This is a genomic window from Wenjunlia vitaminophila DSM 41686 (genome assembly GCF_000380165.1).
Classification (GTDB): Bacteria; Actinomycetota; Actinomycetes; order Streptomycetales; family Streptomycetaceae; genus Wenjunlia; species Wenjunlia vitaminophila.
Genome location: NZ_KB904735.1, coordinates 1 through 115343, shown reverse-complemented (window position 1 = coordinate 115343; position 115343 = coordinate 1). Strand labels below are relative to the sequence as shown.

General features: G+C 72.6%; 101 protein-coding genes, 1 rRNA gene, 3 pseudogenes and 1 riboswitch (1 of these 106 running past the window's edge). Of the genes and pseudogenes, 35 read left to right on the top strand and 70 right to left on the bottom strand.

Annotated elements, in window-relative coordinates; translation table 11 throughout:
* Positions 1-458, top strand: partial view of an NCS2 family permease gene (locus tag A3IG_RS0127445; RefSeq protein ID WP_018386793.1) — the 3' end only. The gene continues 1024 nt to the left of window position 1, outside the view; only the last 458 of its 1482 coding nucleotides appear in the window; its start codon lies off the left edge, out of view; it ends in the stop codon at positions 456-458.
* Positions 459-498: 40 nt separating this feature from the next.
* On the opposite strand, the gene A3IG_RS0127440 is transcribed toward A3IG_RS0127445, so the two are convergent.
* Positions 499-1053: an NUDIX hydrolase gene (locus A3IG_RS0127440; protein ID WP_018386792.1), complete on the bottom strand. Its 555-nt coding sequence runs from the start codon at positions 1051-1053 to the stop codon at positions 499-501.
* 318 nt (positions 1054-1371) lie between these two features.
* Between A3IG_RS0127440 and A3IG_RS31590 the strand changes: the two genes are divergently transcribed.
* Entirely contained in the window at positions 1372-2025 is a 654-nt protein-coding gene (locus A3IG_RS31590; RefSeq protein ID WP_018386791.1) for a GNAT family N-acetyltransferase, read from the top strand.
* Here the strand turns inward: A3IG_RS31590 and A3IG_RS31585 are convergent.
* The gene (locus tag A3IG_RS31585) at positions 1967-2785 is read right to left on the bottom strand and encodes an acyltransferase (RefSeq protein WP_407701044.1); all 819 of its coding nucleotides are present in this window, start codon (positions 2783-2785) and stop codon (positions 1967-1969) included. The two genes, A3IG_RS31590 and A3IG_RS31585, sit on opposite strands and share 59 nt — an antisense overlap.
* A 142-nt stretch (positions 2786-2927) precedes the next feature.
* Between A3IG_RS31585 and A3IG_RS0127425 the strand changes: the two genes are divergently transcribed.
* Positions 2928-3446 carry a gamma carbonic anhydrase family protein gene (locus A3IG_RS0127425; protein WP_018386789.1) on the top strand — a complete coding sequence of 173 codons (519 nt, stop codon included), beginning with the start codon at positions 2928-2930 and terminating at the stop codon, positions 3444-3446.
* A gap of 26 nt (positions 3447-3472) precedes the next feature.
* Here A3IG_RS0127425 and A3IG_RS0127420 read toward each other — a convergent pair whose 3' ends face one another.
* The 7 genes and pseudogenes from A3IG_RS0127420 to A3IG_RS0127390 form a co-directional block, all read right to left on the bottom strand.
* A complete protein-coding gene (locus A3IG_RS0127420) occupies positions 3473-5128 on the bottom strand; it encodes an FAD-binding dehydrogenase (RefSeq protein WP_018386788.1) in 1656 nt (551 codons plus the stop codon).
* A 452-nt stretch (positions 5129-5580) separates the two neighbouring features.
* Positions 5581-6027, bottom strand: a pseudogene (soxR, locus tag A3IG_RS31580) (redox-sensitive transcriptional activator SoxR); the annotation flags it as partial.
* 27 nt (positions 6028-6054) lie between these two features.
* Positions 6055-6507 (bottom strand): DUF4442 domain-containing protein, encoded by a 453-nt coding sequence (locus tag A3IG_RS0127410; protein WP_018386786.1) that lies wholly within the window; start codon positions 6505-6507, stop codon positions 6055-6057.
* 24 nt (positions 6508-6531) lie between these two features.
* Entirely contained in the window at positions 6532-7209 is a 678-nt protein-coding gene (locus tag A3IG_RS0127405) for a glycerophosphodiester phosphodiesterase (protein WP_026220732.1), read from the bottom strand.
* Positions 7210-7255: 46 nt separating this feature from the next.
* Entirely contained in the window at positions 7256-8116 is an 861-nt protein-coding gene (locus tag A3IG_RS0127400; RefSeq protein WP_018386784.1) for a spermidine synthase, read from the bottom strand.
* A gap of 9 nt (positions 8117-8125) precedes the next feature.
* Positions 8126-9769, bottom strand: coding sequence for an ABC-F family ATP-binding cassette domain-containing protein (locus A3IG_RS0127395; protein ID WP_026220731.1), 1644 nt, complete (start codon positions 9767-9769; stop codon positions 8126-8128).
* A gap of 185 nt (positions 9770-9954) precedes the next feature.
* Positions 9955-11997, bottom strand: coding sequence for a family 20 glycosylhydrolase (locus A3IG_RS0127390; RefSeq protein ID WP_018386782.1), 2043 nt, complete (start codon positions 11995-11997; stop codon positions 9955-9957).
* Between the two features lie 598 nt (positions 11998-12595).
* On the opposite strand from A3IG_RS0127390, the gene A3IG_RS0127385 reads away from it, so the two are divergent.
* From A3IG_RS0127385 to A3IG_RS0127370, 4 genes are all read left to right on the top strand, one after another.
* Positions 12596-13312, top strand: coding sequence for a TVP38/TMEM64 family protein (locus A3IG_RS0127385; protein WP_018386781.1), 717 nt, complete (start codon positions 12596-12598; stop codon positions 13310-13312).
* A 423-nt stretch (positions 13313-13735) separates the two neighbouring features.
* Positions 13736-14578: an ErmE/ErmH/ErmO/ErmR family 23S rRNA (adenine(2058)-N(6))-methyltransferase gene (gene erm, locus A3IG_RS0127380; RefSeq protein ID WP_018386780.1), complete on the top strand. Its 843-nt coding sequence runs from the start codon at positions 13736-13738 to the stop codon at positions 14576-14578.
* A 50-nt stretch (positions 14579-14628) separates the two neighbouring features.
* Positions 14629-15366, top strand: a complete 738-nt coding sequence (locus A3IG_RS0127375; protein ID WP_026220729.1) for an SIR2 family NAD-dependent protein deacylase — start codon at positions 14629-14631, stop codon at positions 15364-15366.
* 342 nt (positions 15367-15708) lie between these two features.
* Positions 15709-16584, top strand: coding sequence for an undecaprenyl-diphosphate phosphatase (locus A3IG_RS0127370; protein ID WP_018386778.1), 876 nt, complete (start codon positions 15709-15711; stop codon positions 16582-16584).
* 474 nt (positions 16585-17058) lie between these two features.
* Here the strand turns inward: A3IG_RS0127370 and A3IG_RS31575 are convergent, their stop codons facing one another.
* The gene (locus A3IG_RS31575; protein ID WP_018386776.1) at positions 17059-17442 is read right to left on the bottom strand and encodes a hypothetical protein; all 384 of its coding nucleotides are present in this window, start codon (positions 17440-17442) and stop codon (positions 17059-17061) included.
* Between A3IG_RS31575 and A3IG_RS0127355 the strand changes: the two genes are divergently transcribed.
* From A3IG_RS0127355 to A3IG_RS0127335, 5 genes are all read left to right on the top strand, one after another.
* A complete protein-coding gene (locus tag A3IG_RS0127355; RefSeq protein ID WP_018386775.1) occupies positions 17441-18322 on the top strand; it encodes a hypothetical protein in 882 nt (293 codons plus the stop codon). The two genes, A3IG_RS31575 and A3IG_RS0127355, sit on opposite strands and share 2 nt — an antisense overlap.
* 228 nt (positions 18323-18550) lie before the next feature.
* The gene (locus A3IG_RS0127350; protein ID WP_018386774.1) at positions 18551-18901 is read left to right on the top strand and encodes a hypothetical protein; all 351 of its coding nucleotides are present in this window, start codon (positions 18551-18553) and stop codon (positions 18899-18901) included.
* A 332-nt stretch (positions 18902-19233) separates the two neighbouring features.
* Entirely contained in the window at positions 19234-20127 is an 894-nt protein-coding gene (locus A3IG_RS0127345) for a lysozyme (protein WP_018386773.1), read from the top strand.
* Positions 20128-20222: 95 nt separating this feature from the next.
* A complete protein-coding gene (locus A3IG_RS0127340) occupies positions 20223-20873 on the top strand; it encodes a peptidoglycan recognition protein family protein (RefSeq protein WP_018386772.1) in 651 nt (216 codons plus the stop codon).
* Between the two features lie 605 nt (positions 20874-21478).
* On the top strand, positions 21479-22531 hold the full coding sequence (locus A3IG_RS0127335) for a chitinase (RefSeq protein WP_018386771.1): 1053 nt from the start codon (positions 21479-21481) through the stop codon (positions 22529-22531).
* Between the two features lie 16 nt (positions 22532-22547).
* Here the strand turns inward: A3IG_RS0127335 and A3IG_RS0127330 are convergent, their stop codons facing one another.
* Positions 22548-22973 (bottom strand): DUF3592 domain-containing protein, encoded by a 426-nt coding sequence (locus tag A3IG_RS0127330; RefSeq protein WP_018386770.1) that lies wholly within the window; start codon positions 22971-22973, stop codon positions 22548-22550.
* 191 nt (positions 22974-23164) lie between these two features.
* On the opposite strand from A3IG_RS0127330, the gene A3IG_RS32175 reads away from it, so the two are divergent.
* The 3 genes from A3IG_RS32175 (at position 23165) to sigJ (ending at position 27835) form a co-directional block, all read left to right on the top strand.
* Positions 23165-24991: a serine/threonine protein kinase gene (locus tag A3IG_RS32175; RefSeq protein ID WP_018386769.1), complete on the top strand. Its 1827-nt coding sequence runs from the start codon at positions 23165-23167 to the stop codon at positions 24989-24991.
* Between the two features lie 13 nt (positions 24992-25004).
* Positions 25005-26795, top strand: a complete 1791-nt coding sequence (locus A3IG_RS32170) for a serine/threonine protein kinase (protein WP_051087660.1) — start codon at positions 25005-25007, stop codon at positions 26793-26795.
* Positions 26796-26896: 101 nt separating this feature from the next.
* The gene (gene sigJ / locus A3IG_RS0127315; protein ID WP_018386768.1) at positions 26897-27835 is read left to right on the top strand and encodes an RNA polymerase sigma factor SigJ; all 939 of its coding nucleotides are present in this window, start codon (positions 26897-26899) and stop codon (positions 27833-27835) included.
* Between the two features lie 286 nt (positions 27836-28121).
* Here sigJ and A3IG_RS0127310 read toward each other — a convergent pair whose 3' ends face one another.
* Positions 28122-29888, bottom strand: a complete 1767-nt coding sequence (locus A3IG_RS0127310; RefSeq protein ID WP_018386767.1) for a pyruvate dehydrogenase — start codon at positions 29886-29888, stop codon at positions 28122-28124.
* Between the two features lie 310 nt (positions 29889-30198).
* Between A3IG_RS0127310 and A3IG_RS0127305 the strand changes: the two genes are divergently transcribed.
* Entirely contained in the window at positions 30199-30594 is a 396-nt protein-coding gene (locus A3IG_RS0127305; RefSeq protein ID WP_018386766.1) for a VOC family protein, read from the top strand.
* 58 nt (positions 30595-30652) lie between these two features.
* Here the strand turns inward: A3IG_RS0127305 and A3IG_RS0127300 are convergent, their stop codons facing one another.
* Both A3IG_RS0127300 and A3IG_RS0127295 read right to left on the bottom strand, forming a co-directional pair.
* Positions 30653-32398, bottom strand: coding sequence for a glycoside hydrolase family 13 protein (locus tag A3IG_RS0127300; RefSeq protein WP_018386765.1), 1746 nt, complete (start codon positions 32396-32398; stop codon positions 30653-30655).
* Between the two features lie 103 nt (positions 32399-32501).
* A complete protein-coding gene (locus tag A3IG_RS0127295) occupies positions 32502-33248 on the bottom strand; it encodes an SDR family NAD(P)-dependent oxidoreductase (protein WP_018386764.1) in 747 nt (248 codons plus the stop codon).
* 119 nt (positions 33249-33367) lie between these two features.
* On the opposite strand from A3IG_RS0127295, the gene A3IG_RS0127290 reads away from it, so the two are divergent.
* On the top strand, positions 33368-33976 hold the full coding sequence (locus A3IG_RS0127290; RefSeq protein WP_018386763.1) for a TetR/AcrR family transcriptional regulator: 609 nt from the start codon (positions 33368-33370) through the stop codon (positions 33974-33976).
* A gap of 82 nt (positions 33977-34058) precedes the next feature.
* Here the strand turns inward: A3IG_RS0127290 and A3IG_RS0127285 are convergent, their stop codons facing one another.
* Positions 34059-34421: a VOC family protein gene (locus tag A3IG_RS0127285; protein WP_018386762.1), complete on the bottom strand. Its 363-nt coding sequence runs from the start codon at positions 34419-34421 to the stop codon at positions 34059-34061.
* A 320-nt stretch (positions 34422-34741) separates the two neighbouring features.
* Here A3IG_RS0127285 and A3IG_RS0127280 point away from each other — a divergent pair, with 320 nt between their 5' ends.
* The 3 genes from A3IG_RS0127280 (at position 34742) to A3IG_RS0127270 (ending at position 38746) form a co-directional block, all read left to right on the top strand.
* On the top strand, positions 34742-35191 hold the full coding sequence (locus A3IG_RS0127280) for a VOC family protein (protein WP_018386761.1): 450 nt from the start codon (positions 34742-34744) through the stop codon (positions 35189-35191).
* Between the two features lie 114 nt (positions 35192-35305).
* Positions 35306-37618: a tetratricopeptide repeat protein gene (locus A3IG_RS0127275; RefSeq protein WP_018386760.1), complete on the top strand. Its 2313-nt coding sequence runs from the start codon at positions 35306-35308 to the stop codon at positions 37616-37618.
* Positions 37619-37789: 171 nt separating this feature from the next.
* Entirely contained in the window at positions 37790-38746 is a 957-nt protein-coding gene (locus A3IG_RS0127270) for an IS481 family transposase (protein WP_026220727.1), read from the top strand.
* Between the two features lie 174 nt (positions 38747-38920).
* Here A3IG_RS0127270 and A3IG_RS0127265 read toward each other — a convergent pair whose 3' ends face one another.
* The 3 genes from A3IG_RS0127265 to hpnR form a co-directional block, all read right to left on the bottom strand.
* A complete protein-coding gene (locus tag A3IG_RS0127265; protein ID WP_026220726.1) occupies positions 38921-42256 on the bottom strand; it encodes a S8 family peptidase in 3336 nt (1111 codons plus the stop codon).
* 137 nt (positions 42257-42393) lie between these two features.
* Positions 42394-42945 carry an HPP family protein gene (locus A3IG_RS0127260; protein WP_018386757.1) on the bottom strand — a complete coding sequence of 184 codons (552 nt, stop codon included), beginning with the start codon at positions 42943-42945 and terminating at the stop codon, positions 42394-42396.
* 160 nt (positions 42946-43105) lie between these two features.
* Positions 43106-44617 (bottom strand): hopanoid C-3 methylase HpnR, encoded by a 1512-nt coding sequence (hpnR, locus tag A3IG_RS0127255; protein WP_018386756.1) that lies wholly within the window; start codon positions 44615-44617, stop codon positions 43106-43108.
* Between the two features lie 345 nt (positions 44618-44962).
* Here hpnR and A3IG_RS0127250 point away from each other — a divergent pair, with 345 nt between their 5' ends.
* Both A3IG_RS0127250 and A3IG_RS0127245 read left to right on the top strand, forming a co-directional pair.
* Positions 44963-46441 carry an MFS transporter gene (locus A3IG_RS0127250; RefSeq protein WP_018386755.1) on the top strand — a complete coding sequence of 493 codons (1479 nt, stop codon included), beginning with the start codon at positions 44963-44965 and terminating at the stop codon, positions 46439-46441.
* A 200-nt stretch (positions 46442-46641) separates the two neighbouring features.
* On the top strand, positions 46642-48648 hold the full coding sequence (locus tag A3IG_RS0127245; RefSeq protein ID WP_018386754.1) for a prolyl oligopeptidase family serine peptidase: 2007 nt from the start codon (positions 46642-46644) through the stop codon (positions 48646-48648).
* Between the two features lie 110 nt (positions 48649-48758).
* Here A3IG_RS0127245 and A3IG_RS0127240 read toward each other — a convergent pair whose 3' ends face one another.
* Together A3IG_RS0127240 and A3IG_RS35575 are read right to left on the bottom strand one after the other, a co-directional pair.
* Positions 48759-50726 carry a WD40 repeat domain-containing protein gene (locus A3IG_RS0127240; RefSeq protein WP_026220725.1) on the bottom strand — a complete coding sequence of 656 codons (1968 nt, stop codon included), beginning with the start codon at positions 50724-50726 and terminating at the stop codon, positions 48759-48761.
* An 82-nt stretch (positions 50727-50808) separates the two neighbouring features.
* On the bottom strand, positions 50809-51156 hold the full coding sequence (locus tag A3IG_RS35575) for a hypothetical protein (protein WP_018386751.1): 348 nt from the start codon (positions 51154-51156) through the stop codon (positions 50809-50811).
* Positions 51157-51168: 12 nt separating this feature from the next.
* Between A3IG_RS35575 and A3IG_RS0127230 the strand changes: the two genes are divergently transcribed.
* Complete coding sequence (locus tag A3IG_RS0127230) at positions 51169-51663, top strand: NUDIX hydrolase (protein ID WP_026220724.1); 495 nt, start codon at positions 51169-51171, stop codon at positions 51661-51663.
* On the opposite strand, the gene A3IG_RS0127225 is transcribed toward A3IG_RS0127230, so the two are convergent.
* The 10 genes from A3IG_RS0127225 to A3IG_RS0127180 are packed head-to-tail and all read right to left on the bottom strand — an operon-like array spanning position 51647 to position 61203.
* A complete protein-coding gene (locus A3IG_RS0127225) occupies positions 51647-52105 on the bottom strand; it encodes a RidA family protein (protein WP_018386749.1) in 459 nt (152 codons plus the stop codon). The genes A3IG_RS0127230 and A3IG_RS0127225 overlap by 17 nt on opposite strands.
* Entirely contained in the window at positions 52102-53250 is a 1149-nt protein-coding gene (locus tag A3IG_RS0127220; RefSeq protein WP_018386748.1) for a M24 family metallopeptidase, read from the bottom strand. Before A3IG_RS0127220 ends, A3IG_RS0127225 begins: the two co-directional genes overlap by 4 nt.
* Positions 53247-54191 (bottom strand): carbon-nitrogen hydrolase family protein, encoded by a 945-nt coding sequence (locus tag A3IG_RS31555; protein WP_018386747.1) that lies wholly within the window; start codon positions 54189-54191, stop codon positions 53247-53249. The genes A3IG_RS0127220 and A3IG_RS31555 overlap by 4 nt, the downstream gene beginning before the upstream one ends.
* Positions 54182-55405, bottom strand: a complete 1224-nt coding sequence (locus A3IG_RS0127210) for a M20 family metallopeptidase (protein WP_018386746.1) — start codon at positions 55403-55405, stop codon at positions 54182-54184. The genes A3IG_RS31555 and A3IG_RS0127210 overlap by 10 nt, the downstream gene beginning before the upstream one ends.
* Entirely contained in the window at positions 55402-56625 is a 1224-nt protein-coding gene (locus A3IG_RS0127205; protein WP_018386745.1) for a mandelate racemase/muconate lactonizing enzyme family protein, read from the bottom strand. Before A3IG_RS0127205 ends, A3IG_RS0127210 begins: the two co-directional genes overlap by 4 nt.
* Complete coding sequence (locus A3IG_RS0127200; protein ID WP_018386744.1) at positions 56622-57848, bottom strand: pyridoxal phosphate-dependent aminotransferase; 1227 nt, start codon at positions 57846-57848, stop codon at positions 56622-56624. Before A3IG_RS0127200 ends, A3IG_RS0127205 begins: the two co-directional genes overlap by 4 nt.
* A gap of 12 nt (positions 57849-57860) precedes the next feature.
* On the bottom strand, positions 57861-58727 hold the full coding sequence (locus tag A3IG_RS0127195; protein WP_104530880.1) for a GntR family transcriptional regulator: 867 nt from the start codon (positions 58725-58727) through the stop codon (positions 57861-57863).
* 4 nt (positions 58728-58731) lie between these two features.
* A complete protein-coding gene (locus A3IG_RS0127190; protein WP_018386742.1) occupies positions 58732-59541 on the bottom strand; it encodes an amino acid ABC transporter ATP-binding protein in 810 nt (269 codons plus the stop codon).
* A gap of 56 nt (positions 59542-59597) precedes the next feature.
* The gene (locus A3IG_RS0127185) at positions 59598-60305 is read right to left on the bottom strand and encodes an amino acid ABC transporter permease (protein WP_018386741.1); all 708 of its coding nucleotides are present in this window, start codon (positions 60303-60305) and stop codon (positions 59598-59600) included.
* Between the two features lies 1 nt (position 60306).
* Positions 60307-61203, bottom strand: coding sequence for an ABC transporter substrate-binding protein (locus A3IG_RS0127180; protein WP_018386740.1), 897 nt, complete (start codon positions 61201-61203; stop codon positions 60307-60309).
* A 387-nt stretch (positions 61204-61590) separates the two neighbouring features.
* On the opposite strand from A3IG_RS0127180, the gene A3IG_RS0127175 reads away from it, so the two are divergent.
* Positions 61591-62106, top strand: coding sequence for an NUDIX domain-containing protein (locus A3IG_RS0127175; RefSeq protein WP_018386739.1), 516 nt, complete (start codon positions 61591-61593; stop codon positions 62104-62106).
* 69 nt (positions 62107-62175) lie between these two features.
* On the opposite strand, the gene A3IG_RS0127170 is transcribed toward A3IG_RS0127175, so the two are convergent.
* The 4 genes from A3IG_RS0127170 to A3IG_RS0127155 form a co-directional block, all read right to left on the bottom strand.
* Positions 62176-63387 (bottom strand): vWA domain-containing protein, encoded by a 1212-nt coding sequence (locus A3IG_RS0127170; protein ID WP_026220722.1) that lies wholly within the window; start codon positions 63385-63387, stop codon positions 62176-62178.
* Between the two features lie 137 nt (positions 63388-63524).
* Entirely contained in the window at positions 63525-64832 is a 1308-nt protein-coding gene (locus A3IG_RS0127165) for an AAA family ATPase (protein WP_018386737.1), read from the bottom strand.
* A 107-nt stretch (positions 64833-64939) separates the two neighbouring features.
* Positions 64940-66424 (bottom strand): hypothetical protein, encoded by a 1485-nt coding sequence (locus A3IG_RS0127160; protein ID WP_018386736.1) that lies wholly within the window; start codon positions 66422-66424, stop codon positions 64940-64942.
* Between the two features lie 102 nt (positions 66425-66526).
* Positions 66527-67114 (bottom strand): pyridoxamine 5'-phosphate oxidase family protein, encoded by a 588-nt coding sequence (locus A3IG_RS0127155; RefSeq protein ID WP_018386735.1) that lies wholly within the window; start codon positions 67112-67114, stop codon positions 66527-66529.
* 224 nt (positions 67115-67338) lie between these two features.
* Here A3IG_RS0127155 and A3IG_RS0127150 point away from each other — a divergent pair, with 224 nt between their 5' ends.
* Positions 67339-69882, top strand: coding sequence for an ATP-dependent Clp protease ATP-binding subunit (locus tag A3IG_RS0127150; RefSeq protein ID WP_018386734.1), 2544 nt, complete (start codon positions 67339-67341; stop codon positions 69880-69882).
* Between the two features lie 63 nt (positions 69883-69945).
* Here A3IG_RS0127150 and A3IG_RS0127145 read toward each other — a convergent pair whose 3' ends face one another.
* Together A3IG_RS0127145 and A3IG_RS31550 are read right to left on the bottom strand one after the other, a co-directional pair.
* A complete protein-coding gene (locus A3IG_RS0127145) occupies positions 69946-70446 on the bottom strand; it encodes a DinB family protein (RefSeq protein ID WP_026220721.1) in 501 nt (166 codons plus the stop codon).
* On the bottom strand, positions 70436-71143 hold the full coding sequence (locus A3IG_RS31550) for a TetR/AcrR family transcriptional regulator (protein ID WP_018386732.1): 708 nt from the start codon (positions 71141-71143) through the stop codon (positions 70436-70438). The genes A3IG_RS0127145 and A3IG_RS31550 overlap by 11 nt, the downstream gene beginning before the upstream one ends.
* Before the next feature lie 154 nt (positions 71144-71297).
* Between A3IG_RS31550 and A3IG_RS34695 the strand changes: the two genes are divergently transcribed.
* Positions 71298-72206 carry a Gfo/Idh/MocA family protein gene (locus A3IG_RS34695; RefSeq protein ID WP_026220720.1) on the top strand — a complete coding sequence of 303 codons (909 nt, stop codon included), beginning with the start codon at positions 71298-71300 and terminating at the stop codon, positions 72204-72206.
* On the opposite strand, the gene lnt is transcribed toward A3IG_RS34695, so the two are convergent.
* The 7 genes from lnt to A3IG_RS0127100 form a co-directional block, all read right to left on the bottom strand.
* Positions 72178-73734, bottom strand: a complete 1557-nt coding sequence (lnt, locus tag A3IG_RS0127130; protein ID WP_018386730.1) for an apolipoprotein N-acyltransferase — start codon at positions 73732-73734, stop codon at positions 72178-72180. The genes A3IG_RS34695 and lnt overlap by 29 nt on opposite strands.
* 121 nt (positions 73735-73855) lie before the next feature.
* Positions 73856-74536: a uracil-DNA glycosylase gene (locus tag A3IG_RS0127125; protein WP_018386729.1), complete on the bottom strand. Its 681-nt coding sequence runs from the start codon at positions 74534-74536 to the stop codon at positions 73856-73858.
* A gap of 91 nt (positions 74537-74627) precedes the next feature.
* On the bottom strand, positions 74628-75407 hold the full coding sequence (locus tag A3IG_RS0127120) for an SDR family oxidoreductase (protein ID WP_018386728.1): 780 nt from the start codon (positions 75405-75407) through the stop codon (positions 74628-74630).
* The gene (locus A3IG_RS0127115) at positions 75404-76228 is read right to left on the bottom strand and encodes an SDR family oxidoreductase (protein WP_018386727.1); all 825 of its coding nucleotides are present in this window, start codon (positions 76226-76228) and stop codon (positions 75404-75406) included. Before A3IG_RS0127115 ends, A3IG_RS0127120 begins: the two co-directional genes overlap by 4 nt.
* A 63-nt stretch (positions 76229-76291) precedes the next feature.
* A complete protein-coding gene (fabG, locus tag A3IG_RS0127110; RefSeq protein WP_018386726.1) occupies positions 76292-77056 on the bottom strand; it encodes a 3-oxoacyl-ACP reductase FabG in 765 nt (254 codons plus the stop codon).
* Positions 77057-77235: 179 nt separating this feature from the next.
* Positions 77236-78471: an acyl-CoA dehydrogenase family protein gene (locus A3IG_RS0127105; protein WP_018386725.1), complete on the bottom strand. Its 1236-nt coding sequence runs from the start codon at positions 78469-78471 to the stop codon at positions 77236-77238.
* A gap of 39 nt (positions 78472-78510) precedes the next feature.
* Positions 78511-79557, bottom strand: a complete 1047-nt coding sequence (locus A3IG_RS0127100; RefSeq protein WP_040912467.1) for a phosphotransferase family protein — start codon at positions 79555-79557, stop codon at positions 78511-78513.
* Between the two features lie 285 nt (positions 79558-79842).
* On the opposite strand from A3IG_RS0127100, the gene A3IG_RS0127095 reads away from it, so the two are divergent.
* Complete coding sequence (locus tag A3IG_RS0127095) at positions 79843-80460, top strand: TetR/AcrR family transcriptional regulator (RefSeq protein WP_018386723.1); 618 nt, start codon at positions 79843-79845, stop codon at positions 80458-80460.
* Positions 80461-80687: 227 nt separating this feature from the next.
* Here the strand turns inward: A3IG_RS0127095 and A3IG_RS0127090 are convergent, their stop codons facing one another.
* The 4 genes from A3IG_RS0127090 to A3IG_RS0127075 all read right to left on the bottom strand — a co-directional run bounded on the left by A3IG_RS0127090 (position 80688) and on the right by A3IG_RS0127075 (position 83732).
* Positions 80688-81071, bottom strand: coding sequence for a DUF3037 domain-containing protein (locus A3IG_RS0127090; protein WP_018386722.1), 384 nt, complete (start codon positions 81069-81071; stop codon positions 80688-80690).
* Positions 81071-81898 (bottom strand): HipA family kinase, encoded by an 828-nt coding sequence (locus A3IG_RS31545; RefSeq protein WP_018386721.1) that lies wholly within the window; start codon positions 81896-81898, stop codon positions 81071-81073. Before A3IG_RS31545 ends, A3IG_RS0127090 begins: the two co-directional genes overlap by 1 nt.
* Positions 81899-82045: 147 nt before the next feature.
* Entirely contained in the window at positions 82046-82714 is a 669-nt protein-coding gene (locus tag A3IG_RS0127080; RefSeq protein ID WP_040912447.1) for a phosphotransferase, read from the bottom strand.
* Between the two features lie 118 nt (positions 82715-82832).
* Positions 82833-83732, bottom strand: a complete 900-nt coding sequence (locus A3IG_RS0127075) for a LysR family transcriptional regulator (RefSeq protein WP_026220715.1) — start codon at positions 83730-83732, stop codon at positions 82833-82835.
* A 73-nt stretch (positions 83733-83805) separates the two neighbouring features.
* Here A3IG_RS0127075 and A3IG_RS0127070 point away from each other — a divergent pair, with 73 nt between their 5' ends.
* Entirely contained in the window at positions 83806-84801 is a 996-nt protein-coding gene (locus A3IG_RS0127070; RefSeq protein ID WP_026220714.1) for a DMT family transporter, read from the top strand.
* Positions 84802-84818: 17 nt separating this feature from the next.
* Here A3IG_RS0127070 and A3IG_RS0127065 read toward each other — a convergent pair whose 3' ends face one another.
* The gene (locus A3IG_RS0127065; RefSeq protein WP_211219472.1) at positions 84819-86165 is read right to left on the bottom strand and encodes an aminotransferase class I/II-fold pyridoxal phosphate-dependent enzyme; all 1347 of its coding nucleotides are present in this window, start codon (positions 86163-86165) and stop codon (positions 84819-84821) included.
* Between the two features lie 34 nt (positions 86166-86199).
* On the opposite strand from A3IG_RS0127065, the gene A3IG_RS0127060 reads away from it, so the two are divergent.
* Positions 86200-86898 carry a pyridoxamine 5'-phosphate oxidase family protein gene (locus tag A3IG_RS0127060; protein WP_018386716.1) on the top strand — a complete coding sequence of 233 codons (699 nt, stop codon included), beginning with the start codon at positions 86200-86202 and terminating at the stop codon, positions 86896-86898.
* A gap of 38 nt (positions 86899-86936) precedes the next feature.
* Here the strand turns inward: A3IG_RS0127060 and A3IG_RS0127055 are convergent, their stop codons facing one another.
* The 5 genes from A3IG_RS0127055 to A3IG_RS0127035 all read right to left on the bottom strand — a co-directional run bounded on the left by A3IG_RS0127055 (position 86937) and on the right by A3IG_RS0127035 (position 91876).
* The gene (locus A3IG_RS0127055) at positions 86937-88187 is read right to left on the bottom strand and encodes a GNAT family N-acetyltransferase (protein WP_018386715.1); all 1251 of its coding nucleotides are present in this window, start codon (positions 88185-88187) and stop codon (positions 86937-86939) included.
* A gap of 104 nt (positions 88188-88291) precedes the next feature.
* Positions 88292-89230 carry a DMT family transporter gene (locus A3IG_RS0127050; protein ID WP_018386714.1) on the bottom strand — a complete coding sequence of 313 codons (939 nt, stop codon included), beginning with the start codon at positions 89228-89230 and terminating at the stop codon, positions 88292-88294.
* Between the two features lie 562 nt (positions 89231-89792).
* On the bottom strand, positions 89793-90503 hold the full coding sequence (locus tag A3IG_RS34850) for a peptidase (RefSeq protein ID WP_201787479.1): 711 nt from the start codon (positions 90501-90503) through the stop codon (positions 89793-89795).
* Positions 90504-90730: 227 nt separating this feature from the next.
* Positions 90731-91387 carry a pyridoxine/pyridoxamine 5'-phosphate oxidase gene (locus A3IG_RS0127040; RefSeq protein WP_026220712.1) on the bottom strand — a complete coding sequence of 219 codons (657 nt, stop codon included), beginning with the start codon at positions 91385-91387 and terminating at the stop codon, positions 90731-90733.
* A 57-nt stretch (positions 91388-91444) separates the two neighbouring features.
* A complete protein-coding gene (locus A3IG_RS0127035; RefSeq protein ID WP_078500989.1) occupies positions 91445-91876 on the bottom strand; it encodes an SSI family serine proteinase inhibitor in 432 nt (143 codons plus the stop codon).
* Positions 91877-92201: 325 nt separating this feature from the next.
* Here A3IG_RS0127035 and A3IG_RS0127030 point away from each other — a divergent pair, with 325 nt between their 5' ends.
* Positions 92202-92909, top strand: a complete 708-nt coding sequence (locus tag A3IG_RS0127030; protein ID WP_018386710.1) for a DUF4232 domain-containing protein — start codon at positions 92202-92204, stop codon at positions 92907-92909.
* A gap of 120 nt (positions 92910-93029) precedes the next feature.
* Here the strand turns inward: A3IG_RS0127030 and A3IG_RS31535 are convergent, their stop codons facing one another.
* A complete protein-coding gene (locus A3IG_RS31535; RefSeq protein WP_407701043.1) occupies positions 93030-93629 on the bottom strand; it encodes a PadR family transcriptional regulator in 600 nt (199 codons plus the stop codon).
* Positions 93630-94346: 717 nt separating this feature from the next.
* Positions 94347-94718, bottom strand: a complete 372-nt coding sequence (locus tag A3IG_RS0127020) for a DUF3703 domain-containing protein (RefSeq protein ID WP_211219471.1) — start codon at positions 94716-94718, stop codon at positions 94347-94349.
* A gap of 59 nt (positions 94719-94777) precedes the next feature.
* Here A3IG_RS0127020 and A3IG_RS0127015 point away from each other — a divergent pair, with 59 nt between their 5' ends.
* Positions 94778-95113 carry an ArsR/SmtB family transcription factor gene (locus tag A3IG_RS0127015; RefSeq protein WP_018386707.1) on the top strand — a complete coding sequence of 112 codons (336 nt, stop codon included), beginning with the start codon at positions 94778-94780 and terminating at the stop codon, positions 95111-95113.
* A gap of 155 nt (positions 95114-95268) precedes the next feature.
* Here the strand turns inward: A3IG_RS0127015 and A3IG_RS35565 are convergent.
* A pseudogene (locus A3IG_RS35565) lies at positions 95269-95584 on the bottom strand (cation transporter); the annotation flags it as partial.
* A gap of 5 nt (positions 95585-95589) precedes the next feature.
* Here A3IG_RS35565 and A3IG_RS0127010 point away from each other — a divergent pair.
* Positions 95590-95811, top strand: a pseudogene (locus A3IG_RS0127010) (cation transporter); the annotation flags it as partial.
* Positions 95812-95841: 30 nt separating this feature from the next.
* On the opposite strand, the gene A3IG_RS0127005 reads toward A3IG_RS0127010, so the two are convergent.
* A complete protein-coding gene (locus A3IG_RS0127005; RefSeq protein ID WP_018386705.1) occupies positions 95842-96633 on the bottom strand; it encodes a CPBP family intramembrane glutamic endopeptidase in 792 nt (263 codons plus the stop codon).
* A 79-nt stretch (positions 96634-96712) separates the two neighbouring features.
* Positions 96713-98206 (bottom strand): glutamate--cysteine ligase family protein, encoded by a 1494-nt coding sequence (locus A3IG_RS0127000; protein ID WP_018386704.1) that lies wholly within the window; start codon positions 98204-98206, stop codon positions 96713-96715.
* 553 nt (positions 98207-98759) lie between these two features.
* Here A3IG_RS0127000 and A3IG_RS0126995 point away from each other — a divergent pair.
* Positions 98760-99329, top strand: a complete 570-nt coding sequence (locus A3IG_RS0126995) for a hypothetical protein (protein ID WP_018386703.1) — start codon at positions 98760-98762, stop codon at positions 99327-99329.
* A gap of 329 nt (positions 99330-99658) precedes the next feature.
* Positions 99659-99862: a DUF5999 family protein gene (locus A3IG_RS0126990; RefSeq protein ID WP_018386702.1), complete on the top strand. Its 204-nt coding sequence runs from the start codon at positions 99659-99661 to the stop codon at positions 99860-99862.
* Positions 99863-100250: 388 nt separating this feature from the next.
* Here the strand turns inward: A3IG_RS0126990 and gcvP are convergent, their stop codons facing one another.
* Complete coding sequence (gcvP, locus tag A3IG_RS0126985; protein ID WP_018386701.1) at positions 100251-103184, bottom strand: aminomethyl-transferring glycine dehydrogenase; 2934 nt, start codon at positions 103182-103184, stop codon at positions 100251-100253.
* A 195-nt stretch (positions 103185-103379) separates the two neighbouring features.
* Positions 103380-103475, bottom strand: a riboswitch (glycine riboswitch).
* Between the two features lie 199 nt (positions 103476-103674).
* On the opposite strand from gcvP, the gene A3IG_RS0126980 reads away from it, so the two are divergent.
* Positions 103675-104046 carry a PRC-barrel domain-containing protein gene (locus tag A3IG_RS0126980; protein WP_018386700.1) on the top strand — a complete coding sequence of 124 codons (372 nt, stop codon included), beginning with the start codon at positions 103675-103677 and terminating at the stop codon, positions 104044-104046.
* A 30-nt stretch (positions 104047-104076) separates the two neighbouring features.
* On the opposite strand, the gene A3IG_RS31525 is transcribed toward A3IG_RS0126980, so the two are convergent.
* From A3IG_RS31525 to rrf, 11 genes are all read right to left on the bottom strand, one after another.
* Positions 104077-105615, bottom strand: a complete 1539-nt coding sequence (locus A3IG_RS31525) for a DNA polymerase IV (RefSeq protein WP_040912446.1) — start codon at positions 105613-105615, stop codon at positions 104077-104079.
* A 75-nt stretch (positions 105616-105690) separates the two neighbouring features.
* Positions 105691-106302, bottom strand: a complete 612-nt coding sequence (locus A3IG_RS0126970; RefSeq protein ID WP_018386698.1) for a MerR family transcriptional regulator — start codon at positions 106300-106302, stop codon at positions 105691-105693.
* Between the two features lie 294 nt (positions 106303-106596).
* The gene (locus tag A3IG_RS0126965) at positions 106597-107070 is read right to left on the bottom strand and encodes a bifunctional nuclease family protein (RefSeq protein WP_018386697.1); all 474 of its coding nucleotides are present in this window, start codon (positions 107068-107070) and stop codon (positions 106597-106599) included.
* An 81-nt stretch (positions 107071-107151) separates the two neighbouring features.
* Positions 107152-107913 carry a transcriptional regulator FtsR gene (ftsR, locus tag A3IG_RS0126960; RefSeq protein WP_018386696.1) on the bottom strand — a complete coding sequence of 254 codons (762 nt, stop codon included), beginning with the start codon at positions 107911-107913 and terminating at the stop codon, positions 107152-107154.
* Positions 107914-107973: 60 nt separating this feature from the next.
* On the bottom strand, positions 107974-108927 hold the full coding sequence (locus A3IG_RS0126955) for an FHA domain-containing protein (RefSeq protein WP_236719223.1): 954 nt from the start codon (positions 108925-108927) through the stop codon (positions 107974-107976).
* Between the two features lie 64 nt (positions 108928-108991).
* Positions 108992-110005 (bottom strand): DUF881 domain-containing protein, encoded by a 1014-nt coding sequence (locus A3IG_RS31520; protein ID WP_078501011.1) that lies wholly within the window; start codon positions 110003-110005, stop codon positions 108992-108994.
* 284 nt (positions 110006-110289) lie between these two features.
* Positions 110290-110622, bottom strand: coding sequence for a small basic family protein (locus A3IG_RS0126945; protein WP_026220708.1), 333 nt, complete (start codon positions 110620-110622; stop codon positions 110290-110292).
* Positions 110619-111551, bottom strand: a complete 933-nt coding sequence (locus A3IG_RS0126940; protein ID WP_078500979.1) for a DUF881 domain-containing protein — start codon at positions 111549-111551, stop codon at positions 110619-110621. Before A3IG_RS0126940 ends, A3IG_RS0126945 begins: the two co-directional genes overlap by 4 nt.
* 157 nt (positions 111552-111708) lie before the next feature.
* Entirely contained in the window at positions 111709-114204 is a 2496-nt protein-coding gene (locus A3IG_RS0126935) for a mannose-1-phosphate guanyltransferase (protein ID WP_026220707.1), read from the bottom strand.
* Between the two features lie 129 nt (positions 114205-114333).
* Entirely contained in the window at positions 114334-114942 is a 609-nt protein-coding gene (locus A3IG_RS0126930) for a CDP-alcohol phosphatidyltransferase family protein (RefSeq protein WP_018386690.1), read from the bottom strand.
* Between the two features lie 118 nt (positions 114943-115060).
* Positions 115061-115177, bottom strand: a 5S ribosomal RNA gene (rrf, locus tag A3IG_RS0126925).
* Positions 115178-115343 lie beyond the last annotated feature (166 nt).

Genomic DNA, 115343 nt, shown 5'->3' with positions numbered 1-115343 from the left:
CCGCGGCGGTCGCCGGCGGCGCCGCCTCCGCCTCCTCCGGCACCGTGTACGTGGAGTCGGCCGCCGGCGTGGGCGAGGGCGCCCGTACCGGCCTGGCCAGTGTGGTCACCGGGGCGCTCTTCGGCCTGGCGCTGTTCTTCACCCCGCTGGCCACCGTCGTCCCGGCCCAGGCCGCGACGCCCGCCCTGGTCGCCGTCGGGTTCCTGCTGATGACCCAGGTCAAGGACATCCCCTGGGACCGCATCGAGATCGCGGTCCCGGCGTTCCTCACCATGGCGGTGATGCCGTTCACCTTCAGCATCACCAACGGCATCGGTGCGGGCTTCGTCTCCTACGTGGTGCTCCAGACCGTGCTCGGCCGGGCCAGGAAGGTGCACTGGCTGCTGTGGGGGGCCTCGGCGCTGTTCGTGGTCTACTTCGCGATCGACCCGGTCAAGCAGCTACTCGGGGTGGACTGACACCCGGAACGCCCACCCGGCCGGCCCCGCACCGGCCGGGTCAGCGCTGGTCGGACCGGCTCCGGGCGTACAGGTCCACACCGACCCGCCCGTCCGGGACGAACGGCCAGGACGGGTCGGCGAGCCGGGCGACCAGCTCGCCCCACTCCATCCACCAACCGGCCTCGACCTCCTCCGGCTGGTGCCGGATCGGGCCGTGCCGCGCCGGGTCGTACCTGGCCTCGAAGCCGTAGGCCAGGTAGTTGGTGAAGGCGTCGGCGTACCAGTGCACGAAGCACGGCCGCAGCTCACAGCCGCGCACCCCGAGCTCCTCGGCGAGCTCCCTGGCCGCCGCCGTGGCCGGGTCCTCCCCGGCCAGCACCACACCGCCGGCGAAGGAGTCGTGCATGCCCGGGTAGACGTCCTTGGTCGAGGTGCGGCGGTGGACGTACACCCGGTCCTCGGCGTCGCGCAGCAGCACCGCGGTCGCGGCGTGCGGCAGGTTCTCGGCGCGGACCCGACGGCGCGGGGCCGCGCCCGTGACACGCCCGGCGGGGTCGCCCTCGGCGTAGAGCGCGACCATCTCGTCCCCGGGGCCGGTGGGTGGCTTCTCCATGACGTGTCATCGTAGGGCGCCGTCGCCCCCGGGAGCCGGGGAACGACCGACCGCCCGGCCGGCGGAACTCCCAAGAACCGGTCAACCACAGGAGGAAAACGAGGCGTCGGGGAACACCGGGTGTTTTCCGGTCGTTCCGGCGAGTGGCGCCCACACCGGTGGGCGGGGGGCGAGAGCTGGTGTATAGCCATACCAAGGCACACCGAGCACGAGTTCCCTTCTTGTCGCGAAAAGAGGCGTAACCCGCATGAAACACCCTTTACGCGCTGGTCACCCCGCGTTCGTGAGCAGGCAACAACCAGGCGTCACGGTGGTGTCATGACGGACAAGCGCTCTCGTACCCGCACCCGGTCCGCGTCCGGGCACCGCTGGCCCGCCAGCGCAGAGGACTTCGACCGCGCCTGGACGCTGATGAACCTCGACGCGAGGCTCGGCACCTGGGCGCCCTCGGGCGCGCCGGCCGCGCCGTCACCCGGCGTCGAAGAGGTGACCGTACACCAGGCGGGGCCCGAGGCGTTGGCGGCCGCGGTGGCGCTGCACCAGCGCTGCTCACCCGGGACGCTCCGCAGGCGCTACCCCGGCCCGACCCACGACGTGGACCGGTACCTGCCGCACCTGCTCGACCCCCGGCACGGGCACACCCTCGCCGCGAGGGCAGCGGACGGGCGGATGGTGGCCGTGGCGCACCTGCTCTGGGACGCCCCGGACGCCGAGGTCGCCCTGCTGGTCGCGGACGCCTGGCAGGGCCGCGGCATCGGCCGCGCGCTGCTGCGCCGGCTGGTGGACCTGGCCGTCGACGCCCGCGCGGCCAGCGTCTACGCGGTGACCCAGGCGGACAACACGGGCGTGGTGGCGGTGATGCGGCACCTCGGCCTCCCCCTGGAGCACCGGGTCGAGCAGGGCACCCTGACGGTCACGGCGCGACTGGCCCCGTCCTGGCGCCCGTCCCCTGCCCGTCCGGGTCAGGGCTGACCGCCTCGGTCCCCCACCGGGCGGCCCTCTCCGCCTCTTCGGCCAGGGCGAGCAGCTGCCGGTGGGTGACCCCCTCCGGCAGCGGGACCGGGGTGGGGGTGCGCAGCGGCGGCTCCCACCCCGTCCCCGGGAGGTAGCGGCGCACCACCCGCGCGGGCGCGCCCGCCACGACGTGGAAGTCCGGGACGGTGCCGCGGACCACGGCACCGGCGCCGACCACGACGTTCCGTCCGAGCCGGGCGCCCGGCAGGATCACGCATCCCGATCCCAACCAGCTCCCGGAGCCCACCTCCACCGCCGCGGTGCGCGGCCACTGCCGACCCACGGGCTGCTCGACGTCGTCGTACGAGTGGTTCCCGTCGGTGATGTACACGTAGGGGCCGCAGAAGACGTCGTCACCGAGGACCAGCCGGTGGTGTGCGACCAGGTGGCTGCCGCGGCCGATCACGCAGCCGTTGCCGACCCGGACGATCGGGTCGGGTCCCAGCTCGAGTCCGGGCAGCATCCCGGCGGTCAGGGTGACCTGTTCCCCGATCACGCAGTGGTCACCGAGTTCGATGCACTGCTCGCCGAAGACCGTGCCCAGGGGGAAGGCCAGCCTGGTACCGTCTCCGATCCTGGCGAAGCGCAGTGGCCCGGGGCGGTGCGCGGTCACAGAACCGGTCTCCTGCACCCAGCGCCAACCGCGGTGCACCAGGAGGGAAAGGGCACGTCGCCGCCGCTCCCGCAGTGCCAAGGACACGTTCCCGAACGCTGCCACGGGCTCACGGTACCGGCCCGGGGTTCACGGTTGCGCCCCGGGGCTCCGGCTCCGGTGGCGGCGACGCTACGGTGCCGGTGGCACGACCGGTCACGGCACGGGGCGGAACGCGACCCGGGACACGACGACGAGGAGACCTGGTATGGCGGAGGCGTTGATCGCGGCGGTGGCGGGACGGGCCCCGGTGGTCCACCCGGAGGCGTTCGTCGCCCCCACCGCGGTGGTGCTGGGAGCGGTCCGGCTCGAGGCGCGGGCGAACATCTGGTACCACGCGGTGCTGCGCGGAGACGCCGAGTCCATCACCGTGGGCGCTGACAGCAACGTGCAGGACAACTGCACGATCCACGCCGACCTCGGGTTCCCCGCGGTGCTCGGGGAGCGGATCACCGTCGGCCACAACGCGGTGCTGCACGGCTGCGTGATCGAGGACGACGTGCTGGTGGGCATGGGCGCCCGGGTGCTGAACGGCGCGCGGGTCGGCGCCGGTTCGCTGATCGCCGCGGGGGCGGTGGTGCTCCCTGGAACCGAGGTCCCGCCCGGTTCCCTGGTCGCCGGGGTGCCCGGCAGGGTGCGCCGGCAGCTCACCGAGGACGAACGGGCGACGATCAAGGCGAACGCCGACGGGTACCTGCTGCTGGCCGAGGCCCACCGGTCGCTCTGACGCGGCGCGCCCCGGCCAGCCGTCGGCTATCCGAGGGCGTCGGCCACCGCGCGCCCCGCCGTGCGACCGGAGAACAGGCAGCCGCCGAGGAAGGTGCCCTCCAGGGACCGGTAGCCGTGCACGCCGCCGCCACCGAAGCCGCTCACCTCGCCGGCCGCGTACACCCCGGTGAGGGGTTCGCCGCCGGGGCGCAGCACCCGTCCGGACAGGTCGGTCTCCAGGCCGCCGAGGGTCTTGCGGGTGAGGATGTTGAGCCGCACCGCGATCAGCGGGCCCGCCTTGGGGTCCAGCAGGCGGTGCGGGGGCGCCACGCGGATCAGTCGGTCCCCGAGGTACGCGCGGGCCCCGTGGACGGCCGTCAACTGGAGGTCCTTGGTGAAGGGGTTGCCGACCTCCCGGTCCCTGGCGGTGATCTCGTGCCGCAGTTCGGCCTCGTCGATCAGGGGCTGCCCGACCCGTTCGTTCATGCCGCGCACCAGGGTGGCCAGGTCCCTCGCGACCACGAAGTCCGCGCCCTTGTGCAGGAACGCGTCCACGGGCCCCGAGGCGCCGGGCAGCGCCCGACGCAGCACACCGCGCACGCTGCGGCCGGTCAGGTCGGGGTTCTGCTCCGACCCCGACAGCGCGAACTCCTTCTCCACGATCTTCTGGGTGAGGACGAACCAGGTGTGGTCGTACCCGGTCCGCAGGATGTGTTCCAGCGTGCCCAGGGTGTCGAAGCCGGGGAACAGCGGTACCGGCAGGCGCTGTCCGCGGGCGTCGAGCCACAGGGACGAGGGGCCGGGGAGTATCCGTATCCCGTGCCGGTGCCAGACGGGGTTCCAGTTCTCTATGCCCTCGGTGTAGTGCCACATCCGGTCGGGGTTGATCACCCGGCCGCCGGCCCGTTCGGTGACGCCCAGCATCAGCCCGTCCACGTGTTCCGGTACACCGGACAGCATCCGTTTCGGCGGGTTGCCCAGCCGCTCCGGCCAGTTCTCCCGCACCAGGTCGTGGTTGCCGCCGATGCCGCCCGACGTCACCACCACGGCCTGGGCGCGCAGAGCGAAGGTGCCGGTGACCCGGCGCCCGCTGCGCTCGCCACGGCGGGCCCCGCTCGGCTCGAGCACCTCCCCCTCGACCCCGTCCACGGCTCCCGCGCTGCTGCTCAGCGCGGTCACCCGGTGCCGGAAGCGCAGGGTGACCAGGCCCCGTTCCACGGCGGAGCGCACCCGGCGGACGAACGGTTCGAGCAGGCCGGGGCCGGTGCCCCAGGTGATGTGGAACCTCGGCACCGAGTTCCCGTGGCCCGTGGCCAGGTAGCCGCCGCGCTCCGCCCAGCCCACCACGGGGAAGAAGCGCACCCCCTGTGCCCGCAGCCAGCTCCGTTTCTCCCCGGCGGCGAAGTCCACGTACGCCTCGGCCCAGCGGCGCGGCCAGTGGTCCTCGGGCCGGTCGAAGCCGGCGGTGCCGAGCCAGTCCTGGAGGGCGAGTCCCGCGGAGTCCCGGATGCGCATCCGGCGCTGTTCCGGGGAGTCAACGAGGAACAGGCCGCCGAACGACCAGAACGCCTGCCCACCGAGCGACGCCTCGGGTTCCTGGTCGAGCAGGATCACCCGGCGCCCCGCGTCGGCGAGTTCCGCGGTGGCGACCAGACCGGCGAGTCCTGCTCCGACAACGATGACGTCGGCGTCGAGGGCCATGGTGGCTGTCCTTCCGTCGGGGCGCGGGCGTGGGGGCCCTGATTCTTCAGCCGAGCGGGTCAACGGTCAACGCGCGTCCACGTCGGGGGGACTGACCGGTCCCGGTGGCTGACGTGACGTCAGCGCCCTCGCTCCGGGAAGCGACGGACGCCGCCGTGGGGGCCGCGCCCCCACACGGCGTGGACGGACGCCGCCCCCTGCCACCCGGGGTCGCCCCCGGCGGGCGGCGGCTACGCCTGCGGATGGGCGGGCCGCGCCGGGCCGGCGGTGTCCTGGGCCGGTGCCGCACCGCGGGCCGCGGTCCCCCGGGGCGGAACGGTGCAGGTGGCCGGGGTGTCCCCGGCGGGGGCGGCACAGGTGCCCGCGCGGACGGCGGCCTGGTAGACCGTCTCGCAGGAGACCTTCTGGCCGATCTCGCGGTCCAGGCCCCCCTCGGTGGTCGCGGGCGGCGGGGAGAGCACCAGCGATCCCGGTCCCAGCCCGCCCATCCGGTCGTCCGGATTGGACAGCACGCAGTGCTCGAGCGAGAGGCAGCCACAGCCGATGCACTCGCTGAGGGCGTCCCGCAGCCGCAGGAGCTGGTCGATCCTGGTCTCCAGTTCGGCGCGCCAGCGGGTGGACAGCTCGGCCCAGTCCCGGCTGTTCGGGGTGCGGCCCTCGGGCAGGCCGGCGAGCGCCTCCCGGATGGTGCTCAGCGGGATACCCACCCGCTGGGAGGCACGGATGAACGCGACCCGGCGCAGCGTGTCCCGGGAGTAGCGCCGTTGGTTGCCGCTGGTGCGCCGACTCCTGATCAGTGACTTGGACTCGTAGAAGTGCAGCGCGGACACCGAGACGCCGCTGCGGGCGGAGAGCTGCCCGACGGTGAGCTCCTTGTGGCGCGGGGGAAGCTGAGTCACAACGGGAACTGTAACTCCGTCGGCGGCTCAGTCGTGGGGGCGCAGTGTCCACAGCACGGACACCTCGCCGGTGGTGTCCCCGTCCTCCCGGGTGATCACCACGGAGACCCAGAACTCCGGACGCTGCCCGGCGTCCAGCTCGGCCACCACCTCGTCGACCGGACGGACCAGGCGGGCGGTGGCCTTCACCGGGCCCTTCGCCAACTTCCGGTAGGAGGCCTCGGCCCGGACAACCAGCGGCACCGCGCGGGTGAGCCAGGGCCCGAAGGCCGCCAGCACCACGGCACCACTGGCCGACTCGGCGAGGGTGAACATCGCACCAGCGTGGGGACCGCCCACGTGGTTGCGGTACTCCGGCTGGTCGGGGAGCCTCAGCACGGCGCGTTCCGGTGTGGTCTCGAGGAACTCGAGGTTGAGCGTGCGCACCATCGGGACAGTCGCCGTCAGCAGTTCGCCGATCGAGGCGGTCGCATCGGTCATGACCGGATGTTACCAACAAGTAAGTCAGTGTGGGGGGCCGATCAGGCCCCGTAGGGCGGCTATTCGGTTGGTGGTGATCGCGTCCACGCCGAGCCCCACCAGTCTGGTCATGGTGCGCGGCCGGTCCACCGTCCACACCCCGCAGCGCAGGCCAAGCCCGTGGACCCGGTCCACCAGCGCCTGGTTGACCAGGCCGAACGGCAGGTTCAGCCAGCGCGGGCGGAGCCACCGCAGCAGGTGGTCCGGAGGCGGCGCGGCACGGTTCCAGGTCAGGGCGATCTCCGTGGCCGGGTCCGCCTCGCGCACCGCGGCCATGGAAGCGAACCCGCCGCAGTAGTACACCCGGTCACCCGCCCCGCACGCGTGCGCCTCGGCGACGGCCGCCCTGGCGCTGCCCGGGTCGGACAGGTCGATCAGGGTCCGGCAGGGCAGCGTCGCCAGCGCCTCGCGCAGGGTGGGGACGCCGATCCGGCGCACCTCGTCGGAGGAGGTGCGCGCCACCGGGGCGGTCATCCCCCACAGCCGCTCCAGGGTGCTGTCGTGCAGCAGCACGGGAACGCCGTCCGCGGTGGTCCGCACGTCCACCTCGACCGCGTCGGCTCCGGCCCGCCACGCGGAGAGCAGCGACGGCAGGGTGTTCTCCCGGTACCGGTAGGGGTCGCCGCGGTGGGCGACGGCGAGGGACCGCGGTCGTGTGGACATGCCCCCATGATCGCCCGGTTCGGGGCGGTCCGGCACCCCCACCCGGTCAGCCCACCTGGAACGCGCCACGGGGCGGCTCCGGCGAGCCGGTGGCGGTGGCGTCCTCCACCGGCCGGGCGCCCGCCGCCAGCGCGTCCAGCCGCGGGCCGTGTTCCACCCGGGCGGGGAACGGGTCCGAGGCCAGCCTGCGCACGAGCTCCGCCACCGGGAGCTCGGTGTTGCCGGCCAGCAGCACCGCGTTGCCGAACCTGCGTCCGCGCAACAGCGACGCCTCGGCGAGCAGGCACACCTGGGGGAAGACGGCACGCACCGTGGCGAGCTGCCCGCGCAGGAAGTCCAGGGGAGGCCCGTCGGCGACGTTGGCCACGTAGTGACCGCCCGGCCGCAGACAGCGGGCGGCGGTTCGCACGAACTCCACGGAGGTCAGGTGGGCGGGCACCCGGGCTCCGCCGAAGACGTCCACCACCAGCAGGTCCACGGTCCGTTGCGGCACGGCCAGCAGCGCCTGCCGGGCGTCCTCGGTGCGCACGGTGACGTCGGTTCCGGGCGGCAGCGGCAGCACCTCGGCGACGAACGCGGCCAGCGCCGCGTCCGCCTCGACCACCTGTTGCCGGGAGCCGGGGCGGGTCGCGGCGACGTACCGGGGAAGGGTCAGCGCCCCGCCGCCCAGGTGCAGCGCCCGCAGCGGGGCACCCGGCGGAGCGGCGACGTCCACCACGTGACCGATCCGCCGGACGTACTCGAACTCCAGGTGCGTGGGGTCGTCGAGATCGACGTAGGACTGGGGGGCGCCGTCCACGGTGAGCAGCCAGGCCCGCCGCCTGTCGGCGTCCGGCAGCAGCCTGGCCTGTCCGAAGTCCACCCGGCGTCCGGCCGGCAGCGACTCGCCGGGGGCGTCACTCGTCATCGTCGCTCCTCACACGGCCCGGTCGGTGACCCGGCCGTGGCTGAGCTCCACCCGACGGGTGACCCGCACCGCGTCCAGCATCCGCCGGTCGTGGGTGACCAGCAGCAGCGTCCCCGCGTACGCGTCGAGCGCCGACTCCAGTTGTTCGATGGCGGGCAGGTCGAGGTGGTTGGTGGGTTCGTCCAGGACCAGCAGGTTCACCCCGCGCGCCTGGAGCAGCGCGAGCGCCGCCCGGGTCCGTTCTCCCGGGGAGAGGCTGGTCGCCGGGCGCAGCACGTGGGCGCTCCGGAGGGCGAACTTGGCCAGCAGGGTGCGGGCGTCCGCCGGGGAGAGGTCCGGCACGGCGGCGCCGAAGGCGTCCAGCAGCGGCTCGTCGCCGAGGAACAGCCCGCGGGCCTGGTCCACTTCACCGACCACCACGCCGGGGCCGAGCGCGCCGTGCCCCGCGTCCAGCGGCACCCGGCCGAGCAGGGCGGCCAGCAGGGTGGACTTCCCCGCGCCGTTGGCCCCGGTGATCGCAACCCGGTCGGCCCAGGAGACCTCGAGGTTGACCGGGCCGAGGACGAACGATCCGCGCCGGACCACGGCGTCGCGCAGGGTGGCGACGACCGCGCCGGAGCGGGGGGCGGCGGCGATCTCCATCCGCAGCTCCCACTCCTTGCGGGGCTCCTCGACCTCCTCGAGACGCTCGATCAACCGCTGGGTCTGCCGGGCCTTGGCGGCCTGCTTCTCGCTCGCCTCGGTCCTGGCGTGCCGGACGTGCTTGTCCCCGTCCGTGGCCTTGCGCCTGGCGTTGCGCACGCCCTTGTCCGTCCAGGAGCGTTGGAGACGGGCGCGTTCCCGCAGCGTGGACAGTTTGTCGGCGTACTCGTCGTAGTCCTCGCGGGCCTGCCTGCGCGCCACCTCGCGTTCGGTCAGGTAGGCGCGGTAGCCGCCGCCGTAGGTCCGGACCTGCCGCTGGGACAGGTCCAGTTCCACGACCCGGTTCACCGTCCTGGTCAGGAACTCCCGGTCGTGGCTGACCAGCACCGTGCCGGCGCGCAGTTGGGTGACGAACGCCTCGAGCCGCTCCAGGCCGTCGAGGTCGAGGTCGTTGGTGGGCTCGTCGAGCAGGAAGACGTCGTACCGGCTGAGCAGCAGCGAGGCCAGGCCCGCCCGGGCGGCCTGGCCCCCGGAGAGCGAGGTCATCGGCTGGTCGAGGGCGACGGTCAGGCCCAGGTCGGCGGCGACCGCCCCGGCCCGCTCCTCCAGGTCCGCGCCGCCGAGGCCCAGCCAGCGCTCCAGGGCCTCGGCGTAGGCGTCGTCCGCCCCACGCTCCCCGGCGACCAGTGCCTCGGTCGCGGCGTCGAGGTCCCGTTGCACGGCGCCCACCCCGGTGCGCCGCGCCAGGAAGTCCCGCACGGTCTCCCCCGGGCGCCGCTCGGGCTCCTGGGGCAGGTGCCCGACGGTGGCCGTGGGCGGGGTCCGCCGGACGGTACCGGTCTCCGGGGTCGCCAGGCCGGCGAGCATCCGCAGCAGGGTGGACTTCCCCGCGCCGTTCGCCCCGACCAGGCCGATCACGTCCCCGGGGGCGACCACGAGTTCCAGGTCGGAGAACAGCACCCGGTCACCGTGCGCGGCGGTCAGGTCCCTGGCGATGAGGGTGGCAGTCATCAGGCAGAACATACTAGGGCGGGTCACCAGGAGTCCGCGCAACCGCGGTGCCGGCACGGTGGCTCTTCCCGGCCGGCCGCGACGGTGCGGGGCGACGGGTGCGCTCACGGCGGTGGCTCGGGTGCCACCACCGTGAGCGCGGGTCCACCGGCGGCACGGGGTCCGCGGCGGGGCGTGCCCCTCGGTCACCGGCCCCGGACGGCGTCCAGTTCCGCGACCGCGGCGAAGGTGTTGGAGCCGCCGTGCTCGCTGAGCACCCGCAGGGCGACGTGCCGGACGGTGCGGTCGGCGAACGGCACGGTGAACTCGGTGCGGTCGGCGGGGAACTCCCCCGTGGCGACCGTGTCCCAGGCCTGTCCGTCCTTCGAGACCAGCACCTCGTAGCGCTTCACCACGCCGTTGCGGCCGCCGTCCTGGCGGGGCATGTAGCGGATGCCGGAGATCCGCTGCTCCGCGCCGAGGTCCACCGAGAGCTGCTGCGGCAGCGCGACGTCGTACCTGCTGTGCCAGATGGTGTAGGGGTCGTTGTCCACGGCCCGGGCGGCCTGTCCCGGCTCGCCAGTGGTCTCCTCGCTGGTCGCCGTGGCGCTCCAGCCCTCCTGGCTGATCATCCCGGGGTTGGCGCCGATCTGCGACTCCAGGTCGGACGGGTCGGCGACCGGAACCGGTCCGGCGTCGCCGACCTGGTCGTACCGGTCGAGGAAGGGCCGCACGTCGTGTCCGGCGGGGGTTGCCCAGGTGCGGTCCGCGACGACCGCGAGCGGCCTGCGGGCGAAGTAGTCAACCCACCCCGTCGCCAGGGACTGGGTGCGGTCCGACCAGCGGGAGACGCGGTAACCGAGGATGCCCGGCACGGCGGTGAAGGGGTAGTCCCGGTAGGTCGTGCGGACGTCGAAGAATCCGTAGCTGCCGGGCCTGGCGCCGAAGCCGGGGCTGACGTACAGCGGCCCGTCCTGGGAGCCGACCACCTGGTAACCCTGCGCCGCCCGGCCCTGGGGGGAGCTGAGCCACTCGTTGACCACGATCCGCTTGTCGGGGGCGATGCTGGTCTGCTGGTTGTAGTCCCACCACTGCCAGACCTGCGTCGTCTTCCCCTTGGCGCGGACCACCGCGTCGAGGTCGTTGATGAACTCGACGAGGACGTCACCGGGGTACGGGTAGCCCTTGGCCTTCTGGTAGGAGACCAGTTCCGGGCAGGCCCGCTGCGCGGCGGTCAGCGGCACCTCGTCGGTCCCGATGTGGAGGTAGGGGCTCTTGAAGACGTCCGCCACCTCGGCCACGAGGTCGCGGGCGAACTCCCGGGTCTTCGGGTTGGTGTAGTCCAGCGTCCAGTGGCCGGTGTTCGAGCCCTCCCAGTTGTTGTTCGGCAACGCCATGCTCGTGCAGGAGAAGGCGAGGTCGGGGCGTGCGTTGCCGATGGCGGAGGCGTGGCCCGGCAGGTCGATCTCCGGGACGATGGTGACCCCGTAGCGCGTCGCGTAGGCCTCGAGGTCCCGCAGCTCGGCCTTGGTGTAGTGCTGTTGCGAGACGATCTCCGGGTAGCGGTCGCTCTCGATGCGGTAGCCGTTCCAGTCCGACAGGTGCAGGTGGAACGTGTTCAGCTTGTACCAGGACATCTGGCGGATCTGCCGCTTGAGGTAGTCGACGGGGAAGTACTTGCGGCCCACGTCGAGCATCTGCCCGCGTTCGACCAGGGTCGGCCAGTCACGGGCCGTGCCGCGGGCCACCGTGTGCGGGGTGGGGCTGGTACGCAGTGCCTGGAGCAGGGTTCGCGTGCCGTGGAGCACACCGGTGCGGCCGGTGGCCGCGATGGACAGGGAGTCAGCGACGGCGAACTCGTAGCCCTCGGGGGAGTTGCCCGGTGCGGACTCCTCGAGCGAGAGGCGGATGTCGTGCGGTCCCGCTTCGCCGGTGGCCAGGTGGGGGCGTATGCCCTCCTGCTCGGCGAGCTCGCCCGCGAGCATGGTGGCGGTGGCCGCGAGCTGCCGGTAGTCGGTCGGGCTCACCACGATGCGGGTCTGCGTGGTCAGTTCCCAGGTCCCGTGACCGCCTTCCCACGAACGGACGGCCGGAACGGTGACCGGTGCCGGATTGACGGCATCCGCTGCCTCGGCGGCGCTGACCGCGGGCACGCAGAGCGTGGAGGCGAGCAGGGCCCCCGCTGAGGCGATGGCCCACGGTGCTCGGACCGTGGTGCGGGGCCGCGGGGAAGGTTGTCTGTGGCGCATGCATGACCTCCCGGGTCTGCAGTGGGCGAGGCGGCGACCGGTGCGGACGGGTGGCGCGACGTCGAGTGGGGCCGCGGGCAGCCGCCTCGCGGCGAGTACACGAGGGCTGCTCGCCGGTGGACGGGCCCTGGTGGCGCCCGGGCGGAGTTCGGAGGCGGGCTGCGGCGAGCGAACTTCGGGCGGGGCGATACGAGAAGGCGGGTGGAGCCTGAGAGAGACCTTGTCCGGTCGTGCTTGGAGCGTAGGGAGAGGGCGCAGCAAGAAGCAACCCTTCGTCAGCTATTCGATCCGACAGAGGGGACTTCCTCAGGAGGACATTTATGGCAAAGCAGAACATCTCCCTCTCAATAGCGCACCACACCATCCCTTGGATGCATTCGAAGATGCTCGCTTGATCCAGAAACGAGCAACTACACGCAATCATGATCCAGGGAACCGTGAGAGACGTTCCCCTTCTGCGGTCGCACCCCGCGGGGGGCGGGGCGCCGGAACGCCCGATCCCCTTCCCGGCGAGCGGGTGCACCCCCGCGTCCCTCCGACCGACCGGTGTCCGTACGGACGCTCCCCCGGCCCCACAGCCACCGGATACGCTGCCCGAATGCCCGAAGTCCCGGTCTCCCGCGTCCCCGGCTGGCCCGGCCGCGTGCTGCGGCTACTGATCTCCCCTTGGGCGCGGTGCGGGCTGCTGGTCCTGCTGCTCGCCGCCGCGGGGGCCTCGGTGCTGGTGTGGGAACCGCAGCGGCTGCTGGAGTCCGGGTGGCCGCGGCAGGCGACCGGGGCCGGCACCGTGGTGGTGTTCGTGGTGACGTTCGCCGCCTGCACCCTGGCGTTCGTCCCCAAGCCGCTGCTCAACGCGGCGGCCGGCGCGCTCTTCGGCATCCAGGGCGGCCTCGCTCTCGCCGTCACGGGAACCACTCTCGGCGCGGCCACCGCGTTCTGGCTGGGACGGGTACTGGGCCGGGACGCACTGCGGGTGCTGGTGCGCACCCGGCTCCTGCGGGCGATGGACCGGCAGCTCAGCGACCACGGGTTCCGCAGCGTGCTGCTGATGCGGCTGGTTCCAGGCGTGCCGTTCGCGGTGGCCAACTACAGCGCGGCCGTCTCCCGCATGCGGGCCGCACCGTTCCTGGTCGCGACCGCCCTGGGAGTGATCCCCAACACCGCCGTCTACGTGATCGCCGGCAGCCTCGCACGCAGCCCTGACTCCCCCGGCTTCCTCGCCGCCCTGGGCGTGATCGCCGTGATGGGGGTGGTCAGTGTCGCGGTGACGGTGTGGCGAGCCCGGCTCCGGCCCTGCTCTCGCGGGACCGGCTAGGGACGACCCCCGCGACGATCCCGGCGGGGCGGGTACGGGTGCGTGGAACTCGCTTGACCACCCCGGTGGCCGGTGCCCTAACCTCGTGCCCATGTCTGCATGCTGCGCGTTGACCAAGGGAGCCCCCGGGCTCCTGCTGGCCGCACGACCGCGCGGACGGCGCCTCGCCCTGGTCCACCAGGACGGGTGACCGGCGCCTGATCGACGTGTCCCAGCCGCGACCAGTCACGGTCGATGGCTCCTCCGTCACGTGATCATCCGATCGCGCGGAGGGACGTAACCGGCTCACGGTGTACTCCCCCGCCTGACCCGCGTCCTCATTGCTGGCCCAGGGCCCTGACGAGTCCCCATCACTCGGACCGGCCAGGGCGCCGTTGGCGTGCTCTTCCTGCGCCTGTCCCGCACCGGAAGAGGACGTCACCCATGGCGCGGCACCAGCATCCCCACCGACCCCACACCTCCCCACGGCATCGCCCCGAACCGGCAGGCGACACCCGCCGCACGCTGTCGCAGAACTTCCTGCACGATCCCCGGACCATCGAACGGGTGGCGCGGGCGGCCCGGCTCGGGCCCGACGACCTGGTGGTGGAGGTGGGTGCGGGGGACGGCCGGCTGACCCGCGCGCTGGCCCGGCGGTGCCGACAGGTGATCGCCTACGAACTGGACGGGCACCTGGCCGCGAGGCTCCGCGCGAACGCCCGCAGGGACCCTGGGATCAAGGCGGTGCACGGCGACTTCCTGGTGGCACCCGCCCCGGGCGAGCCCTTCGTGGTCGTCGGCAACATCCCCTACGCGGTGACCGCCCGGATCGTGGACTGGTGCCTGAACGCGCCGGGGCTGCGCGCCGCCACCCTGGTCACCCAGCGCGAGTACGCCCGCAAGCGCACCGGCGACTACGGCCGGTGGAGCCGGTTGACGGTGCGCACCTGGCCGTGGTTCGACTGGCGGCTGCTGGCACGGATCGACCGGGACGAGTTCCGCCCGGTGCCCCGGGTGGACTCCGCGGTGCTCCGCCTCGAGCGCCGGTCCGTCCCGTCGGTCGCAGAACACCTGCGGCCCGAGTACGTCCGCTTCGTCGATCTGGGGTTCACCGGGGTGGGAGGCTGCCTGGGTGCCACGCTGCGGCAGCGGTACCGGGCGCGCCCGCTGGGCCGGGCGTTCCGGTCCGCCGGAGTCGATCCGCGCACGGTGATGGCGTTGGTTCCGCCCGATCGGTGGGTCGGCCTGTTCCTGGCGCTGCACGAGCCGGAACGTGGGCCCCGGTGACCACCGGAAAGCGCTTGGGGCACCGGGCCGGGGCCGCCTACCCTTCGGCTATGGCGGACAACCTCAGTGGCCCTCTGGTGGCGGTGCTCACCGGAGCTGGCGTCAGCACCGGAAGCGGCATCCCTGATTACCGGGGTCCCCAGGGTGTCTGGCGGCGCGACCCCCGTGCCGAGCGCCTGGTCACCTACCAGAACTACATGGCTGACCCCGAGGTGCGCAGGGCATCGTGGCAGATGCGTCGGGAGAGCCCGGTGTGGCGGGCGGAGCCGAACCCGGCGCACCGCGCGCTGGTGGACCTGGAACGTTCCGGTCGGCCGCTGCGGATCATCACCCAGAACATCGACGGGCTGCACCAGAAGGCCGGGTCGAGTCCGCGCAAGGTGCTGGAGTTGCACGGGACCGCGTTCGAGGTCGTCTGCACCTCCTGTGACGACCGGACGACCATGGACGAGGCGTTGGCCCGGGTCGAGGCCGGCGAACCGGACCCGTCGTGCCTGCGTTGCTCCGGGGTGCTGAAGTCGGCAACGGTGATGTTCGGGCAGATGCTCGACCAACGGACCCTCAGCGACGCCACCAGGATCGCCCAGGCGTGTCACCTGTTCCTCGCGGTGGGCAGCTCGCTGCTGGTGGAGCCGGCGGCGTCGCTCTGCCGGATAGCCGCGGAGTCCGGCGCCCGACTGGTCATCGTCAACGCGGACCCCACGCCCTACGACCAGTTCGCCGCCGAGGTGATCCGCGAACCGATCGGCACGGCCCTGCCCCGGCTGGTGGCCGGGCTCATGGCCTGAGCGACCGGCACCCAGCCCCACCGCCGGGTCCGGGCCCGTCCTGGCGGCAGTCCCACCGTGCGGAACGGGGCCCGTTCCGGCCCGGCCACCGTCAGGGTGGCCGATCGCGACGTCACCCTGACGGGCGGACCTCCGCCCCCGCCCACTGGAGGAACCGGGACGGAACCACCACCCGATCAGCGGGCCGTGTTCGGGTGTTGGCCCAGCGTGTTGCCGGTGTCGCGGCGGCGAGGCCGTCCCCTGACGGCCTCGCCCTGAGCCATAGCATCGTCCCGGACCGTCCGCCGCCACGGCACGGACCGCTGACCCCCTCCAGCGATCTCAAGGACATGTGCACCCGGTATGGACTGGTTTCAAGCGTTCATCCTCGGTCTGGTTCAGGGCCTGACCGAGTTCCTCCCCATCTCCTCCAGCGCCCACCTCCGGATCACCGCCGCCCTCGCCGGCTGGGACGACCCGGGCGCGGCGTTCACCGCCATCAGCCAGATCGGCACCGAGAGCGCGGTGCTCATCTACTTCCGCCACGACATCGCCCGCGTCGTCTCCGCCTGGTGCCGCTCCCTGCGGTCCCGGGAGGCGCGCACGGACCCCGACGCCCGCATGGGCTGGCTGGTGATCGTCGGCAGCATCCCCATCGGTGTGCTCGGCGTGACCCTGAAGGACCAGATCGAAGGCCCCTTCCGGGACCTGCGGCTGATCGCCACCACCCTGATCGTCCTGGGGCTCATCCTCGGCATCGCGGACTGGCGGGCGAGCCGGGACGAGGCGGGGGGACGCCACCGCGTCCCGGTGCAGCGCAAGGAGCTCAACGACCTCAACGTCAGGGACGGCCTGCTCTACGGGTGCGCCCAGGCCCTCGCCCTCTTCCCGGGTGTGTCCCGCTCAGGCGCCACCATCAGCGGCGGCCTCTTCCTCGGCTACACCCGAGAGTCCGCGGCCCGCTACTCCTTCCTGCTCGCCGTCCCGGCCGTGCTCGCCTCCGGCCTGTACGAGACCACCCACATCGCGGACGAGCCCCACGTCCCCTGGGCCGAGATCGTCTTCGCCACGGTGGTGGCGTTCGTGGTCGGGTACACGGTCATCGCCTGGCTGATGAAGTTCATCACCACGCACAGCTTCATGCCGTTCGTGGTCTACCGGCTGCTGCTGGGCGTCCTGCTGTTCGCCCTGGTCGGCGCGGGCGTCCTGGACCCCGAGGCGGGAGAGGGAGTCGGATAGAAGGTGGAGGTCGTCAGACACCGGTGGAAGTGGTTCGAGAAGACCCCACCTACCGGGGGTGACCGGGGGCAGGGGCGGACTGCCACGCGCAGGGTTGGTGGGCGCCCCGCCCCCGGCGTCCGCAGGTGGGTCTGCGGATTCGCCGCAGCCCATGGGTTCGGCCGGCCGATCGCATACCGGAGAGACCCGAGACCAGGTTGTGTCGTGGAGGCGTTGGAGCAGCTCCGCACCATGGCCGCGCACGGGGCGCCGGCGCGAACGCTGGTCGTGAGGGCCTTCGACAACCTGCCCTGAGCGAACCAGTGGCCGCGCCAGCCTCCGCCCTCTGCTGGCGATGCCCACGACGGCCTGCGCCGGACACGCGAGAACGCCCCGCCCCGGCGGAAGCCCGGGCGGGGCGTTGGGCAGGCCCGCCCCCATCACGAGAGATGAGTCGCGGGGTGCGCCCGATGCGGCCTCAGATCCGTCGGAGACTCACGACCTTGCCCGGTAGTCACCGCCAGGGTTGACGGTGGCGGTGACGCGCTCCAGGCACCAGATCTCGTCGCGCTTGTTGTCCGGCTGTTCGTACCGGAGGTAGACGGGGTAGCGGTCCAGGTCGTCGGTGTCCAGTTGTGGGAACCGTGGGTCGTTCCGCTCGGCCCGAGGACGGTCGAGGAGGAAGAACCCGGCCAACTGCGCATCGTCGGGCACGGCGGTGAAGGTGCCGTAGCTGCTGCGCTGTTCCTCGGTCAGGAACATGACCGGCATCGTGGCCCCTGCGGTACGCCGTGCCTGATCGACGACCGTCACCCCACGGCCGGCCGTGCGGAGACGCGGCGGGAAGTTGTCCGCGTCGGCGGTTAGGGTCGCGATCATGGACATCAGGGAGACGAACCGCGCGTGGCGGACAGCACTGTCGTGCGGTGACCACGTCGGCGTCGAACAGTTGCTGCGGCGCGACACCCGGTTGGCGCTGCTGGGGAACGAGTGGGCGGGGACCCTTCAGGCGGTCGAGACGGCCGAACTGCGGGGGTTGCTCCTGCTGGGCGGCGACGGCGACGTCCCGTTCGCCGCGGACTCTCCGTGGTGCATACCCGCCGACGTCGGCCTCATCGGCGCCCTGGAACACGTGTGGGCATCGGTCGCCGGGAAGTGCCCGGACTTCCTCGCGGCGTTGCGCGGGGAAGTGCTGGGCCTGGCGCTCGTCGAGATGAATGGCAGGTACCTGCTCGGGTATCTGCACCTCGCCGATCGTTCGGGGGAGTTGCCGCGCGACCTGAAGGAGCTGGCGCCCTACACGGGGTCGGACTCCCTGACCGTGCTGTGGGGGACGGCGCCGACCCGCCTTGACCAGACCGACGTCGTCCCCTTGATGGATGAGCCGCTCCCGGCGGGCGTTCAGGACCTCGCCGCGGTCCACGCCCGCCTCACGTCGTTCGACTTCGACCTGCGCTTGGACCGCTTCACCACGACGCTCGGCGCCTCGACCCTGGCTGACTACGAGGGGGAGGACATCGCCGACTACGACCACGACGGGGACTTCGCCCGCGCGGTGAACGGCGAGTTCGACCGCTGGATACGGTTCTGCACGTGCGACTCCGCCGCTGAGGCCTACTTCCTGGACATGGACGACCGCGATCCCCACGACGTCCCACGGGTCGCGCTGTCGGGCATCAACGGCACCTCCGAGCGGCCCGGCGAGCCCTTCTGGGACTGGATCGACCAGGCGCTCCCGTCTCTGCTCTTCTGCCTCTGAGTGTCGTTGAGGCTGGTGCTCGCCGAAACGCACCGTTCGCGTCGCAGTGAGATCCCCGCCACCGTCATGCGCATGCTCCGCGACCACGACGACGGCGGCCGAGCCCGCCCCAGCGCGACCCCTGCCAGGCCCGCGGCCGCTCGGGCCGCGGCAGGACGCCGGGGGTCCCGCCCCCGTCGTCCGCCGCCGGTCTGGGAAGGAGCGGGAAGCGGCGGTTAACCTGCCGTTGTGTGCGAGTATTTCGCGATCCGCGCCGCCGAGGGCTCGGCGTTGCCGTTGCGAACGGTCTCGGGGCGGCTTCGCGCACTGGGGCTGCGGGTGTACGGCGCCGAGGGCGCCTGGCTGTCCGGGGACGCCACCGACGACATGCTGGTGCACGCGGAGGTCGACCGCTCGGGGCGTCTGGCGGTGCGCGCGGACGACCTGGTGGTGAGCCTTGACGTGACCCAGTGGTGTCCGCACTCCCGGCGCACCGCGGAGTGGCCCGACGCGCAGACGCTCCGGGCCCAGGAGCTGCTGCGCGAGTCCATGGCCCGCGCGCTGGGTTGGGACGTCGTGGGGCGGCACACCGACCGCTGACCAGCAGACCCTCCCCCGCCCCGGTGGTCGTCGCCGCTCGTCGTGCGCGGCCGGGCGACGGCGACACCCGCCCGCCACCTGGCCACCCGCGGCGGTTCGTCCGCGGGAGCCGGATGGCGCCCGTCGTCCGCCACTCCCTGAAACTTCCCCGCAGTGGAACCCGTCGCTCCAGGTCCGAGATACCCATAGAGGTCTAGACCAGAGGGATTTCCGAAAACCCCTTCCTTTCTCGTCGGTCTACGTGCGTCACTAATGACGTGCACTCGTCAACTCTGTGAATCGTTCCATCGTCACGTCACACCGCGTCACTCCCCCACACGCAGGAGGCAGTCATGCCCATCCGTACCTCACGGTTCAGCCGGGTCCGTCGGCGCGTGGCCACCGTGGCCGGCGCGCTGGGCGCCATCTCCGCCATGGTGCTCGCCACACCGAACGCGGTCTCCGCCACCTCTGAGAACCCCGTGCCGACGACCACGAAGTCCCTCAAGCCCGGCCAGGCGTTCATGGGCGCCGGCACCATGATCCACGAAGGGCCGCAGCGGACCACCGGCGAGGCGGACTCCCCCACGACCTACGCCACCGTCGAGGGCATCGACGTCTCCCGCTGGCAGGGTTCGATCAACTGGACCTCCGTCCGCAACGCCGGCATCCAGTTCGCCTGGATCAAGGCCACGGAGGGGACCAGTTACAAGGACCCGAACTTCAACACCAACTACCCCAACGCGTACTACGCGGGCGTGATCCGCGGCGCCTACCACTTCGCGCTGCCCAACGCCTCGAGCGGGACGACGCAGGCCGACTACTTCGCGTCCAACGGGGGCGGCTGGTCCGCGGACAACCTCACCCTCCCCGGTGTCCTCGACATCGAGAGCAACCCCTACGGCGCCCAGTGCTACGGGCTGTCCACCACCCAGATGCGCACCTGGATCTCCGACTTCTACAACAGATACAAGGCGCGCACCACGCGGGACGTGGTCATCTACACCTCCCCGAGCTGGTGGAACACCTGCACGGGCGGGTGGAACGGCATGGCCACCAAGTCCCCGCTGTGGGTCGCCCACTGGACCACCGCCTCCAGCCCCACCCTGCCCACCGGGTTCTCGGTCTGGACCGTGTGGCAGTACACCAGCACCGGAAGCGTGAGCGGCATCTCCGGCAACGTGGACCGCGACCGGTTCAACGGCACCCGCGACCGGCTCCTCGCCCTGGCCAACAACACCCCCTGACGCTCCACACCCGAGGCACCCAGGTGGTGGGGCGGGCGGCAACGCCCCACCACCTGACCCGTCCACCAGCCCGTGCCGTTCCCCGAGGAGTCCCCGTGGCCAGCACACCCGAGATCCGGCGCCGACTGTTGATCGCCGGCACGGCCGGACTCGTCGCGTCCGTCGCCCTGCCCGCCACCGCCAGGGCCGCCGACGTCGTCGAACCGGACATCGACAGCACCGCCGAGTGGGGCGCCCGTCCGCCAGCGGGCAAGGTGACCGTGCTCCAGTACCGCCCCAGCAAGATCATCATTCACCACACGGTGAGTGCCAACACGTCCGACTTCTCCCGCGCCCAGGCGCACGCGCACGCCCACTGGGTGCAGGACCTGCACATGGACAAGAACGGCTGGATCGACACCGGCTACCACTTCCTGGTCAGTCGTGGAGGGTGGATCACCGAGGGGCGCCACAGCAGCCTGACGACCCTGACCGGCGGCAGCAGTTTCGTCCTCGGCGCGCACACCTCCGGGCAGAACAGCGAGGCCATCGGCATCGCCAACGAGGGCGCCTACCACGACGGCGCCCTGCCGCCGCAGGCCCAGTGGGAGGTACTCGTGGTGTTGTGCGCCTACGTGTGCGACCGGTACGCGATCCCGCCTACGGAGATCTTCGGACACATGGACTTCGGCACCACCCAGTGCCCCGGTATCTACCACGACATGCTGCCGCAGTTGCGCGACGAGGTGCGGAGGGCACTCGGCTAGGGCCTGCCTGATGAGTAGCGCCGTCCGCCCGGAGGGCGGGGGTCGCGGCGTCTGGTGCGTGCGATCGCAAGGCGGAGGGTCGTCCTCGTACTGGGCGTACGTGGACGATCCCGACAATGCAGCGAGCGTGCGTGCCAGGCGTCACGACCCAGGCGGGATTTATCAGACAGGCCCTAGCGCCCCCCCCGGAGCCGTCACCGGTCGCAGCCGGTCCTGCACGCACCGCCACCTCGGCGGCCCGGCACGTCCCGCTCCCGGAACCCGGGGGCGGGACGTGCGCCGTTCCGGGGCGCCCCGGTCGCGAGACGACCGCACCCGCCGCCCACCGGGGCGCCGAGATCGGCGCGAAACCGGCCGGACACGCCGGAGGCGTTGGCCGGCAGCACCCGGGAGCGCCGGGCCATTAGATGCGGAGGGCACACGGACACCGGTAGAATTGGTCCATACCTATGCTGGACCGGTCCGCTCCGCTTTCAGACGCGGAGCCCACCCGTCCGCACCGGTCGTGGCCGGCGGAGCCGCTCCGAAGCGCGGGTGGACGCCCGGCGGAAGGTCCGCCCCCCTCATCTCCCACCCCGCCGGGCGTGGCGAGAAGGGAGCACAGTGTGATCGAGCGAACGTCGCGACTGTTCGGGGTCGGCCTGGCCATGACGTTCCTGCTACCGGGACCGGGGCCCGTCCCCGCGGCCGTGGACGTCCCACGCCGGGCCAGTTGTGCGGTGAAGTCGAAGCCGTCAGGCAAGGTGCTCCACGGGTACTGGGAGAACTGGAACGGCAAGGCGGCCCATCCGCCCTTCGGCTGGACCCCCATCACCAACCGTGTCATCCCCGAGCACGGCTACAACGTGGTCAGCGCCGCGTTCCCCGCCATCCTCGCGGACGGCACGGCGTTGTGGAAGAACGGGATGGACCCCTCGGTGAAGGTCGCCACGCCGGCCGAGATGTGTGAGGCCAAGGCGAACGGCCAGACACTGCTGTTGTCGATCGGGGGTGCCGCCACCGGCATCGACCTCAGCTCCAGGAAGGTCGCGGACCGGTTCGTGGAGACGGTGGTGCCGATCCTGAAGAAATACCACTTCGACGGCATCGACATCGACCTCGAGACGGGCCTGGTCGGCACCGAGAGCATCCACCGGCTCTCCACCTCCCAGACCAACCTCATCCGGATCATCGACGGCGTGCTGGAGCGGATGCCCCGGAACTTCGGCCTGACCATGGCCCCCGAGACCGCCTACGTCACCGGGGGCAGCGTGACCTACGGCTCGATCTGGGGCGCGTACCTGCCGATCATCAAGAGGTACGCGGACAACGGGCGGCTGTGGTGGCTCAACATGCAGTACTACAACGGGAACATGTACGGGTGCCACGGCGACTCCTACCCCGCTGCCACGGTCAGGGGCTTCGTGGCGCAGACCGACTGTCTGAACAGGGGCCTGGTCGTCCAGGGCACCACGATCAGGGTCCCGTTCGACAAGCAGGTCCCAGGACTGCCGGCGCAGCGTGGCGCCGGCATCGGCTACCTGTCGCCCGGCCTGGTCGCCCAGGCCTGGAACCACTACGGCGGCCGACTCAAGGGCCTGATGACCTGGTCGATCAACTGGGACGGGTCCAGGGGCTGGACCTTCGGGGACAACGTGAGGGCCCTCCAGCGCCGCTGAACGAACGGCCCCGCGGCTACCCGAGGACCAGGGCCAGCACCACGGCGGTGGCCAGGGCGGTGGTGGCCATGACACCGCTGAGGACGACGGCCTGGTAGCGACGCCAGAAGGAGTCGGTGAGCACCGTGGCCCGCTCCGGCGCGCCCGGGTCGTAGTGGACGGTGACGAGGTCGCCCCGGGCCAGGGAGTCGGGGGCGTCCCGCTCCTCGTAGGAGATCACCCGTCCGTCCGCGGCAGTGAACTCCAGCAGGTGGTGGACGACGGTGACGGCCGCCCCGTCGGCGTCCTGTACCTCGACGGGACGCGCGGACACACAACGGGCCCGGGCGGTGTGGCCGCTGTCCCAGGCCGCGGTGAGCCTGCGTATCCGGCGTTGTCGCAGGAGGCCGAACCAACCAGCACCGGTCCACGCCAACAGGAGGTACAGGACGGCAATCAGCATCGAGGTCCCTTCGCTCGAAAGGGAACCCTACCCATGAACGACGCGGGCACGTCAGGGGAACGGGGACGGGGACCGGGCGGACGGACCCCACGGGCGACCCGTTGCCGGCGGAGAACTGATGTGACGTGAGACCTGCTGGTCCGACCCGGATCGCCGGTGACAGGATGGGCCCGTAGACGAACGGGGGAAGGGTGAACGGGCTCCAGGGTTTCAGTGGGCTCGGCGACGACGACGGTGCCTGGGGCGCCGAGCCGATCACCATCGGTCCGTACCGGGTGGTCCGCAGGCTCGGTGCGGGCGGAATGGGCGAGGTGTACCTCGCCCGCTCCCCCGGTGGGCGGCCGGTCGCCGTGAAGACGTTCGGTCTGGGCAGCCTGGTGACCGACGACGACCGGCGGCGGTTCGCCCGGGAGGTCGCGCTCGCGGGGCGGATCAGCGCGGCGTTCACCGCGGCGGTGGTGGACGCCGACCCGCACGCGGAACTGCCGTGGATGGCGACCCAGTTCGTGCCGGCGCCCTCCCTCGCCGAGTTGGTGCGGACCTGCGGTCCGTTGCCGGTCGAGGCGGCGCGCTGGGTGGCGGCGGGCGCGGCGGAGGCACTGGCCGCCCTGCACGCCCAGGGGATCGTGCACCGGGACCTCAAACCGTCCAACATCCTGCTGCCGGCCGACGGGCCCCGCCTGATCGACTTCGGCATCTCCCACACCGCCGACCTCACCCGCACCACGGTGACGCTGGGGACGGTCGCCTTCGCCTCCCCTGAGCAGGCCAGGGGCGAACGCAGCACCCCGGCGTCCGACGTGTACGCGCTGGGATGCACGGTGTTCCACCTGGTGACGGGTCGGGCACCGTACCTTGAGGGCGACCAGTTCCAGTTGCTGGGCAGGGTCTCCAGGGGCGACGTGGACCTGACGGGCGTGCCGGAGGCGCTGGCCGACGTGGTCCGCCGGTGCCTGCGTCGGGACCCCGCGGAGCGACCGGCGGCCACGGCCCTGGTGGAGATGGTGCGCACGGACCTCGCCGCCCGGCCGGACGCCGCCAGCGCGGACCACTGGCTACCCCCGTCCTGGCTGGAGCTGATCCGGCAGCACGAGATGCGTGACGAGGGCGAGTTCGCGGACGGGACCTCGGAACGGACCACGGTGGCCAGGCCCTTCCCGCAGCCCCCGCCCGGCCGTCCGACCACCGGCCCCGATGCCACCACGCCGGGTACCCCGGAGGGCGCGGCCGACCCCGGTGCCCCGGTGGCGAACGTCCCGGCCGGACGCGGGGCCCGGCGGACGTCCGTCGCACGGGTACGCAACGCCGTGGTCGCGGTGGTCTGCTGTGGGGCGCTCGCCCTGTTCCTCTACGACGGGCTGCGCGGCGGTGCCCGGGACGACGGCCAGTCGTCGTCCGAGAACACCTCCTCGGTGCTCACCTGGACCCCGGAGACGGAGAGCGGTACGCAGGAGGACGAGCCGATACCGGACGCCGCGCACACCGAGGCCGTGGCGTTCATGGACTCGGTCGACAAGGGCGACTGCCTGAACCTGCGGTACACCGACGTCCAGTACGTCCCCGAGGGACTACCCCGGAAGGTCGCCTGCGGGTCCTCTTCGGCGGCGACCCGGATCACCCGCGTGATCAGGGTGGACCCGCGGACCCTGAGGCCGCTCCAGGAGTGCCCGGGCGGGGCGGACGGGGCCCGTTGGACACCGTTCGAGCTGGACAGCACCCTGGACACCCGGTCGTTGTGCGTCAACCGGGTGTTCCGGGTGGGTGACTGCTTCCCGGTACGGGAGTGGGTCGGTGGGCGACGGGACCAGGGGCTCGGCGTCTCGATGGACCGCACCCGCACCGGCAAGACCTTCTCGGTGTGGGACTGCGGTTGGGGGCACTCCAACAACTTCGAGCACGTCGCCGAGGTCACCTCGATCCACCCGGCCTCGGCCGGGCGTGGGGTCTGCGGGACCCGTGACGCCTGGCTGGTCGAACAGGACCGACGGCTCGTGTGCACCAGGGACATCGGCTCGTGAGAGGAGAACGGTGATGCCGCGCAACACCGGCGGCGTGCGGATCGGCGACCTCATCGGCCCCTACCAGGTGCTCCGGCTGCTCGGGCGCGGGGGCATGGGTGAGGTCTACCTGGCGCGCTCGCCGGCGGGACGGCCCGTGGCGGTCAAGACGCTGCGCTCGGACGGCCCGCTGGACGCCACCCAGCGCAAACGTTTCGCCCGGGAGATCGCGCTGGCCCGGCGGGTCAACGGCGCGTACACCGCCGACGTCATCGACGCCGACGCGGACGCCGAGGTGCCGTGGATGGCCACGGAGTACATCGGTGCGCCCTCGCTGGTCGAACTGGTCCAGCAGTGCGGGGTGCTGCCCCCCGAGGCGATCTGGTGGATCGCCGCTGGCGTCACCGAGGCGTTGGGAACCCTGCATGCCGCGGGGATCGTGCACCGGGACCTCAAACCGTCCAACATCCTGCTCCCGGCCGACGGGCCCCGCCTGATCGACTTCGGCATCTCCCATGCCCGGGACCTGACCCGGACCGAGATCACCCTGGGGACGATCGCGTTCGCCTCCCCGGAGCAGGCACGCGGCGAGCCGACCTCCCCGGCGTCCGACGTCTTCGCCCTGGGCGCCACGCTCTTCTACCTCGCGACCGGCCGTCCCCCGTACCCGCCGAGCGAACCCCTGCAACTGCTGGTCCGGGTCGCCGAGGGCACCCTGGAGCTGGCCGGGCTGCCGGAGGCGGTGGCCCCCGTGGTGCTGGCCTGCCTGCGCCACGACCCGGCCGAGCGCACCCCGCTGCCCGAGCTCCTCCGGTTGCTCACCGAGCACCTCGACGCCCGGCCCGAGGCGGTGGGCGGGGCCCCGTGGCTGCCACCGTCCTGGCGGGAACGGATCGCCGGGTACGCGGAGCGCGCGTCGGCGGCGGGCGGGCCGGCGACCCCGACGACACCGGCCGCGGGGGCGGACGGTGCCGACCGGCCGGTCCCACTGCCCCCCGCCGAGGCCACCACGGCGCGGATCGCCCCCCACCCCCCGACCCTGCCGGACGTCGCGCCCTTCGGCCCCGTCCCGCCCCCGGCCCCCGCTCCCGCCGCCCGGGCCAGGCGTGTGCGGCTCGCCGCGGTCGCCTCGTTGGTGGTGGCCTCGGTCGCGGTGTTCACCTACGCGGCGACAGCGGGCAGTTCCCCGTCCGAGGACCCCGGTCAGGCAGAACGGGCGACGTCCACCGTCAGCGACGCGCCGGACTCCCCGTCAGGCTCCCCGTCGGACTCCCGACCGCCGCTGACCCCCCTGTACACGCCGAAGGAGGAGATCACTGCCCGGCCGGTCACCGAGTTCGTGGACGTCGCCAAGGGCGACTGCGTGGACCTCGCCGGTTCGGACGACCCCAACGTCGCCATCTTCGAGCCCTGGACCAAGGAGGAGTTGGACGCGGTGCCGTGCTCCTCCCGCACCGCCTACATGCAGGTCACCGATGTGCGGTGGGGTGAGGACCAGTGTCCGCGGGGTGGCGGGCTCGGCCAGTTCAGCACCCAGCACGCGTACGTCAACCCGGTGGAGATCTCGGTCTGCCTCCAGCGGCGGTTCCGGGTCGGGCAGTGCTTCCCCGGACTCGTCGCCCAGAAGGAGGCGGACAGCCGTTCGCAGCTCCTCGCTGTCCAGCCCTGCCGGAAGAGTGAGCTGTCCCAGCTCAACAACACCATGTTCCAGATCACCGGGCTCCACCAGGGGACCTCCCGGTCCTCGTCCGATCGCTGCGGCCCCGGCTCCTACTACTGGGTGCTCGAGGAACGGGACATGGTGCTCTGCGCGACCGCCCTTTGAGCGGCGCATCGGGCAGGTGGTGTCACATTGGCTGGATCTGGTTCGTCGCAGCGATGACGGAGCGGAACAACCCCGGGAAAACCGACCGAGGAACGTGTCCCATGGACGAACCGGAATGGCTGGCCGACCGCTTCGAGGCGCACCGGAGCCAGCTCAGGGCGGTGGCCTACCGCATGCTCGGCTCCCTGAGTGAGGCCGACGACGCCGTGCAGGAGGCCTGGCTGCGACTGAGCCGCTGCGACAGCGAACGCGTGGAGAACCTGGGCGGCTGGCTGACCACGGTGGTCGGCCGGGTCGCCCTGGACATGCTGCGTTCGCGGAGGTCGCGCCGCGAGGAGCCGTTGGGGATGCGGCTGCCTGACCCGATCGTGGTCCGCGATGACGAGGTGGACCCCGAGCAGGAGGCCCTGCTGGCGGACTCGGTGGGCCTGGCCATGCTGGTGGTGCTGGACACGCTGGCCCCGGCGGAGCGTCTGGCCTTCGTGCTGCACGACATGTTCGCGGTGCCCTTCGACGAGATCGCCCCGATCGTGGGGCGCACCCCCACCGCGGCCCGGCAGTTGGCCAGCCGGGCCCGCCGCAGGGTCCAGTCGGCGGCGCCGGTCCCGGACACCGACCTGCCCCGGCAGCGGGAGGTCGTCGGGGCCTTCCTCGCCGCCGCCCGCGGCGGCGACTTCGAGGCGCTGGTCGCCGTCCTCGACCCGGACGTGGTGCTGCGGGCGGACCGCGGTGCCCACCCGGCCGGCGGCTTCCCACCCCTGCGGGGGGCCGCGGACGTCGCCCGGCAGGCCCTGACCTTCCAGCGGATCGCCAGGTTCGCCCACCCGGTGCTGGTGAACGGTGCGCCCGGGGTGCTGGCGGCACCGCTCGGGAAGCCCTCTGCGGTGCTGGGGTTCACCGTCACCGGGGGGAGGATCACCACCATCGACATCCTGGCCGACTCCAGGCGCCTGACGCGTCTCGGGCTCGGCACCCCGGGGCCGGGCGGTGGCCCGGCACCCGCCCGGGGCGGCGTGGGTCCGGTGCTAGGGCCTGTCTGATAAATCCTGCCTGGGTCGTGACGCCTGGCACGCACGCTCGCTGCGTTGTCGGGATCGTCCATGTACACCCAGTACGAGGACGACCCTCTGCCTTGCGATCGCACGCACCAGACGCCGCGACCCCCGCCCTCCGGGCGGACGACGCTACTCATCAGACAGGCCCTAGGGACGGTGGCCACCGGGAGGTAGCGCACCGCTGCGCGGGCGGACCGTGCCTGCCCGGCGCCCCCTCGTCAAGCAGGAACGCCTCCGCCACCGAGCCGGAGCGGAGCGGAAGGCCGCCGGCCTACCGGCGAAAACGGCTCCCGTAGTCCCCGGGGGGCACGTTCCGCAGGTTGGACCTCGCCATCTGCACCATGCGCCCCACACCGCCGTTGAGCACCAGCTTGCTGGAGGAGACCGCGAAGCCGCCGACCTGCTTGCCGGTGATGTGCGGGGGGATGGACAGGGCGTTGGGGTCGGTGACCACGTCCACCAGGGCGGGTCCCGGGTGGCGGAACGCCTCCCGCAGCGCGTCACGGACACCCCGGGGGTCCTCCACCCTGATCCCGTGGGCGCCCATGGCCCTGGCGACCGCGGCGAAGTCCGGATTGGTGTACGAGGTGGCGTACGGCGGCAGCCCGGCGACCATCATCTCCAGGTCGATCATGCCGAGGGCGGAGTTGTTGAACAGCACGACCTTCACCGGCAGGGCGTACTGGACCAGGGTGAGGAAGTCACCCATCAGCATGCTGAACCCGCCGTCACCGGACATGGAGATCACCTGGCGCCCGGGCTGGAGGCACTGGGCGCCGATCGCCTGGGGCAGCGCGTTGGCCATGGACCCGTGGGTGAACGAGCCGATCACCCTTCGCCGCCCGTTCGGCGTGAGGTAGCGCGCGGCCCAGACGTTGCACATCCCGGTGTCCACGGTGAAGACGGCGTCGTCCGCCGCCTCCTCGTCCAGGACGGAGGCGACGTACTCCGGGTGGATCGGGACGTGGCGTTCCACGTTGCGGGTGTAGGCGCTGACCACTCCCTCCAGGGCATCGGCGTGTCGGCGCAGCATCCGGTCCAGGAAACGGCGGTCGGTCTTCTCCTGGACCAGCGGGATCAGGCAGTTCAGCGTCTCCCGGACGTCTCCCCACACCGCCAGGTCCAGGGTGGTGCGCCGGCCCAGGTTCTCGGGGCGGATGTCGATCTGCACGGTGGGCACGTCGTCCGGGAGGAAGGCCTGGTAGGGGAAGTCGGTGCCGAGCAGGATCAGCAGGTCGGCCTCGTGCATCGCGTCGTAGGCGGCGCCGTAGCCGAGGAGGCCGGACATCCCCACGTCAAAGGGATTGTCGTACTGGATGTACTCCTTTCCGCGCAGGGAGTGGCCCACCGGGGACTTGACCAGTTCCGCGAACCGCATCACCTCCTGGTGGGCCCCCTGGGTTCCGCTGCCGCAGAACAGGGTCACCCGGCGGGCGCCGTTCACCAGGGCCGCGAGTTCGGCCAGCTCGGCGTCCCCGGGGCGGACGGTGGGGCGTTGGGCGACCAGCGGCAGCTCCGCGGCGCCGCCGGGGGCCTGCTTGGCCGCGACGTCGCCGGGGAGGCTGAGCACCGACACCCCGGAGCGGCCGACGGCGTGCTGGATGGCGGACTGGGCGGCGCGCGGCATCTGCTCCGGCACCGACACCAGTTCGGAGCAGTGGCTGCACTCGGCGAAGGTGCGGTCCGGGTGGGTCTCCTGGAAGTACCCGGTGCCGATCTCCGCGCTGGGGATCTGCGCGGCGATGCCGAGCACCGGAGCCATGCTGCGGTGGGCGTCGTACAGGCCGTTGACGAGGTGGAGGTTCCCCGGCCCGCAGCTTCCCGCGCACACCGCGAGGCGGCCGGAGAGCTGGGCCTCCGCGCTCGCCGCGAACGCCCCGGCCTCCTCGTGCCGCACCTGGACCCAGGTGACGCCCGGGGTGCGGCGCACCGCGTCCACCACCGGGTTGAGGCTGTCACCGACGACCCCGTAGATGCGCTCGACCCCGGCTTTGCGCAGCAGGTCGACAAGTTGTTCGGCAACGGTCTGCTTGGCCATGGCTCGGTTCCCCTTCAGGGCCGTGGTGGTACTGCGTCGGGCGGGACGTCAGCGGGGTGGCGGGGTGGTCGGTGTCGGGGGTGGCCACACGGAACGTTGCCCATCCTGCCAGGCGACGGCCCTCCCGTCCGGTGACGTCCTCGGCGCTGGCGGACAGCACAGTACGCATGAAATCCGAACAAACCAACGGCGAGTTCCTTCCTCGACGCTCCAGCGCGCCCCTGCCTATGATCGAGGGAGCGCGTCAGGGCCAGCCACCGGGCGAGCCCGCTGGGGCCGGAGCCAGCGACAGTGCGGAGGGGTTTCCACCGTGTCAGTCGATCTCAATCACACCATCGTCCACGCCCGGGACCGCCACGTGTCCGCGGCGTTCCTCGCTGACATCCTCGACCTCGAGGTCGGACCGGTGTTCGGTCCGTTCGTCCCCGTTGCCACCGGCAACGGCGTGACCCTCGACTACGCCGACGCCCCGACGGAGTCGATCACGCCACAGCACTACGCCTTCCTCGTCTCCGACCGGGAGTTCGACGCCGCGTTCGAGCGGATCAAGCGGGCCGGGATCACCTACTACGCCGATCCGCACCGTACGGAGCCGGGCGAGATCAACCACCACTACGGCGGTCGCGGGCTGTACTTCCTGGACCCGGTGGGCCACACCATGGAGATCATCACCCAGCCCTACGGGGACGCCCCCGAGCACCGTTGACCTGGGCCGGCGGCCGTCGGCACGGCCGCCGGCCAGGAGGCGTGGTGGGACGCGGCGGTCAGGCCCTGGCCGGGCCTTCGTCGGCCAGCCAGACCGCCGTGTCCGCGGGCAGCAGTTCCCCGCGGGACAACGGCCGTCCGTGGCCCGGGGCGACCCGGCTCCGCGGAGCCTCCGTGGTCCTGGTGGCGCCGGCCGCGGGCGCGTCCCCCAGCGGTCCGCTGGCCAGCAGCAGTCGGCCGGCGGTCAGCGGCACCGGGCGGTCGGAGAGGTTGACGCGGCAGACCAGCCCCGCTCCCTTGCGGAAGGCGAGTTCGCCTTCGTTCCCGGCGAGCCAGGAGAAACCCTCGTCACCGCGGTACGTTCGACGCACCGCCAACGCCGCCCGGTACAGCTCGAGGAAGGAACCGGCCGTGCCCGTCTGGGCCTCGACCGAGTGGGCGCCCCAGCCGTCCGGCTGGGGCAGCCAGGCCGCGCCGGGGCCGAAGCCGTGGGAGGGCCCGGAGCACGTCCACGGCAGCGGCACCCGGCAGCCGTCACGTCCCTTGACCCGGTGTCCCGTCCGCTCCCACATGGGGTCGCGCAGGGCGTGCCGGGGCAGGTCGGGGACCTCCGGCAGGCCCAACTCCTCCCCCTGGTAGAGGTAGGTGGTGCCGGGCAGCGCGAGGGTGAGCAGCGCGGCGGCGCGGGCGCGGCGCCCGCCCCGGGCGTCGTCGGGTCGCGGGTCCAGGCCGTCGGCGGCCAGCCACGCGGCGAGGTCGGTCCTTTCGGGCAGGGCGTAGCGGCTCCGGTGGCGCACCACGTCGTGGTTGGACAGCACCCAGGTCGGCAGGGACCCGACCGACCGGGCCCCGGCCAGGGAGGTGTCGATGACCTCGCGGAACGCGGCGGCGTCCCAGGGGCAGCGCAGGTGGAAGAAGTTGAACGCCTGGTGGAGTTCGTCGGGGCGGGTGTAGAGGGGCAGCCGGGCGGCGCTCACCCCGGCTTCGGCGACGGTGATCCGGGGCGGGTCGTACTGGTCGATGATCTTCCGCCAGGAGCGGTGCACCTCGTGCACCTCGTCGCGGTCCCAGAAGGGGTGGTCCCTCCCCTCGGGCGGGGCGTCGAGCGGCGCGGAGTCCTCGCCGTTGGTGTCGCGCAGCGGCCAGGTGAGGTCCTTGCGCAGCCCGTGGGCGACGTCGATCCGGAAGCCGTCCACGCCGAGGTCCAACCAGAACCTGATCGTCTCTTCGAAGTCCTCGGCGACCTCGGCGTTGTCCCAGTTCAGGTCCGGCTGTTCGGCGGCGAATATGTGCATGTACCACTGCCCGTCGGCCACCCGGGTCCAGGCGGCGCCGCCGAACTTGGACTGCCAGTCGGCAGGGGGGTCGCCGCCGTCACGGCCGGCGCCGTCCCGGAACACGAAGCGGTCCCTGGCCCTGGAGCCGGGGGGTGAGTCGAGCGCCTCACGGAACCACGGGTGCTGGTCCGAGCAGTGGTTGGGCACCAGGTCCACGATGACCCGCAGCCCGAGGTGGTGGGCACGGTCCAGGAGGGCCCGGGCGTCGTCCAGCGTGCCGTGCCTGGGGTCCACGGCGCGGTGGTCCACGACGTCGTAGCCGCCGTCGGCCCACGGGGAGGGGTAGAAGGGGGTCAGCCACACCGCGTCCACCCCGAGTCCCGCGAGGTGTTCCAGCCTGCCGGTGATCCCTGGTAGGTCCCCGATCCCGTCGCCGTCGGAGTCGGCGAAGCTGGGCACGTAGACCTGGTAGACGACGCTCTCCCGCCACCAGTCGACGTCGTTGCGGGTGGTGGTGCTGGTGTTCAAGGGACCCCCTTCTCAGCAGCCGGAGCACACGGCGCGACGATGGTGCCACGCGCCCCCTCAAGCCCGGGCCGAACGGTGTGCCCGCCCCCCGCCGGGGCCGCGGTCAGGCGTTGCTGCCCGCGTCCACGGTCACCGTGGTGCCGGTGATGTTCCGGCCCGCGGGCCCGGCGAGGTGGGCCACGGTCGCCGCGACGTCGTCCGGGTCGAGGAACCGACCGAGCGCGGCGAGCCGCCGCTGGTCGTCGGCCCCCGGGGCGTCCGCCGGGTTCATGTCGGTGTCCGTCGAGCCGGGGTTGACGAGGTTGACGGTGATGCCCCGCGGTCCGAGTTCGCGCGCCAGTCCCCTGGTGAGGCCGGCGAGGGCGGCCTTCGACATGGTGTACAGGGTGGTGCCGGGGGTTGGTACCCGGTCGGCGAGGTTGCTGCCGATGCTGATGATGCGTCCGCCGTCGGGGAGGTGCCGCACCGCCGCCTGCGCCGCGAGGAAGGCGGCGCGGACGTGGATGGCCAGGGTCCGGTCCAGCTCTTCCAGGGAGACCTGCTCGACCGGCCCGTACGGGAAGATCCCGGCGTTGTTGACCAGGACGTCCAGCCGGCCGAACGCCTCCGCGGCCTGGTCCACCGCGGCGGTGACGGCGTGGGGGTCCGCCGAGTCGGCCCGGATCGCCAGTGCGCGTCGGCCGGCCGCCTCGATGTCGGCCACCACCTCCTCGGCCCTCGCCCTGCCGGCAGGGCTGACGTGGGTGAGCGCCACGTCGGCGCCGTCCCGCGCCAACCGCCTGCTGATCGCGGCCCCGATGCCCCTGCTCCCACCGGTCACCACAACGGCCTTGCCCGTCAGCGCGTTCATGGGCGCTCCATTTCTGTATCGCTCAGCACAGAAACCATCACACGCCCTCCCGCCCACGTCAAGGCGTATCTTTAACGGGCGACACAGAATCTCTGTGGCCCCGGACAGGAGGTGAGGACGTGGCCGGACCCGGGCGTCCCAGGAGCTTCGACCGCGCCGCGGCACTGGAGCGGGCGATGCGGGTGTTCTGGGAACGCGGCTACGAGACGACCTCCATGACCGACCTGACCACGGCCATGGGCATCAACTCACCCAGCCTCTACGCGGCCTTCGGCTGCAAGGAACAGCTCTTCCGCGAGGCGGTGGCGCTGTACGACGCCACCGAGGGCGGGCCGGTGACACGGGCGCTCACCGAGGCGCCCACCGCCCGTGACGCCGTCGAGGCCGTGCTGCGCCACAACGCGTGCGCCTTCACCCAGGAGGACAAGCCGCGCGGGTGCATGATCGTGCTGGCCGCGACCCACTGCGCCGAGGCGAACACCGAGGTCAGGGACCATCTCGCGCGGTGGCGGTGCGTCGGGATGCGGGAGCTGGCCCAGCGGCTCGACCGGGGCGTGCGCGAGGGGGACCTGCCCGCCGGGGTGGACACCTCGGCGGTGGCGTCCTACTACACCGCCGTGATCCAGGGGATGTCGGTGCAGGCCCGGGACGGGGCCTCCCACGCCACCCTGACGAAGATCGTGGACCGGGCGATGGCGGCCTGGGACGCCGTCGTCACGGTGCACTGACGGCTCGTCACCGAACGCAGTGCGCGACGCCCGGTGGGGCCGTACCCGCCCCCCGCCACCAGGGCGGGCGCCGGGCAGGGCGTCAACCGTCGACGGTGAGCCGGAACAGGTGCCCCTCCGGGTCGGCGAGGAGCACCCAGACGTCCCCGCCGGGCTGGAACTCGGGGAGGCTCGCTCCCATCGCGAACAGCTCCCTGGTGCCCCGGCGCAGGGTGGAGATCCGGACGTCCGGGCCCGTCGGGGTGCCGGCGCCTGGTCGGGGTGGGGGCTGCCAGCCTGGGCGCCGCCGGAGGCCGAGCCGGACCGACGCGCCCTCCCCCAGCCAGACCCAGTCCCGGTCGCGGTGGACGACCCCCCAGCCGGTCAGCTCCTGGTAGAAGGCAGCGAGTCCCTCCGGGTCGGCGCAGTTCAGGACGACCGTGTCGAACTCGACAAGGGCAGGCATGCGGCGGCTCCTTCACAGCATCGCAGGCACGGACAGAACCGCCCCGGTGCACGGCTCTCCTGTCCCACCGCGCCTCGCCCCCGTTGACTCTGTCTGGACGGTACCTCAAGAGTCGCTCAAGATGCCGGTGAGCGGGGGCACCTGACATCTTCCGGACGCGCTGGTGTGGCGCGGCCGGGCGGCGCCGCCCTCCGCCGGCACGCATGTCCCGTCACCGGTTCGGCGCAGGGGCCCCGGGGGCCGGCCGTGGGATGTCCTGGGTGGCCGGCATGATGGTGGCCGACCGAGCCGGTCGGCGTTCCCGTCGTGGAAGGATCACCATGGCCATCGCGTACAAACTGGTCATCGACTGCACCGAGCCCATCGCCCTCGCCGACTTCTGGGCGCGGGCCCTGGGCTACCAGGTGGAGGACCACAGTTCCCTCATCGACCGGCTCCTGGCAACCGGCGTGGTCGGTGCCGGGGACCACACCACGGTGGACGGACACAAGGCCTGGCGGCACGCCGCCGGCATCCGCCACCCCGACGACCCGGTGGACCGGGACACCGGTGTGGGCCTGGGCCGACGGCTGCTGTTCAACGCGGTACCCGAGCCGAAGCAGGGCAAGAACCGGCTCCACCTCGACCTGCACGTGGGTGCCGGCCGGCGGGACGCGGAGGTGCGACGGCTGACGGAGCTCGGCGCCACGGTGCTGCGGGTCGTGGAGGAGCCCGGAACGAGCCACGTCACCATGGCCGACCCCGAGGGGAACGAGTTCGACGTCCAGTGACCGCGGGTCGGCACCGCCGTCCGACCGCGTGACCCACCGTCGGCCGCCGGCGGATCGCCCCGGCCCGGTGGCCCGGCTGGCACACTGGCCGGGGAACCTGGGAGGGGAACGCCAATGGCGCGGGCACGGCCGTCGACGCGCGAGCTGGCGCGGCAACGCCGCCAGCAGCGGTTCGTCGGGCGGCAGGCCGAGCTGGCCGTGTTCACCCGGAACCTCCAGGTCCCCGCCGGGGACCCGAACCACCGGTCCCTGCTGTACGTGCACGGCGACGCCGGGGTCGGCAAGACGTTCCTGCTGCGCCGGATGGCCGACCTGGCTCGCCACGAGCACGGTGCGCTCACCGCCCTGGTGGACGAGACCGCGAGCGACGTCCCCGAGGTGCTGTCCACGATCGGCTCCCAGTTCGCCGAGCAGGGCCACCCGTTGACGGCGCTGGACAGAACGCTCGCCACGTACCGGCGGCACCGCCTGGAGACGGGCTCCACGGCGTTGGTCGACACGGACGGTGGGCCGTCCGCGGCAGGCGCGGCCCTCGCTCCGGGCGCCGGCCTGGTCAGCGCCCCACGGAGCGGGCGGCCACGCGACACCGGGGACGCCGCCCTGGTGGTGGACCCGGCCAGTGCCCTGACCCCGCCGCTGGTCAAGGGGTTGTCCCGGGCCGCGGCCAGGGTGCCGTGGATCGTGCTGTTCTTCGACACCTACGAGCGCACCCAGCCGTTCCTCGATCCGTGGCTGCGGGAGCTGCTGACCGGCGGGCACCACGAGCCGCTGCCGGCCAACCTGGTCTTCGTGCTGGCCGGGCAGCGTCCGCCCGACCCGGGCGGGTGGGCCCACCTCGGCGCCGCGGTCACCCAGGTGCCGTTGGGGCCGTTCACCGACGCCGAGGCGCGGGACCTGCTCACCGCCCGGGGGGTCAGGGACGAGCAGGTGGTGCGGGACGTCCTGCGGCTGTCGCACGGACTGCCGGTGCTGGTGTCCACGCTGGCGGAGAACCCCGGCGCGGGCGATGACGCCAGTGCGACGGCGGTGGAGCGTTTCCTGCGCTGGGAGCAGGACCCGGTGCGCCGGTCCGCGGCCCTGACCGGGGCGTTGCCGCGGCGGCTGGACGAGGACGTCTTCCGGGTCGCCGTGGGCAACGACGCCCCGGAGCTGTTCGCCTGGCTGTGCTCCCTGCCGTTCGTCAGCGGGCACCCCGGTCGTCGGCAGTACCACGACGTGGTCCGGGTTCCCATGCTGCGGTTGCTGCGCAACACCTCACCGCGTCGGTGGGCCGAGCTGCACACCCGACTGGCGGACACCTTCGCGCAGGCGGGCCGGGCCGCCCTCCACGAGACGGGGCCGGCCGAGGCGTGGAAGCAGGAGGAGTGGCGCGAGCTGCGGCTGGAGGAGCTGTACCACCGGTTGTGCGCCCGGCCGTCGGCAGCGCTGCCCGGGGTGCTCCGCGAGGGGATCGCCGCCTGCGGCGCGGGGCAGCCGGCGGCCAGACGCTGGGCGTGGGTCCTGCTCGAGGCCGGCGAGGACGCCGACGCGCAGACGTTGCGGGAGTGGGGCCAACGGGCCCTGGCCACCCTGGTCCACGAGCGACGGCGGAGCGTGGACCTCCTCGGGCTGCTGCTCGCGGAGGCGCCGCTGGACGCCGTGGACCGGGCGCGAGCGCTGGTCGTGCGGGGATGGCAGCACCGGTCGCTGAACGGGTACGACGCCGCGCTGGCCGACTTCCGCCAGGCCCTGGAACTCGACCCGGAGCTCACCCGCGCCCACTTCGGGCGGGCGGTGGTCTTCCGGGCGCGGGGCGACACCGAGCGTGCGCTGACCGCGCTGGACCGCTGCGCCGAACGGGAGCCGGACGCGCCGTGGGTCGTCCGGGAACGCGGGGAGACGTACCGCAGGGCCGGCCGGTACCAGGAGGCGTTGGAACAGCTCGACCGGGCCGTGGCGGCCGATCCTGACGACCCGCTGGCCCTGGCCGGCAGGGGCCAGACCAGGGCGTTGCTGCGCAGGGAGCACGACGCCCTGTCGGACCTGGACCGGGCGCTGGACCTCCACCCCGACTACGCGTGGGCCCTGGTGCGGCGGGCCCGGGTGCGCAGCCGGCTCGGGGACCCGAGGGGGGCCCTGGACGACCTGGAGCGGGCGGAGGAGTTGGAGCCCGACACCCCGGGCGTCCCGGGCGAGCGGGGTGAGGTCTACCGGATGCTGGGGCGCCACGGGGAGGCCGTCGCCCAGTACGACCGGGCGCTCGCGCTGGACCCGGGCTACGTGTGGGCGCTGGGCAGTCGGGCGCTGGCCCTGGAGGCGCTGGGGCGGCGGGAGGAGGCGCTGGCCGATCTCACCCGGGCCGTGGGGGCTGACCCCTCCTACGGGTGGGCGGTCGCGCAACGCCGGAGGCTGCTGGGCGAGGAGGGGTCAGCGCCGGACGGTCGGTGAGGGTTGCGGCGGGCCCGCGGCGCGGGCCCGCCTGCGCGTCACCGGCGGTGCGGGTGCCGGGCGCGGCTAGGTGTATTGGTCATGAGCGTTGTTAACGCCTGTCGGACTTGATCATGGTGAAGACCTCCGATGTGGTGGAGCTGTCTAGGAACGCACCACATGGAGGTCTTCGTGTCCCACCGTAATGCCCGGCTGACTGTTCACGGCAGGCGGCTGTTGGTCGAGCGTGTTCGTTCCGGCCGTCCTGTCGCGCACGTGGCGGCTGAGATGGGCATCTCGCGGCCCACGGCTCACAAGTGGCTGCGTCGTTGGCGGGCAGAGGGCGAAGCCGGCCTGCATGACCGTCCCAGCCGACCTCACAGCACGCCGCACCGGACGCCGGCAGCAGTGGAGGAACAGGTCTGTCGCCTTCGGCGAGAGCGCAAGCTGGGCCCGGCCCGCATCGGGCCGATCCTGGGCCTGCCTGTCTCCACCGTCCACCGGGTCCTGGCCCGGCACGGCCTGAACCGCCTGTCCTTCCTGGACCGGCCCACCGGCCAGGTCATCCGCCGCTATGAACGCGGCCGACCCGGCGAACTCCTCCACGTGGACGTCAAGAAACTGGGCCGCATTCCCGACGGCGGAGGCTGGCGCGTCCACGGCCGTGCCGCCTGCCCCGACCGCCGCCGCACCACTGGCTTCGACTACATCCACTCCGCTGTGGACGACCACAGCCGCCTCGCCTACAGCGAGGTTCACCCAGACGAGAAGGCCGCCACCTGTGCGGGCTTCCTGACCCGTGCCGCGGCCTTCTTCGCCACCTGCGGCGTTGCACGCATCGAGCGTGTCCTGACAGATAATGCCTGGCCCTACCGCAAAAGCTTCGCCTGGCGGCAGGCGCTCGCCGACCTCGGCGCGGCCGGCAAGCTCACCCGGGCCTACCGGCCACAGACCAACGGCAAGGTCGAACGCTTCAACCGCACCCTGCTGGAGGAGTGGGCCTACCTGCGACCCTACGCGAGCAACGACGAACGAACCGCCGCCCTGACAGACTTCCTGCACAACTACAACCACCACCGTTGCCACACCGCACTCGGCGGCCACCCACCAATCAGCCGCGCGAACAACGCTTCAGGTCAATACAGCTAGGGCCTGTCTGATGAGTGGCGCAGTCCGCCCGGAGGGCGGGGGTCGCGGCGTCTGGTGCGTGCGATCGCAAGGCGGAGGGTCGTCCTCGTACTGGGCGTACATGGACGATCCCGACAACGACAGCGAGCGTGCGTGCCAGGCGTCACGACCCAGGCGGGATTTATCAGACAGGCCCTAGCGCACCTTGTAGGCACGGATGACCTCCTGGCTGACGGTGTTGCCCTGCCCGTCCCGGGCGGTGGTGCGCAGCGAGACGAAGCCCGTCTGCTGTTCACCGCACGGCGCGGGGACGACGGCGCGGAACGCACCGTTGCGGGTCTGCTCGGTGGGGACGGCGGTCCAGGTGCGTCCGTCGTCGAACGACGCCTGCACGGTGGCGCCGGTCAGGGCGACCGGGTCGGACGTGGTCTGGTGCTCCCCGGTGAGGGTGAGCGGGAAGGAGCTGTTGGCCGGCGCGCTGTTGTCCAGCCGGAAGGCGCCGTCCAACTTGACGTTGAGCAGGGACAGCTCCGCGTCGCAGTCGCCCTTCGCCGAGGAGAAGCCCCACTCCGTCGCGACCCTGGTGGACAGCGGGAACGACGGCGCCCCGTGCCGGTAGTCCAGTTTGAGGGCGTAGCGGGCGGACGCGTCGGGCAGTTTCTCGGCGACCAGGTACCCCGACGGGTCGTCGCTGGCGGCGACCTCCTGGCCGTCGCGGAGCAGGGTGAGGTGGCTGGTGGTGTCGGCGCGGTCGGTCCCGCCGACGTTGCCACGTCCTGAGGGACTGGCCGGGTACACGTGCGCGACCAGCATGTCGGCACAGCGCGCGGTCTCGACCCAGGGGCTGAACGCGGCGGCGTTCCAGTTCTCCACGTACCGCCCGCCGGCCGCGTAGGTCCTGGGCGGGCTGCCGCCGAACCACCCGGGGAGGGAGCTGGACCGGTGGTCCCAGGTGAAGTCGGGCCCGGGGGTGAAGTACTCGGTGGCCTCGCCGGGCGCGGCGACGTCGTAGAAACCGCCGCTGCTGAACCCGCTCCCACGGAAGGACACGAGGTTGTTGCGGCTGCCGGTGCCGGGCTCCGCGGAGTGGTACCTCGCCCGGACCTGGGCCAGGTCCTTGTCGTGCGCGGTGAAGCGCGGGGTGGCGGGGACGGCGTCGTCGTGGGCGAACGCCAGGTTGTACAGGCGCCGGCCCGGGGTGTCCAGCGGGTCGGCGAGGGTCGCGAGGTAGAGGAAGGTGAACGGTCGTGACGTCACCGGCGCGGTGCTGGGCACCGCGTACAGCGGCTGGTCGTCGAAGGCGTAGGCGGTGTTCTCGACCAGGCTGCCGTTGTTCATCGTCTCGCTCACACCGATGTGCCGGACGGTCGGCCTGGCGGCGGCGCTGTCCACGGTGGTGGTGACCGGCACACCCCGGCGGGCGTCGGCGGTCAGGGTCAACGGGGCCTTGCCCACGGTCACCTCCTCGGAGATCAGGGTGACGCTTCCTCCCGAGTAGCTGAACACCAGGAGGCTGTAGGTGCCGGGCGGCGCGTCGCCGACGAACGCCCCGTCCCGCTCCTCGAACGGGATGCTCTCCGCGTGCTCGACGTCCACGAGGAGGTACCCGTACCCGCCGTCGTGGTTGCCGGCGCGGTCGATGACGTCGAGGGTCACCGGGTACGTCTCCCGCTGGGCCAGGAGGCTCAGCGCCGTGCGGATCACGGTGCCGTCGGCGCCCCGCGCGGTGAGGGTCCCGCGGTAGGTGGTGCCGGGGGTCACCGCGTCGGGCCGCGTGGTCAGCGGCACCTGGAGGGTGCCGTGCGCGGGCACGGTGACCGAGGTGCCGTCGAGGGCGTAGACCGGCGCGGCGTTGCCCTGGTCATCGGTGACGTCCAGCGCCAGGTCCAGGGACAGCGGTGTGTCCCCGTCGTTGTGGTAGGTCACGGTCCTGGTCGCGGGCGTGCTCTGGGACCAGGGCAGCACCGTGGACACCGTGCTGGGACTGGCGTGGGCGGGCTGCCCGACGGCCCTGGCGACATCGACGAGGCCGGTGCCCTGCTCGAACACGTCGTTCCCGGCGTGGGGTTCCGCGCTGCTGGTCAGAGCCGCCTTGAGCTGGTCCGCCGACCAGTCGGGGTGTTGCTGCGCCAGGATGGCGGCGGCCCCGGCCACATGGGGGGTCGCCATGGAGGTGCCGCTGAGCGCGGTGTAGTGCTCACCGACCGGCTCCCCGCGTTCGGTGCCCTGTGCCCGCGCGGCGACGATGCCCGTCCCCGGGGCGGTGATCTCGGGTTTGACCGCGTGGTCGCGCACCCGGGGGCCGCGGTTGGAGAAGCCGGCCAGGACGCCGTCGCGGTCGACGGCGCCGACCGCGAGCGCGGCGTCGGCGGACGCCGGGGTGGACACCGCCTGGGGCATGCCGTCGTTGCCCGCGGCGACCACGAACAGCGTGTCGGACGACGCGGTGAGCGCGTTGACCGCCTGGGCCATGGGGTCGGTACCGTCCGTGGGCCCGGCGCCCAGGCTCATGTTGACCACGTCGGCGCCGCTGTCCGCGGCCCACTGCATGCCGGCGATGATCTGTGACTCCGTGCCCCAGCCGTCGTCGGTGAGGACCTTGCCGACCAGCAGTTGGGCGTCCGGGGCCACCCCGACGTACGTGCCGTCGGCCGCCGCCCCGCTGCCGGTGATGATCGACGCCACGTGGGTGCCGTGCCCTGAGCCGTCGGCGACACCGGCGGGGTTGCCGGTGAAGTCACGGGAGTCGGACACGGCGTCGGTCAGGTCGGGGTGTTCCGCGTCGATCCCGGTGTCCAGGACCGCCACCCGCACCCCCTTGCCGGTGAGGCCGCTGCTCCACGCCTGCGGGGCCTTGATCTGGTTGACGCTGCGGTCGAGGTCCGCGCGGACCACGCCGTCGAGCCAGATCCGGGAGACCCCGGGGGCGAGGGTCCGCTGTCCCGCGCTGCCCCTGGCCCTGGCGGTGGTGCCGTCCTCGGTCACCGAGGCCCAGAAGTCCTCGGCACGGACCTTGGCCGGGGCGACGGCCTGCCCCCGGATGCTGCGCAGTTCCGGGCCGGATCGGCCCGTGTCCAGCGCGGCGCGGGCCTGGCTGCCCGCGGTGCCCTGGGCGTAGCCGACGATCAGCGGCAGCGTGGAGCGGGACGCGTCGTCGTAGCCCATGGCCACGAGTCCCTGGACGTCGAAGAGCCGCTCGTCCAGCCGGCCCTGCCGGACCAGGGCGAGGGCGTCCGACGGCAGCACGGTGACCCGGTCGCCGGTGACACTGCGGACGAACCCGACGTCCTTCCTGCCCTCCCCCGGCTCTATCGTCAGGCCCTTGCTGCCGTTCTCGGTGGTGAGCGTTACCCGGTCGCCGGTGATCAGCGTCACCGTGTGCGTCCCGGCCGGTTTTCCCCCTGGCCTGTCGCCGGCGGACGCTGGCCCACCGGTGTCCTCCCCGACCGCGGGGGTGGCCGTGGCGCCGGTGGCCAGCGCTATCGCCGCGATCAGCAGCGCGTACCGACGGCGTGGATGTCTTGGTCTCATGGCGATACCTGTCCCTCGTACGGACCGTTCGCCCCTGCGTACTCCCGCTGTGCCCCCGGGGGTTGCACGGCGGCGCGGGATCGTCGCGGACGGCCGGGAGCCGCCGGCGGCCCGGGCCGCCGGGTCCTGCCGCGGTGTCAGGGTGCGTGCTCCCGCGCCGTCCGGCTCCGGAACGGAGGGAGCCGGGCGAGCGCCGGGGCGAGGACGACGGTGAGGACGAGGCCGACCAGCAGGCCGTACAGCGGGGGGCCGGGCCGGGAGATGCCGGAGGCCACCAGCAGGGCGGTGGCCGCCGCGGGCGGGTGGTGGGCACGCAGCAGGGTCAGCAGGACGAGGGTGCCGCCGACGGCCAAGGATTGGGCACCGATCCGGGGCCAGGGGGCCTCGTTCGACACGGTGACGGGCGGGTGGTCCCACAGGTCGAACCCGGCCAGGCAGGCGAGGGCGCAGGCCAGGGCGGCACCGTGGCCGAGCACCGCGTTGCGCACCCGGGCGGTGACGCTGTCGGGGTGGACGAGGACGAGGTACGCGGTGGGTCCCAGGGTGCTGGTGAGCGTCGTCCAGCCGATCGCCTGCCCCAGGGCACCGACGGCCGTCAACAGGGCGGCCGACAGCACGAAGAGCCGCGCCGCCACCGCGGCCCGGCCCGGCCAGGGGCCGTCGTCCCGCCCGTCCCTCTCCGGTCCCACCCTGGTGGCCTCCTTCGGCGGCGGTCCTCCGTGTGCGGTCCCGCTCCGGCGAGCCGTCGCTTTCCCCCTCCCCCCGGGGGGCGTGCGCGGGACGGCCGGTGGTCCTGGAGGTGCGGACGACCGCGGCGGGCTCCGACGGCTTCCGACGGCGTGCGGCGCCCTACCCGGAGGGCTGCTGGTCGCGTCGGGCCGCGGCGGTGCCGCGGGGAGCGGGCCTGGTGTGGACGTAGAGCTGGCGTCGGTCGCCGACGTCGAGGGGCCGGGGCAGCGGCAGTTCGTACCGCACAGGGCGGCTGTGGTCGGCGAGTTGCCTTCGCGGGTTGTAGACGTCGTTGAAGCGCCACAGCATGCGGGCGAAGTTGGTCTGGCCGCGGACGAGGTTGCCGCCGAGGACGCGGGCCGCGCCCAGCGCCGTGCGCAGGCCGAGGTGTTTGCGGTTGATCACGGCCTGGGTGCGGACCAGTTCGCGGTAGAAGAGGTCGAGCGGGAGGGTGGTGGGAACGACGGCGTGCTGGATGTCGAAGAGCCGGTAGTCGCGGGTGGTGAGCCGGCGCGACTCGGTGTGCCAGACCTCGGTGCCGGGGTAGGGGGTCATCACGGTCAGGTGGACGATCTCCGGCACGGACAGCGCGAACTCCCGCACGACGCGGAAACGCTCCTCGTCCCAGGAGGGATCGACGATCAGGTTGATCGCGACCGTGATGCCCAGCCTGCGGGCCGTCCGCAGGGCGCGGAAGTTCTCGTCCGGGCTGATCCGCTTGCGGTACAGGTCGAGGCCCTCGGCGTCGATGGCCTCCATCCCCAGGAACATGTACTTCAGACCCAGCCGGTGCCAGCGTTCGAACACCTCCGTGTTGCGCAGCAGGACGTCGGCCCGGGTCTCCAGGTAGTACCTCTTGCGGATGCGGCGGCGTTCCAGTTCGGCGGCGATGGCGTCGCCGTGCTCGGGGCGGATGAAGGCGACGTCGTCCACGATGAACACGTTCCGCTCGCGGATGCTCGCCATCTCCTCGGCTGCCGCGTCCGGTGACGCCTTGCGGTAGCTGCGCCCGTAGAACGTCCACGCCGAGCAGAAGGAGCAGTCCCAGGGGCAGCCCCGGGTGAACTCGATGGAGGCGCACGGGTCGAGTTCCCCGATGAAGTAGCGGCGCCGGTGTCGCAGCAGGTCACGCGCGGGGCGGGGCGAGTCGATGCTGTGCAGCATCCGCGGGGCTGGGCCGCGGCCCTCACGGGTCACCACCCCAGGCGCTGCCGTAACGTCACCGTCGGCGGCGGCCTCGAGGAGGGGGCCCACGGCGGTCTCGCCCTCGCCCCGGACGACCGCGTCGACGGCGCCGTCGGCCTGTTCGAGCACCTCGTCCGCGACGAAGGAGACGCTGTGGCCGCCGAAGAAGACGAAGGCGCCGGGCACGATCCGTTTGGCCTGCTGGGCGATCCCGATGGCCTCGGGGATGTTCGCCAGGTAGTTGAGCGAGACACCGACCGCCTCGGGGCGGAAGGAGGCGACGGCCCGTGCGAGCGCGGCGGGGGGTTCCGTCTGCAGGTCGAGGACACGGACCTCGTGGCCCGCGTCGCGGGCGGCACCGGCCACGCGCTCCAGCCCGAGGGGCTCGAGCCGGAGGAAGATCTCCGAGTACATCAGGGCACTCGGATGGACCAGCAGCAGGCGCATACGCGAACTCCAGCCAGGAACAACGGTGTGATCATCACCTGTGTCCGGAGAACGCGTCGGGGTAACGCCACGAGGGTCACGACCACCCCTCGGGGGTTCACCATCGACCTGATGGCCCAACAGGGACGCCCGAGCCCTCCGTCTCGTCGTCCCCCCGCCACCCGCCGGGCTAATACCGCGCCCGGGCGGAATGCGGAAGCTGGCAGCGGGGCATCCGGTTGACGTGCTCGTGTGCGACCTGGCCACCCACGTCGGGCGACGCCCCCGGTCCGGGGCCGCGCCGGGCGGCAGACGCGGCCCGTGAGGGGCGTCCTGCGTTCGGCTCCGCGACGTGCCACCGGAGCCGTGGGGCGCCGGGCGGACGCCGCGGTGGGCGGTCGTGCCCGGCTGAAGGTGATCGCGTTGCTGAGCGCCGTGATCGGGCTGGACGGGGCGGACAAGGCCACCGTCTCGGTCAACGCCGGGGACATCGAGAACGCCTTCCAGGTGGGGCACACCGACATCGGGCTGCTGATCTCCCTCACCTCCCTGACCGGGGCGCTGTGCACGCTGCCCGCCGGCGTGCTGGTCGACCGGATCGCCCGGACCCGGCTGCTCGCGGTGAGCGTGGTGCTCTGGTCGGCCGCCACCCTGCTCGCCGGCGCGTCCGGCTCGTACCTGTGGCTGCTGCTGTCGCGTGTCGCCCTGGGTGCCGTGACGGCGACTGCCGCGCCCGCCGTGGCCTCGCTCATGGGCGACTGCTTCCCCGCCGCCGAGCGTGCCCGGTTGTACGGGTACGTCCTGGCCGGGGAGGTGCTGGGCACCGGGGCCGGCTATGTGCTGTCGAACACCGTCACGGCGCTCCTGACCTGGCGCTACTCCTTCGCCTGGCTGGCGTTTCCGGGGGCGTTCCTCGCCTGGGTGCTGTGGCGCGTACCCGAACCCCCGAGGAGCGGCGGAGACTGGCTCCGTCCGGGTCTGCGCCACATCCCCTCCGGCGGGGGCGGCGTCAAACACCAGCCCGACCGGTCCGAGGAGGTCGCCCGGTCCGAGGAGGTCGCCCGGGGCGCGGGGGTGGCGCCGGAGCCGGTCCGGGGCACTGCCGGGGGCCCCGCCGCGCAACCGTACCCGGGCCGGGTGCTCCACGAGGACCCGGCGTGCATGCCGGCCTGGCGCGCGTTCGTCTACGTGCTGCGCATCCGCACCGTCGTGTTGATGATCGTGGCCTCGACCCTCGCCTACTTCTTCTTCGCCGGTCTGCGCACCTTCGCCCTGTTCTACGTCATCCACCACTACGGGGTGGGCCGCTTCACGGCCGGCGCCATGACACTCCTGATCGGCGTCGGTGTCCTGGCGGGCCTGCTGCTCGGCGCCAGGGCACCGGACTGGGCGCTGTGGCGGGGCCGGGCCAACGGCCGGGTGCTGGTCCCCGCCGTGGTGCTGCTCACCGCACCACTGGCCTTCGCCCCCGGGCTCACCACCGGGTCACCGGTCCTCGCGGTGCCGTTGCTCGCGCTCGGCGGCGCGCTGCTCGCCGCCGCCAACCCGCCGCTGGACGCGGCCCGGTTGGACATCGTCCCCCCGGGCCTCTGGGGCCGGTCGGAGGGCACCCGGACATTCGTGCGCACGTCGGGGGAGTTCGTGGGCCCCCTGCTCTTCGGGGCGCTCTCCTCCCAGGTGTTCACCGGGCGTGGTGGCACCGGCGGCCTCGAGACCACCTTCCACCTGGGCCTCGTCGCCCTGTTCGCCGCGGGTCTGGTCTCCCTCCTCGCCCTGCGCACCTACCCGCGGGACGTCGCGACGGCGCTCGAGTCGGCCCGCGTGGCGGGCAGCGGCCCGGGCTGACCAGGTGGTGCAGGAGGACAAGGGCCGGCGGCGGGGGCCGTCCGGGTCCGGTGCTGCTCTTGGGCCGGGTCGAGGGGTGCGCGTACGGTGACGCGTGAGCAACACGTGGTCGCGGTGGCGCGGAACGGCGGGTGTGTTCCGCCTCTCCCCGTCCTGGCGGCCGCCCCGTGTCCCGCACCGACCCTGACGAAGTGAGGCAGATGGTGGCCATACCGCAGACCGCGCCCTACGGTTCGTGGACCTCACCGGTGACCGCCCGGCTCGCCGCGGCGGACGGACGCGTCCCCGAGTGGGCGGACACCGTGGGGGACGAGATCTGGTGGGTCGAGTCACGCCCGGCCGAGGGGGGCCGGTACACCCTGGTGCGCCGTCCCGCCGGCGGTGGCCCCGGGGTCGAGGTCCTCGCCTCGCCGTGGAACGTGCGCAGCCGGGTCATGGAGTACGGGGGCCGTCCCTGGGCGGGCGCCCCCGGCCCTGACGGACGCCCCGTCGTGGTCTTCGTGGACTTCGCCGACCAGCGGATGTACCGGCTGGACGCCCACCCCACCGACGGACCCGACGCCGAGCCGGTGCCGTTGACCCCCGTCCCACCGCTCCCCAGCGGTCTGCGCTACGCCGACCTGACGGTGCTGCCCGACCGCGGCGAGGTGTGGTGCGTCCTGGAGGAGCTCACCGGGCCCCGTCCCGGCGACCTGCGACGGTTGTTGGTCGCGGTGCCGTTGGACGGTTCGGCGGCCGACGACCGCGGCGGGATCAGACGGCTCGGCGGCGACACCCGTTTCCTCACCGGCCCGCGGCTCTCCCCCGACGGCGGCCGGGTGGCCTGGCTCGGGTGGGACCACCCGGCGATGCCGTGGGACAGCACCGAGCTGAAGGTGGCGGAGGTGGCCGCGGACGGGACGTTCACCGCCTGCCGCACCGTCGCCGGCGGCCCCGGGGAGTCCATCGCCCAGGTGGAGTGGACGGCCCCGGGAGCCCTGCTGACCGCCAGCGACCGCGGTGGCTGGTGGAACCTGTACCGGATCGACGCGGACACCGGCGTGGCGACCGCGCTGTGCCCGCGGCAGGAGGAGTTCGCCGGGCCGCTGTGGCAGCCGGGGTACCGGTGGTTCGCCCCGCTGCGCGACGGACGGATCGCGGTGGCCCACGGCGTCGGCGCCCAGCGGCTCGGGGTGCTCGACCCGAGCACCGGCGCGCTCACCGACGCCACCGGCCCCTGGACCGAGTGGACGCCCTGCGTCGCCGTGAGCGGCACCACCGTCGTGGGCGTCGCCGGGGGACCGCACCGCGCGTTGGAGGTGGTGGCCACGGACCCGGACACCGGCCACACCGAGGTGGTGGGGTGCCCGCACCGGGACGTCGTGGACCCCGCCTACGTCCCCCAGCCGGTCCTGCGCACCTTCACAGGACCGGACGGCCGGGACGTCCACGCCCACGTCTACCCGCCGCGGAACCCCGACGTCACCGCGCCACAGGGCGAGCTCCCGCCCTACGTGGTGCGGGCACACGGTGGCCCCACCGGGCGTGCCACGCCCGTCCACGACCTGGGCGTCGCGTTCTTCACCACCCGGGGCATCGGCGTGGTCGACGTGGACTACGGCGGCTCCACCGGGTACGGCCGCGCCTACCGCGACCGGCTCCGTCAGAACTGGGGCGTGGTGGACGTCGAGGACTGCGCGGCGGTGGCCGCGGCCCTGGCCGCCGAGGGCACCGCGGACCCGGCCCGGCTGGCGATCCGCGGGGGCAGCGCCGGCGGGTGGACCGCCGCGGCGTCACTGACCACCACAGACACCTACCGCTGCGGCGTGATCAAGTACCCGGTGCTCGACCTGACCCAGTGGGCCGACGGGGAGACCCACGACTTCGAGTCGCGCTACCTCGACACCCTGGTGGGGCCCCTGCCGCAGTCCGCGGACCGGTACCGGGAGCGCTCCCCGGTGCACCACGCCGACCGGCTCACCGTGCCGTTCCTGCTGCTCCAGGGGCTGGAGGACGAGGTCTGCCCGCCGAGGCAGAGCGAACGCCTGCTGGAAGGGCTCCGCGGGCGGGGCGTGCCCCACGCCTACCTGGCGTTCGAGGGCGAGCAGCACGGCTTCCGCCGGGCGGACACCCTGGTGGCCTGCCTCGAGGCGGAACTCGCGCTGTACGGGCAGGTCTTCGGCTTCGCCGCGCCCGGGGTCCCGGAACTGCGGCTCGTCCCCTCCTGACCGGGGCCGCCGGGTCCCGGCGCGGGGGCCGGCCGCCCAGCGGCCCCGCGCTCATGCCTCCGGCCGTCCCCCTCGGGGGAACGGCCGGAGGCTTTCTGGGGTGCGGTGGCTTACCTGACGAAGGTGAAGTACCGCCAGCTGCTGTGGGTGATGGTGTTCACGGAGTCACCGGACGCGGAGGTACCGGGGATGTAGGAGGAACGGATGCGGAAGCGGTACCCGGGCTCGTTGAAGCCGACGAGCTGCACCCCCGGGGTGCCGACCGGGAAGTAGTCGTTGTCGACGTCGTTGTAGTGCCAGGCGCCGTTGGCGTACACCTGGATGGTGATCCGGTACCTGCGGTACTCGTAGGCCGACATCGACGTCTTGTGCACCGGCGTGGCGGTCGTCTTGAAGTACTGGTAGTAGAGGCTGCCGATCTTCGCCGTCTTGTAGCTGCCGCTCAGGCTGGTGGCGACCCTGACCCTGGTGCCCACCCAGGAACTGGCCGTCCTGCCCAGGGTGCGGGAGTCCCCGGCGAAGGTCGCGGAGACAGTGGTGTCCCTGGTCAGCGTGATGGTGGCGGAGATGTTGCCCTCGCTGTTCACGACGGCGGTCCGCACCAGCCGCTTGGGGGCGTAGAGCCCCTCGGGGTCCGCGTAGATGGACACCGTGCGGTTCTTGTAGGTGGCGCCCAGGTGCGCGGTGAACTTCACCTCGCTGCCCCAGGCATAGACCTTCTTGTTGTTGTTCAGGGTCAGTGTGGTGGCGGTGCGGGAGACGAGGACCGAGTCCGACGCGTAGGTCGGGGTGTGGGTGGCGCTCCCCGCGTAGCTGACCTTGTAGGTCACCGTGCCGCCGGACGGCGGGGTGTCGGAGAACGAGAACGTCCCGTCCGCGTTGAGGGTCTTGGTCCCCAGCGATTTGCCGGTGGGTGACTCCATGTCGGTACGGGTGACCGTCAGCGGGGTGCCCGCCGGGAGCGGCAGCGACGCGGAGACCGTCCCGGACACGGTGAGCGGCTTGGCCCGGGTGGCGGTGCTCGGCGCGTTCACCGTGATCTTCGTGACCGACTTGCGCGGCGCGGAGAGGACGCGCAGGGTGTGCGTCCCCCCGTTGTTGGAGACCGCGAACAGGCGCGTCCCGTCCGGCTCCCAGGCCAGGCCCGCGGTGCCGAGGTTCTCGGAACCACTGGTGCTGGAGAACATGTAGTTCCGCAGCGGTGTGGTGGCACCCGGCTGGAAGATCTGGATGTCCGGTTCCGACCAGGACTCACTGCCGGCGGCGACCGTCCCGTCCTCGGCGATGGCCACCGCGTTGGGGTAGTAGGCCGTGGCGTAGGCCGGCTGCTCGGAGAGGTCGGTCGTCTGCCAGACCCGGTGCTGGGTGCCGGACCGGTTGGCGGTGACGAGCCGAGTGCCGTCCGGGGTGAGCGCCAGGTCGTCGATGCTGCTGGTCGACGTCGTCTGGGACCGCGCGGTCAGACCGGCCCGGTCGCCGGCGACGTCGTACACCGCGAGGCTGGACTGGTCGGTCGCCGTGGCCAGGGTGCCGGGCGCACCCGGGGTCGCGGCGAGCCGTGGCGCCCGGGTGAACTCGACGTCACCTTCCTGGCCGAGCGTCACCACGGGTTCCGCGCCGGACAGGTCGAGTGAGCCCAGGTCGCCGTCGCTGCCGCTGCCGTACCCGAACCAGAGCTTCTGCCCGGCGAGCGCGAGGTGCCTCGGAGTGGTTCCCTCACCCGTGGCGTACCGGCCGGACTCGGTCAGGCTGGCGGTGTCGAAGGCGGTGATGGCGCTGGCCCCGGGCACCGCGGCGTACAGCGTCGCGTAGTCGGGGGCGAGTTGGAGGCCGGTCACCCCGGGCAGGTCCGGGACGGTGCCCACGACGGTGCCGGTGTAGTCAGTGGCGACGATCTTGCCGCTCTGCGGGTCACTGATGAAGATCCGCTGGTGGACCTTGTCCACCACGATGTCCCCGCTCGACGTGATCGGCAGGGACCTGCTGCTGTCGGCCGCCGCAGTGCCGGCGCCGAAGAGAGCAACAGAGCTGAAGAGGACCGCTAAGGCTGTAGCGGTCGAGATTCTGCGCACACGCACAGTGGTGTAACCCCCACGGAAAAGAGGGCCGCGCTGCGCCCGCTGGGTGCGGGCCGCGGCTGGTACGCGCAGCGTAGGGCATTCAACGGACAGGTGCGGCGGAATTATGAAGCAGATGTGGATGGAACGTGACTTTTCTTCGTCCGTTCGCTGATGAGGCGTCGGCGGCGGCGCGGGCCGACTCGGCCAGTTCGGCGAACTGGTCGGCGAGCGAGGCGATGACGTGGGGGCGCAGCCTGTCGTACGTGTACCGGTCGCACACGGGCCGTTCGCCAGCGAGCGGGTCCGAACCGAACGCGCCGTCGCCCGGCATGAGGACGATGTGGCCGCGCGTCAGCACCGCGCACGCCTCGACGCCGGGGAGGGCACCACCGGCGACGCCGTCGTACCCGTCCTCGAGAACGCCCCAGCGTGCGTGACACACCAGCATTAATCTGACGGGATGAAGAGGTCGAAGGGGAAGTTGGTGCCGCGCCCGACCGCGCGCGTGGTGGTGCTGGACGACGCCGACCGACTGCTGCTGTTCTCCACCCGGGACGAGGCGGACGAGCGCGTCCGCTGGTTCACCCCCGGTGGAGGCGTCAAGCCGGGCGAGACCCACGAGCAGGCAGCGGTGCGGGAGTTGCGGGAGGAGACCGGGCTGACGACGGTGTCGCTGGGCCCGGAGATATGGCGGGGGCGTCCCTGGGTGGCGGTGTGGAAGGGCGTCGCCCGCGAGGTGCAGCAGCGCTACTACCTGGCCCGGGTGACCGCCTTCGCGGTGGACACCTCCGGTCTCGAGAAGGTGGAGAGGGCCGTGATCACCGGACACCACTGGTGGACCCCCGCGGAACTGGCCGCCACCCAGGAGCTGCTGCGGCCGACCGGGTTGCCGACGTTGGTGGCGTCGCTCCTGGCGGACGGCCCACCGGACCAGCCGATCACGGTTGACGGCTGAGAGCCGGCTCGGTAGCCAGCACCAGGGTGACCTCGACCGGAGCGCCCGACGGCAGGCTGGCCACGCCGACCGCTGCCCGGACCGGCGCCGGCCCGGGCAGCAGGGCGCGCAGGCGGGAGCTCGCACCGTCCGCGACCCGGCTGTGCTCGGTGAAGCCAGGCGTCGCGGCGAGGTACACGGTCATGGAAATCCCCGAGGTCAGCCGTAGTCCGGCCGCCTCCGCCGCCCGCCGGCCCGCCTCGACCGCGCGGGCCGCGGCCAGGGCCGCCAACGGCACCGCCTGGAGAGCCGTCAGGTCAGCTCCGAGCACTCCGACCACGGGCAACCCTCCGTCCGCACGGGGCGTCATCCCCGCGGTGAACACCAGCCCGCCGACCACCCGGGCCGCCTGGTAGTCGCCCTGGGGCACCGGCGCGTCCGGTGTCGGTGTGGCGGCACTCACCGCTGCGGTCCCACGTCGCACGAGGTGAGCACCTCGTGGCCGTCGTCGGTGACCAGCACGGTCGCGGACAGCCCGATCCCCGCGGTGCCCCGAACGCGCAGCGTGGGCACCACGTGGACGACCATTCCCGGGGCGAAGGCCCGTTGTTCGTTCTCGCCCAGCGACAACAGGTGCCCCTCCCCCCAGTCCGGGGCGAAGGCGATGCCCACCGAGTAGCCGCTGCGCTTGCGGTAGGTGTGGGCGAGCCCGGCGTCGGCGATCGCCTCCTTGCAGGCGGCGTGCGCGGCGGCGGGCGAGCCGCCGGGGCGGACGTGGGCCAGCGCCGCGTCCCTGGCCCGGGCACAGGCGGTGGCCATGGCCGCGGCCTCACCAGCCAGTGCCCCGGTCCACACCGTGTGCATCAGGGGCGCGTTGTAGCGCCCGCACGTGGCCGACATCTCCAGCAGCACCGCCTCGTCCCGCTGGATGACCCGGTCCGACCAACTGGCGTGGATCGTGCCGGCCCGTGGACCGGAGGCCACGAACGGCTCCATGCCGAAGTACTCGGAGCCGGAGGCGATCAGCGCCTCGAACGCGGCAGCGGCGACCGTGCGCTCCGAGGCGCCGGGAACGGCCGCGGACGCCGCCGCGGCCACACCGGCGTTGGTGCTGCGCGCCGCGGCCCGGATCTGCGCGATCTCCAGCGGCGACTTCACCAGTCGGGCGGCGGCCAGCACACCGTCGATGTGCGCCACCCGGGCCCCGCGGTCGCTGAGCAGCGCGCCGAGCCGGGCGAACGGCTCCGGCGGCAGGAACCAGGAACGTGCCTCCACTCCCACGGCGCGTGCGCCCGGGGCGAGTTCCGCCAGCAGGTCCGCGGTGGCCCGCACCGGGTCGGCGCTGTCCGGGAACCCGACGATCCGCTCCAGGTAGCTGGTGTCCGCGGCGTTGTCGGTCTCGGTCTGCCGCATCAGCAGCGCGGCGTCTCCGGCGGTCGTGACGACGAGGCACTGGTAGGTGTAGTAACCGGGCGTGGCGTGCCCGGAGAGGTAGCAGACGTTCTCCGGGGTGTGGACGACGACGGCGTCCAGTCCCTCGGCCTCCAGGGTGGCGCGCAGGGCGCCCAGCCGCTGCTGGTACTCGGACGGGGGGAAGACGGGGCTCACTGTGCTGCTCCTGTCATGGTGACGGCTGTGGTGCGGATACGGGTGAGCGGCGCCGGCGGCCCGGGGGCGAACATGTCGGTGCGCAGTTCGGCGAGGTAGCGCAGGGCACCCCGGACCCGGTCCACCTCCTCGGGGACGATGTCCGCGACGACGACCCCCGTGCCACCCGGGTGCGTGACCAGCGGGCGGCCGTCCGGGTGCCAGGCGGAGCTGCATCCGAAGTAGTGGTCGCCGGCGAGGTCCCCGACGGCGTTGACCGCCAGCGTGTAGACCGTGTTCTCCACCGCTCGCGCCGGGTGGTAGACGTGGTACCGGTAGGCGGTGGGGCCTTCGGCGAACGCCGAGCTGAACAGCACCGCGTGCGCGCCGGCACGGGCGTAGGCGCGGGTCAGCTCGGGGAAACCGGCGTCGTAGCAGATGCCGATCCCCACCGAGACCCCGCCGTCCTCGACCATCACCAGCTCCGCTCCCGGGGTGAACGCCGTCCGTTCCGGCCCCCACAGGTGGGCCTTGGCGTAACGGCCCCGGATGCGGCCGGTGGGGTCGAACACCAGCACGGCGTTCTGCGGTCGGGCAGGTGTTCCGCGACGGTCCGGCAGGTGGTCGGTCCCGCCCGGTTCGCCGCCGACCGGGTCGTCCGCGGTGACGAGCGCGGCCCCGAGGAGCACCCACATCCCGTGGCGGTCCGCCGCCTCGGCCAGTGGGGCGAGCACGGAGCCGGCGGGCCACCGCCCGTCGGCGGCGGGTGCGTCCAGCACGTAGCCGGGCCGGCCCGCCGCGATGGCCGCGGGGTCGTAGCCGCAGGCGAACAGCTCGGGCAGGGCAAGCAGGCGGGCGCCCGCACGGGCGGCCTCGGTCACCAGCCGCACCGCGGTGGCCACGTTGGTGGTGAGGTCGCCGGGGACACTGGCGGCCTGGCCCAGAGCGATCCTCAGACCCATCGCGGGCTCCCGCCGTCCAGCGCCTCGAGGAGGATGGCGCGGTACTGGTCAACGGCCTGTTCGAGCTCGCTGACGACGATGTGCTCGTCGAGCGCGTGCATCACCTCGAGGCGGCCGGGTCCGCACACCAGCGCGGGCACGCCCGCGGCCCTGAAGTGCGTCATGTCGCAGTTGACGGTGAGGCCGCCGAGGGCGTCGTCGGCTCCCGCGGCGGCCAGGGCCCGCTGGCAGAGCTGGACGAACGGGTGGTCCTGCGGGGTCTCGGAGGGCCCGCCGGTGCTCGGGGCGCACTCCACGACGGAGGCGTGCGCCCCGTGTCCCCCGGTGTTGAAGTCGGCGAGCACCGCGTCGATCGTGGCCAGCACCGACTGCGGGGTCTCGCCCGGGACCATCCGCCGGTCCAGGGTGATCCGGCACCGCTCGGGCACCGCGTTCGGGGCCTCGCCGCCGGCGATGAACACCGGGGTGCAGGTGGGTGCGCCGAGCAGGGGGTGGCCGTGGGCGGCGAGACCGGCGGCGTACTCCCCGAGCCGGTCGAGCAGGAGGCCCGCGGCGGTCACCGCGTTCACGCCGGCCCCGGGGTTGGCGGCGTGCGCGGCCACCCCGACGACCTCGATCACCGGCCGGACCGAACCCTTGTGGGCGGTCAGCAGGCGCATCCCGGTGGGCTCGCCCACGATGACCGCGTCGGGCAGCCGTCCGTCCCGCCGGAGCCGGGGCACCAGGTGACGGGCACCGGCGGAGTCGCCCTCCTCCTGGGAGACGGCGGAGAACACCACCTCCCCGTGCAGCCGGTCCCGGTCCGGGCCGCGGACCAGGTCGATCGCGGCGCAGGCCATGGCCGCGAGGGGGCCCTTGGCGTCGGCGGCCCCGCGCCCGTACAGCCGTCCGTCGCGCAGCGTCGGTCGGAACGGCGGGCTGGTCCAGCCGCTGCCCGCGGGGACCACGTCCAGGTGGGAGTTGAGCATCACCGAAGGACCGGTCGGGGCGAAGCGGTGGCGTGCGGTGAGGTTGACCCGGCCCGGCCCCAGGCGTTCGGTCTCCACCTCGAACCCCGCCTCGGACAGCCGCTCGGCGAGCAGCTCGGCGGTGCTCTCCTCCTCGCCGGTGGGGGTCGTGGAGTCGCACGCCACCATGGCGGTGAGCAGGTCCAGGACGGTGCTGTCGGGTGCGCCGCCGGAGGCGGTGACCGGGGCGGTGATGCTGCTGCTCATACCAGTTCCTTGCCTTCGGGTGCGGGTGTGCCCGCGCCGGCGGGTCCCCCGCCGGACCAGGGTCCCTGGCGCCGCGCGCCGGAGCGGGAGTGCTGCCCCAGAGGGGTGAGTTCCGCGGGGTGGAGGGTGACGCGCACCCCGAGGCCGGGCCCCCGCGGGAGGCCGACGGCGCCGGCACGCAGCTCCAGGCCCTCGGTGACGTCGCGGGCGACGTTGGCGCAGCCCCAGAGTTCGGCCACGGCGGTCCCGAGTCCCGCCGCCAGGTGCGTGGTGGTGGCGCAGCCCAGCCGGCCGCAGTCCATCTGGCCGAGCCCCACGTCCAGGCCGTGGCCGCGGGCCGCCGCCACGGCGGCGGTCAGCGCGCCGACGGTCCCGGTCTTCTCCAGTTTCAGGTGGACGCCGTCCACGGCCCCGAGGGCGGCGAGAGCGTGCACGTCGGAGGCGCCGCGCACCGATTCGTCGGCCCAGACGGGCACTCGGGCCACGGAGCGCACCGCGGCCAGCGCGGCGGGGTCGTCCGGTGGGGTGGGCTGTTCCAGCCAGGCCACGCCCTGGTCGGCGAGCCAGGCCGTGGCGCTGATCGCGGTGGCCGGGTCCCAGCCGCCGTTGGCGTCCACGGCGATGGCCACCACGCCGGCACCGACCGCTCGGTCCACGGCCCGCCGTGCGAGGGTCACCCGGGCCCGGTCCTCCTCCGGTCGGCCACCGACCCGGATCTTGATCCGGCCGAAGCCCGCACGGGCTGCCTCGGCCGCCAGCACTCCGGCTTCCTCCGCGGTGCCGAAGCCGATCTGGGCGTGCGTCGCCAGCGACCGCGGGCCCCGCCCTCCCGGCGGGCCGGCACCGGGCAGGGTCGCCCAGAGCGGAAGCCCGCGGGAGCGGGCCTCGGCGTCGCGGGTGGCGACGTCCAGCAGCATGGCGGCGGGTGGACACCGCTCGGCGAGGGCGTCGGCGAGGGCGGACGGGGCGCCCCACACCGGGTCGGTGACGGGTGGCAGGCCGGCCAGGGCGGCGACGATGTCGCCGGTGGTGTGGTGGGTGGCGTACTCACCGTTGCCCCTGGTCTCCGCCCACCCCACGTGCCCGGTGGCCAGGGTGAGGCGCAGCAGCACCACGGTGAGTTCGCCGGTGTCCGCGGTGGTGTGCCGCAGCCGGCGGCGCAACGGGAGGCCGACGACGCCGTACGCGGCCTGCGTCACGACCGCCGCGGTGCCGGTCACGCCGGCCCCAGAGCGCCCACGACGTCGATGATCCGGTCGAGGGCGGCGTCCCAGACGGCCTCGTCCTGGGCGAAGCACAGTCGCATCCGCCCGGTGCCCGCGGGGCCGAACTGGTAGCCGGGGTTGACCACCACGCCGGCCTTCTCCTTCAGGGCGAGGGCCACCTCCTGGTCGCTGGCCGCGGTCAGGACCTCGGGGAAGACGTAGGCGGTGCCGTAGCTGGCGTTCACCCGGAACAGCGAGGAGTCGTTGAGCTTCTTCACCGTGGTGTCGCGTAGGGCCTGGTACTCCCTCAGCCGCCGCTCGAGGAAGGTGCCGTCCTCGGCGATCCACCGCGCCAGCAGGTGCTGGGCGTAGGAAGGGGCGCGCAGCGCGGTGCAGGACTGGACGTCCTCCATGGCATCGACCAGGGGGCGGGGGCCGACGGCGACACCGAGCCGGTACCCGGAGAGCGACTCGGTCTTGGACGGACCGAGCAGGGTCACCGTCCGCTCGGCCATGCCCTCGAGCGCGGCGATGTGATGAAACGTTTCTCCGTCATAGACCAGCCGGCAGTACAGCTCGTCGGCGATGACCGCGAAGTCAAACCGACGTGCGAGGTCGGCGATCGCCGTGATCGTTCCCTCGTCGTAGACGGCGCCGGTCGGGTTGTTGGGGTGGGAGAACACCATGAGCCTGGGTCGCTCGGCGGCTGCCCGTTCCAGCGCGTCGAGGTCCAGCGTCGGGCGGGCGCCGCGACCGGTGTCGCCCTCGTGCGGCCAGACCATCGGGATCCGGCGCACCTCGGCGCCGAAGTAGCGCAGCATCCGCTCGGTGGACAGGTAGTCGGGGTCGGGCAGCAGCACCAGGTCACCCGGCGACAGCAGGGCAGCGAGCGCCACGAACAGCGCCCCCTGGGTTCCCGGGGTGAGGATCACGTCGGTGGGCCCGGTCGCGGGTATCCCCAGGACGGTGGACACGTTGTCCGCCACGGCCTCGCGGACGGCCCGGTCGCCCCGGTACGGCGTGTAGGTCATGCCGCTGCCGCCGGCCGCGTCAACGAAGGTGGGCAGTGCCCACGCCGGAGGGGGGAATCGGTGGGTGTCGGCGTAGGTGGCGTCCAGGAGCTCCGCGGGGCCGGGAGCGTTCTCCAGGGCGCGTTCCGCGTCGCGCAGCGACATGCCGAGCTGACCGGACAGCTCGGGCATGGACAGGCGCTGGATGGCCTCGGGCAGGTCGAACACGGTGGAGGTTCCTCACTTCCTCGGACGCACCGCGCGGGGCGGCACTTCGCCGTCATCGGGTGCGTGGGCGGGTCGGGACTGCGTCGTCCGGTGGTTCCGCGCGGCTGCTCCTAAGCTGGTGCGCGCGTCGGAGGGCACCGAGGCACTGTCGGAGAACGTCGCCGGTTGGTCACCGATCGTCCCGGTCAACAGGGTCAGCCCGCCCAGCACGTGCGTCCTGGTGAGCGCCCCTGACCGCTCCGGGTTCCCCGCGCTCAGCGCGTCGAGGATGTCCGCGTGCTCGTCCGCGGAGGTGTGGGCCCGACTGGTGTCCGACAGGTACAGGGAGATGTAGCGGTCGCTCTTCGCCCGCAGGTGGTCCAGCGCGCCGAGGGAGGCGGGCATACCGGCCAGGGCGTAGATGCCGTCGTGGAACCGCCGGTCCCACAGCCGGACCTCGGCCACGTCCCCCAGCGAGGTGGCGGTGCGCTGCCGCTCCAACAGCACCTCGAGTTCCGTGCAGCGCGCCGCGCGCACATCGGAGGGGGACTGGGCGGCGGCAGCCGCGAGCATGCTCTCCAGCGCCGCCCGGCCGTTGTAGATGTCCCGGGCGTCGGCGACGGAGACCTCGGCCACCGTCCACTTCTGGTGCGGGCGGTCCACCACCAGCATCTCCGCGGCGAGCCGGGACAGCGCGTCACGCAGCGGACCCCGGCTGATGCCGAGCTCGTTGGCGAGGCGCTCCTGACTGAGCCGTTCGCCGGGGGCCAGGCGGCCGGTCAGGATGCGCTCGCGCAACTGCTGGTAGGCCCAGTCCTGTTTGCGCAGGCTCCACGGGGCCGGGGCCGGCCCGGGGATGCTGCGGATGGCGGCCGGCTCTTCCGGGGGGGTCTTGGTCATGTCCTCACTCACCGAGCATCTGGTCGAGGAAGCGGCGCGTGCGCTCCTGCCTGGGATTGGTGAGCACGACACTGGCAGGACCGTCCTCGACGATCCGTCCATCGACCATGAACACCACACGATCGGCGCTCTGTCGGGCGAAGTTCATCTCGTGTGTCACGACGATCACGGTCATGCCGCTGTCCGCCAGGTCCCGCATCACCGCGAGCACCTCCCGGGTGAACTCCGGGTCGAGGGCCGAGGTGGGCTCGTCGAACAGCATCAGTTCCGGTTCCATGGCCAGGGCCCGGGCGATGGCCACGCGCTGCTGCTGGCCCCCGGACAACTCGTAGGGGTAGTGGTCGGCGTGCTCGCCGAGGCCCACCCGGTCGAGCAGGGCACGGGCCTGCGCACGGGCCTGCTTCTTGGGCAGGCGCCGGGCCCTGACGGGAGCCAGGGCGACGTTCTGCGCGGCGCTGAGGTGGGGGAAGAGGTTGAACTGCTGGAAGACCATGCCGATCCGGCCACCCACGGAACGGGGCCTGCCGCCGGCCCGCGACAGCGTCTCGCCCTGGAAGCGCACGCTGCCGCTGTGGAGCGGTTCGAGCCCGGCGAGACAGCGCAGCATCGTGGACTTCCCGGCCCCCGAAGGGCCGAGCACCGCCACGGTCTGGCCGGCCGGGACGGACAGTTCGACGTCGCTGACCACCGCCCGCCCGTGGTAGCTGCATCCCAGCCCGGTGGCCTGGATGACGGGCACCGCGCCGGCCGCGGCGTCGCCGGTCCCGTCCCTGACGGACCTGGTGAGACCGGGCCTGGCGTCGCTGCGGTTCATGACGCTGTTCCTTCCGGGTTCCCGTGTCGGTGTCGTTGGCGGTGACGGCGGGCGGTTCATCGAGCCGCCGGGTCGAGGAGCGCGGTGCTGGCCGGGGCCGGCGACCGCCGGGAGGCGGCGCGGCGGGTGACGTCAAGACGCCGTTCCACCTGGCGCAGCGCGATCGTGAACAGGGTGGTGAGCACCAGGTAGTGCAGGGCCGCCGCGACCAGCGAGCCGGTGTAGTCGAAGTCGGCCGCGGCCTGGCGCTGAGCGGTCAGCATCAGGTCCTGGACGCTGACCACCGATGCCAGCGCGGAGGTCTTCAGCATCCCGATGAACTGGTTGCCGGTCGGTGGGAGGACCAGCCGGGCCGCCTGGGGCAGCACCACCCAGCGCAGGATCTTCGCTTCGGAGAGACCGAGCATCCGGGCGGCCGTGCGCTGGCCGCGGTCCACGCCGAGCAGCCCCCCGCGGACGATCTCCGCCATGTAGGCGATCTCGTTGAGGCTCAGGGCGATCACGGCGCAGGTGAACGGCGAGAAGTTCAGTCCCCAGAGCGGGAGCACGTTGAAGACGAAGATCAACTGGAGCAGCACGGGGGTGCCGCGGAACAGCCACACGTAGCCGTCGACCAGCCACCGCAGCGGTGCGGGGGCGCCCTTGGCCAGCGCGAGCACCACTCCACCCGCGACCCCGAGGACCATCGACAGCACGGTCAACTGGAAGGTGAGCGCGGCTGCGGAGAAGAACTGCTCGGAGAGCGCCTTGTCCAGGAAGCTCATGCTAGGAACCCTTCGACGCACCCGGCGACGGGGGCTCGCCGGTCTCGTCCGCGCCGAGCAGCCTCGACTCCTGCGGCAGCTTGTACTTGGCCATCAGCGCCGCGTACCCGCCGGACTCCTCGAACAGGCGCAACGCCTCACGGACGGCGGTCGCGGTCGCGGAGTCGCCCTTGCGGACGGCGATGCCGATCTTCGTCTCGTTCTTGAAGGTGGCGGCGATGGTGAAGTCCTTGGTCTTCTGCATCGTGGTCGCCGCACCGGGGGTCGAGGTGTCGAACGCGTCGGCCCGCCCGGACCTCACCGCGAGCATCGCGTCCTGGTTGTTCGGCAGGGTCATGATCTTCATCGTTGACAGGCCCTGCTTCTTCAACTCCTCGTTGAACTCCTTCATGTACGTCTCGCCGATGGCCCCGCGGGTGACCGCCACGGTCTTGCCCGCAAGGTCCTCTGGGACGCGTTGGATGTTCTTCGGGTTGCCGGAGGGCGTCAGCAGCGCCTCGCCTATGACGAGGTACGGGACGAAGTCCACCTTCGCCTCGCGTTCCGGGGTGATGTACATCGCCGAGTTGATGATGTCGATCCGGCGGCCGGCCAGCGCGGGGACGAGGCCGTCGAAGTCCATGTCCATCGCCTTGGGGTGCAACCCCATGGACTTCGACAGGGCGTTCACCATTTCGATGTCGAATCCCTCGAGGTCACCCCCGGGTGCCTTGGATTCGAAGGGCGGGAAGGTCGCAGCGGTCCCGTAGGTCAGTGTTCCGGACGTGACCAGGTTCTTCGGGGCGGTCACCTCCGCGTTGGCGTCGGCCTTCCTTCCGGAGTCGCCGCAGGCCGTCGTTCCGGCCATCAGGACAACGGCCGCGAAGACGGCGGCCGGACAGGTTTTTCTCAGCCTCACGGGCGCTCCCTATGGGCGTTCTCCAAGGTCAGGAGATTCTGTCAACAGTTGCCAGGTAAGCATCAGGGTGCTGTGTATGGCAACGGTTGCGGCGAGGTAAATCCTGCGTTGCGCCCGCGGCGGTCGCGGCGGGGCCACCGGTGGGAGCCCACCGGCGGCGGTCAACTCCGGTGCCCACGAAGGCGGATGTTCCATGAGGAGCCGGGGCCGGAGGGGGCCGGAGGACGGCAGAAATTCCTTCCGCCCGTTCGCCGGGCCCCGGCGGGCCCGGGGGGACGCGACGGCCCCCGGCGAACGGGGTGTGGAAGCCCGCACCGGGACCGCGCCCCGCCCCCGGCGGGCGCGGCCCCCTCTGCGACGGACCACGGCGCGCTAGCGTGACCGGACATGAGTGCCGACCTCCCACTGCCTCCCGCGCAGTACTACGCCACCCTGCCGAAGATCATCGTGAGTGCCGGCGCGATCCTCCACGACCGCGAGCAGCGGATCATCCTGGTGCGCCCCACCTACCAGGGCGGTAGCTGGGAGATCCCCGGCGGTGCCCTGGACGGCGGCGAGGACCCGTGGCGCTGCGCCCGGCGCGAGGTGAGGGAGGAGCTTGGCATCGATCCGGCCCTGGGGCGGCTGTTGGCCATGGACTGGATGCCCGAGCAGCCCGACGGCCGGCCCCCGCTGGCCAACTACCTCTTCGACGGTGGTGAGATCACCCAGACGTGGGCCGAGCAGCACCTGCGCGTGGACGGCCGTGAGGTCACCGACTGGTGCCTCGCCTCCCCCGAGCAGTGGGAGCACCTGGTCCCCCCGCACAAGGTGCGCCGCCTGCACGCCGTCTCCCGAGCCCTCGTCACCGGCACCACCGCCTACCTGCACTGCGGCCGGGCCCCCTCCGGGTTTCCGACCTGACGCGACGTGAGGGCCAGGCGTACGGTCACGGGCCGCTCGTCACGGGCGGCGATGCCGCGTCAATCCCTCTCAGGTGATGGTGACGACGTGCGCCCAGGGTGGCGGGGCGTCCGGGACGTAGGAGGGGTCCTCCTCGTCCGTGGCACGGGCGGGACGGGGGAACAGACCGACGACGGTGCGGCAGGGCGGCTGGGTGGACGGCCATGAAGTCTGACCATCCGTCAGAACAACGATCACGTCCGGGAGGGGCCGGCAGCGGAGCGCCTGGGCGAAACCGGAGCGCAGATCCGTCCCCCCGCCGCCGACCAGCGCGATGCTCTCGGCGCGGCAGAGCGGGACGGCGACCCCGGCCGCCGCGTCACAGGAGACCACCGAGACCAGGTCGCGCCGTCCGCCCACCGCCCGCGCGATCGCCGCCACCTCCAGCAGGGCGCTGCCCAACTCGGCGTCGCTCACCGACCCGGAGGTGTCGATCACGACGCAGACCCGGGGCGGCGTACGGCGCAGGCTCGGCAGCACCACCCCGGGGACGCCGGCCGAGCGCCGGGAGGGACGCCGGTAGCTGTGGTTCTCGCCCGCACCAGGCCCGCCAGCCGCCGTGCGGACCGCCGCCCCCAGCAACTGCCGCCACGGCTGCGGCGGATGGAACGCCTGGTCCGCCCAGCGCCGCCAGCCCTCCGGCACGTCGCCCGGTCGGCCCTTGATGCCCTCGGTGACCCGGAAGCGGACCGCGTCCCGCTGCTGCCTGCTCAGCCCGTGGGCCCCGTCGGGCCCCAGCTCCCAGGGCCGGTCCTGCCCGTCGGCACCACTGCCGCAGTCCAGCCAGGACAGGTCCGCGGCGAGCCCGGCCAGCGACGCCGTCCGCAGGTACTCCTCCATCAGCAGCCCGTCGGACAACCCGAGGAGCGACGGGAGCACCGCCCCGGCGGGCAGGGGCAGGCCGTCACCGTAGACGTCGTCGTTGATCTCGAAGTCGGCGGCGATGTTCCACCGCAACCGCGCGCCCGGTCCGTGCTCCTCGTGCTCACGCGCGTAGCGCTGGCCCCGCCCGTGGTGGTCCCTGAGCAGGTGGGAGACCTCGTGCACCCAGACGCCCGCCAGCTCCTCCACCGGGGTGCGCGCCACGAAGGCCGGGGACACGTAGCAGCGCCAGTGCGCGTCCACGGCCATGGTCGGCACCGACCTGTCCTCCACCACGTGCAGCGCGAAGAGCGCGCTGGCCAGGTAGGGACGGACCTTCACCGCGTGCAGTCGGGCGGCCAGCAACTTGTCCGTGTCCAACGGGAGTCCGGGTGGGCCGACCGGGCCGCCGGAGCCGGCCGGCGGGCCCGGCACGGTCGCCCGCACCGGGCGCGGCGGCGCGGGCCGGGGCAGCGGGTGCGGCAGCGGGCGGGCCCCCGGGGGCTTCGCGGCCCCCGTCACCGGCGCACCCCCGTCGCACGCCCGGCGTCGGCCGCCGCGGCGGCCCGCCCCACCGACTGGTCCGCCCGTCGGGCGAGACCGACCACCCCGGCCAGCCGCTCCACCGCCTCCGGCACCTCCCAGTCGTCGCGCCGCAGCGCGGCCAGCGCCGTCGCCGGGGCGACCAGCAGGTCCGGGGCGCCCGTCTCCAGCGCCCGGACCAGCACCGCCCAGCCCGCCTCCCAGCGCTCCCGCGCCGGCCGCGCCCCGACCGCGGCCACCACCGCCTCCAGCGCCGCCTGACGCAGGTCACCCCGCACCGGCAGCTCGGCGGAGGCCGGGTCGGCCAGCAGCGACTCCGGGTCGGGCAGGTCCATCCGGTCCAGGTGGGCGAGGAGTTCGAGCCCGGGCCCGTCCCCCACCGCTCCCCGCACCAGCAGGGCGAGCACCTCCCGGGAGACGGAGGCAGCGGTGCCGAAGGCCAGCAGGGTCAACGCGGCCTCCCAGCTCCGGGGTGAGGGCCAGGCACCGCCGCGCCGCGTCTCGGTGCTCGGCAGCCGGTGGATCAGCGTCGGTCGGGCCTCCAGGAAGCCGCAGACCGCGCGCCGGGCGAAGGCCACCGCCTCCGGCAGCCGTTCCGGCACCAGCCGGGGCAGCTCGGCCCGGGGCCAGACCCCGCCGAGCCCGCGCACCACCACCTCCCGGTCGTGCACCCAGTACAGGTGCAGGAACCGGTTGGCCAGCGGGGGGCTCAGCTCCCACCCGTCCGCCGCCGACGCGCGCGGGTTGGCGGCGGCCACGATCCGCACCCCCGGTGGCAGTCGAAGCTCACCGACCCGCCGCTCCAGGACGACCCGGAGCAGCGCGGCCTGGACGGCCGGGGTGGCGGTGGAGAGTTCGTCCAGGAAGAGCAGTCCCCTACCGGCCCGCACGAGCTCCACGGCCCACCGCGGCGGCGCCATCGGCACCCCCTGCGCGGCCGGGTCGTCGCCGACGATCGGCAGCCCGGAGAAGTCGGAGGGCTCGTGAACGCTGGCGATCACGGTCGTCAGCGGCAGGTCGAGGGAGTCGGCGAGCTGCGTCAGGGCCGCGGTCTTGCCGATTCCCGGCTCGCCCCAGAGCAACACGGGCAGGTCGGCAGCGACGGCCAGGCTGAGCGCTTCGAGCTGCTCGTCGGGGCGGGGTTCGGTGGTGGTCGTCCGCAGGAGCGTGAGGAGGTCGTCGGCGAGGGCGAGACGGGCGCGGCTCCCGGGCGTGTCGGCAGGGGTGGGCGCGGGCGCTCCGGCGGCCGGACCCGGTGCGGGCAGGACGGTGCTGGTGGGCATGGGCATCACCTGGGGTGGGCAGGGGGACGGGACGGCCCGTCCCGGACGTCGGGGACGTGCGGCGCGGAGTGCGCGGGGTGCGGAGGGAACGTGGGTGGGGCGGCCGGTCAGCGGGTCAGGCCGGTACGGGGCCGGGCTCGGCTGCTCCGCTTGTGGCGCATTTCGAGAGGCGTGCGGCGGTCGAGCCGGGGGCGGTGACCCGCCTTGGCGTACCCCGGCCACGACGCGGTGCCGCCCTCCGTCACGCACGCACCGGGGTGCGCGGCGACCAGCCCGGAGCGGAAGAGCCCGTGGTCGACGCGGCGGGCGGCGGCCGACTCCAGTTCCTCCCGCAGTGGCCCGTCGCGCAGGACCGCCCCGGGGCCGAGCAGCCCTTCGACCACGGCCAGCGCCCCGGCGACATCACCGTGGCCGAGCCGCTCCCGGACCGCGGGCAGCGCCTCCGGGTCGCGGTGCACTGTGTCGATCGCCCGCAGGCAGGGCAGAACCGGCCCACCGAGGGCCGAGACCAGCTCCTCCCGGCGCAGTTGGGCCGGGTCGTGGTCGATCGCCGTCAGCACCCCGTCCCGCAGCGCGATCCGGTGGACCTCTCCCCGGCACTCCACCCGGTGCGGATCGCCGGGCTCGGGGGTGGGAGCGGCCACCGTGACCGCGCCGGACGGCGCCAGTGCTGCCGCGACCAGGGGGTGCAGCCGCTCGGCCGCGACCAGCCCGGCCCGTAGCAGTTCCAGATCCGGAAGGACCCGGGCCGCCGCCTCCGGGAGAACCGGGAGCGCCGCGACCTCCTGCGGCGCGAGCGCCTCCCGTACCGGCCGGAACGTCGGGGCGTGGCTCTCGTCGGGGGCGACCAGTTCGAGCACGGCGCGTCTGCGCGCACCGAGCCGCACGGTGAAGATCCCGCGAGCGCGCCCCTCGAACCGCAACAGCAACTCCGCCTCGGCGGCCCAACGGGCCACCGCCCACGGGGATGCGTCAACGGTGGGTCGGCCCCGCAGGACTGGCCAGCCGGGTGCGTGGGGTCGGTCGAGCGGCGCCGTGGACGGTGCCCCACCGGCACCGCACCGCCGCGCCAGTTCGCCGCTCCGCCCGGAGTCCCAGAGGTGGCGGTGCAGGTCGAGCCGGAAACGCCGGTCGGGGTGCGGGTGCGGATGGTGCCCGGGGGCGCCGCCCCCTGGCCCCTCCCACAGGGCCAGGGACATCCGCTGTCCTGCGTCCGCCCAGGCCGGCGGGGTACGCACCACCAGGTGCGGCGACGTGGCCCCGGAACCGCGGTAACGGGCCAGGGGGATGGTGATGCCTGGCCGGAGCCGCCCGTCGGGGGCGATCCGGGGCATGTGCCAGCGGAGCAGGTCCGGCGCCAGCCGACGCAGGTCCGCGCGGAGGCGGGTGGCGACATCGATGCCGTGGCGGTCGCGCACGGCGCGCAGATCGAGATCGACGTCGACACGGGCGGCGGCGCAGGCCCCCGCCCAGTCTCCGGCCGCACGTCGGGCGGTCACGGTCTCGATCATGGACGGTGGCACGGCGTACTCGCGCACGCGCTGCCACATCAGCAGGCGGGGAGGAATCCCGTTCGGCAGGTGATGCGCCATCAGCGCTCACCTTGCTCGAACGATTCCCCCAATCCGTACGAGGAGGAGTTCTTCATCCCCGGCATCGTAACCACGCCGGTGTCGATCTGTCAGTCTCCCCGGTCAGCTAGTCCGTGGCGGCAGGGGCAGGGGCAGCCCTGGGAGGCCGTCGAGACTGGTGGCGACGTGCTCCTTCTTCTCACAGTAGGCGGAGAACGACTCCTCGGTCTCACGGGCGAAGCGCTGGGTGTGCAGCGGGCGGTCACCGGCGTACTCCATGAAGGGCACGGCGTAACCGCAGGTGTCGCTGATGCGTTGGGCGGTGACCAGGATGATGGCCCGCAGGTCGGTGCGTGCGCGGAACTCGTCGCCGAAGTGCGGCAGGAGGCTGTCCCAGCGGGGGTCGTCCCGGAGGACGGGCTCGCCGCGGCCGTGCACGCGGACGATGTTCGGCGGGCCGGTGAAGGCGCACCACATCAGGGTGATGCGGCCATTCTCCCGCAGGTGGGCGATGGTCTCAGCGCCGCTGCCACCGAGGTCGAGATAGGCGACCGTGCGGTCGTCGACGACGGCGAAGGAGCCGCGCAGGCCCTTCGGGGAGACGTTCACGTGGCCGTCCGCGGCGAGTGGTGCGGTCGCGGTGAACAGCAGTGGCTGGTTCTCGATGAACGCGCGCAGTCGACCGTCCAGCCGCTCGTAGGTCTTCCCCATGACAAGTCCCGCCTCCCGGTCGGCCGCGAGCCCGGGCCTGGACGCCGGGATCGCGGGCGTGTCGTGCCGCGTCGACCATCCTACGAGTGCGCATTCGCACATGGGTGCGACATCGGCCCGGAACATCCAGGTGTGGCCCCCGTCCGGACGGGGAACCCGCCAAAGCCTCACGTGCAGCGAGACAGCGTGGCCCGGCAGCGGTGGGGCCAGCGGGACGGACACTTATGACCAGCGGGTACAGCGGTCCCTGGGGCTACGATCGGGACCCGTTCGGAGATTTCTTCGCACAGTTCTTCGGTTCCGCGTCGAGCGGCCAGCGGCCCGACCCCCGGTACCTCGACTTCGCCCGGCTGATGAGCGGCCCCGCCCGGCAGCTCGTCTCGGCCGCGGCCTCCTACGCCGCGGAACACGGCAGTACGGACCTGGACACCGAGCACCTGCTGCGGGCGGCGCTCACCTCCGAGCCCACCCGGGCGATCGTCTCCCGGGCGGGAGCCGACCCCGACGCGCTCACCGCCGAGATCGACCGGCAGGTGGGTGAGGGGCCGGTGCGCAGCAGCGTCTCGGTGACGCCCGCGGTGAAGCGGGCCCTGCTGGACGCCCACCAGATCGCCCTGTCCATGGGGGACTCGTTCATCGGTCCCGAGCACCTGTTGATGGCGCTGGCCGCCAACCGGGACTCGACGGCGGGGCAGATCCTCAACGCGGCGCACTTCGACCCCAGGGCCCTCGCCCCGCAGGGACAGGGCGGAGCGGGGGCCGGTGAGCAGCGCGGTCATCCGGCCAGCACCACCCCCAACCTGGACAAGTTCGGCCGGGACCTGTCCGCGCTCGCCCGGGAGGGGCGGATCGACCCGGTGATCGGCAGGGAACAGGAGATCGAGCAGACCGTCGAGGTGCTGGCCCGCCGCGGCAAGAACAACCCGGTGCTCATCGGTGAGGCGGGGGTGGGCAAGACCGCGGTGGTGGAGGGCCTGGCCCAGCGCATCATCGACGGTGACGTACCGGGGATCCTGTTGGGACGACGGGTCGTCCAGCTCGACCTGGCGGGGGTCGTCGCCGGCACCCGTTACCGCGGGGACTTCGAGGAACGCCTCACCGGGATCATCGACGAGATCAGGGAAAACTCCGACGAGCTGATCATCTTCATTGACGAGCTGCACACCGTGGTGGGCGCGGGAGGCGGCTCCGAGGGCGGCTCCATGGACGCCAGCAACATCCTCAAGCCGGCGCTGGCCCGCGGCGAGCTGCACGTGATCGGCGCCAGCACCCTGGACGAACACCGCAGGCACATCGAGAAGGACGCCGCGCTGGCCCGTCGTTTCCAGCCCATCCTGATCCCCGAGCCGACGCCCGCGGACGCCACGGAGATCCTGCGCGGGCTGCGCGACCGGTACGAGGCGCACCACCAGGTGCGCTACACCGACGAGGCGCTGCTCGCCGCCGTCGAACTGTCCGACCGCTACCTCACCGACCGCTACCTGCCGGACAAGGCCATCGACCTGATGGACCAGGCCGGGGCGCGGGTGCGGTTGCGCTCGTCCACCACCACCACCGACGTGCGGGCCCTGGAGCGGGAGGCCGAGCAGCTCCACCTGGACAAGGCCCAGGCCGTCGCCGCCGAGCAGTACGAACGGGCGACCCGGCTGCGGGACCGGATCGCCGAACTGGAGGAGCGGATCGAGCGGGGGCGCCGGGAGAAGCCGACCCGCGGGCAGATCCCCGAGGTCACCGTCGAGGACATCGCGGACATCGTCTCCCGGCAGACGGGGATTCCGGTGAGCACCCTCACCCAGGAGGAGAAGGACCGCCTGCTCGGCCTCGAGGAGCACCTGCACCGGCGGGTGGTGGGTCAGGACGAGGCGGTGAGCGTGGTGGCCGACGCGGTGCTGCGTTCCCGGGCCGGCCTGGCCAGTCCGCAACGGCCGATCGGCAGCTTCCTGTTCCTCGGGCCCACCGGGGTGGGCAAGACGGAGCTGGCCAAGGCGCTCGCCGAGGCGCTGTTCGGCAGCGAGGAACGGATGGTCCGGTTGGACATGAGCGAGTACCAGGAGCGGCACACGGTCAGCCGGCTGGTCGGGGCGCCCCCGGGGTACGTCGGCCACGAGGAGGCCGGTCAGCTCACCGAGGCGGTCCGCCGCCACCCGTACTCGCTGCTGCTCCTCGACGAGATCGAGAAGGCGCACCCGGACGTGTTCAACATCCTGCTCCAGGTCCTCGACGACGGGCGGCTGACCGACTCCCAGGGCCGCACCATCGACTTCACCAACACGGTCATCGTGATGACCAGCAACCTCGGCTCGGAGGCGATGGGCGGCCCCGAGGGCGGCATGGGCTTCGGGACCTCCCGGCGGGACGCCGAGGCCGAGGAGGCGGCGCGGCGCGACCGGGTGATGCGTCCGCTGCGCGAGCACTTCCGCCCGGAGTTCCTCAACCGCGTGGACGAGGTCGTGATCTTCCGCCGGCTCACCGACGCCCAGCTCCGGCGGATCACCGACATGCTGTTGGAGGAGACCCGGCGCCGCCTGCACGCCCAGGACGTGCGCGTGGACTTCACCCCGGCGGCGGTGGACTGGCTCGCCCACCAGGGCTACCAGCCGGAGTACGGCGCCCGACCGCTGCGCCGCACCATCCAGCGGGAGGTGGACAACCAGCTCTCCCGCATGCTGCTCGCCGGGGAACTGCCGTCGCACAGCCGGGTGGAGGTGGACTGTCCCAACGGCAGGCTGACCTTCCGCAAGGAGCCGGCCGGCGCCTCCCTCACCTGAGCGGTGGCAACTCCCGCGGCCCACCGGGGCGGTCGTGCCGCCGAACGGCCCCCGGGCGGTGCCTCACTCGCCGACGACGCCGTCGATGCGCTCCCGGATCAGGTCGGCGTGCCCGTTGTGCCGTGCGTACTCCTCGATCATGTGCACGAGGATCCAGCGCAGCGAGTGTTCCCGTTCCCGGTGCGTCCCGGTGGCGTCGAGGTCGGCTGCCGCCGCCAGCGTTCGGGAGTGCGCGCACTCGGCCTGCCAGGTGGCGAGTGCCTCCGCCGGGTCGGCCTGGTCAAGCAGTTCGAAGTCCCCGTCGGGGTGTTCCCTGCTGTAGTAGAGCGGCTCGGCGTCCTCGCCGTTGAGCACCCTGCGGAACCAGTGGCGCTCCACCTCCGCCATGTGGCGGACCAGTCCGAGCAGCGACAGGTTCGACGGGGCGGCGGAGCAGGTCCGCCACTGCTCGTCGCTGAGTCCCTCACACTTCAGGGCGAGGGTGGCCCGGTGGTAGTCCAGGAAGGCATCGAGGGTGGCTCGTTCCGACCCGGTCAACGGCGGGTCCTGACGTTCAGTCTTCATGAACGCATGGTGCCGGCCCGGTTCCCGGTTCAGCGAACCGTTTTTTCTCCGCTGGTGGTCCACTCTCGGCCTCGCCGCGTCCACCCGGCACCCCGGCCGGCCCAGCCGGCCCGGCGTGGAGCATGCCGTCGAGCAGTTCCCCGAGCCCGTGGCGCAACATCTCCTCGCTCGGCTGCTGAGCGGACCAGCCGCCGGCCACGCTGGTGAAGACGGTGCCCTCCATCCAGGAGAGCAACGAGCGGGCGTGCCGCTGCGGCTCCCTGGACCCGAGGGTGGACAGCAGGCTGGCCAGGGGGTCGAGGAAGCTCTGTGCCACCTCGTCGTACGCGACGCGCAGCGCTGGCCGCCGGATGGTCTCCAGGGACAGTTCGAACCGGGCGACGGTGTGCGCCCGGTCGGTGGTGATCAGGCGGTGCAGCATGGCCGCGAGGATGTCCGCGGTGACCTCGCGACTCCGCGGCAGGCCGTCGGCCCACAGGTCGTTGAGCACCGCGGACTCCAGGGCCACCAGGCGGGCGACGGTCGTCTCGAGGAGGGCCGCCCGGGTGCGGGCGTAGTTGGAGGTCGAGCCGGGCGGCAGCCCCGCCGTCTCGTCCACCGCCCGGTGGGTGAGCCCCCGCATGCCGCGCTCGGAGAGCAGAGTCAGGGCACTGTCGGCGATCAGGTCGGTACGGGATGCGCAATGACGGTCCACCATGCCCTTATCTTACTAGCGTTCGCTACAGAAATAGGGTTTCCCGCAACGAAGCGGACTCCTCCGTTGCCCGTATGCTGCGACCGAGCCGGCCGCGCCGGGACGCCGCACCGGCACACATGCGCTCGCACACTCAACGACGGAGGCCGTCATGGCGTTGCGGACAGGAGTCATCGGCTTGGGCGACATCGCCCTCAAGGCCTACCTCCCGGTCCTCACCACCGAACCCGGGCTGGAGCTGCACCTGCACACCCGCACCCGGCAGACCCTGGACCGGGTCGGCGACCAGTACCGGATACCGGCCGAGCAGCGCCACCAGGACCTCCAGTCGCTGATCCGGCACGGCCGGATCGAGGTGGCGTTCGTCCACGCCCCCACCGACCAGCACGTGCCGATCGTGGAACGGCTCCTCGACGCCGGCGTCCACGTGTACGTCGACAAGCCCCTGGACTACCGGCTCGAGGGAGCGGAACGCCTGGTCACCCTCGCCGAGCGGCGCGAGCGCTCCCTGTCGGTCGGGTTCAACCGACGCCACGCCCCCGCGTACGCACAGCTCCTGGAACACCCCCGCGACCTGATCGTCATGCAGAAGAACAGGGCGGGCTCGCCGGCCGCGCCGCGGGAAGTGGTCTTCGACGACTTCATCCACGTCGTGGACACCCTGCGTTTCCTGGTCCCCGGCACCGTGGACCACGTGGACGTGCGGACCCGGGTCCGGGACGGGCTGCTGCACCAGGTGGTCCTCCAGCTCTCCGGGGACGGCTTCGCGGCGGTCGGCATGATGAACCGGGTGAGCGGCTCCGCCGAGGAGCGCCTGGAGGTGAGTGGCCAGGGCGCCAAACGCGAGGTGGTGAACCTCGCCGAGGTCATCGACCACCGTGGCCAACCGACCGTGCGCCGGCGCGGCGACTGGGTGCCGGTCTCCCGCCAGCGCGGCATCGAGCAGGTCAGCAGGGCCTTCCTCGAGGCGCTGCGGTCGGGCAAGGTGCTCCATGGCGGGGAGGCGCTGGCCACCCACGAGCTGTGCGAGCGGGTGGTCAGGGCCGCTGAGGGCCGGCACCGCTGAGCCGGTCGTTCTCGGCCAGCTCCGGACGGGCCGCGGCCCCGGGGCGACCACCGGGGAAGGCACCGCCGCCGCGCAGCCGGCGAGCCGCCGCCGCGAGCGCCGCGACCCCCAGAAGACCCGCCGCCAGCCACGGCACCCAGGGACCGAACCGCACGTAGGGACTGGTGCCCGAGGCCAGCGGAACCTGGAAGACCTCGGCCGTCCGCTCGCTGGTGCCCAACCACTGCCCGACCTGCCGCCCCCGGGCGTCCGCGACGGCACTGGCCCCGGTGAGCGTGGCGTGCACCACCGGGCGCCAGGTCTCCGCCGCCCGGATCGCGGCCAGTGAGGCGTGCTGCTCGGGCGCCCAGCTCCCCTGGAACGTGGAGGTCGCGGACTGGACCACCAGGAGCTGGGCCCCGCGCCCGGCCAGGGCCCTGCTCATGTCCGGGAACGCCGACTCGAAGCAGACCAGCGGCCCCAGCCGCACGCCAGCGGTGTCCATCAGCACCGGGCCCCGCCCCCGGCGGCGGTTCTCCGCCGCCGCCTCGCTCATGCCGGTCACCCACCCCAGGACCGGGCGCAGCGGAACGTACTCCCCGAACGGCACCAGGCGGGTCTTGTCGTAGCGCTGCCCGGTCGGTCCGCCCGGACCGACCAGCACCGCCGTCTTGTAGATGCCCTTCCCGTCCGCCCGGCGGGCGTCCACGTTGACCAGCAGGTCGGCGCCGACCAGCCGGGACAGCGCGGCCAGCCGCCGGGACAGGTCGGGCCGCTCGTCCAGGTCGAACCCGACGCTGCTCTCCCCCCACACCACCAGGTCCACCCGCCGCCCGGCGAGCTGACGGGTCAGCCGCTCGGCGGTGTCGAAGCGCAGCTCGGGCCCGCGCACCACGCCCGGCTGCACCACCGCCACCCGCACCGACCCGCCCTGCTCCGGCTGGGGCGCCCAGGTCCACACCGCGCCGCACCCCGCCGCGAGCGCCAGGAGCACCGCCACCGCGGGCTTCCGGCCCCGGCCCAGCGCAGCCAACGTCGCCACCCCCGCGTTGGCGGCCACCACCAACCAGCTCACCAGCCAGATGCCGCCCACCGAGGCCAGGTCCAGCGCCGGGCGCACCTGCCACTGGCTGGCGCCGATCAGCGCCCACGGACCGCCCAGGTACTGCCAGGAGCGCACCAGCTCGGCCATCAGCCACGCGCTGGGCACCAGCACCACCGCCGCGGCGGCCCGCCAGCCCGCCGGCTCCCCGCGCAGCAGCCGCCACACCAGCCATCCCCACGGCGCCCACAGCAGCCCCAGGAACGCCGCGACGACCGGAGTGAACACCAGCAGGTTCGGCAGCAGCCAGTGGTGGACGGCGAGCATGAAGCCGGTGCCGCCGATCCACCCGTCCAGCGCCGCACAGCGTCCGTGCGGCGCCCGTCGGACCAGCAACATCCACGGCACCAGGGCACCGAAGGCCAACCACCACAGCGACGGCTCAGGGAAGGCGAGTGCCGGCAGGGCTCCGGCCAACGCCACCAACAGGGCCCGACGTGCCGTCATCAGCTCAGGGTTCCTTCCTCGTCACGACGAGTGTCGGTCCCCAGTCTGGACCCGCCGCGGCGTCGAGCCGGTGAACCGGGCCGACGAGGTGCGTCGCTCCCGGGCGGCGGGCGCGCGCGAACTACTGGGCCAGGTCGGGCAGGCGCCAGTCGATCGGCTGGTGGCCCTGGGCGTCCAGGGCCTCGTTTATCTGGGTGAACGGGCGGCTGCCGAAGAACAACTTGGCGGACAGCGGCGACGGGTGGGCGCCCTGCACCACGGCGTGCCGCTCGGTGTCGATCAGGCGCAGCTTCTTCTTCGCGTAGGCCCCCCACAGCACGAACACCGCCGGCTGGGGGCGGTTGGCCACGGCCTGGATCACCGCGTCGGTGAACTTCTCCCAGCCCTGGTTCTTGTGCGAGTTGGGCTGGGCCTCGCGCACCGTCAGCACGGCGTTGAGCAGCAGCACCCCCTGCTGGGCCCAGGGCATCAGGTAGCCGTTGTCCGGGACGGGGTGGCCGAGCTCCTCCCGCATCTCCTTGAAGATGTTGCGCAGGCTCGGCGGGGTCTTCACCCCGGGCAGCACGGAGAAGCACAACCCGTGCCCCTGACCTGCCCCGTGGTACGGGTCCTGGCCCAGTACCAGCACCTTGACCTGGTCGAACGGCGTGGCCTCCAGGGCTGCGAACACCTGCTCGCGGGGCGGGTAGACCGGGTGCTGTTCCCGCTCCTGCTCGACGAACTCGGTGAGCTCCTTGAAGTACGGCTTGGACACCTCTTCCCCGAGGACGGACAACCAGGACTCGGGCAGGGTGTAGGACACGGCAGGGACCTCCGGATAGGCGTGCGTGATGACGGACCGAGCCCAACTCGGGCTCCGGAGAAGAACGTACCGGTCCCCACCGACACCCTCCTCACCCCATCGCGTCGAGCTGCCCCTGGAGGCGGTTCATGCCGCTCAGCCACCGGTCGGTGTCCTGGGCCCGCCCCTGGTACATCCGCGCCGTGTCGGGGTGGGGCAGCACCAGGAAGCGGTCGTCGCCGAAGGCATCGACCACACTGTCCGCCACCCGTTCTGGTTCGACCGCGCTCGCGGCGAGCAGCAGGTCCCCGGCGGCGCCGGTGCCGTCCAGCATCCGGGTGCGCACCCCCGCGGGACACAGTGCCTGGACGGTGATCCCGCGGTGTCCGTAGGTCGCCGACAGCCACTCGGCGAACGACAGCGCGGCGTGCTTGGACACCGTGTACGGGGCGGCGCCCAGCATGGTGAGCAGTCCCGCGGCGGAGACGGTGCTCAGCCAGCGGCCCCTTCCGCGGTCCAGCCAGTGTGGGACGAGCAGCCGGGCCGCCCGCACGTGCGCCATGACGTTGACCTGCCAGGTCAGCTCCCAGTCCGCGTCGTCGGCCTGCTCGCTCCCGCCGGTGCCCACTCCGGCGTTGGCGCAGTACAGGTCGATCGCGCCCAGCGCGGAACGGGCGGTGTCGATCAGGGCGGCGACCCCGTCCGGAGTCGCGGCGTCACCCGGCGCGGCGGTGCCGCCGATCTCGCCGGCCACCTCGCCGGCGGCCTCGCCGTCCACGTCGTTGACCACCACGTTCGCGCCCTCGGCGGCGAACCTCCGGGCGAGGGCGGCCCCGATCCCGTGCCCGGCACCGGTGACGACCACCCCCGCGCCGGGCAGGGCGAAGCTCATGACACCCCCGCGCTCAGCAGCAGCCCACCGTCGATCACCAGGGTCTGCCCGGTGATCCAGCCGGCCTCGTCGGAGAGCAGGAACGCCACGGCTCCGGCCACGTCCTGCGGCACCCCGAGCCGGCCCATCGGGTAGGCGCCCGACACCTCCTGCTCCCGCCCCTCCCAGAGCATCGCGGCGAACCGGGTCTTGACCACCGCCGGGGCCACGGCGTTGACCCGGACCCGCGGCGCGAGCTCGTGGGCGAGCTGCTGAGTGAGGTTGATCATGGCGGCCTTGCTCATGCCGTACATGCCGAGGAACGGCGAGGCGCCGAGACCGGACACCGAGGCGACGTTGACGATCGCGCCCCCGTGCTCGCGCTGCCACGCCCGGTGCGCCTGCTGGGCGAGGCCGAGCGCCGACAGCACGTTGGTCTCGAAGACCTTGTGGGCCAGCCGGAGGTCCGCCTCCGCCAGCGGCACCGCCGCCGGGTTGGTGCCCGCGTTGTTGACCAGGTAGTCCAGCCTGCCGTACGCCTCGAGGACCCGGTCCACGACCTCCGCCTGGTGGGCCTGGTCGTGGGCCTTGCCGGCGACCCCCATGGCCCGCCCGGGCCCGCCGAGCTGCTCCACCGCGGCGGCGAGCGCCTCCTCGTTCCGGCCGGTGACACACACCCGGTCGCCCCTGGCGACCAGGGCCCGTGCGACACCGAGGCCGATGCCCCGACTGGCCCCGGTGACCAGCGCCACGCGCCCGCCGTCGGGGGGACCGCCGGGGGCCCGGGAGGTGACGGGGTCCGGTCGGGGTTCCGGACGGGACTGCTCGCTGTGTGGGCTCATGCGGCACGACTCCACGGGGCTCGGGCGGACGAACGGACGCGGACGGGCGGCTCGGGACAGTCCTTAGTCGAGGGGACCGCCGGCCACGTAGACCACCTGGCCGGAGACGAACCCGGCCGCGTCGCCGGCGAGGAACGCGATGGTGTTCGCCACGTCCTCGGGGCGGCCGACCCGCTGGACGGGGATCTGTGAGGCGGCGAGCTTCTGGAACTCCTCGAAGGTCATCCGCATCCGCTCGGCGGTGGCCGCGGTCATGTCGGTCACGATGAACCCGGGAGCCACGGCGTTGGCGGTGATCCCGAACTTGCCCAGCTCGATGGCGAGGGTCTTGGTGAAGCCCTGCATCCCGGCCTTGGCCGCGGCGTAGTTCGCCTGTCCCCGGTTGCCGAGCGCCGAGCTGCTCGACAGGTTGACGATCCGGCCGAACCCGGCGTCCACCATGTGCTTCTGGGTGGCGCGCGTCATCAGGAACGCGCCCTTGAGGTGGACGTCGAGGACGGTGTCCCAGTCCGACTCGGTCATCTTGAACAGCAGGTTGTCCCGGAGCACCCCGGCGTTGTTGACCAGGACGGTGGGCGGGCCGAGCTCCTCGGCGACGCGCGCCACGGCGGCGGTGACCTGCTCGGCGTCCGAGACGTCGGCGCCCACGCCCATGGCCCGGCCGCCCCCGGCGGTGATCTTCTCCACGACCTCGGCGCAGGCGCCCTCGTCGAGGTCGAGGACGGCGACGGCACGGCCGTCGGCGGCCAACCGCTCGGCGGTCGCCGCGCCGATACCCCGGGCGCCCCCGGTGACGATGGCGACGCGCTGCTGCTCGGTGCTGGACATCGGTGTGCCTCCTCGTTTGCGTGGTCCTCGCCGTACCGGCGGACCGCGGTGGTGGTTCGGGTTCCGTGGATCGTGCTCCGCGGGCCGGGGTTCGCTACCTTGCGGGCCCCGGACGTGTCGGGTGCCGTGACGGTCGGCCGCGGCGGAAGCGCGGGTGTCGTCCCGACGGGTTCGGTGGGTCAGCGGTATCTGCTCAGCTCACGGCGGGCCAGGGACCTGCGGTGCACCTCGTCCGGACCGTCCGCGAGCCGCAGGGTGCGGGCGCTCGCCCAGAGGTGGGCGAGGGGGAAGTCCTGGGACAGCCCCGCCGCGCCGTGGGCCTGGATCGACTTGTCGATGACCCATTCGGCCATCAGTGGTGTCACGATCTTGATGGCCTGGATCTCGGTGTGGGCCCCCCGGTTGCCCACCGTGTCCATCAGCCACGCCGTCTTCAGCACAAGTAGCCTGGCCTGCTCGATCCGCACCCGGGACTCGGCGATCCACTCCTGGATCACCCCCTGTCGGGCGAGCGGTCCCCCGAAGGCGACCCGGTCGATCACCCGACGGCACATCAGTTCGAGGGCCCTCTCGGCCATCCCGATCAACCGCATGCAGTGGTGGACGCGACCGGGGCCGAGTCGTGCCTGGGCGATGGCGAAGCCGGACCCGGGCTCGCCGATGAGCTGGTCCGCGCCCACCCGGACGTCGGTGAACTCCACCTCCGCGTGCCCGCCGTGCGGGCCGTCGTCATAGCCCATCACCGTCAGCGGGCGGCGCACGGACACCCCGGGGGTGTCCCGCGGCACCAGGACCATGGACTGCTGACGGTGCCGCTCCGCGTCCGGGTCGGTCCTGCCCATCACGATGAGGAGCGCGCAGTTCGGGTCCATCGCTCCCGACGACCACCACTTGCGGCCGTTGACCACGTACTCGTCGCCGTCCCGGTCGATCCGGGTGGTGATGTTCGTGGCGTCCGAGGAGGCGACGTCGGGTTCGGTCATGCAGAACGCGGAGCGGATCTCCCCCTCCAGCAGGGGCCGCAGCCAGCGCTCGCGTTGCTGCGGGGTGCCGAACTCCGCCAGCAGGTCCATGTTGCCGGTGTCCGGGGCCGCGCAGTTCAGCGCCTCCGGGGCGAGCGCGGGACTGCGGCCGGTGATCTCGGCCAGCGGAGCGTACTGCAGGTTGCTGAGGCCGGCGCCGTGCGGCTCGTCCGGACCCCGCGAGCCGGTGAAGAACAGGTTCCACAGTCCGAGGGCGCGCGCCCGGGCCTTCAGCTCCCCGGTCACGGGCGGGCGCGACCAGCCCCCGCCCAGGCGCCGGGCCTCGGCCACCTGCTCGGCGAAGACCGGTTCCGCCGGGTAGACGTGCTCCTCCATGAACGCGTGCAGGCGCTCGGCCAGTTCCTCGGTGCGGGCGTCGGGTGCGAACTCCATGAGCGGACCCTTCTGGGGGGAGCCTGTGACTCGAACGGGTCAGTGGTCCTTCGCGGCGAGGACGGCGCGGCCCCGGGACGCCAGCGGCGCGGCCATGGCCCCGATCCGCTCGAACCCCTCCCCCACCGTCAGCCCCCGCAGGTAGCGGAAGTGGATGCCTTCGGCGACCACCGCCAGCTTGAAGCAGCCCAGGGAGACGTACCAGGGCAGCGGGTCCAGGTCCAGGCCGGTCAACCGGGCGTACCGGGACACCAGGCGGTGCCCGGGAGGGAAGCCTGCGGCGTCGCTGACGCCCGCGGCCACCGGGTTGTCCGGCACCAGCTCGCGGATGACGTCCCAGTAGACCAGGAACAGCCCGAGGTCGGCGAGCGGGTCACCGAGCGTGGCCATCTCCCAGTCCAGCACGGCGTTGATGCGGTCGTCGTCGCCGACCACCACGTTGTCCAGCCGGTAGTCGCCGTGGACGATGCCGGAGCGCTGGCTGCTCGGCACGCGGTCCAGCAGTTCCTCCCGGAGGGCGTCGAGGTCCGGGGTCTCCCGGCTGCGCGACGCCGCCAACTGCTTGCCCCAGCGCACCACCTGCCGGTGCAGGTACCCGTCGGGGCGTCCGAAGTCGGCGAGGTCCACCTCGTGGGGATCGACGCCGTGGAGCACGGCGAGCACGTCCACCAGGTGCTCGGCGAGCCCACACGCCCGGTCCCGGCCGAGCCGGGCGGTCTGGCCCGCGTTCCGCAGCACCTGACCGGGGACGTGTTCCATGAGGTAGAAGGGCGCCCCGATGACCCCGGGGTCCTGGCAGAGCAGGTGGGTGGTGGGCACGGGGACCGGGGTGTGGGCCAGCGCCGAGATCACCCGGTACTCGCGGCCCATGTCGTGGGCGGTGGCCAGTACGTGTCCCAGGGGTGGCCGGCGCAGCACCCAGCGGTGGGTGCCGTCGCCGATCGCGTACGTGAGGTTCGACCTGCCTCCCGAGATCACTTCGCCGCGGAGCGGTCCCTCGAGGAACCCTGGGTGCTCGGTGTTCAGCCAGGTGCCCAACGCGTCCAGGTCGAGGCCCGGCAGGCCCTTCGCCTCGGGTGACTCCATCAGCGACCTCTCCCGCGCCCCTCGGGCGCGACGCCCGTCGTCGGCGACGTTCTCCGGACCCTGCGCCGCGAGGTGCACGCGACCGACCAACTGGTATGTCACGCACCGAACTACCAGTCGGTAATGTGACGACAGCGGAAACCGTAGGAGCATCGAGGGCGGGTGTCAACGCCACCGTCGGGCCGTTTTCCGCACCCTTCAACGGTGACCGACCCACTGGTATGTTGCGTTTCGGGCCGGCAGGACGTCGCCGACCCCCGCCCGGCGGTGGAGGAGGCGAGCCACATGGTGACCACGCGCACGTCCGGGCGCGGCGCGGCGGACGGCGCCCCGGTGCCCGACCGGCTGCTCGCCGTCGCCACCCGGCTGTTCGCCGCCCAGGGTTTCGAACGGACCTCGGTCCAGGAGATCGTGGACGCCGCGGGGGTCACCAAGGGCGCGATGTACCACTACTTCTCGTCCAAGGACGACCTGATCCGGGAGATCTACCGCCGGCTCCTCGGCCTCCAGACCAGGTCGCTGGAGCGGATCGCCGACGGTCCCGGCACCGCGGCGCAGCGGCTGCGTGAGGCCACGGCCGACGTGGTGGTGAGCACCCTGGCGCACCTGGACGACGGCGTGGTGCTGATGCACTCCCTGCACCTGCTCGCCCCGCACATCAGGGCGCAGGTGCGGGCGGAGCGACGGCGGTACCACGAGCGGTTCCGGGCGTTGGTGGCGGAGGGGCAGCGGGAGGGTTCCGTGCGCGCCGACATCAGCCCCGACCTGGCGACCCACCACTTCTTCGGCGCCGTGCACCACCTCGGCACCTGGTACCGCTCCGACGGGGCGCTGCGCCCCCGACAGATCGGGGAGGGCCTGGCGGAGATGTTCCTCAACGGCATCGCGGTCCAGCGCCCCTGACGGTGAAACGGACGCCGTCACGCCCTCCAGCACTTTCCCGATTCTCCGGACGGCTTCCTCGAATTCCCGTGGATTCACGGAAAACAGTTCCCCGGGGAATTCGCGGCCGGCGGCGCCGGAAGTCCGTGGAGGTCCGGCGGTTGCGCAACGGGGAAGCGGAGACACCCGGTTCGGAAGACCCCGGCCGGAGCCGACCGTGGCGGCCGGCCCCGGCCGGGGTGGAGGTGTCAGCGCACCAGGAGGTCCAGGAGCCGTTCGACCTCGGCCCGTGGGTCGGTGGTCAGGCCGGTGTGCACGGGGCCGGGCTGGACCACGGTGCTGCGCGGCGCGGTGAGCCAGCGGAACCTCCGGCCCGGTTCGTCATCGGCGGCCCTGCCCGCCTCGGGACCCCCGTGGCAGACGCCCTCCACCCCGCACAGCGCCGCCCGCACCGCGGCCACGTCCACCGCGGGGTCGAGGCAGCGCAGGCGTTGTTCGTCCAGGTGGGTGCGGGCGGCGACGAAGCTCCTCGCCCGGCAGTAGACCAGTACCCCGGCGTTGATCAGTTCGCCGCGTTCCACCCGCGGCACGACCCGCAGCAACGCGTACTCGAAGACGTGGCGCTCGGCCATCAGCGTGTCGATCCCTTCAGCCATTCCGGCGCGTTGCTGGCGCGCGGCGTCCTCGGGGCCTGGGAGAGGTCGGTCGGGATGCGGGGCCGCCACTGGTCCCGGGCGCGGTGCCGGTCCAGGAGCCTGGCCACGTAGGCGTCGCGGACGGCGTCCGGGGTGGTGAACCCGGGCTCGTCGGCCAGCCACTCGTCCGGGACCAGCGCCACCACCTCGCGCAGCAGTTCCTCGGTGACCAGCGGGGAGAGCGTGGCCTCGGCGTGGTCGAGATCCGGGGAGAACGTGGCGAGCGCGTGGTCGTCCGCGGCGTACGGCCTGGCCGCGGAGGCGGGGGCGGTGGGCCAGTTGTGGTGCCAGATCAGGGTGGCGCCGTGGTCGATCAGCCACAGGTCACCGTGCCAGACCAGCAGGTTGGGGTTGCGCCAGGAGCGGTCCACGTTGCCCACCAGGCCGTCGAACCAGATCACCCGCCCGGCCTCGGCCGGGTCGACCTGGAAGGCCAGCGGGTCGAAGCCGAGGGAACCCGGGAGGTAGTCCATGCCCAGGTTGAGGCCGCCGCTGGCCTTCAGCAGCTCCTGCACCTCCTGGTCGGGTTCGCCGAGGCCGATCACCGGGTCGAGCTGGATGCGCACCAGGTCCGGCACCCGCAGCCCCAGCCGTCGCGCCAGCTCCCCCGCGATCACCTCCGCCACCAGGGCCTTGCGGCCCTGCCCGGCGCCGACGAACTTCATCACATAGGTCCCCAGGTCATCGGCCTCGACGATGCCGGGGAGCGATCCGCCCTCGCGCAGGGGCGTGACATAGCGGGTCGCCGTCACCTCGGTCAGCATCGGCCCAGCCTAGTGCCGCACCAGGCGACGTTCGCCCGGTGGCCGGGCCGTCGGGGGCCGTGGTGGCGCAGGGCGGTGGACCGGGCCCCGATCCGGTGGGGCCGGGAGGCGTTCACCGACCCCACGAACGCACGCCCTGGCCACCGATCAGCAGTCCGGCTTCCCGGTCCGGCCGCCGGCGCGACGCCGCAGCCACGCCGCCTCCGCGGGCGTGAGGTTCGGGTCGGCCAGCTTGGCTTCGACCACTTCCCCGATACGTCCCGCGGGATCGGTCCGACAGCCCCTGCGCACGCTGTGCACAAGCAGGCTCCGCCCCAGGCGGACGGCCAGTCCGGGGACGTCCGCGCCACCGACGGTCACCATGGTCATCGCCACGTCCGCAGCGGGATCACCAGCGCCCGCGTTGCGCCAGTCGATCACCACGGGGCCCCGCCGGGTCAGCATCACGTTGCCCGGGTGCAGATCCAGGTGCAGCACCCGGTCGTCACCCGGCGTCGCGAACCGCTGCGGCAGCCACTTCGGTGCCGGCAACGCGTGCAACCGGTCGTGCAGGCGGCCCAACGTCCGACCGAGGGAGCCGACCCGCCACGGGCGCCGGGACAGCACCTCCAGCATCGTCGGCCCGGTCAGCCGTTCCAGGACCATGTCGGTACGGGTCACCTCGTACACCTTCGGCACGGGATACCCGCAGGCCGCCAGGTGTGACATCAACCGCGCTTCCTGCTCCGTCGGCCCCTCCCGCCGATAACGCCGCAACACCCGGGACTCGTCCAGGGCATACACGTCAGCGTCCCGCCCGCGCGCGATCAACTCCATGCGGACAGTCTGGACCGGCGGCACACCGGCCGCCAACAGGCGGGAGCACTGCCTTGTCGGGGCACTGGTTCCCCGTCGTCCGGCCCCGGCGGCCACGTCCCCGGGGGGTCCGTCGGCCTCATCCCGCTCCGGCGGCCTGGAACGCCTCCACCACCGCGCGGATGGAGGGGCGCCCAGCGGCGTCGGCCCGCCAGGCCGCGTGCACGTGGCGGGTCAACGGGGCGCGCACCACCGGCACCACCCGCACTCCTCCGGGCACCGGGCCGCGGCCCATCCGGGGCGTCACGGCGACCCCGAGTCCGGCGGCGACCAGGGCGAGTTGGGTGGGGTGTTCGGCCGCGGTGTGGGTGACCCGGGGCTCGACGCCCTGCGCGCGAAGGGTCAGGATCAGCCATTCCTGGCAGAACGCGCCCTTGGGCCAGCAGATCCAGGACTCACCGGCGAGCTGCCGCAGTTCGACCGCATCGTTGCCGGCCAACGGGTGGTCGCTGGGCAGGGCCACGTCCACGACGTCGTCGCACAGGCGACTCCTGGCCAGCCCCTGGGGTATCGCCAGCGGCGCGTTGGCCCAGTCGGTGACGATGGCGACGTCGACGTCTCCCCGTCGCAGCCGGGGCAGCGACTCGTCCGGCTCCATCTCGTACAGGCTGGCCCGCAGCCGGCCGTGGTCCCGGCTCAGGGTGCTCAGCGCACGGGGGCCGAGACCGCGGGCCGCGGTGGGGAACGCACCGATGACCAGGTCCCCGACCACGGAGCCCCGGTGGGCCTCGAGGTCGGCCTCGGCGGCCTCCATCTGGGACAGGATGCGCCCGGCGTGCTGGGCCAGCACACGGGCCGCGTCGGTCAGCCGCACCCCGCGCCCGTTGCGGGTGAGCAGTTGCTGGCCGGTCTCCCGTTCCAACTTCCCGATCTGCTGGGAGACCGCGGAGGTGGTGACGTGCAACCCCTCGGCCGCGCCGCTGATCGAGCCGTGTCTGGCCACGGCGTACAGCACCCGAAGTCGCTCAAGATTCAACATCTCAGTGATGCTACACAGTGCTCGGTAATATTATTAACTTGTTCTACTCACTGGCATTCACCAGGCTGACGCCATGACCCCTCCCGCGTCCCCGCCGGCGTCGCCCCCTGCCCAGCCCTCCGACCGCCCCTCCGCCCCGAGCCCCACTTCGGCCCAACCGAGCGACACCTCCCCACCGCGCCGGACAACCCGCTGGAACCTGCGGGACTGGCGCCTGAAGTTCGTCGTCCTCGGAGTGATATGGGGCTTCTCGTTCTTCTTCATCAAGATCGGAACTGAGGGCTTCGCACCGCTCCAGGTGACCGTGGGCCGGGTGACCTTCGGGAGCGTGGTGCTCCTGGCCGCCCTGCTGCTGCGGGGCGAGTCCCTGCCCCGGGGACTGGGCACCTGGGGACACCTGGCGGTGACCTCGATCCTCATCAGCGCGCTGCCGTTCTCGCTGTTCGCCTACGCGGAGCTGCACATCTCGTCCACCCTCGCCGGGATCTGCAACGCCACCACCCCGCTCTTCGGCCTGCTGGTGGCGCTGGTGGCGCTGCGGGACGAACGGCCCACCCGCCGACGCGTCACCGGCATGGTGCTGGGCTTCGCCGGGGTCATGGTCGTCCTCGGGGCCTGGCAGGGCTTCGCCGGGGTACACGCCGGCGGCACGTCGATGGCGCTGCTGGCCTCCTCCTGTTACGCCGTCGGCTGGGCCTACGTGCGACGTTTCCTCTCCGGCCGGGGCCTGTCGAGCCTGTCCATGACCTCCGCCCAGTTGCTGATCGCCGCCGGCCTGCTGACCGTCGCGGTGCTGCTCCTCACCGAGCCGCCCACCCGTTTCCCCGTCGACTCCTCGCTCAGCGTGCTCTGCCTGGGTGCCGTGGGTACCGGCCTGGCGCTGCTGCTCCAGCACAGCCTGGTGCGCGACGCCGGCGCCACCATCGGCACCATGGTCACCTACCTGATGCCCATCGTGGCCACCGCGGCCGGCGTCCTGCTGCTCGACGAGCGACTGACCTGGAACCTGCCGGTGGGCGCGGCGGTCATCCTGGTCGGCGCGGCCCTGGCCCAGCACCGACGCGGCTGACCGGGCCCGGGCGCCGCTCAGGCGTGCCGCCCGGCGGTGGCCGGCCGCAGGGCGGCGGCCACCGCGTCGGCGAGCGCGGTGACCTCCTCGGGGCGCAGCAGGGAAACGGAGATCCGCACCCCGGGCGGGGAGGCCAGCCGGAACCCGGCCCCGGCCGCCACCGCCCAGCCCGCGTGCGACAGCCGCACCACCACCGCGGTCTCGTCCGGCACGGGCACCCACACGTTGAACCCGCTGCAGCCCGACGCCGGCACGCCCCGGGCGGCCAGGGCGCGCACCAGGACGTCACGGCGGGCGGCGTAACGGGCGGCGACCCGCTCCGGGTCCACCGCCCCGGACCGCCACAGGTGGACCACCGCGTTCTGCAGCAGGTGGCTCACCCAGCCCGGGCCGAGGCGGTGCATCCCGAGCACCCGGTCCACGGTGGACGGGTCGCCGGTGAGCACGGCCAGTCGCAGGTCGGGGCCGTACGCCTTGGCCACCGAGCGGACGAACGCCCAGCTCCCCGCGGCCCCGGCGCGCATCGGGCGCGCGGCGAGCGGGTTCAGCGGGGCGTCCACGATGCCGTGCCCGTGGTCGTCCTCGACGAGCAGCACGCCGGGGTACCTGTCGAGGACCGCCCGCAGCGCGGCGGCGCGGGCGGCGGTGACGGCGGCCCCGGTGGGGTTCTGTGCGCGGGCGGTGACCACCAGGGCACGGGCGCCCCCGGCGAGAGCCCGGGTGACACCGGACAGCAACGGCCCTTCGTCGTCCAGGGGCACCGGTACCGGGCGCAGCCCCAGCGCGGGGACGATGTCCAACAGGCTGCTCCAGCCGGGGTCCTCCACGGCCACGGCGTCCCCCGGGCGCAGATGGGCCCTGAGTACCCGTTCGATCGCGTCGAGCGAACCGGAGGTCACCGCCAACGGGCCCTCGGGCACCCCGTCGGCGTCCAACGCGGCCCGGGCGAGGCGTTCCAGCTCCGGGAGCACGGCGGGCTCCCCGTACAGCGTGGGGCGGGCCGCGGCGCGGGCGGCGGCGGCCAGGGCGGCGTCCAGCGGCGGCAGCAGCGCCGGATCGGGGTTACCCGTGGCCAGGTCCCGCGCCCCGGCCGGAACGTCGTGCCGCGCCTCGTCCCGGGGGGTGTTGGCCGGCCGCGACCGCACCCTGGTCCCCCGGCGGCCGGCGGTCTCGACCACTCCCCGGTCGCGCAGCCGCCGGTAGGCCGTGGCCACGGTGTTCGGGTTGACCCCCAGGTCGGCGGCGAGCGTCCGCAGCGGCGGCAGGAGCTGTCCGGGCATCAACGTCCCCTCTCCCACGGCCCGTTCGATGTCCGCGGCGATCTCCGCTGCGCCCCGACCGCGAATCCGATATTCTCCTAGCACAAAAAACATTATGCACTAGTGCAATTGAGGTGTCATGTCGGAGGAAACCCTCAAGGGGGCCTACCAGCCCACCGAACGCACCGTCCCCACCCGCAGCCGCGAACGGGCGAGCTACGACCGCACCCTGGTCCACCAGATCCTCGACTCCACCTTCCTGTGCCACCTGGGTTTCGTCGCCGAGGACGGCCGCCCGGTGGTCCTGCCCACGCTCTTCGCCCGGGTGGAGGACAGGCTGTACCTGCACGGCTCGACCGGGAGCCGGCCGCTGCGGGGCGCGGGCGAACGGGACGACGGACTGCCGGTGTGCGTCACCGTGACCCTGGTGGACGGCCTGGTCCTGGCCAGGTCCGCGTTCCACCACTCCGTCAACTACCGCTCGGTGGTGGTGCACGGGCACGCCCACCAGGTCACCGACCCCGCCGAACGCGCCCTGGCGCTGGACGCGGTGGTCGACGGCGTCCTGGCCGGGCGCGCCGCTGACTGCCGCCCGGGCGACGCACGGGAGTTGGCCGCCACCGCGGTGATCCGGCTCGACCTGCGGGAGGTGTCCGCCAAGGCACGCACCGGTGGTCCCCATGACGAGCCCGAGGACCTGGCGTTGCCGCACTGGTCCGGCGTCCTTCCGGTCACCACGGGCTTCGGCGTCCCGATACCCGCCGACGACCTCGACCCCACCGTTCCGCTGCCCCACTACCTCGCCGGGGGCGGGCCGCGGAACGGAGCCGGGCGGTAGCGGCGGCCCAGCCGCCCGCGCCTCCGGGGAACGGGGGTTCAGTAGGTGGGGAAGCCGCGGCCTCCTGGGTAGAAGGGTTCCGCGCTGCCGCGGAAGGCGGCCGACGCGCGAGCCAGTGCGCCCGGCCGGAGCTCCCGCACGCGTCCGGCGCTCGCAAGTGAGGCGAGGGTCGTGCCACCGAGGAAGGCCGCACCCAGTTCCGCCGCAGTCAGCCGCAGGTCGGGGGGAGCACCCGTGCGCTCGCAACGGACCGTGTGCCCGTCGGCCCGCAGCCGGAAGCGGGCGGTGTTCCACGGGCAGAAGTCGTCCTGGACGTCCAGGACGACGTCGATCGCCGTGAGGTAGCGGCGTCCGGCCAGTGCCCGGTCCACATCGACGAGGCGCACCCACAGGCGGTCCACCTCGGTCGAGCGCACGGCACGAGGGTCGGCGAGCAGGTGCGGCAGGGGCTCGTCCACCGCCCCCTCGTACTCGATCCACGGCATCAGGTCGATCCCGGCGAGGAAGCGCCACAGTGCGGCGTACGCCTGGCGGGAGACCGCTGCCAGCTCCACGACCTGCACCGCGCTCGCGTTGGCGCCGAAGACGTCCCGTTCGTTCCTCAGCCGGTACAGCGCGTACCCGGTCGCCCCGCCACCGGGTTCCCCGTGCACGGCGTACCGCAGGGCGCTGACGCCCCCGCTCGCCCGCGGCCCCTCGGCGAGGCGCGCGTCCCAGAACCGGTCGGCCCGGTCGGGCCAGCCGACCGAGCCGACACGCACCTGTTCGTACACCTTCTCGATCTGGGGACGAGCCTCCTCACGGTCCAGGAGACGGATGCCTCCGTCTCCGAAGTCCGTGTCCTCGCGGAAGCGCATGGAGCGCTTCTCGCACCGCAGCTCGGCTCCCCGGGCCGCGGGACCGTAGCCGTACCGGCCGTAGATGGCCGCCTCGGAGGGATAGAGCGCGGCAATCGGCTCACCTCCGTTCTCGTGCAGGTCCGTGAGCTGTTTTCGCATCATCGCCGTGAGGATGCCGCGGCGGCGATGGGTGGGGGCGACACCGACCCAGGCGACGCCCGCCACCGGAAGCACGGCCCCGGGCACGGTGAGCAGACGACCGTATGCCGCGGTGCCGCCCACCGGCACATCGCCTTCGAACGCGGCTATGGTGCGCTCCAGTTCGATGGTTGCTCGTCGCTCGGCCAGGTTCTCGTCGGAGAGGTCCAGGCCGTAGGTGTTGGCGATGGCCCGGGCCCAGGTCGGGAACTCGTCGTCGCGAACCGGGCGCAGCAGATAGGTGTCGGACATCGGATCTTTGTAACGGATGACAGGACACCGCGCGAGGGGTTATTCCTCGTGGGCAGCACCCGGCGTCGACCCGCCGGACGGCTCCTGGAGGTCCCCACACGGGGTCAGCTCTGGTGGCGGGCCTCCGCCACGGCCAGGACGCCGATGGACACCAGCAGCACGGACGTCCCGGCCACCGTGGCCGGGGTCAGGCGTTCCCCCAGGACGACCACCGCGACCACCGCCGCGGTGACCGGCTCCACCAAGGTGATCACCGAGGCGGTCGCCGCACGGACCACCGCCAGTCCGGCGAAGTACAGCCCGTATCCCAGCGCGGTGGGCACCGCCGCCAGGTACACCAGCAGCACCGGCGTGGAACCCGTGGTGAAGTGGTCCGGCCACAGTCCCTCCGCCGCGGCGAGCGGCAACAGGCAGACGGCGCCCACCCCGAACGCGGCCAGCGCGATGCGCAGCGGGTCGGCGCCGGCCGCGCCCCTGGCCCGGGACAGCAGGGTGACCACGGCGTACCCCCCGGCCGAGAGCAGGGACAGGGCGACCCCCGCGGGGCGGACCGACGCCGCTCCCCCGCCGAGCACCAGGACGCCGAGCCCGGCCAACGCCCCGAGGACGGCGACCGTGCCGCCGGAGCCGAGCCGTTCCCCCACGGTGATCCGGGCGCCGACGGCGATCAGCACCGGGCCGCTGCCCAGCGTGATCACTGTGGCCACGGCCAACCCCGTGGCCGCCACCGCCGCGAAGTAGCCGGTCTGGAACACCGCCATGGCGACGCCGGTGACCAGCGCGTGGCACCGGTCACCCCTTCGACGCGGGGTCCGGCCACCGTGGTCGGCGCGGTGCCGTCCCCCGGCCCACAGGGACGGTCGGACCAGGGGCAGGAGCAGCAGCACACCACCGAGGTGGCGCCAGAAGGACACGGCCACGGGGCCGAGGTCGCTGCCGCGGTAGAGCAGGGCGGCAGCCGCACCGGCGGTGCCCCAGGAGGTGGCGGCGGCTGCGAGGTAGAGGATGCCCCGGCTGACGGGCAGGGCAGAAGAAGAGGACAAGACGGTCTCCCGCGGAAGAGGCGAATCGGTGACTGGTCGCGTACGCGGGCAGCACCGAACCGCTCACCGCCGGCTCGAGGCGCGCGGCGGGAGCAGGAGTCTTCCGTGGGGCCGCCCGCTACCGGGCGGCGGGCGGCGGCAGCGGGCGGTGGGTGCGGGAGATCAGCATGATCGGACCCTAGGTGGGGGAACCCGCCGGGGCAACCACGTTCCACGCCTCCTCAGGCGGCCACCGCGGCACCCGGTTCGAACGGTCGCCGGGAGTGAGCACGTGGGGCGGGCCGACGGTCCCGGCCCAGGCGTGGGCTCCCGGCGGGTGACGGCACCTCCTGGCGGCACGTGCGTGCCGGGCGCCACGACCCAGGCGGGATGTCTCAGACAGGGCCCAGGGCCTGTCTGATGAGTGGCGCCGTCCGCCCGGAGGGCGGGGGNCGCGGCGTCTGGTGCGTGCGATCGCAAGGCGGAGGGTCGTCCTCGTACTGGGCGTACATGGACGATCCCGACAACGCAGCGAGCGTGCGTGCCAGGCGCCACGACCCAGGCGGGATTTATCAGACAGGCCCTAACCCCCGGGGCTGAGCGCGGCCAGGTCCACGCCGGCGAAGCTCAGCACGTCAGCGGCGCGGGTGTCCCGGTCCTCGCCCAGGGCGTGCAGGAGGTCCACGCCGTTGGCGAGGGCCGCGCCCCTGGTCTGTGCGCGCCGCACCGCCCGCTGTAGCGCGGTGACGACCGCGGGGCTGAACTCGGGGTGTCCCCAGGCGGAGCCGCCGACGCCCAACCGTGCCCGTGCGGGGAGGCCGCCCTCTCCGAGCGCCGGTGATCCGCCGTCGCTCCAGGAGGCGGTGGGCAGGGGCACGTCCTGCGGAACGAGCCCGACGGCCTCACCCATGCCGAGCGCCCCCGCCGTGACGTCTCCGTCGGGATTCGCCGGGCCGCCGGCCGGGCCGGCCGTGGTGTCCGCCCCGGTGTCGGACGGGGCCACGGCGCAGGGACGCCCGGGAGCCTCCTCCGACGCCCGCCACTGCAGCCCGAACCCGATGCTGCGCTGGACCAGGTACCCCAGCAGCCTGGCGAGTTGGAGCGGGGAGAACAGTCCCCGTGCCCCGGGATCGCATTCCAGCAGCGAGTGGAGCAGGTGTGCGGTGTCCACCTGGCGGTCGGCGTCCCGCGCGGCGCGCCGTCGGGCACCGAGTATGGCCGAGCGCAGTTCGTCGGCGAGCATGGAGGTCAGACCGGCTTCCGGCTGGTCGGCGGAACGGGTGTAGCTCTGCACCTTCCCCACCTCATCAGCCCACGGCGGGCGGGTCATCCGCGTCGCGGGGCATATCGGCATCCGTCTTCGGAACGGGACGGATGCGGTCCTTCTCATCCCCTAGGACGATACGGCCGGAACCGGTGCTTCACCTGTCTTTCCGCACGGACCGCGGCCCATGTGGCGGTGAACGAGCCGTCACCTGCGACGATGCGCCCCCGCTTTCGGTAGCCACAGCCCGGGTCGGGTCACGGCCAGAGCAACTGCCGCTCCCAGCGGCCCCCGCTCAGCGCGTACCTGAGCCGCACATGGCGCCATCCGGCGTCCCCCTGCCAGAACTCCACCTCCTCGGCGCGCAGCGTGTACCTGGTGTAGTGCGGCGCGACCGCCTCGGGGTGTCGTTCCAGCAGGGCCCGGGCCCGCTCGGCGGCCGCGTCGAACTCGCCGAGCCCGGAGAGCGGGGCGCTCTGCTGGCCCGTCAGCGCCGACAGCCGCCCGCCCTCGGCCCTCCTTCTGAACTCCTGTGCGCTCACCTCCGTGGGAGCTGCCTCGACCCGACCGCTGACCCTGACCTGTCTGGCCTGCTCCGCCCAGTACGACGACAGCGCCGCCCAGGGGTTCAGCGCCAGCTCCCGGCCCTTGCGACTCGCCGAACTGGTGGCGAAGACCCATCCCGCCCCGGCCACGTCCAGGTCGCGCAGCAGCATCATCCGCGACGAGGGGCGTCCCCGGGAATCCGCGGTGCTCAGCGTCATCGCCTGGGGCACTCGGACACCTGCCCGGACGGCGCACTCCAGCCACCTCAGGAACAACTCCCCCGGCGTCGGGGGAACCCGCTCGACGTCGAACTCCGGAAAGGGCCCTTCCGGCGGCCGCGCACGCAGCAGCTCCGTCACCTCCACCACGCACCTCCTCTTGGCCGATGGTGGCACGGGTGACTGACAGCGGGGACGGCTCCGATCTCAGGCGTCGCCGAAGGCGAAGAGCGGGCCGGTGCCGGCCTCCATCTCACAGCGGTTGGGGAAGGTGGCGCGGTAGCGCACGGCGCGGCCGTCCCAGGTGCCCATCGCCTCAGCGATCACCGGCGCGTAGATCCTGGTGCAGAACCGGCTGGTGGGCTCCACCGCGGTCAGGTCGCCGTCCACTGCGCGCAGCGCGTCGCAACCGGCCCTGGCATCGGGGTGGGTGCCACCGTCAGGACCGCAGGTGAGCACCGCCCAGACCCGCTCGTGCCCGTCCGGGTCGGCTCCGCGCACCACGCTCAACCACAGTCGCCCCTGGTGATCGTGTGCCCGGGCCGCGGACGTCGAGGGAAGCGCCACCCCGGTCGTCACCACACCCACCACGGCCGCCACCACTGCCTGGCGGATCCGTCGCGTCATCGTCGCTCGCATGCCGTCGCTCCTGATCCTGCGGTCCCTCGCCGCCTCTGGCTGTATCGGCAACAGCGGCGGCGAAGCCCTGCACGATCACCTCATCGGGTGAGAGGGCCGCGTGGACACGGGCGCCCCAGGAGCGGCGGCCCCACGGAAGTTGGGCAAAGGAGTAGCAAAGAAGCCCTCCGTGGGAAACCAGACGGAGGGACCGCGGGTCTCAGGAGTGACGCTTCGTCCGCCCCGACCGCCGCGAGCCCTGCCGCCGCGGCCCGAGTCCCCTCCGGGACAGGGGGTCGGCAGACCACAGGTCAGGCACCTCAGGAGTACGGAAGGAGCAACCGCCGTGACACGTCATCTCCGCTCCATCCCCGTCACCCTCGCCGTCGTGGCAGCCGCGGCGCTCGCCGCCGGCTGCGGCTCCGATGACGACACCGCGTCGGGACCGGCCGGCGACGCCGCGCGGGCGCCGTCGGCACCCGCGGCACCCGCCTCCCCGCAGCAACGGGCGACCAACACCCCGACGCAGAAGGCCGACCCGGACGACGCCCCGTCCCCACCGGTCGGGGCCCCGTCCTCTTCGCCCACCGGGGCCCGGCCGCCAACGGACCGCCCGGCGGGCACGCCCTGGTGCGACACGGACCGGCTGGTCCTACGACTCCGCGCGCTGTCCCCGGCCGCGGGCAACCGCTACGCCGTGGTCACCCTCACCAACGGCTCGGACACCGCCTGCCGCACCCAGGGGTACATCGGCATGCAGTTGCTCGACGGGGCCGGCGAGGCCCTGCCCACCGAGGTGGTGCGGGACCACTCGCGCACCGCCAGCCCACTGGTGCTGGCGCCGGGCGCCAGTTCCTGGGCCCGACTGCACTGGGGCGCCGTCCCGGGGGCGGGCGACGCGGAGACCGGGCCGTGCCAGCCCGAGGCCCGCCGGGTACGGGTGACCCCGCCGGACTCGTACTCCCAGGAGGAGGCCGTCTGGGACCAGGGGCCGGTCTGTCAGGCCGGACGTCTTGAGGTGCTGCCGCTCGCTGCGGGCTCCGGGCCCGGCTGACCGACGGCCCCGCGGACGGGCGCCCGGGGCGGTCGCTTCGCCCCGGGCGCCGCGCCGTTCCCGCCGGGCGCCCGCGGCAGCCGGTCGCACCCCGCCCCGGAGACGTGGGGCGCCGGGCGTTCAGTCCTCGTCAGCGAGGATGAGGTACAGCTTCTTCCTGGCCTCGTTGACCACGGCGAGCGCCTTGTCCCGCTGCTGCTCACTGCCCGTCGACATGACCTGGGCGAACGCGGAGAAGAGCCCGGTGACCGCCTGTTTGACCTCGTGGACCGACTCCCAGTCGCCCTCCTGGGCGGCCTGCTCCCACGGGGCCTCGGGGCCGCCGGCGGCCTCGGCCCGCCCGGACTCGGTGAGGGTGAACAGCCGGCGGCCCGCCGACTCCTCACTGCTGATCAGCCCCTCGTCCTCCAGGAGCTGGAGCGTGGGGTACACCGAGCCCGGGCTGGGGCGCCAGGCTCCACCGCTGCGCTCCCCGATCTCCTGGATCATCTCGTAACCGTGCATGGGCCGGTCCGTGAGCAGCGCCAGGATCGACGCCCGCACGTCGCCGCGCCGCGCCCTCCCCCTTCGGCCACGACCTCGCGGCCCTCCCCAGCCGCCGTGCGGCCCGAAGGGACCGAACGGCCCGAACGCGGCCCTGCGCTCCCAGCGGCCCTCTTCCCCACACGATCCGTGTCTGCGGTGACGCACGAGTACACCTTCCCTTCCAATGACTATCACGATGTCTCGACGATATATCGGAACAGGTCGCACGGCAAGCGGCGGCAGCACGGCGCACTCCGGGTCCCGCCCCTCTCGATCGCGTCGTTCTCCCCGCGGACCCAGTCGGGCCGCCGAGGAGGCCGGGGGTGTTGAGGGGCTGTACCCGCTGGGTTGATCACGAAGAGCCGCATGCCGAGCTGACGCATGTGGACGCGGTGCACGGGCATCGCCGGCGCCCGCTGCGGGATTGCGTGACGGGCCGGTTCGAGGACAGCCCGCGAGCTCAGGGCGGCGACCTCCGTGGGGCCGAAGTCGCCCGTTCGACGGCGGGCGGCGCGCGGACGAACGTGGTCAGCTCGGTCCGGTCGATACGGACGCCGAAGCCGCGGTGGACGTTGCCGAGGGAGAACCGGGTGCGATGCGCGCGGCCCCCGCGGAGGCACTGGCCTGGGGTGTGAGGAGGTGAGGTACCGGAGATCCCAGTGAGGTTGGTCCTGCCCCGGGGATGCCTACTTCGTGGGAGCTTCGAGCGGGTGGGGGATGGCGCCGGCGCGCAGTTCCCGGGGGGCGGAGATGTGGTCGGAGGGTGCCCGGGGAGACGCCAAGCAGCCCGAAGACGGTGGTCCGAGGTTCTTGAACCACCCTGGTTCTCGAAGGGGTTACTGAAGGCTCTGGGGTCTTTCCGCGACCCACCGGGTGGTCCTCGGGGAACGAAGGTTTCTTGAGGATCGGGACCTACGGCCGCAGTGCGACGCCGGCTTCGCGGAGCAGAGCGGCGAGGTCGTCCGGGATGGGCATCGGGGTGGTGAGCCCAGCCCGGGTGCGACCGGTGTTGCCGTCCGGATACTTCCCGGCCGCCGAACCGGGAGCGGCGACGGCCAGGCGCACCAGTTGGCCGACGGTTTCGCGCACGTCGCGGTCGCGCAGGGCGAGGCGGAGCATCACCCCGTGGGTTCGGGCGTGAGGCCAGGGCCAGGGCTGGGACAGGATGTGCGCCCGCTCGGCGGCCCGCCACCGTTGCGCCACCGGTCCCGGAGCGCGGGCCGCGGCCATCTCGGCGGTGAACGCCTCCAGCAAGGCGGGCGGCATCGGAGAGCGACGGGGCACGACGGACCTCCAATAGTTCAGGATCTCCTGAATTCAAGCATCGGTGTATCGTCTTGTCCATGCTGACCCTCGCCACCGACCTCGACGCCCTGACCCGCTTCGGCCGGGCGCTGGCCGACCCGATCCGCTGCCGCCTGCTGCTGGCGCTGCGCGAGGCCCCGGCCTACCCCTCCGACCTCGCCGACACGCTGGGGATCTCCCGCACCCGCCTGTCGAACCACCTGGCGTGCCTGCGCGACTGCGGCCTGGTCGTCACCGTCCCCGACGGCCGCCGCACCCGCTACGAACTGGCCGACCCCCGCCTCGGCCACGCCCTGGACGACCTGCGCAACGCCGTGGTGGCCGTCGCCACCGACCGCACGTGCGTCAACGCCGACGACAAGGGATGCTGCTGATGACCGTGATGTCGCTCGGGCCCGGCCCGCCGCGACGTCCTCGCCCAGCGAATACGCCTGCTGGTCACGGCCACGATCACCTACAACGTCATCGAGGCGGTCGCCCGCCATCACCACCGGCGCCCTCGCCTCCTCCACCGCCCTGATCGGCTTCGGACTCGACTCAGGTACGTGCACAGGAGCGTCTGCTTGGAGTCCGCGACAGCGGAGGCGGAGCCGAGTTCCCGCCCGGCGCGGCGCTGGGCGGCGGACAGGAGGCATGATCGCCAGCGAGAGGGCGGCGATGACGATGCCGGGGACCGACCGCCCGGTGCCGGTGAGCGTGCGGACGGCGTCGAGGCAGACGTATGCGGCGAGCGCGAAGAAGGAGACGGCGATGATCCGCAGGGTGCGGGCCTCGCGGGCCTCGCGGACCGCGTGGTCGCGGGCGGAGAACTGCCAGGCGACCGCGGCGGCAGAGGAGACCTCAATGGCCCTCGGCCGTGCTACTGGTGGGCCTGGTCCTCAATGCGACCCTCGGCTGGTCCTGGGCCGACCCGATCGCCGCGCTGGTCATCGCCGCGATCGCCGTCAAGGAAGGCCGCGACGCCTGGCAGGGCACGGGATGCTGCGCACCCACCAGCGCGACCGTGGCGCCGTCCGCCGCCGCAGGGGCGGACGCGTGCGGCTGCCGATCTGGCCACGACCACCGCACCTGACCGAGCACGCCAGGCGCGGGACGCGACCGGTCAGGCCGTGGGCAGCCAGCTCACCTTCCCGGCCAGCAGCGCGTAGCCCACGAAGGCCACGATGTCGATCAGGGCGTGTGCCGCCGCCAGCGGCCCCACCCGCCCCCACCTGCGGTAGAGCAGGCAGAACAGCACTCCCATGGCCAGGTTGCCGACGAAGCCGCCGATGCCCTGGTAGAGGTGGTAGGAACCGCGCAGCACCGAGCTGAACGCGACCGTGGCCGGCCAGGACCAACCGAGCTGACCCAGCCTGCGCAGCACGTAGCCCAGGACGATGACTTCCTCGAGGACCGCGTTCTGGATGGCGGACAGGATGAGCACGGGGATCTTCCACCACACGTCCGGCAGCGACTCGGGCACCACCGTCAGGTTGAACCCGGCGGCCCTGGCCCCCAGGTAGAACGCGAGCCCGGTGCCGCCGACGCCAGCCGCGACCACCGCTCCCCACCCCAGGTCGAACCAGGGCCGGCGCCGGTCGAACCCGATCACCCGCAGTGAGGTGCCCTCCCGGGTCAGCAGGTGCGCGACCAGGGCCACCGGCACCAGCGCGGTCGCGATCCCGAAGAGCTGCCAGGCCAGGTCGAGCCAGGGCCGCCCGGGAGCCCTGGACCCCACCAACGTCGCCGCCTGGCTGGACAGCCCGCCGGGCCTGGTCAGCGAGCCGACGAACTTGATCAGGGCGGCCAGGCCACTGGCGCCGAGCGACAGGGCGAGCACCAGGACCAGCTCGTCGCGCCTGGTCCTGCGGGTCAGGGCCGAGTCCTCGGTGTTCTCCAGCGAAGTGATGGTCACGCCTCTCCCAACGCGGCACGTTCCTCCCGGGTGCCGGTCGGGCCGATGTCCACCGGGCCTTCGGCCCAGCGCCGTCAGATCACTCCACCGGCCAGGTGTGCACCGGCTCCCCGGTCCGCATCAGCGCACAGTACCGCCGGGTCATCCCGGCCAGCGCCTCGGCCCGGCCCAGACGGCCGCCCTCACGTAGCCGGTGGTACCGCAGCGCCTGCCACTCCGCCCCGTTGATGCCGGTTGCGCAGCGCTGCTCGATGACGTCGAGATAGCGGTCCCGGTCCACGGGCTCCACCCCCCAGGCGTCCAGGCCGGCCGCCGCCATCGGCAGCAACTCGTCCCGCACCAGGCGTCCCACCGGGACGTCCACCAGGCCGTTCCCCCGGGGGCGGGGCCACCGCAGCACGGCACCGAGACCGTCCCGGGCGGCCGTGTGGAAGTTGGCCGCGGCGGCCTCGAACGACAGCCGGGTCCACACCGGCCGCGACTCCTCGGCGAGGGTGCGCACCAGCCCGTAGTAGAACGCCGCGTTCGCCAGGACGTCGGTCACGGTCGGCCCCGCCGGCAGCACCCGGTTCTCCACCCTCAGGTGCGGCACCCCGTCCGCCACGTCGTACACGGGTCGGTTCCAGCGGTAGATGGTGCCGTTGTGCAGCGCCAGTTCCCGCAGGGCGGGCGCTGCACCGGCGTCAAGCACGCGTTCGGGGTCCTCGTCGTCGCAGATCGGCAGCAGTGACGGGAAGAAGCGCACGTTCTCCTCGAACAGGTCGAGGACCGAGTCGATCCACCGCTCGCCGAACCACGCCAGCGGGCGGACCCCCTGGGCCTTCAGCTCCTGCGGCCGGGTGTCGGTGGCCTGCTCGAACAGCGGCGGCCTGGTCTCCCGCCACAGTTCCCGCCCGAACAGGAACGGGGAGTTCGCCCCAACCGCGACCTGGACCGCGGCCATGGCCTGTGCGGCGTTCCACACCTGGGCGAAACGGCCCGGAGTGACCTGCAGGTGCATCTGCAACGAGGTGCACGCCGCTTCCGGCGCGATCGACGCCGAGGTGAGTGTCAGCCGCTCCACGCCCTCGATGTGCAGCGTCAGGTCCTCTCCGCGTGCCGCCAGGATCTGGTCGTTGAGCAGCTTGTAGCGGTCCGCCCTGGAGAGACTGGACTGCACCACGTCCCCGGCGCCCAGCGTGGGCAGAATGCCCACCAGCACGATCCGCGCCCCCGCCTCCTGCGCCTTGCGGTCGGCGTACGCCAGGCCGGTGCGCAGTTCCTCAGCCAACTCGTCGAAGACCCGGCCGGACAGGCGGTGCGGCGCGATGTTCACCTCGAGGTTGAACTGTGCCAGTTCGGTCTGGAAGTCCCGGCTGGCTATTCGTTCCAGCACCTCGTCGTTGGCCATCCGCGGCATCCCCGCCCCGTCCACCAGGTTGAGCTCGATCTCGAGGCCCATCAGGTTCCGTGGCCGGTCGAACCGCTTCTCCCGCAGCATCCTTTCCAACGCCGACATGCACAACCGCAACTTGCGCCGGTACCGCTCCCGATCCGAGAGGTCGAACGAGCTGACCCCGACCTTCTCTCCCACCGAAGCCCTCCCCTTCTCCTGGGTCGCACCTCGACGCGGTGCACCAGATCCTGCCCAGGGGGAAAGATCCATAAGGCCCGACCAATCCCCGGGCACCGCGGGACCCGGCCATTTGCTCAGTCCTCAGGCATATTCCTGGGACATGACTTCGCACCCCCTCCCGCCACATTCCGGGCAGAAAGCACCTACCAGAACCGGACTGCGCACCTTCCGGTAAAGCGTCAGCTCACCGGGGGCAACTCGGGTTCAACCCGCGCGGACACTCCCGATGAATACGGCCGAAAATATCCTTGCCAGAAACCTCAGAACCGGGTAATCGAAACATTGCGGGAACAAATGTCGTATAAACTCCGGCTCGCAAGAAGGCAGGCACTCCGTGACCCACCCGACGGTGCGCGCAGGCCGTGGTCACGGGACGCGATCCCCATGCCACCGTCCCTCGGTTGCGCATCCGCCACCCCGTGCCCCGTGGGGCCCGCGTGTTCTGCCTGGGTCCGCTGACAGCGTCGTCCGTTCCCCGTCACGCCCATCTCCCAGCGAGAGGCGATCCGTCATGCCGCTGCACACTCCACCAGCACCCGATCCCGCGCTCCACGCGGTCCTCACCGCCCTCGACTCACCCGCCGCCACCCGCGCCACACCCGCCCTGCACGGCACCACGGGGCCGGTCAGCACCTCCCACCCGCACCCGGTGCACGTGCTGCCCAGCTCGGCGACCCACCCGGCGGCGCTGGCGACCACCCGCCGCATCGGCTGGCGTTTCCTGATCAACGCCGGTGATACCCCCGTCGCCACCGCGGAAACCCTCAGGACCGCCGACGGCTGGGCGTTCTCCCACTTCAGCCAGGGCCCCTTCGCCACCTCGACCTTCCGTGCGCTGACCCAGGCACACGCCCTGCCGGCCACCTACCAGCCCAGGTTGCTGTCCGTGCCGGCCCTGTACATGCTGGCCCTGTGGCTACACCAGGAGTCGTCCCCGGACTGCGCCGGCGACCTGCTGGTCCCGCTGGCCCCGGCGCCGCCCGGCATCACCGCACACCGCCCACACCTCGCCAGCGACCTGCTGCCGGCCCTCAGTCCCCGCCCGCACCCGGACCCGGCACTCCTCACCAGCCCCGTCTGAGTTCCTCCTCGGCGCCGCACTCGACGTTTCCAGCCGACCGCCAAGCGCGCCCGCCCGCGTCCGCCCCGGGCGGGCGTCGTCGTGCCGGAGCAATTGGCCCGGAGGGATCAACGGGCCTCGGGAAACCGCTAATGTATGGACTTACGTCTTCACAGCCGGGGAACAACTCACCGATATTCCATGCGTAAACGAGTCGGGGGGGTAACACTGGACCGGGCGGCAGTCCCGCCCGCGCACCACGCGTCAGATCGTTTCCGAACGGGGGAAGCGGCGTGAAGTCCTCATCGAGCCGCACACACACCACACCACACCGAAAGACATCGCCCACCATGTGCCAGCACCAGCCACAGTGTCCCTCTGCAGACTCCTCCGACCGGGAGGCCGCGCACACCGTCGCGCGCTATCCCGAGCAGGGCTGGAGTCTGCTCTGCAACGGCGTCCTGCTCTTCGAGGACACCGGGGAGTTGCTGCCCGACGGGCAGATCATCGCCCCGCACCGGCCGCTTGGCACCGGGCTGGTCACCGCTGCCTGACCGCGGAACTCCCCACCGCCGATACGGGCGGTATCCAGAGCCGCACAAACAGCGAACGATAGAAGTAGTAATCCGGCAGCCAATTCCGTGGCACATGCCGGAAAGGCGCCGTTAACAGCGAGCCCGGCCCAGCACCACCGCAGTCGCGCGGACGGACCAGCCGCGCGGACCACAGGCCCCGGGCACCGCCCGGATGGCGCCCGGACACACCGCACCACGGCGCCGACGCGGGCCCCACCCCCGCGGCACGGCACCGCGTACGAAGACCACGTACGACGCCCACGACGTACGACGACGGGGCCGGCGCAGCGACCATGCCACACCGGCCCCGACCTCCTCGCACCCCGCCCCGGTGGGCGCCGCTCCGGACGCCACCGGTCGGGGTTGTTCAGCTCTCGTAGTCGTCGAGCGGCGGGCAGGAGCAGACCAGGTTCCGGTCCCCGAACGCCCCGTCGATGCGGCCCACCGGAGGCCAGTACTTGTCCGCCGCCGGGAGCCCCGCCGGGAACACCGCCTCCTGCCGTGAGTACCCACGGGTCCACTCGTCGGTCAGCGCCGCGGCGGTGTGCGGCGCGTGGCGCAGCGGGCTCTCCGCCGCGGTGAACTCTCCTGCCGCCACTCGGTCAATCTCCCCCCGGATGGCGATCATCGCCGCACAGAACCGGTCAAGCTCTGCTAGATCCTCGCTCTCCGTGGGTTCGATCATCAGCGTCCCGGCCACCGGGAACGACATGGTGGGGGCGTGGAAACCGTAGTCGATCAGCCGCTTAGCCACGTCGTCCACGGTCACCCCCGTCGCCTTGGTGAGCGGACGCAGGTCGATGATGCACTCGTGCGCCACCAGGCCACCGGGCCCGGTGTAGAGCACCGGGTAGTACGGGGCGAGCCGCTTGGCCACGTAGTTGGCGCTGAGCACCGCCACCTGGGTGGCGAGCCTCAGCCCGGGGCCGCCCATCAGGCGCAGGTAGGCCCAGGAGATGGGCAGGATGCCGGCGGAGCCCCAGGGTGCCGCGGAGACCGGTCCCACCCCCGTCTCCGGCCCGGCCGCGGGCTGGAGCGGATGGTTGGGCAGGTAGGGCGCCAGGTGCTCGCGCACCGCGACCGGGCCGACCCCGGGGCCGCCGCCGCCGTGCGGGATGCAGAACGTCTTGTGCAGGTTCAGGTGCGACACGTCCGCCCCGAACGCCCCCGGCCGGGCGAGGCCGACCAGGGCGTTGAGGTTCGCCCCGTCCACGTACACCTGCCCACCGGCGGCGTGCACCGCCTCGCAGACCTCGGTGATGTGCTCCTCGAACACCCCGTGGGTGGACGGGTAGGTCACCATCAGCACGGCGAGGGTGTCCCGGTGGGCGTCGATCTTGGCGCGCAGGTCCGCGAGGTCCACGTCACCGTCCTCGCTGGTCTTGACCACCACCACGGTCATCCCGGCCATCACCGCGCTGGCCGCGTTGGTGCCGTGGGCCGAGGACGGGATCAGGCAGACGGTGCGCTGCTGCTCGCCGTTGGCCCTGTGGTACGCCCGGACGGCCAGCAGCCCGGCCAGCTCGCCCTGTGATCCGGCGTTCGGCTGGAGGCTCACCTTGGCGTAACCGGTGAGCTCGGCCAGCCGGTCCTCCAGGTCACCGATGAGCTCGAGGTAGCCCTGGGCCTGCTCGGCGGGGGCGAACGGGTGCAGCTCGCCGAACTCGGGCCAGGTGACCGGCTCCATCTCGACGGTGGCGTTCAGCTTCATGGTGCACGACCCCAGCGGGATCATGCCCCGGTCCAGCGCGTAGTCCCGGTCCGCGAGCCGCCGCAGGTAGCGCAGCATCGCCGTCTCGGAGCGGTACTGGTGGAACACCGGGTGGGTCAGGACCGCGTCACCGCGCAGCAGGCCCTCGGGGAGGGCGTCGGGGGTGGTGGCGTCCAGTGCGTCGACGTCGGCGGTCACCCCGAACGCGGCCCAGACCGTGGTCAGGTCCGAGCGTGTCGTCGTCTCGTCGCAGGCGATGCCGACCAGGTCGGTGTCGGTCTGCCGGAGGTTCACCCCGGCGGCCCGGGCTGCGGCGACCACCTCGGCCGCGCGGCCGGGGACCCGAGCGGTCACCGTGTCGAAGAACGCGTCGTGCACCACGTCCACCCCACCGGCCCGCAGCCCCTGGGCGAGCACCGCGGCGTACCTGTGGGTGCGCCGGGCGATGGTCCGCAGCCCCTCAGGGCCGTGGTACACCGCGTACATCCCGGCCATGACCGCGAGCAGGACCTGCGCCGTGCAGATGTTGCTGGTGGCCCTCTCCCGGCGGATGTGCTGTTCGCGGGTCTGCAACGCCAGCCGGTAGGCGCGGTCGCCGTGGCTGTCCACGGAGACGCCCACCAGTCGGCCGGGGAGGTTGCGGGCGAACGACTCGCGCACGGCCATGTAGCCGGCGTGCGGTCCGCCGAATCCCATCGGGACACCGAAGCGCTGGGTGGTGCCGACCGCGATGTCCGCGCCCAGCTCTCCGGGCGGGGTCAGCAGGGTCAGCGCCAGCAGGTCGGCGGCGACGGACACCACCGCGCCGAGCTGGTGGGCCTCGTCAACCACCGGGGCCAGGTCCCGCACGGCCCCGGAGGTGCCCGGGTACTGGAGCAGCACCCCGAACAGGCCTCGCTCGGCGAGCCCGTCCGGCAGGCCCTGGGAGAGGTCGGCGACGAGCACCTCGATGCTCTGCGGTTCCGCCCGGGAACGCACCACGGCGATGGTCTGCGGCAGACAGTCGGCGTCCACCAGGAACAGGCCCTGGCCGGGGGACGAGCCCGTGGCGCCGCGGGGCGGCGGCGTCCTGCTCACCCGGCGGGACAGGGCCATCGCCTCCGCGGCGGCCGTGCCCTCGTCCAGCAGGGAGGCACCGGAGGTGGGCAGTCCGGTGAGGTCGGCCACCACGGTCTGGAAGTTCAGCAGCGCCTCCAGCCGGCCCTGGGAGATCTCCGGCTGGTAAGGGGTGTAGGCGGTGTACCAGGCGGGGTTCTCCAGCACGTTCCGCAGGATCACCGGCGGGGTGAAGGTGCCGTAGTAGCCGGTGCCGATCATGGACTTCAAGACCTGGTTGCGGTCCGCCAGCGCCCGCAGCTCCGCGAGGACCTCCGCCTCGGTCCGCCCCGCGGGCAGCCGCAGCGGTTCGGTGCTCTTGATGGCGTCGGGGACGGCGGCGGCGGTCAGCTCGTCCAGGGAGCCGTAGCCGACCTGCGCGAGCATCTTGGCGCGGGCCGCGGCGTCCGGCCCTATGTGCCGCCGCTGGAAGGACGGGGCGGTTTCGAGGTCGGTGAGGGTACGGGGGGTGCGTCCGCTCACGTCGGCGGTCATCGCGGGGGCCTCCTGGTCGGTACGACCTGCACGGGCAGCACGGGGATGTGCGCCCGATGGCCTCCCCCTCTGTCATCGCGACCTGAGAGCTTCGCCGTGGACCGCGGAGGCGGTGTCGCCGCGGGCTCGGCTTGCACCGTCGGTGAGGGAGGGGTCGTGCCTGTGCCCGCCGCCCGCCCTGCTTTCCAGAGTGACCTCGACCGTGCGGTTCGGATGCCTGAGAGATTCCGGGGAGGAGTTGCTCCTTCGGCGCCCCGGCGGCCAGACCGGGGACTCTCCCGCACGGGGTCGTCAGCCACCACCAACCCTAGCAGCGTGCGGCCGGACCGATCCGATTCGGCCGTCGCGCCGACGGCATGGAGGGCCGCGCATCCGGAGACAGGGCGGGAGCAATGAGGATTATTTATGTGATTATCGGCTATATCGACTGGCGTCTCTTGACTCTTCCGACCGTCCCTGTCGTGACGTGCCGCTAGCCGCTGGAGGAACCGTGCAGACCCACATCGACCCGCGGAGCCTGATCGGCCGCAAGGCGGTTGATCGCAACGGAAGCAAGATCGGCACCATCGACGAGGTCTACCTCGACGACGTCACCGGAGAGCCCGAGTGGGCGGCGGTGCGCACCGGCCTCTTCGGGCGGGACGCGTTCGTCCCCCTGGAACCCAGCGTGGTCTCCGGCAACGTGTTGCGCGTCCCGTACGACAAGGCGCTGGTCAAGGACGCCCCCGACTTCGGCGTGGGCCGCCACCTCTCCCCTGACCAGGAGCTCAGGCTGTACCGGCACTACCACCTCGACGTGGCCCGCACCGAGCAGCCGTCGGTCGAGCCGGACCTCGGCCACCTGGCCGGGGAGCCCGAGTAGCGGACCGGGCAGCGGGGCCGCCCCGGGAGGTCAGGTCCCGGACACGGCCCCGCTCCGGGGCCCGGGACCGCCGCCGTGCGGTTCGGGGTCAGGACCGTCCGGCCCGGTCAGGGGCAGTGGGGGCCCCTGCTCCAGGGCCGGATCATCCACCAGGAAGGTCCGCACCCGGCCCGGCGGCGACCACGGGGTCTCGAAGCGGACCGTCACCCGGCCCACCCCGCTGCCCTGGACCCAGCCCGGCCCGAACTCGACGTGCCGCACGTCCTGGCCCGGCAGCCACCTGCGCTGCGCCTCGGCCGCGGCCGGCTCCCGGGCCAGGGACGACTCCCCGGCCGCCCCCGCGGCGTCCCGCTCCTCGCCGGGCGGCGCACCGGCCACGGCACCCTGCCCCTCCGGCCCCGGGGCGCCGGCCACGGGCCCGCCGGGGCGCTCCGCGTCGCCCTTGGCCTCCACCACGTGCGCGAACAGGTCCTCCTGGGTGAAGTCGGCCAGCCCGGTCACTCCCACTCCCAGCAGCCGCACCCCGCCGGTGGTGTCCACCGCGTCCATCAGCCGACGGGCGATCTCCAGCACCACCGCGGGGTCGTCGGTGGGCGCCCGCAGCGTCTCGGACCTGGTCAGCGTGGAGAAGTCGAAACGTCTGACCTTCACCACCACGGTGCGGCCCGACTTGCCGGCCGCCCTGAGCCGGCGGACGCAGCTCTCGGCGAGCCTGTCGATCTCCCGGAGCACCCTGGTCCGGTCCGCCAGGTCCACCTCGAAGGTGTCCTCCACCGAAACGGACTTCGTCTCCCGGTCCGCCACCACCGGACGGTCGTCCCGGCCCGCGGCCATCGAGGCGACCGCCGCGCCCTGCGCCTTCCCCAACAGCCGCACCAACTCGGCCTTGCCCGCCGCCGCCGCCTCCGCCACCGTGGCGATCCCGGCCCGGCGCAGGTGCTCGGCCGTGGCCGGCCCCACGCCCGGCAGTGCCCGGACCGGCAGCGGGTCGAGGACCTGGTGCTCCCTGCCCGGTTCGACCAGCAGCAGTCCGTCGGGCTTGGCCTGCTCGGAGGCGATCTTCGCAAGCATCTTGGAACTGGCGACCCCCACCGAGGCGGTGAGGCCCGTCGCCCTCCCGATGTCCGCTCGCAGGTCCTCGGCCAGTGCCAGGACCATGGCGGTCACCCGCGCCGTCGCCAGCGCCGTCGGCTCCTGCCCCTGGAGGTCAAGCAGGGCGCCGTGCGGGCCCGCCTCGAGGTCCACGAACGCCTCGTCCAGGCTCAACGGCTCCACCAGGGGGGACACCGACCGCAGCACGGCCATCACCACCTCGCTGACCTGCCGGTACACCGGGAACCTCGGCACCAGGAAGGCGGCGTTCGGGCACAGTCGGCGGGCCATGCCCATCGCCATGGCCGAGTGGACGCCGGACCGACGGGCCTCGTAGGAGGCGGTGGCCACCACACCGCGCGGCCCCAGCCCGCCGACGATGACCGCCTTGCCGCGCAGGCTCGGCTTGGCCGCCTGCTCCACGGACGCGTAGAAGGCGTCCATGTCCAGGTGCAGGATCGTCGGCACGGCTCTCACCCCGCCATGGTGCCCCACCGCACCGACACTCGACCGAACACGCGTACGGGAACCCGGTGGATCGACCGCACACGGTCAACCAGCCCGGTTCCTCCGCCGGGCGAGCTCGTCCTGGGGGTTGTGGCCGATCAGGGTCTCACCCGTGTCGACCCGCTCCCCGTGGAGCTGGGCCAGCGCCGCCTCGACCTCCCGCCACACCACGCCCACGGCGATGCCGAACACGCCCTGCCCACCCTGGAGCAGGTCCACCACCTCGTCCGGGGAGGCGCACTCGTACACCGTCGCGCCATCGCACATCAGCGTCATCCTGGCCAGGTCGGACAGGTCCCGGGAACGCAGGTGGCGCACGGCGGTGCGAATGTTCTGGAGGGACACCCCGGTGTCCAGCAGCCGCTTGACGATCTTCAGGACGACGACGTCGCGGAAACTGTAGAGCCGCTGGGTGCCCGACCCGTGGGCCGGCCGGACACTGGGCTCCACCAGCCCGGTGCGCGCCCAGTAGTCCAGTTGTCGGTAGGTGATGCCGGCCGCCGCACAGGCGGTGGGACCGCGGTAGCCGACGAGGCCCTGATGAGGTCCGGAGCCCCCCGCGACCGCCCCCTCCTCCGCACAGAGCCGGGGGGAGCGTTGCGGGCCGCGAGGCGGATAGCCGCTGCCCGCGGCCGTCCCGTCGCCGGTGCTTCTCACGCCGACCTCCGTCCGTTCGACATCCCGAAAGCACCGGGGGGAAACCCAGCCCAATGTCCGGCAACGCCTTGGCAGAGCCTTCCGGGACCTTCCTTCACGACGGTAGGCAGTCACTGGGGGTGCGTCAACGATCGCCACACTCGGCACGCCGGGTGATGTCAACCCCATGAGTGGTTTGGCGTGACCCACGGACGGGTATCGCTCGTCGAATGGATGACGCGCGGTGGCTCTGTGCGATCCCGATGCGGTAGGGCGCCGGACTCCGACGTCCGCCGGGGCGCCGTCACCGGGAGCTCACTGGTTGCTGGTGCCGAAGTCCTCGGGCGAGATCTGGTCCAGGAACTCCCGGAACTTCTCCACCTCGTCCTCCTGCTCGTCCGGGATGGCGATCCCGGCGTCGTCCAGCACACCGTCGCTCCCGTAGATCGGGGTGTTGGTGCGCAGGGCGAGGGCTATCGCGTCGGACGGCCTGGCACTGACCTCCACGCCGCTGGCGAAGACCAGCTCCGCGTAGAAGACGCCCTCTCGAAGATCAGTGATCCGCACCTCGGTGAGCTGCTGGCCGAAGGCGTCCAGCACGTCCTTGAACAGGTCGTGCGTCAGCGGGCGCGCCGGCGTCATGCCCTGCTGCGCGAAGGCGATGGCGGTGGCCTCCCCGGGTCCGATCCAGATGGGCAGGTACCGGTCGCCTCCCACCTCGCGCAGAAGGACGATCGGCTGGTTGGAGGGCATCTCGACCCGGACGCCCACGACGTCGAGCTCGTTCACACAGCAACCCTAGGCGGTGCCTGCCGGGTTTGGGTAGTCGGGCTCAGCGCCACCCGCCCGCACGATGGCCGAAAGAGCACGTCAGAGCATACGAACCCGCAGCCCCGACTGGACCAGCGCGGCGTGCAGCCGCACCGACAGGGTGGCCAGTTCCCGAGCCATGGCCTCGGCGTGCGCCCGGGTCTGCGGGTTGCGGTGCCGCCGCAGCGGGGCCACCACCTGTTCGACCAGGCCGACCTCGCGCTCCGCCGCGGCCCGTACCGCCCGCAGGTGCCGGGGCTCGAGACCGAAACGCCGCATCTCAGCAACGATCTTGGTGATGGCGAGCATCTCGCCGCTGTAGGTGCCGTCCGGATTGGGCTGCACCACGCCGTAGGACTCCCACTCGCCGAGCTGCTCCTCGGTGACGCCCGCGGCGGCCACCAGCTCGGCCCGGCCCAGCCGCACCACCGCGGCGGCGTCCGCCTCCGGCTCGAGCAGCTCTCCCGCGGGCTCCTCGGCCAACGCCCCGGAACGCGCCCCCGCGGGGGCCGGCACCGGCACCGGGTCCCCCCGGTCCAGGGCGTCGAGGTGTTCCCTGATGACCTTCAGCGGCAGGTAGTGGTCACGCTGCATCCGCAGGACGTGGGCCAGGCGGTCCACGTCCTTGGCGCTGAACTTCCGGTAGCCGGAGGGCGTTCGCTGCGGCTCCACCAGGCCCTCGGTCTCGAGGAACCTGATCTTGGAGATGGTGACCTCGGGGAACTCGTCGCGCAGCAGGTTGAGCACCGCGCCGATGCTCAGGAGCTGGCGATCAGCGGTGGCGGCGGCCGGGACGATACCGCCTGCGGATGTACGAAGCATGGCCCTCCTGCTTTCTCGCCGCCTCGCCGCACGCCACCCGATGGGACCGCGCCCGGCCGGTCAGCCCCAGTGACTGGCGTAGAACACCAGTCGGTACTTGCCGATCTGTACCTCGTCCCCGTTGGACAGCGCCACCGAGTCGATCCGCTCCCGGTTGACGTAGGTGCCGTTCAGGCTGCCCACGTCGGCGACCGTGAAGCCCTCGGGGCTGCGCCGGAACTCCACGTGCCGCCTGGACACCGTCACATCGTCCAGGAAGATGTCGCTCTGCGGGTGCCGACCCGCGGTGGTGAGGTCCCCGTCGAGCAGGAACCGGCTCCCCGAGTTGGGTCCGCGGCGCACGATGAGCAGCGCGGAGCCGGCCGGCAGGGCGTCCACCGCCGCCTGCGCCTCGGGCGAGAGCGACGGCACGCTCTGCGTTTCGCCCTCGTACGCCTCGAGGCCCGAGATCGAGATGGTGGAGGTGGTCTCCGAGGAGCGCTCGGGGGTCAGCCCGGGACGCAGCGGCGCACCGCAGTTGGAGCAGAAGCGCCCGGCCGGCGGATTGCGGTGACCACACCTGGAACACACCGGCACGGACTCGCCCTCCTGCCGCGGCTGGCCAGCCTGGGTGGCGTACGGGTCCACGGAAAACCCTGCACCCAAAGTTGAGGTTGATGGTTCCTCGAAACCTATGCGGCCGGCGCCGGCAGGGTCAACAGATCCACCCCCGTGGCCACCCGAATGGTCCCCGTGGCCACCCCGGAACAGCGGACGGCCCCCGTCCGGCGCGTCACCGTCCGGGGCGTTGCGCATCCCGGGAACGCCGCCGCCCGACGAGCCGGCCCCCTGCTCACCGGCCCGGTGCCGGGCCCCGCGGCCCTCGCCGGACTGCCGAGAGCCCCTACCGAACAACTTCGCAAACAGTTTCACGGGCGATTCCCCTTGAACGACACAGACCCGCCCGTGGGGCAGGACAAACCCTTGTGGCCGGCGCTCCGGCCCCTCACCATTTCTCGCCCACTCGGGACGAATCGCATCCGTGTTCCGGATACTGTTCCCACGAAGACCCTTACGCCCAGTTCCACCCGTTCACGCCTCATTCCGGTGCCGAGCGAGCGTAGTCAGGCTGGTTTGCCTGTCGCAAGGCGTCCACAACGATCTTCTCACTGCGCACCACCGATACCGTGGCCTGCTCCCTCTCCATGCTCTGCACCACTCCACCCGGAATGTTGAGCGCCGGTTCCAGATCCTGGGGATTTCCGATCACTTCGAACCGGTACGGCTGCTCGACCCGATGACCATCGATCTCGACAACCGCGTTCGCTCCCTCACGAGACAGATCTTCGGAGAAGAACGTGTCGGCGACGACACGCACCTCGTTGATCTGGATCGCCTCCGCCCCCGCGGCCCGCAACTCCTGCAACGTGTCCAGCAGCATATCGGCACGAACGTGACCGCCGGGATCGTTGATCGTCAAAGTGATGCCCGGCCCCCGCGCGGCGACCGTTCCGGCCAGCACACCGAGCTGCGCCGTCCGCTTCTCGGTCTGCCGGCGTGCCTCCTCCGCCTGGTCCGAGCTGTTCTCCAGCTCGGTGCGTTGCTGCTCCAGGTCCCGCTTCTCCTCCTGGAGCCGCTTGTTGCGGCTGTCCAGCTCGTCGAGGATGCGCACCAGGTCCTCCTGACGGGCCCCGCGCAACCTGCTCTCGTCGGTGTTGGAGCGCACCTGGATGGCGAGGCCCAGCCCGAGGGCGAACAGCAGCAGCGCAACGATGAACTGCGCCCTCGAGGCCCGGGGAGGCCACAGGGCGGCGGCCAGGCGCTGCCTGCCGGTCGGTCCGGCGCCGGTGCCCCCGGTGGACGGGGCCACCTCGGGGGCGTCGCTCCCCTCCCGGGAGGCCGACCCCGCGGGCGTGGCCTCGCCAGCCGGTTCCGCTGGGGACTGGGCACGGGGGCGCTCCTCGGTCACCTGGTCGGACGGCCGCGCGCCGGACGGCGCAGCGTTACGCCGTTCGGGTGAGTCGCCGGTGCGGTAGGCGGACGACACGGCCGCCGGCCGCTCGCCCCTGCTCCCCTGGGCGCCGGCGTCCCGCTGTGCGGTGACCGTCGGCATCCAGGCCTCCTCGCGCACCCGTGTCACGGCCACGCCGCGTCCCGGCGGGGCGGCACGCCCCGGTGTCGGGTCCGCGCCGTCCCTGTCCTGGGAAGCCCCCTCGCGCGGCTCCTCGTCCCGATCCCGGCCCTCCGGGGCCACGACCTCCCCGTCCTGCTCCCCGGCGTCCCCCCGGGGACGGTCGCCGCGGTCCTGCGCGGCCCGGTGGGCGGCGCGGTCGTCGGTGCCGAGGCGCTCGTCGCGCGCCTCGTCGGGCCCGGTCCCTGGTTGCCTCTCCATCCGCGTCACGCCCGGAAGACGTGCCGGCGGATCGCGGCGGCGTTGGAGAAGATGCGGATGCCCAGGACCACCACCACACCGGTGGACAGTTGAGAGCCGACCCCGAGCTTGTCGCCGAGGTACACGATCAGCGCCGCCACCGTGACGTTGGACAGGAAGGAGACCACGAACACCTTGTCGTCGAAGATGCCGTCGAGCATCGCCCGCACCCCGCCGAACACGGCGTCGAGCGCGGCGACCACGGCGATGGGCAGGTAGGGCTCCACCCCGTCCGGCACCACCGGCCGGACGAAGAGGCCCACCACGACTCCCACAACGAGGCCCAGTACGGCAATCACGATGCGCCCTTCTTCGTCTCTGTGGTCCCGGAGTCGCCGGGTCCCGCCGCTGGCAGCGGCTCGGCATAGCGCACGGCGAGGCCGGGAGCGGCCGGGAGCCGCACCTCGCCCTCGACGGTGATCCGCGCGCGGATGTCGAAGTTCTCCTGCAGCTCGCGCAGGTACATGCCGTCCACGCTGTCCTGGAAGGCGCTGCGCAGGCGTTTCCCGTCCCCCACGGCCAGCACGGTGTAGGGCGGGGGAAGGGGCTTGTTGTCGACGAGTATGGCCTCGCCCGCGGCGCGGATCGCCGACAGGGACGTCAGCCGCTGCCCGTTGATGGCCACCGCCTCGGCGCCGGACAACCACAGTCCGTTCACGATGCGTTGCAGGTCCCGGTCCCGCAGTCGCCCGCTGTCGGAGAAGCTGGAGTCCTGCCGCGGGCCGTCCCCGACGCCCTGCCGCGCGTTCTCCGCGTCGTCCACGACCAGCTTGATGCCGGGCCCTTCCACTTCCTCGGCCCCCGAGAGCAGCGCCATCAGGGACACCCGCTCGTCCTCGCCGCCCGCCCGCAGCGCCGAGCTGCGCTCCTGTTCGACCTTGGTGCGCAGCGCCTCCACCTGTCGCTGGGTGGTGTCCGCCTCCCCCGACGCCCGGTCGACCCGTTCGATCAGTTCCTCACGCTCCTTGGCCAACGTCGGGGCGGCCTCGTGCGCCTGCGCCGCCCCCAACGTCACCACCAGCGCGGCCAGCACGAGCCCCACGGCGAGACCCAGCCACGAGCGGGTGCTCCGGGGCAGGTGCGACGTCCCCAACTCGCCCCGGCGTGACGCCGCCTCGGCATAGCCCGCGTCGAGGCTGTGCGCCATCACGTTGGTCAGCAGCGACATCGACGCGTCGGGACGCGGCGGACGCGGACGGACGCTCCGTGCGGGGGGGTGCTGCGACATGCCGCACATCGTTGCACGCTGGCAGCCGTACCCTCGAACAGCCCCTGTCCGACGCCCCCGCGGTGGTACCGGACCGTGCCCGCGGACGTCGTACGCCCCGGCACCGTGTGGTACCGGAGCGTACGCCTTCAGCTCCCCGCTGGGAAACCGGGGCCGCTCAGCGACCGGCGCTGTCCACCACCAGTGCCCACTCGTCCAACAGGGCCTGGGCGGACACGTCGTCGGGCCCCTCCGCCCACAGGTGGGTCAGAGCCTCCGCCGGGTCCGGCAGCACCATGACCCAACGGCCGTCGGGCTCCACCACCCGGACCCCGTCAGTGGTGTCCACGGAACGGTCCCCAGCCTCCTCCACGACCCGTCGCATCACCAGGCCCTTCACCGCCCAGGGGGTGGCCAGGTCCCGGCGGTGCACATGGGCCCGGGGAATGCGCGCGTCGATCTGACTCAACGTCAACTGGGTGCGCGCGACCAACCCGACGAGCCGGACGAAGGCCGCCGCCCCGTCGAAGACGCTGCTGAACTCGGGAACGATGAAGCCCCCGCGCCCGTCGCCACCGAACACGGCGCCCTCGGACTCCCCGACCCGGGTCAGGTCGTCGGGGGACGTCGTGGTCCACTGCACCTGGGTGCCGTGGTACGCCGCGACCTGCTCGGCGATCCTGGTGGTGGTCACCGGCAGCGCCACCCGGCCGCTGCGCCGCTCCGCGGCCACCAGGTCGAGCAGCACCAGCAGGGCCCGATCGTCCTCCACGATCCGCCCCCGCTCGTCCACCAGGGAGATCCGCTCGCCCACCGGGTCGAACCGCACCCCGAAGGCGGCGCGGGACGAGGAGACGATCTCTCCGAGGTGGGCCAGCGCCGTCCTGCGCTCCTCCGCGGACTCGGTGGGCTTCGCCTCGTTCAGCCCCGGGTTGATCGTCAGGCTGTCCACCCCGAGCCGTCCCAGCAGGCTGGGCAGGACCAGACCGGCACTCCCGTTGGCCGCGTCGATCACCACCTTGAGCCCCGAGTCCGCCACCCCCGAGGTGTCCACCGCGCGCAGCAGGGCGCCCGTGTACGAGTCGAACACGCTGGCGGGGAAACGCAGGTCGCCGATCTCTCCGGGGAACGCCCGACGGTACTCCTGGCGGGCGTACACCCGGTCCAGCTTGCGCTGCCCGGCCTGGGACAGGTCGGCGCCCCGTTCGTCGAAGAACAGGATGTCCACCGAGTCCGGCACGCCGGGGGTGGTGCGGATCATGATTCCGCCGGCACTGCCGCGAGCCGTCTGCTGGCGGGCCACGGGCATCGGCACGTTCTCCAGGTCCCGCACGTCGATGGCGCTGGTCTGCAACGCGGAGATGACCGCACGCTTGAGCGCCCTGGCCCCTCGGGAGTGGTCACGTGCCGTGGTGACCGTGGAACCCTTCTTCAGGGTGGTGGCGTACGCCCCGGCGAGCCGCACCACCAGCTCGGGGGTGATCTCCACGTTCAGGATGCCGGACACCCCGCGCGCCCCGAACAGGTGCTCCTGACTGCGGGACTCCCAGATCACCGAGGTGTTGACGAAGGCGCCCGCCTCGATGGTCTTGAAGGGGTACACCCGCACGTTCGACGCGATGATCGACTCTTCGCCGATCAGGCACTCGTCCCCGATGACGGCGCCGTCCTCGATCCTGGCCGCCCGCATCACGTCGGTGTTCTTGCCGATGACGCAGCCCCGCAGGTTGCTCTGCCCACCGACGTACACGTTGCTGTGCACGACGGCCTTGTGCAGGAAGGCGCCGGACTTCACCACGACGTTGCTGCCCAGCACGGTGTGCTCGCGGATCTCGGCCCCGGCCTCCACCTTGGCGTAGTCACCGATGTACAGCGGGCCGCGCAGCACCGCGTCGGGCGAGACCTCGGCCCCCTCGGCGACCCACACGCCGGGGGAGATCTCGAAGCCGTCGAGGTCGACATTGACCTTTCCCTCGAGGACGTCGGCCTGGGCCTTGACGTAGCTCTCGTGCGTGCCGACGTCCTCCCAGTACCCCTCGGCCACGAAGCCGTAGATCGGTTTTCCGTCCTTCATGAGCTTCGGGAACACGTCCCCGGACCAGTCCACCGACTCATCCGCGGCCACGTACTGGAAGACTTCGGGTTCCATCACGTAGATGCCGGTGTTGACCGTGTCCGAAAACACCTGCCCCCATGTGGGCTTCTCGAGGAACCGCTCGACCCTGCCCTCGTCGTCCACGATGGTGATCCCGAACTCCAGTGGATTGGGAACCCGGGTCAGACAAACCGTGACCATGGCTCCCTTCTCCCTGTGGAACTCGATCAACTCGGTGAGGTCGAAATCCGTGAGCGCGTCACCGGAGATGACCAGAAACGGTTCGTCCTTGAGCGCCGCCTCCGCGTTCTTCACGCTGCCCGCGGTGCCGAGGGGCTTTTCCTCGTTCGCGTACGTGAGGTCCATGCCCAGTTCCTCACCGTCACCGAAGTAGTTCCGCACCAGGGAGGCCAGGAACTGGACGGTGACCACGGTCTCGGTCAGACCGTGCCGCTTGAGCAGCCGCAGCACGTGCTCCATGATCGGGCGATTGGCTACCGGCAGCAACGGCTTGGGCATGCTCGAGGTCATCGGGCGAAGACGAGTACCTTCGCCTCCGGCCATCACGACGGCCTTCATATCGGAAGCGCCCTCCTTGGCGAGACGGCTGTCATGCCGACGGGCACCCGCGAGGCCCGTCGAACGCTCGCACGGGCACCCCGGCCGCCGCGCACCAGGGCAGAGGACTGCCGCTGACCGGGAGCGGGCTCAGTCGGCCGTGGCGTCCGCCCTCACAAGCCGGCGGACCTGGACCACGTAGAGAATCCCTGCCCACCAGTACAGCGTTGTACCCCAGCCGGCGAACGCCCATCCGAAAATAGCACCCAATGTCCCCAACCAGCCGGACGCATCGCTCAGAAGCAGCAACGGGAAGGCGTACATCAGGTTGAACGTCGCCGCCTTGCCCAGGAAGTTCACCTGGGGCGGTCCGTAGCCGTGCCGGGCCAGGATCGGAAGCATCGACGACAACATCAGGTCACGGGCCAGGAGCAGGCAGGTCAGCCACAGCGGAAGGATGCCCCGCCAGGTCAGGCCGACGAGCGTGGACAGAATGTACAGACGGTCCGCCGCAGGGTCGAGAACCCGCCCGAGACTGCTGATCTGGTTCCACCGCCGGGCGAGCTTTCCGTCCAGGTAGTCGGTGACGCCGCTGAACATCAGGATGAGCAGGGCCCAGCCGTCGCTCTTTGGTCCACCGAACTCCGGCCACAGGATCAGCCACAGGAACAGCGGTACGCCGAGGAGGCGGGCCATGCTGAGAATGTTGGGGATGGTGAGGACACGGTCTGTCTGCACCCGCGTCTCCTGGACCTCCACCCGAGGTGCCTCCTGTACCACGTGCCGACGGTGCACCATGACCCTACCGGATGGGAAAAGCACGAAGGGGTCTGGGTTGTTGTCCGAAGACAACAACCCAGACCCCTCACCAAAATTTGTCCGGCGGCGTCCTACTCTCCCACAAGGTCCCCCTCGCAGTACCATCGGCGCAGTAAGGCTTAGCTACCGGGTTCGGAATGTAACCGGGCGTTTCCCTCACGCAATAACCACCGAAACACACACAGACACACAACCAACACACATCTCAACAAAGAGACCGGTCTGGTTGTTGCCCCAGAACCACACAGTGGACACGTAGCATCAATGGACAAGCCCTCGGCCTATTAGTACCAGTCAGCTCCACGAGTCACCCCGCTTCCACCTCTGGCCTATCAACCCTG

Coding starts and splice junctions, on each gene's coding strand:
- A3IG_RS0127330 (WP_018386770.1), bottom strand. CDS start 22,973: ATGCTGATTGCCGTCCTGTACCTCCTGTTGGCGTGGACCGGTGCTGGT.
- A3IG_RS0127385 (WP_018386781.1), top strand. CDS start 12,596: ATGCCCGAAGTCCCGGTCTCCCGCGTCCCCGGCTGGCCCGGCCGCGTG.
- A3IG_RS0127120 (WP_018386728.1), bottom strand. CDS start 75,407: ATGAGCTTCGCCCTGCCCGGCGCGGGGGTGGTCGTCACCGGTGCCGGG.
- A3IG_RS31550 (WP_018386732.1), bottom strand. CDS start 71,143: ATGGTGGACCGTCATTGCGCATCCCGTACCGACCTGATCGCCGACAGT.
- A3IG_RS0126995 (WP_018386703.1), top strand. CDS start 98,760: ATGCCGCTGCACACTCCACCAGCACCCGATCCCGCGCTCCACGCGGTC.
- A3IG_RS0127400 (WP_018386784.1), bottom strand. CDS start 8,116: ATGACGAGTGACGCCCCCGGCGAGTCGCTGCCGGCCGGACGCCGGGTG.
- A3IG_RS0126990 (WP_018386702.1), top strand. CDS start 99,659: ATGTGCCAGCACCAGCCACAGTGTCCCTCTGCAGACTCCTCCGACCGG.
- A3IG_RS0127070 (WP_026220714.1), top strand. CDS start 83,806: ATGACCCCTCCCGCGTCCCCGCCGGCGTCGCCCCCTGCCCAGCCCTCC.
- A3IG_RS0127115 (WP_018386727.1), bottom strand. CDS start 76,228: ATGAGCCCACACAGCGAGCAGTCCCGTCCGGAACCCCGACCGGACCCC.
- hpnR (WP_018386756.1), bottom strand. CDS start 44,617: ATGCGCCTGCTGCTGGTCCATCCGAGTGCCCTGATGTACTCGGAGATC.
- A3IG_RS31590 (WP_018386791.1), top strand. CDS start 1,372: ATGACGGACAAGCGCTCTCGTACCCGCACCCGGTCCGCGTCCGGGCAC.
- A3IG_RS0127410 (WP_018386786.1), bottom strand. CDS start 6,507: ATGACCGATGCGACCGCCTCGATCGGCGAACTGCTGACGGCGACTGTC.
- A3IG_RS0127390 (WP_018386782.1), bottom strand. CDS start 11,997: ATGCGCCACAGACAACCTTCCCCGCGGCCCCGCACCACGGTCCGAGCA.
- A3IG_RS0127055 (WP_018386715.1), bottom strand. CDS start 88,187: ATGTCCGACACCTATCTGCTGCGCCCGGTTCGCGACGACGAGTTCCCG.
- fabG (WP_018386726.1), bottom strand. CDS start 77,056: ATGTCCAGCACCGAGCAGCAGCGCGTCGCCATCGTCACCGGGGGCGCC.
- A3IG_RS35575 (WP_018386751.1), bottom strand. CDS start 51,156: ATGCTGGTGTGTCACGCACGCTGGGGCGTTCTCGAGGACGGGTACGAC.
- A3IG_RS0127245 (WP_018386754.1), top strand. CDS start 46,642: ATGGTGGCCATACCGCAGACCGCGCCCTACGGTTCGTGGACCTCACCG.
- A3IG_RS0127015 (WP_018386707.1), top strand. CDS start 94,778: ATGCTGACCCTCGCCACCGACCTCGACGCCCTGACCCGCTTCGGCCGG.
- A3IG_RS0127230 (WP_026220724.1), top strand. CDS start 51,169: ATGAAGAGGTCGAAGGGGAAGTTGGTGCCGCGCCCGACCGCGCGCGTG.
- erm (WP_018386780.1), top strand. CDS start 13,736: ATGGCGCGGCACCAGCATCCCCACCGACCCCACACCTCCCCACGGCAT.
- A3IG_RS0127100 (WP_040912467.1), bottom strand. CDS start 79,557: ATGGAGTCACCCGAGGCGAAGGGCCTGCCGGGCCTCGACCTGGACGCG.
- A3IG_RS0127145 (WP_026220721.1), bottom strand. CDS start 70,446: ATGAAGACTGAACGTCAGGACCCGCCGTTGACCGGGTCGGAACGAGCC.
- A3IG_RS0127150 (WP_018386734.1), top strand. CDS start 67,339: ATGACCAGCGGGTACAGCGGTCCCTGGGGCTACGATCGGGACCCGTTC.
- A3IG_RS0127280 (WP_018386761.1), top strand. CDS start 34,742: ATGGCCATCGCGTACAAACTGGTCATCGACTGCACCGAGCCCATCGCC.
- A3IG_RS0127345 (WP_018386773.1), top strand. CDS start 19,234: ATGCCCATCCGTACCTCACGGTTCAGCCGGGTCCGTCGGCGCGTGGCC.
- lnt (WP_018386730.1), bottom strand. CDS start 73,734: ATGACGGCACGTCGGGCCCTGTTGGTGGCGTTGGCCGGAGCCCTGCCG.
- A3IG_RS31545 (WP_018386721.1), bottom strand. CDS start 81,898: ATGCTGACCGAGGTGACGGCGACCCGCTATGTCACGCCCCTGCGCGAG.
- A3IG_RS0127185 (WP_018386741.1), bottom strand. CDS start 60,305: ATGAGCTTCCTGGACAAGGCGCTCTCCGAGCAGTTCTTCTCCGCAGCC.
- A3IG_RS0127155 (WP_018386735.1), bottom strand. CDS start 67,114: ATGGGGAAGACCTACGAGCGGCTGGACGGTCGACTGCGCGCGTTCATC.
- A3IG_RS0127080 (WP_040912447.1), bottom strand. CDS start 82,714: ATGGAGTTGATCGCGCGCGGGCGGGACGCTGACGTGTATGCCCTGGAC.
- A3IG_RS0127090 (WP_018386722.1), bottom strand. CDS start 81,071: ATGGCCGAGCGCCACGTCTTCGAGTACGCGTTGCTGCGGGTCGTGCCG.
- A3IG_RS31520 (WP_078501011.1), bottom strand. CDS start 110,005: ATGCCGACGGTCACCGCACAGCGGGACGCCGGCGCCCAGGGGAGCAGG.
- A3IG_RS0127105 (WP_018386725.1), bottom strand. CDS start 78,471: ATGGAGTTCGCACCCGACGCCCGCACCGAGGAACTGGCCGAGCGCCTG.
- A3IG_RS0127165 (WP_018386737.1), bottom strand. CDS start 64,832: ATGCCCACCAGCACCGTCCTGCCCGCACCGGGTCCGGCCGCCGGAGCG.
- A3IG_RS0127275 (WP_018386760.1), top strand. CDS start 35,306: ATGGCGCGGGCACGGCCGTCGACGCGCGAGCTGGCGCGGCAACGCCGC.
- sigJ (WP_018386768.1), top strand. CDS start 26,897: ATGGACGAACCGGAATGGCTGGCCGACCGCTTCGAGGCGCACCGGAGC.
- A3IG_RS0127440 (WP_018386792.1), bottom strand. CDS start 1,053: ATGGAGAAGCCACCCACCGGCCCCGGGGACGAGATGGTCGCGCTCTAC.
- gcvP (WP_018386701.1), bottom strand. CDS start 103,184: ATGACCGCCGACGTGAGCGGACGCACCCCCCGTACCCTCACCGACCTC.
- A3IG_RS0127195 (WP_104530880.1), bottom strand. CDS start 58,727: ATGACCAAGACCCCCCCGGAAGAGCCGGCCGCCATCCGCAGCATCCCC.
- A3IG_RS0127395 (WP_026220731.1), bottom strand. CDS start 9,769: ATGACTGCCACCCTCATCGCCAGGGACCTGACCGCCGCGCACGGTGAC.
- A3IG_RS0126935 (WP_026220707.1), bottom strand. CDS start 114,204: ATGAAGGCCGTCGTGATGGCCGGAGGCGAAGGTACTCGTCTTCGCCCG.
- A3IG_RS0127310 (WP_018386767.1), bottom strand. CDS start 29,888: ATGGCCAAGCAGACCGTTGCCGAACAACTTGTCGACCTGCTGCGCAAA.
- A3IG_RS0127295 (WP_018386764.1), bottom strand. CDS start 33,248: ATGAACGCGCTGACGGGCAAGGCCGTTGTGGTGACCGGTGGGAGCAGG.
- A3IG_RS0127190 (WP_018386742.1), bottom strand. CDS start 59,541: ATGAACCGCAGCGACGCCAGGCCCGGTCTCACCAGGTCCGTCAGGGAC.
- A3IG_RS0127160 (WP_018386736.1), bottom strand. CDS start 66,424: ATGGCGCATCACCTGCCGAACGGGATTCCTCCCCGCCTGCTGATGTGG.
- A3IG_RS0127265 (WP_026220726.1), bottom strand. CDS start 42,256: ATGAGACCAAGACATCCACGCCGTCGGTACGCGCTGCTGATCGCGGCG.
- A3IG_RS0127425 (WP_018386789.1), top strand. CDS start 2,928: ATGGCGGAGGCGTTGATCGCGGCGGTGGCGGGACGGGCCCCGGTGGTC.
- A3IG_RS0127035 (WP_078500989.1), bottom strand. CDS start 91,876: ATGCGAGCGACGATGACGCGACGGATCCGCCAGGCAGTGGTGGCGGCC.
- A3IG_RS0127405 (WP_026220732.1), bottom strand. CDS start 7,209: ATGTCCACACGACCGCGGTCCCTCGCCGTCGCCCACCGCGGCGACCCC.
- A3IG_RS0127210 (WP_018386746.1), bottom strand. CDS start 55,405: ATGAGCAGCAGCATCACCGCCCCGGTCACCGCCTCCGGCGGCGCACCC.
- A3IG_RS0127355 (WP_018386775.1), top strand. CDS start 17,441: ATGGACATCAGGGAGACGAACCGCGCGTGGCGGACAGCACTGTCGTGC.
- A3IG_RS0127075 (WP_026220715.1), bottom strand. CDS start 83,732: ATGTTGAATCTTGAGCGACTTCGGGTGCTGTACGCCGTGGCCAGACAC.
- A3IG_RS32170 (WP_051087660.1), top strand. CDS start 25,005: ATGCCGCGCAACACCGGCGGCGTGCGGATCGGCGACCTCATCGGCCCC.
- ftsR (WP_018386696.1), bottom strand. CDS start 107,913: ATGCTTCGTACATCCGCAGGCGGTATCGTCCCGGCCGCCGCCACCGCT.
- A3IG_RS0127420 (WP_018386788.1), bottom strand. CDS start 5,128: ATGGCCCTCGACGCCGACGTCATCGTTGTCGGAGCAGGACTCGCCGGT.
- A3IG_RS0127175 (WP_018386739.1), top strand. CDS start 61,591: ATGAGTGCCGACCTCCCACTGCCTCCCGCGCAGTACTACGCCACCCTG.
- A3IG_RS0126940 (WP_078500979.1), bottom strand. CDS start 111,551: ATGTCGCAGCACCCCCCCGCACGGAGCGTCCGTCCGCGTCCGCCGCGT.
- A3IG_RS0127370 (WP_018386778.1), top strand. CDS start 15,709: ATGGACTGGTTTCAAGCGTTCATCCTCGGTCTGGTTCAGGGCCTGACC.
- A3IG_RS0127375 (WP_026220729.1), top strand. CDS start 14,629: ATGGCGGACAACCTCAGTGGCCCTCTGGTGGCGGTGCTCACCGGAGCT.
- A3IG_RS31555 (WP_018386747.1), bottom strand. CDS start 54,191: ATGGGTCTGAGGATCGCTCTGGGCCAGGCCGCCAGTGTCCCCGGCGAC.
- A3IG_RS31575 (WP_018386776.1), bottom strand. CDS start 17,442: ATGATCGCGACCCTAACCGCCGACGCGGACAACTTCCCGCCGCGTCTC.
- A3IG_RS0127095 (WP_018386723.1), top strand. CDS start 79,843: ATGGTGACCACGCGCACGTCCGGGCGCGGCGCGGCGGACGGCGCCCCG.
- A3IG_RS0127060 (WP_018386716.1), top strand. CDS start 86,200: ATGTCGGAGGAAACCCTCAAGGGGGCCTACCAGCCCACCGAACGCACC.
- A3IG_RS0127285 (WP_018386762.1), bottom strand. CDS start 34,421: ATGCCTGCCCTTGTCGAGTTCGACACGGTCGTCCTGAACTGCGCCGAC.